Origin of the sequence: Candidatus Galacturonatibacter soehngenii, assembly GCF_008830185.1 — a bacterium.
Classification (GTDB): Bacteria; Bacillota; Clostridia; order Lachnospirales; family Lachnospiraceae; genus Lachnotalea; species Lachnotalea soehngenii.
This window is the reverse complement of the sequence record NZ_WAGX01000004.1, coordinates 173,014-288,356: the sequence shown is the minus strand read 5'-3', so window position 1 is coordinate 288,356 and position 115,343 is coordinate 173,014. Positions and strand designations below refer to the sequence as shown.

The 115,343-nt window shown below is 34.1% G+C and carries 90 protein-coding genes, 1 other RNA gene, 2 pseudogenes, 2 riboswitches and 1 other annotated feature (2 of these 96 only partly in view); of the genes and pseudogenes, 18 read left to right on the top strand and 75 right to left on the bottom strand.

Annotated features, from left to right (window positions below):
- Positions 1–1,272, top strand: partial view of a DUF5722 domain-containing protein gene (locus F7O84_RS03835; protein ID WP_151142124.1) — the end only. Its footprint begins 2,073 nt before the window's first position; only the last 1,272 of its 3,345 coding nucleotides appear in the window; the start codon falls outside the window, past its left edge; the stop codon is at positions 1,270–1,272.
- 53 nt (positions 1,273–1,325) lie between these two features.
- Here F7O84_RS03835 and recG read toward each other — a convergent pair whose 3' ends face one another.
- From recG to F7O84_RS03815, 4 genes are all read right to left on the bottom strand, one after another.
- A complete protein-coding gene (gene recG, locus F7O84_RS03830) occupies positions 1,326–3,383 on the bottom strand; it encodes an ATP-dependent DNA helicase RecG (protein ID WP_151142122.1) in 2,058 nt (685 codons plus the stop codon).
- Between the two features lie 89 nt (positions 3,384–3,472).
- A complete protein-coding gene (locus tag F7O84_RS03825; protein ID WP_151142120.1) occupies positions 3,473–4,867 on the bottom strand; it encodes a DUF342 domain-containing protein in 1,395 nt (464 codons plus the stop codon).
- A gap of 29 nt (positions 4,868–4,896) precedes the next feature.
- Positions 4,897–6,561: a DAK2 domain-containing protein gene (locus tag F7O84_RS03820; RefSeq protein ID WP_151142118.1), complete on the bottom strand. Its 1,665-nt coding sequence runs from the start codon at positions 6,559–6,561 to the stop codon at positions 4,897–4,899.
- 18 nt (positions 6,562–6,579) lie between these two features.
- A complete protein-coding gene (locus tag F7O84_RS03815) occupies positions 6,580–6,936 on the bottom strand; it encodes an Asp23/Gls24 family envelope stress response protein (RefSeq protein ID WP_151142115.1) in 357 nt (118 codons plus the stop codon).
- Between the two features lie 285 nt (positions 6,937–7,221).
- Here F7O84_RS03815 and rpmB point away from each other — a divergent pair, with 285 nt between their 5' ends.
- Positions 7,222–7,410, top strand: a complete 189-nt coding sequence (gene rpmB, locus F7O84_RS03810) for a 50S ribosomal protein L28 (RefSeq protein ID WP_151142113.1) — start codon at positions 7,222–7,224, stop codon at positions 7,408–7,410.
- Between the two features lie 336 nt (positions 7,411–7,746).
- Here rpmB and coaBC read toward each other — a convergent pair whose 3' ends face one another.
- The 7 genes from coaBC to F7O84_RS03775 form a co-directional block, all read right to left on the bottom strand.
- Positions 7,747–8,946, bottom strand: a complete 1,200-nt coding sequence (gene coaBC / locus F7O84_RS03805; RefSeq protein ID WP_151142111.1) for a bifunctional phosphopantothenoylcysteine decarboxylase/phosphopantothenate--cysteine ligase CoaBC — start codon at positions 8,944–8,946, stop codon at positions 7,747–7,749.
- A gap of 12 nt (positions 8,947–8,958) precedes the next feature.
- A complete protein-coding gene (panD, locus tag F7O84_RS03800; RefSeq protein ID WP_151142109.1) occupies positions 8,959–9,342 on the bottom strand; it encodes an aspartate 1-decarboxylase in 384 nt (127 codons plus the stop codon).
- Between the two features lie 11 nt (positions 9,343–9,353).
- Positions 9,354–10,199 (bottom strand): pantoate--beta-alanine ligase, encoded by an 846-nt coding sequence (gene panC, locus F7O84_RS03795; protein WP_151142107.1) that lies wholly within the window; start codon positions 10,197–10,199, stop codon positions 9,354–9,356.
- A gap of 17 nt (positions 10,200–10,216) precedes the next feature.
- Entirely contained in the window at positions 10,217–11,044 is an 828-nt protein-coding gene (gene panB, locus F7O84_RS03790) for a 3-methyl-2-oxobutanoate hydroxymethyltransferase (RefSeq protein WP_151142105.1), read from the bottom strand.
- A gap of 304 nt (positions 11,045–11,348) precedes the next feature.
- On the bottom strand, positions 11,349–11,768 hold the full coding sequence (locus F7O84_RS03785; protein WP_151142103.1) for a GerW family sporulation protein: 420 nt from the start codon (positions 11,766–11,768) through the stop codon (positions 11,349–11,351).
- Positions 11,769–11,779: 11 nt separating this feature from the next.
- Entirely contained in the window at positions 11,780–12,799 is a 1,020-nt protein-coding gene (locus F7O84_RS03780) for a DUF2953 domain-containing protein (RefSeq protein WP_151142101.1), read from the bottom strand.
- 9 nt (positions 12,800–12,808) lie between these two features.
- Positions 12,809–13,123 carry a hypothetical protein gene (locus F7O84_RS03775; RefSeq protein WP_151142099.1) on the bottom strand — a complete coding sequence of 105 codons (315 nt, stop codon included), beginning with the start codon at positions 13,121–13,123 and terminating at the stop codon, positions 12,809–12,811.
- 285 nt (positions 13,124–13,408) lie between these two features.
- Between F7O84_RS03775 and F7O84_RS03770 the strand changes: the two genes are divergently transcribed.
- A complete protein-coding gene (locus F7O84_RS03770) occupies positions 13,409–14,776 on the top strand; it encodes a citrate/2-methylcitrate synthase (protein ID WP_151142097.1) in 1,368 nt (455 codons plus the stop codon).
- Between the two features lie 92 nt (positions 14,777–14,868).
- On the opposite strand, the gene F7O84_RS03765 is transcribed toward F7O84_RS03770, so the two are convergent.
- Together F7O84_RS03765 and F7O84_RS03760 are read right to left on the bottom strand one after the other, a co-directional pair.
- A complete protein-coding gene (locus F7O84_RS03765) occupies positions 14,869–15,693 on the bottom strand; it encodes a methyl-accepting chemotaxis protein (RefSeq protein ID WP_243140799.1) in 825 nt (274 codons plus the stop codon).
- Between the two features lie 41 nt (positions 15,694–15,734).
- Positions 15,735–16,082, bottom strand: coding sequence for a hypothetical protein (locus F7O84_RS03760; protein WP_151142094.1), 348 nt, complete (start codon positions 16,080–16,082; stop codon positions 15,735–15,737).
- 237 nt (positions 16,083–16,319) lie between these two features.
- On the opposite strand from F7O84_RS03760, the gene F7O84_RS03755 reads away from it, so the two are divergent.
- Positions 16,320–16,706 (top strand): response regulator, encoded by a 387-nt coding sequence (locus tag F7O84_RS03755; protein WP_151142091.1) that lies wholly within the window; start codon positions 16,320–16,322, stop codon positions 16,704–16,706.
- Positions 16,706–17,596 carry a cyclic di-GMP-binding domain-containing protein, MshE-related gene (locus F7O84_RS03750; protein ID WP_151142089.1) on the top strand — a complete coding sequence of 297 codons (891 nt, stop codon included), beginning with the start codon at positions 16,706–16,708 and terminating at the stop codon, positions 17,594–17,596. Before F7O84_RS03755 ends, F7O84_RS03750 begins: the two co-directional genes overlap by 1 nt.
- Positions 17,597–17,678: 82 nt before the next feature.
- Here the strand turns inward: F7O84_RS03750 and thrC are convergent, their stop codons facing one another.
- Together thrC and F7O84_RS19140 are read right to left on the bottom strand one after the other, a co-directional pair.
- Positions 17,679–19,166: a threonine synthase gene (thrC, locus tag F7O84_RS03745; protein WP_151142086.1), complete on the bottom strand. Its 1,488-nt coding sequence runs from the start codon at positions 19,164–19,166 to the stop codon at positions 17,679–17,681.
- 119 nt (positions 19,167–19,285) lie between these two features.
- On the bottom strand, positions 19,286–20,056 hold the full coding sequence (locus tag F7O84_RS19140; RefSeq protein ID WP_243140798.1) for a cell wall hydrolase: 771 nt from the start codon (positions 20,054–20,056) through the stop codon (positions 19,286–19,288).
- Between the two features lie 387 nt (positions 20,057–20,443).
- On the opposite strand from F7O84_RS19140, the gene F7O84_RS03735 reads away from it, so the two are divergent.
- On the top strand, positions 20,444–21,241 hold the full coding sequence (locus tag F7O84_RS03735; protein WP_151142084.1) for a hypothetical protein: 798 nt from the start codon (positions 20,444–20,446) through the stop codon (positions 21,239–21,241).
- Here the strand turns inward: F7O84_RS03735 and F7O84_RS03730 are convergent.
- The 3 genes from F7O84_RS03730 to F7O84_RS03720 form a co-directional block, all read right to left on the bottom strand.
- Positions 21,221–22,021: a nitrilase-related carbon-nitrogen hydrolase gene (locus tag F7O84_RS03730; protein WP_320411215.1), complete on the bottom strand. Its 801-nt coding sequence runs from the start codon at positions 22,019–22,021 to the stop codon at positions 21,221–21,223. The genes F7O84_RS03735 and F7O84_RS03730 overlap by 21 nt on opposite strands.
- Before the next feature lie 38 nt (positions 22,022–22,059).
- Positions 22,060–23,847 carry an aminopeptidase P family protein gene (locus tag F7O84_RS03725; protein ID WP_151142081.1) on the bottom strand — a complete coding sequence of 596 codons (1,788 nt, stop codon included), beginning with the start codon at positions 23,845–23,847 and terminating at the stop codon, positions 22,060–22,062.
- Between the two features lie 188 nt (positions 23,848–24,035).
- Positions 24,036–26,126, bottom strand: coding sequence for an elongation factor G (locus F7O84_RS03720; RefSeq protein ID WP_151142078.1), 2,091 nt, complete (start codon positions 26,124–26,126; stop codon positions 24,036–24,038).
- Between the two features lie 462 nt (positions 26,127–26,588).
- On the opposite strand from F7O84_RS03720, the gene aroF reads away from it, so the two are divergent.
- From aroF to aroA, 3 genes are read left to right on the top strand one after another with little or no spacing between them, the layout of a single operon-like run.
- Entirely contained in the window at positions 26,589–27,602 is a 1,014-nt protein-coding gene (gene aroF, locus F7O84_RS03715; RefSeq protein WP_151142076.1) for a 3-deoxy-7-phosphoheptulonate synthase, read from the top strand.
- Positions 27,603–28,700, top strand: coding sequence for a prephenate dehydrogenase (locus F7O84_RS03710; RefSeq protein ID WP_151142073.1), 1,098 nt, complete (start codon positions 27,603–27,605; stop codon positions 28,698–28,700).
- A gap of 37 nt (positions 28,701–28,737) precedes the next feature.
- Positions 28,738–30,015, top strand: coding sequence for a 3-phosphoshikimate 1-carboxyvinyltransferase (gene aroA, locus F7O84_RS03705; RefSeq protein ID WP_151142071.1), 1,278 nt, complete (start codon positions 28,738–28,740; stop codon positions 30,013–30,015).
- Between the two features lie 82 nt (positions 30,016–30,097).
- Here the strand turns inward: aroA and F7O84_RS03700 are convergent, their stop codons facing one another.
- The 10 genes from F7O84_RS03700 to leuC form a co-directional block, all read right to left on the bottom strand.
- Complete coding sequence (locus F7O84_RS03700; protein ID WP_151142069.1) at positions 30,098–30,439, bottom strand: PilZ domain-containing protein; 342 nt, start codon at positions 30,437–30,439, stop codon at positions 30,098–30,100.
- Between the two features lie 21 nt (positions 30,440–30,460).
- Positions 30,461–31,486 (bottom strand): tRNA preQ1(34) S-adenosylmethionine ribosyltransferase-isomerase QueA, encoded by a 1,026-nt coding sequence (gene queA / locus F7O84_RS03695; RefSeq protein WP_151142067.1) that lies wholly within the window; start codon positions 31,484–31,486, stop codon positions 30,461–30,463.
- A gap of 197 nt (positions 31,487–31,683) precedes the next feature.
- Positions 31,684–34,107 carry a phenylalanine--tRNA ligase subunit beta gene (pheT, locus tag F7O84_RS03690; RefSeq protein WP_151142065.1) on the bottom strand — a complete coding sequence of 808 codons (2,424 nt, stop codon included), beginning with the start codon at positions 34,105–34,107 and terminating at the stop codon, positions 31,684–31,686.
- A 15-nt stretch (positions 34,108–34,122) separates the two neighbouring features.
- Complete coding sequence (gene pheS, locus F7O84_RS03685; protein ID WP_151142063.1) at positions 34,123–35,142, bottom strand: phenylalanine--tRNA ligase subunit alpha; 1,020 nt, start codon at positions 35,140–35,142, stop codon at positions 34,123–34,125.
- A 92-nt stretch (positions 35,143–35,234) separates the two neighbouring features.
- Positions 35,235–35,469, bottom strand: a binding site (T-box leader).
- A gap of 74 nt (positions 35,470–35,543) precedes the next feature.
- Positions 35,544–36,365: a YihY/virulence factor BrkB family protein gene (locus F7O84_RS03680; protein ID WP_192451645.1), complete on the bottom strand. Its 822-nt coding sequence runs from the start codon at positions 36,363–36,365 to the stop codon at positions 35,544–35,546.
- A 34-nt stretch (positions 36,366–36,399) separates the two neighbouring features.
- Positions 36,400–38,658 carry a SpoIID/LytB domain-containing protein gene (locus F7O84_RS03675; RefSeq protein ID WP_192451644.1) on the bottom strand — a complete coding sequence of 753 codons (2,259 nt, stop codon included), beginning with the start codon at positions 38,656–38,658 and terminating at the stop codon, positions 36,400–36,402.
- Positions 38,659–39,015: 357 nt separating this feature from the next.
- Positions 39,016–40,407 (bottom strand): NCS2 family permease, encoded by a 1,392-nt coding sequence (locus tag F7O84_RS03670; RefSeq protein WP_151142057.1) that lies wholly within the window; start codon positions 40,405–40,407, stop codon positions 39,016–39,018.
- Positions 40,408–40,707: 300 nt separating this feature from the next.
- Positions 40,708–40,884, bottom strand: a non-coding RNA gene (gene ssrS, locus F7O84_RS03665) — 6S RNA.
- A 271-nt stretch (positions 40,885–41,155) separates the two neighbouring features.
- On the bottom strand, positions 41,156–41,641 hold the full coding sequence (gene leuD / locus F7O84_RS03660) for a 3-isopropylmalate dehydratase small subunit (protein WP_151142055.1): 486 nt from the start codon (positions 41,639–41,641) through the stop codon (positions 41,156–41,158).
- Between the two features lie 13 nt (positions 41,642–41,654).
- Complete coding sequence (leuC, locus tag F7O84_RS03655) at positions 41,655–42,917, bottom strand: 3-isopropylmalate dehydratase large subunit (protein WP_151142053.1); 1,263 nt, start codon at positions 42,915–42,917, stop codon at positions 41,655–41,657.
- A 177-nt stretch (positions 42,918–43,094) separates the two neighbouring features.
- Here leuC and F7O84_RS03650 point away from each other — a divergent pair, with 177 nt between their 5' ends.
- Positions 43,095–43,997: a LysR family transcriptional regulator gene (locus tag F7O84_RS03650; protein WP_151142051.1), complete on the top strand. Its 903-nt coding sequence runs from the start codon at positions 43,095–43,097 to the stop codon at positions 43,995–43,997.
- Positions 43,998–44,137: 140 nt separating this feature from the next.
- Here F7O84_RS03650 and F7O84_RS03645 read toward each other — a convergent pair whose 3' ends face one another.
- From F7O84_RS03645 to mgtA, 19 genes are all read right to left on the bottom strand, one after another.
- Complete coding sequence (locus F7O84_RS03645; RefSeq protein ID WP_151142048.1) at positions 44,138–45,397, bottom strand: ABC transporter permease; 1,260 nt, start codon at positions 45,395–45,397, stop codon at positions 44,138–44,140.
- Positions 45,398–45,402: 5 nt separating this feature from the next.
- The gene (locus tag F7O84_RS03640; protein WP_151142047.1) at positions 45,403–46,095 is read right to left on the bottom strand and encodes an ABC transporter ATP-binding protein; all 693 of its coding nucleotides are present in this window, start codon (positions 46,093–46,095) and stop codon (positions 45,403–45,405) included.
- A gap of 1 nt (position 46,096) precedes the next feature.
- A complete protein-coding gene (locus F7O84_RS03635; protein ID WP_151142045.1) occupies positions 46,097–47,713 on the bottom strand; it encodes an HlyD family secretion protein in 1,617 nt (538 codons plus the stop codon).
- Positions 47,714–47,922: 209 nt separating this feature from the next.
- Positions 47,923–48,939 carry a ketol-acid reductoisomerase gene (ilvC, locus tag F7O84_RS03630; RefSeq protein ID WP_151142044.1) on the bottom strand — a complete coding sequence of 339 codons (1,017 nt, stop codon included), beginning with the start codon at positions 48,937–48,939 and terminating at the stop codon, positions 47,923–47,925.
- 86 nt (positions 48,940–49,025) lie between these two features.
- On the bottom strand, positions 49,026–49,523 hold the full coding sequence (ilvN, locus tag F7O84_RS03625) for an acetolactate synthase small subunit (RefSeq protein WP_151142042.1): 498 nt from the start codon (positions 49,521–49,523) through the stop codon (positions 49,026–49,028).
- 227 nt (positions 49,524–49,750) lie between these two features.
- A complete protein-coding gene (locus tag F7O84_RS03620; protein ID WP_151142041.1) occupies positions 49,751–50,596 on the bottom strand; it encodes a 2-oxoacid:ferredoxin oxidoreductase subunit beta in 846 nt (281 codons plus the stop codon).
- The gene (locus F7O84_RS03615) at positions 50,597–52,264 is read right to left on the bottom strand and encodes a 2-oxoacid:acceptor oxidoreductase subunit alpha (protein WP_151142039.1); all 1,668 of its coding nucleotides are present in this window, start codon (positions 52,262–52,264) and stop codon (positions 50,597–50,599) included.
- Positions 52,265–52,373: 109 nt separating this feature from the next.
- Positions 52,374–53,123, bottom strand: coding sequence for a ZIP family metal transporter (locus tag F7O84_RS03610; RefSeq protein WP_151142037.1), 750 nt, complete (start codon positions 53,121–53,123; stop codon positions 52,374–52,376).
- 150 nt (positions 53,124–53,273) lie between these two features.
- Positions 53,274–56,066 (bottom strand): aconitate hydratase AcnA, encoded by a 2,793-nt coding sequence (gene acnA / locus F7O84_RS03605; RefSeq protein WP_243140797.1) that lies wholly within the window; start codon positions 56,064–56,066, stop codon positions 53,274–53,276.
- Positions 56,067–57,026: 960 nt separating this feature from the next.
- On the bottom strand, positions 57,027–57,575 hold the full coding sequence (locus F7O84_RS03600; protein ID WP_151142035.1) for an NADPH-dependent FMN reductase: 549 nt from the start codon (positions 57,573–57,575) through the stop codon (positions 57,027–57,029).
- Positions 57,576–57,615: 40 nt separating this feature from the next.
- Positions 57,616–58,257, bottom strand: coding sequence for an NAD(P)-dependent oxidoreductase (locus F7O84_RS03595; protein WP_151142033.1), 642 nt, complete (start codon positions 58,255–58,257; stop codon positions 57,616–57,618).
- 16 nt (positions 58,258–58,273) lie between these two features.
- A complete protein-coding gene (locus F7O84_RS03590) occupies positions 58,274–58,681 on the bottom strand; it encodes an Rrf2 family transcriptional regulator (protein ID WP_151142031.1) in 408 nt (135 codons plus the stop codon).
- A gap of 445 nt (positions 58,682–59,126) precedes the next feature.
- Positions 59,127–59,483, bottom strand: coding sequence for a RidA family protein (locus F7O84_RS03585; protein ID WP_151142030.1), 357 nt, complete (start codon positions 59,481–59,483; stop codon positions 59,127–59,129).
- Positions 59,484–59,603: 120 nt separating this feature from the next.
- Entirely contained in the window at positions 59,604–60,098 is a 495-nt protein-coding gene (locus tag F7O84_RS03580) for a GNAT family N-acetyltransferase (RefSeq protein ID WP_151142028.1), read from the bottom strand.
- 111 nt (positions 60,099–60,209) lie between these two features.
- Positions 60,210–60,449: an LPXTG cell wall anchor domain-containing protein gene (locus F7O84_RS03575; RefSeq protein WP_243140796.1), complete on the bottom strand. Its 240-nt coding sequence runs from the start codon at positions 60,447–60,449 to the stop codon at positions 60,210–60,212.
- Positions 60,450–60,683: 234 nt separating this feature from the next.
- Positions 60,684–61,694: a GGGtGRT protein gene (locus F7O84_RS03570; RefSeq protein ID WP_151142027.1), complete on the bottom strand. Its 1,011-nt coding sequence runs from the start codon at positions 61,692–61,694 to the stop codon at positions 60,684–60,686.
- Positions 61,695–61,713: 19 nt separating this feature from the next.
- Positions 61,714–62,406, bottom strand: coding sequence for an iron-sulfur cluster assembly scaffold protein (locus F7O84_RS03565; protein ID WP_151142025.1), 693 nt, complete (start codon positions 62,404–62,406; stop codon positions 61,714–61,716).
- A gap of 250 nt (positions 62,407–62,656) precedes the next feature.
- Positions 62,657–63,712 (bottom strand): lactonase family protein, encoded by a 1,056-nt coding sequence (locus F7O84_RS03560; protein WP_151142023.1) that lies wholly within the window; start codon positions 63,710–63,712, stop codon positions 62,657–62,659.
- A 172-nt stretch (positions 63,713–63,884) separates the two neighbouring features.
- Entirely contained in the window at positions 63,885–66,512 is a 2,628-nt protein-coding gene (mgtA, locus tag F7O84_RS03555) for a magnesium-translocating P-type ATPase (RefSeq protein ID WP_151142021.1), read from the bottom strand.
- A 286-nt stretch (positions 66,513–66,798) separates the two neighbouring features.
- Positions 66,799–66,952, bottom strand: a riboswitch (M-box (ykoK) riboswitch).
- A 311-nt stretch (positions 66,953–67,263) separates the two neighbouring features.
- Here mgtA and F7O84_RS03550 point away from each other — a divergent pair.
- The 5 genes and pseudogenes from F7O84_RS03550 to F7O84_RS19130 form a co-directional block, all read left to right on the top strand.
- Positions 67,264–67,803 (top strand): helix-turn-helix domain-containing protein, encoded by a 540-nt coding sequence (locus F7O84_RS03550; RefSeq protein ID WP_151142019.1) that lies wholly within the window; start codon positions 67,264–67,266, stop codon positions 67,801–67,803.
- Between the two features lie 19 nt (positions 67,804–67,822).
- Positions 67,823–68,896 (top strand): ABC transporter ATP-binding protein, encoded by a 1,074-nt coding sequence (locus F7O84_RS03545; RefSeq protein ID WP_151142017.1) that lies wholly within the window; start codon positions 67,823–67,825, stop codon positions 68,894–68,896.
- Positions 68,889–69,698 (top strand): ABC transporter permease, encoded by an 810-nt coding sequence (locus F7O84_RS03540; protein ID WP_151142015.1) that lies wholly within the window; start codon positions 68,889–68,891, stop codon positions 69,696–69,698. The genes F7O84_RS03545 and F7O84_RS03540 overlap by 8 nt, the downstream gene beginning before the upstream one ends.
- A pseudogene (locus F7O84_RS19135) lies at positions 69,698–70,450 on the top strand (ABC transporter permease); the annotation flags it as partial. The gene F7O84_RS03540 and the pseudogene F7O84_RS19135, both read left to right, overlap by 1 nt.
- Before the next feature lie 119 nt (positions 70,451–70,569).
- Positions 70,570–71,550, top strand: a pseudogene (locus F7O84_RS19130) (ABC transporter substrate-binding protein); the annotation flags it as partial.
- A 188-nt stretch (positions 71,551–71,738) separates the two neighbouring features.
- Here the strand turns inward: F7O84_RS19130 and F7O84_RS03530 are convergent.
- Positions 71,739–72,629, bottom strand: a complete 891-nt coding sequence (locus F7O84_RS03530; RefSeq protein ID WP_151142013.1) for a fumarylacetoacetate hydrolase family protein — start codon at positions 72,627–72,629, stop codon at positions 71,739–71,741.
- A 100-nt stretch (positions 72,630–72,729) separates the two neighbouring features.
- On the bottom strand, positions 72,730–74,322 hold the full coding sequence (locus tag F7O84_RS03525) for a CvpA family protein (RefSeq protein ID WP_151142011.1): 1,593 nt from the start codon (positions 74,320–74,322) through the stop codon (positions 72,730–72,732).
- Between the two features lie 183 nt (positions 74,323–74,505).
- On the opposite strand from F7O84_RS03525, the gene F7O84_RS03520 reads away from it, so the two are divergent.
- Positions 74,506–75,789 (top strand): LysM peptidoglycan-binding domain-containing protein, encoded by a 1,284-nt coding sequence (locus F7O84_RS03520; RefSeq protein ID WP_192451643.1) that lies wholly within the window; start codon positions 74,506–74,508, stop codon positions 75,787–75,789.
- 68 nt (positions 75,790–75,857) lie between these two features.
- Here F7O84_RS03520 and thiC read toward each other — a convergent pair whose 3' ends face one another.
- Positions 75,858–77,162: a phosphomethylpyrimidine synthase ThiC gene (gene thiC, locus F7O84_RS03515; RefSeq protein WP_151142007.1), complete on the bottom strand. Its 1,305-nt coding sequence runs from the start codon at positions 77,160–77,162 to the stop codon at positions 75,858–75,860.
- A gap of 169 nt (positions 77,163–77,331) precedes the next feature.
- Positions 77,332–77,437, bottom strand: a riboswitch (TPP riboswitch).
- 69 nt (positions 77,438–77,506) lie between these two features.
- Positions 77,507–79,099: a peptide chain release factor 3 gene (locus tag F7O84_RS03510; protein ID WP_151142005.1), complete on the bottom strand. Its 1,593-nt coding sequence runs from the start codon at positions 79,097–79,099 to the stop codon at positions 77,507–77,509.
- A gap of 408 nt (positions 79,100–79,507) precedes the next feature.
- On the opposite strand from F7O84_RS03510, the gene F7O84_RS03505 reads away from it, so the two are divergent.
- Entirely contained in the window at positions 79,508–79,711 is a 204-nt protein-coding gene (locus F7O84_RS03505) for a cold-shock protein (protein ID WP_151142003.1), read from the top strand.
- A 74-nt stretch (positions 79,712–79,785) separates the two neighbouring features.
- Here the strand turns inward: F7O84_RS03505 and F7O84_RS03500 are convergent, their stop codons facing one another.
- From F7O84_RS03500 to F7O84_RS03435, 14 genes are all read right to left on the bottom strand, one after another.
- Entirely contained in the window at positions 79,786–80,952 is a 1,167-nt protein-coding gene (locus F7O84_RS03500) for a phosphopentomutase (RefSeq protein ID WP_151142001.1), read from the bottom strand.
- 133 nt (positions 80,953–81,085) lie between these two features.
- Positions 81,086–82,237, bottom strand: coding sequence for an MFS transporter (locus tag F7O84_RS03495; protein WP_151141999.1), 1,152 nt, complete (start codon positions 82,235–82,237; stop codon positions 81,086–81,088).
- A gap of 137 nt (positions 82,238–82,374) precedes the next feature.
- Positions 82,375–83,748 (bottom strand): prepilin peptidase dependent protein A, encoded by a 1,374-nt coding sequence (locus F7O84_RS03490; protein WP_151141997.1) that lies wholly within the window; start codon positions 83,746–83,748, stop codon positions 82,375–82,377.
- Between the two features lie 409 nt (positions 83,749–84,157).
- The gene (locus F7O84_RS03485; RefSeq protein ID WP_151141995.1) at positions 84,158–85,462 is read right to left on the bottom strand and encodes an IS30 family transposase; all 1,305 of its coding nucleotides are present in this window, start codon (positions 85,460–85,462) and stop codon (positions 84,158–84,160) included.
- A gap of 195 nt (positions 85,463–85,657) precedes the next feature.
- Entirely contained in the window at positions 85,658–86,848 is a 1,191-nt protein-coding gene (hydF, locus tag F7O84_RS03480) for a [FeFe] hydrogenase H-cluster maturation GTPase HydF (RefSeq protein WP_151141993.1), read from the bottom strand.
- Positions 86,849–86,859: 11 nt separating this feature from the next.
- Positions 86,860–88,278 (bottom strand): [FeFe] hydrogenase H-cluster radical SAM maturase HydG, encoded by a 1,419-nt coding sequence (gene hydG / locus F7O84_RS03475; RefSeq protein WP_151141991.1) that lies wholly within the window; start codon positions 88,276–88,278, stop codon positions 86,860–86,862.
- 48 nt (positions 88,279–88,326) lie between these two features.
- On the bottom strand, positions 88,327–89,367 hold the full coding sequence (gene hydE / locus F7O84_RS03470; RefSeq protein WP_151141989.1) for a [FeFe] hydrogenase H-cluster radical SAM maturase HydE: 1,041 nt from the start codon (positions 89,365–89,367) through the stop codon (positions 88,327–88,329).
- A 16-nt stretch (positions 89,368–89,383) separates the two neighbouring features.
- Positions 89,384–89,647: a TM1266 family iron-only hydrogenase system putative regulator gene (locus F7O84_RS03465; protein WP_151141987.1), complete on the bottom strand. Its 264-nt coding sequence runs from the start codon at positions 89,645–89,647 to the stop codon at positions 89,384–89,386.
- Positions 89,604–91,013, bottom strand: a complete 1,410-nt coding sequence (locus F7O84_RS18920; RefSeq protein ID WP_192451642.1) for an ATP-binding cassette domain-containing protein — start codon at positions 91,011–91,013, stop codon at positions 89,604–89,606. Before F7O84_RS18920 ends, F7O84_RS03465 begins: the two co-directional genes overlap by 44 nt.
- Complete coding sequence (locus F7O84_RS03455; protein WP_151141985.1) at positions 91,003–92,007, bottom strand: ABC transporter substrate-binding protein; 1,005 nt, start codon at positions 92,005–92,007, stop codon at positions 91,003–91,005. The genes F7O84_RS18920 and F7O84_RS03455 overlap by 11 nt, the downstream gene beginning before the upstream one ends.
- Before the next feature lie 455 nt (positions 92,008–92,462).
- On the bottom strand, positions 92,463–93,371 hold the full coding sequence (locus tag F7O84_RS03450) for a carbohydrate ABC transporter permease (protein WP_151141983.1): 909 nt from the start codon (positions 93,369–93,371) through the stop codon (positions 92,463–92,465).
- 2 nt (positions 93,372–93,373) lie between these two features.
- Positions 93,374–94,378 carry a carbohydrate ABC transporter permease gene (locus F7O84_RS03445; RefSeq protein WP_243140793.1) on the bottom strand — a complete coding sequence of 335 codons (1,005 nt, stop codon included), beginning with the start codon at positions 94,376–94,378 and terminating at the stop codon, positions 93,374–93,376.
- A gap of 212 nt (positions 94,379–94,590) precedes the next feature.
- The gene (locus tag F7O84_RS03440) at positions 94,591–96,003 is read right to left on the bottom strand and encodes an ABC transporter substrate-binding protein (RefSeq protein WP_151141981.1); all 1,413 of its coding nucleotides are present in this window, start codon (positions 96,001–96,003) and stop codon (positions 94,591–94,593) included.
- Between the two features lie 55 nt (positions 96,004–96,058).
- The gene (locus tag F7O84_RS03435) at positions 96,059–97,078 is read right to left on the bottom strand and encodes a LacI family DNA-binding transcriptional regulator (protein ID WP_151141979.1); all 1,020 of its coding nucleotides are present in this window, start codon (positions 97,076–97,078) and stop codon (positions 96,059–96,061) included.
- 550 nt (positions 97,079–97,628) lie between these two features.
- Between F7O84_RS03435 and F7O84_RS03430 the strand changes: the two genes are divergently transcribed.
- Positions 97,629–100,064, top strand: coding sequence for a glycoside hydrolase family 94 protein (locus F7O84_RS03430; RefSeq protein WP_151141977.1), 2,436 nt, complete (start codon positions 97,629–97,631; stop codon positions 100,062–100,064).
- 94 nt (positions 100,065–100,158) lie between these two features.
- Here the strand turns inward: F7O84_RS03430 and F7O84_RS03425 are convergent, their stop codons facing one another.
- The 10 genes from F7O84_RS03425 to F7O84_RS03380 all read right to left on the bottom strand — a co-directional run.
- Complete coding sequence (locus F7O84_RS03425) at positions 100,159–100,800, bottom strand: lactate utilization protein (RefSeq protein ID WP_151141975.1); 642 nt, start codon at positions 100,798–100,800, stop codon at positions 100,159–100,161.
- Between the two features lie 121 nt (positions 100,801–100,921).
- Positions 100,922–103,099: a methyl-accepting chemotaxis protein gene (locus tag F7O84_RS03420; RefSeq protein ID WP_151141973.1), complete on the bottom strand. Its 2,178-nt coding sequence runs from the start codon at positions 103,097–103,099 to the stop codon at positions 100,922–100,924.
- A gap of 178 nt (positions 103,100–103,277) precedes the next feature.
- Positions 103,278–105,011, bottom strand: coding sequence for an ABC transporter ATP-binding protein (locus tag F7O84_RS03415; protein ID WP_151141971.1), 1,734 nt, complete (start codon positions 105,009–105,011; stop codon positions 103,278–103,280).
- The gene (locus tag F7O84_RS03410; RefSeq protein WP_151141969.1) at positions 105,008–106,753 is read right to left on the bottom strand and encodes an ABC transporter ATP-binding protein; all 1,746 of its coding nucleotides are present in this window, start codon (positions 106,751–106,753) and stop codon (positions 105,008–105,010) included. The genes F7O84_RS03415 and F7O84_RS03410 overlap by 4 nt, the downstream gene beginning before the upstream one ends.
- Positions 106,754–106,811: 58 nt before the next feature.
- Entirely contained in the window at positions 106,812–107,423 is a 612-nt protein-coding gene (locus F7O84_RS03405) for a TetR/AcrR family transcriptional regulator (protein ID WP_151141967.1), read from the bottom strand.
- Positions 107,424–107,564: 141 nt separating this feature from the next.
- Positions 107,565–109,196, bottom strand: a complete 1,632-nt coding sequence (locus F7O84_RS03400) for a TlpA family protein disulfide reductase (protein ID WP_243140838.1) — start codon at positions 109,194–109,196, stop codon at positions 107,565–107,567.
- Positions 109,196–111,028, bottom strand: coding sequence for an ArnT family glycosyltransferase (locus tag F7O84_RS03395; RefSeq protein ID WP_151141963.1), 1,833 nt, complete (start codon positions 111,026–111,028; stop codon positions 109,196–109,198). Before F7O84_RS03395 ends, F7O84_RS03400 begins: the two co-directional genes overlap by 1 nt.
- A 12-nt stretch (positions 111,029–111,040) precedes the next feature.
- The gene (gene wecB, locus F7O84_RS03390) at positions 111,041–112,144 is read right to left on the bottom strand and encodes a non-hydrolyzing UDP-N-acetylglucosamine 2-epimerase (protein WP_151141961.1); all 1,104 of its coding nucleotides are present in this window, start codon (positions 112,142–112,144) and stop codon (positions 111,041–111,043) included.
- Positions 112,145–112,257: 113 nt separating this feature from the next.
- The gene (locus F7O84_RS03385; RefSeq protein ID WP_151141960.1) at positions 112,258–114,564 is read right to left on the bottom strand and encodes a cellulose biosynthesis cyclic di-GMP-binding regulatory protein BcsB; all 2,307 of its coding nucleotides are present in this window, start codon (positions 114,562–114,564) and stop codon (positions 112,258–112,260) included.
- 18 nt (positions 114,565–114,582) lie between these two features.
- Positions 114,583–115,343: the 3' portion of a glycosyltransferase family 2 protein gene (locus F7O84_RS03380; protein ID WP_151141958.1), read on the bottom strand. It continues 532 nt past the right edge of the window; only the last 761 of its 1,293 coding nucleotides appear in the window; its start codon lies beyond the right edge, outside the window; its stop codon occupies positions 114,583–114,585.

The following is a 115,343-nucleotide window of genomic DNA, read 5'->3' as shown; positions in this document are numbered from 1 at the left end:
AACCTGTTACATTCAAAATTTGTTATAGCAATAAAACAAAAGTCAAAATACCAAATCATAAGCTCCTTTCAGTATATTTCCAATCCTGAAGGTGCCGCAAACTATACCTATGCATTTCCTACTACCTCAACCAAAAAAGGGTTACAAGGATATTCGTCAAGCTTAGGTATCAACCATACGGTTCTAAATATTGAGGTAAATGACTTAATCGCTACCAAATCAGAATATGGCAATCACTCGACTGATGAATATGAGTACAAAGGAAAGACCTATTATTTCAGAAGGGATGTTGCCAATCAATATGCATATACCGCTAGAGATTATGAAAGAAATGGTGCAGTTGTTTATGGTATCCTTTTACTTGGATGGAGTAGTAAAACAAATCTAATCGCTCCAGGTGCTAGAGAGTATGGTTATGCTTATTATGCATGGAACACAAAAGACAAAAAAGTAAAAGAACAATTAGAAGCTACCGTTACTTATTTAGCAGAGTATTGCTGTAAGGTAAGCAAAACTGGACCTGGCATTGCAGGATGGATTGTAGGAAACGAGGTGGATAATTTCGACACGTGGAATTATGCAGGTACTAGCAACATCGATAAATACACACAAATCTATGCCGATACCTTCCGTTTGGTTTATAATGCAACCAAAAGTGTATATGCAAATGCACGCGTCTATGTGTCATTGGATCATATGTGGGCTATGTCGAATGAAGGCTCCTATGGCTCAAAAGCATTTTTAGAAAAGTTTAATTCGATTCTCCAAGCGGAAGGTAATGTTAACTGGGATATTGCATATCATCCATATCCAGTTCCACTTACCGATGCAGATTTTTGGAATAATGATTTTATAAGTAACAAAGATAACTCACCGATTATTAACATGAAGAACTTAACTGTGCTTTCAAACTATGTAAAAAAGCAATATGGAAAAAATAAACGTATCATTTTATCAGAGGTAGGTTTTACATCTCAAAGCGGTGAGAAGGTACAAGCGGCTGCCATTGCTTATGCCTATTATATGGCAGAATTCAATCCGATGGTTGATGCTTTTATTATGCGAAGCCTAGAGGATGCTCAAGTAGAGGTGGATCAAGGTCTAAGCTTTGGTATCAAAGGTAAGTACGCCTATAACGTGTACAAATACATGGACACTCCAGACTCTGAGAAATACACCAAATTTGCGTTGAAAGTAATTAAAGCTAAGTCTTGGAAATCAATTGTTCCAAAATACAACGCTAAAAAATTTAAGTCCATGCCAAATCGTTAGAGGCAACTATATTTATTAAGAACTAAAACGACAGCGAATCTTTCGCTGTCGTTTTATAAACTTAGCTTATTAAGGCTATGGTTCAAATATTTATCTAATCTCTCTTTTAAATTCTCATGCTCTTTTCGTTGAAGCTTCTCATCTTCTTCCAATAACCACGTCGCAGCATCACTTGCCTGTTGAAGAATGGATGCATCTGTAAAAACATCACCAATTTTAAATTCTAAGACACCACTTTGCCTGATTCCAAACAAGTCACCTGGTCCTCGAAGCTTTAAATCTTCACTGGCAATGAAAAACCCATCGTTTGACTTGTTTAAAATCTCAAGTCTTTTTTTAGATGCCTTACTATCTGAGCCATTTACCAAGATGCAATAAGATTGATATTTCCCTCTTCCCACTCGTCCTCTTAGCTGGTGTAGCTGTGCCAAACCAAAGCGTTCAGCATTCTCGATCATCATCACTGTTGCATTTGGAACATTTACCCCTACTTCCACCACTGTGGTTGATACCAATACCTGAATTTGGTTACTTGCGAATCGTTCCATAATCTGATTTTTATCTTTTGCTTTCATCTTACCATGTAAATATTCCACCGTTATATTAGGCGGTAGTGCATCTTTTAGAATTTCGGTGTATTCGATTACATTTTCCGCTTCAATATTTTCGCTTTCTTCTACCATTGGACAAATAATGTAGGCTTGACGTCCGCTTTCTACTTCTTTTTGAATAAAGCGATAGGCAGTTGGACGATAGCTGCTATTTACAACACAGTTCTTAATTACTTGTCGTTCAGCTGGAAGCTCATCAATCACAGATATATCCAAATCACCATAGAGTATAATTGCCAATGTTCTAGGGATTGGCGTTGCACTCATGACAAGGACATGTGGTTCTTTTCCTTTATTTGCTAGGGTTTCCCTTTGTCTTACTCCAAAACGATGTTGCTCATCTGTAATCACAAGTGCTAGATTGTAATAATTGACCTTTTCCTGAATCAATGCATGTGTTCCTACAATGACATTAGCTTGACCACTTTCTATTTGCTCATAAGCCAATCTTTTTTCTTTTGCCGTCATGGAACCTGTTAATAAAACAGCCCGAAAAGAAAAACCATACGTCTCAAATAAGTGAATCATCGAATCATATTGTTGTTTGGCCAGAACCTCCGTAGGTGCCATAAAGGCAGCTTGATAGTCACAGCATACCACCATAAGAATTCCAAGAATTGCAACAATCGTTTTACCAGAGCCTACATCACCTTGTACCAATCGATTCATTACTTTTTCACTGGTCATGTCAGCTTCTATTTCTTTCCACACCTTTAATTGCGCATTGGTTAATTTATAAGGCAGTTTTTCAATCAATTCATTGACTTTGTCTACTTTCCTTAAAGCAAATGCATTATTGGCTTTCTCTTTCTTTTCTTTCAATTGCCTAAGTGCCATAATAAATAGAAAGAATTCATCAAAAACCAGTCGATTTCTAGCAATTAGCAAATCTTCCATATTTTTAGGAAAATGAATATTTTCTATAGCAAAATTGTATTCAGCCAAATGATATTGTTCTCTTATTGTGGCAGGTAAATATTCAGATACCACGTCTTTTTGGCAAATTACTTGCTTTACAGCTTTTAATACTGCTTGATTGGTTATGCCTGCAACTAAACTATAGATTGGTTGCATGGATTCCACTATTTCTTCATAAGCATTCACCTGATATATTTGTGGTTGCTCCATTACTTGACTTCCATTTTTTATTACTACCCTGCCTCGAAGAATCAGTCGATAACCTTGTTTTATGGAATTACGCAAAAATGGCATATTAAACCATGTCACCTTTAATAATCCACTCGCATCTTGTATGACACCAGATACAATCTGTAAATTACGAACACGTTTTATTTCTAAATTTTTAAGAATCATTCCCTGAATTGCAACAACCTCGTCATTTTTGATTGCTTCAATTAAAATGGGTTCTTTAAAAACATCATAATCTCTTGGGTAATAACGAATTAAATCCTCCACTGTACAAATACCCATCTTATGGAATAATTGACTCGTTTTTTCTCCGATTCCTTTTAATTGAATAACATGCGTTTCTTTGTTCATATGAAATACCTCTAATTCTTTATTTAGTAAAATGCATAGAAGTCACAGCTTTCCTTATACAAAAAAGAGAATCCTTTTCTTGATTCTCTCTATCCATGTAAGTTTGAATAAATTCTTATTTCGTTATTATTTCTGGATAAGGTAACATTTCGATAACAATCTCTAATTATATTTGAAATACCATTGATACTCACATTGGTATTGGGAAATACACTGCCAGATACAACAATACTTCCACTAATCGAGCGCTGTTTTTGACTAATCATTTCTTCCTTGACTTTACATTGTTCGTTATACTTGGCTGACTTTTCTATCTTTTCTTTTATGGTTTCATTTCTTGCATCGATTAAAAGAGTGAGCGGATTGTCCTTTATTTTCTCCAAGATACGAGCAAGTTTTTTATCTAATTCTTCAATCTCATCTTGTAATTTTGTAATCTTATCTTCAATTGCTTGTATGGTAAAGTAATAATCATTGCCAACACCTATTTCTACTTTTGTAGACAGAAGGGCTGGGTTGCCAATAGAAGAGGCTGATATTAGTTCTATAGCTCGTACGTTTCCGCCTATAATAGCGCCTCTTTTACCCGATACAATGATTTTTTTGTTCGCATACATATCACAATTTAATATATAGTTTGAATTAATATTCCCTTTTGCTACAACAGTTGTCTGTTCAAAAAACTTAGCTGATACATCTCCTTTTGCAAAAATGTAACCTTTTCCATTACCTTGCATTCCATTCTTTAGCAATACACTTTTACCTGATAACAATGTAGCAGATTCAACACATCCGTTTACTGTAATATTACCTACTGCTTCTATTTTCGCATCCCCAAAGATATTACCCAGTACAACAACATCTCCGCAGAATTTAATCGGCTTAGTATTTGCACTTAGATCTCCTTCGACTACATACACTTGTGACACCTTTAGTACGCTTCCATCAAAATCAATCTTTCCATCAAACTTAGCATAATAGCAATTATCTTCTTCGTTTATGTTAAAGCCTTTTCCTTTTAAAGGCTTTAACTCTTTTACAGGTTGCGCTAAAATCACGTCACCTGTCACACTCACTCCATTTGTTCCAGGAATTGCTTTGTGGTATTCCACCAACAAATCATTTTCATTACAAATTACCATTTTACCAAGCATATTGTAATCAACGGTACCATCTTCTAGAATGATGGTACCGCTTACAGGTTCTGTATTAAAAAAATATTTATAAAATCCATCACTACCCTTACTAGCTGGAATTCCTTTCGCTACCAGAACCTTTTTATTTACTTCTTTTTCATTTAACATTACAACAATTCTTGCTTCATCAATACCGTAAATAACGTTATGATGATTCAAGAATTCAATTATGTCTGATACTTGATACATTGAGATATCTTCAACAATCTCAAGGTACGCTTCAATTTTATCATTTGAAATAACGACCCTAACACTATCTTCTAATTTTTTTAATTCTTCCCTCAACATACTCTTCTCACTCTCAGATATTACTATTACTATTCAACTGAAACAATATAATAATAAATCGGCTGTCCCCCAAAGTGAACCTCAACATCGCAATTGTTATATTCTTTAGCTATCTCATCTGCAACTTCATTCGCAACTTCTTCTGTAATATCTTCACCATAATATAGGCTGATTAATTCAGAATCCTCATCGATAATTTCTCTTATCATGTCCTTTAATACTTTATCAACCGTATTACCGACTGCTAGTATCGAATGATCACCAATACCCATTATGTCATTTTCTTTTATTTCTTTTCCGTCAATATTGGTATCTCGAACTGCGTATGTTACTTGCCCAGTCTTAACCCTTGCAATTTCTTCCTGAATGTTTTTCTCGTTTTCTTGTGGAGTCTTATCAGGTACATAATTAATTACTGCTGTAATTCCTTGCGGAACTGTTTTTGTTGGAATTACAAATATGTTTTTATCTTCCACTAACTCTTTTGCTTGATTTGCCGCTAAAATAATATTTTTATTATTTGGCAAAATAAATATATTCTCTGCATTTACTTTTTCTATGGCATTTAACATATCCTCTGTACTTGGATTCATGGTTTGACCACCTTCAATTAAGTAATCTACACCAAGTTCAGTAAAGATATTATTAATCCCTTCGCCTACAGATACGCAGATAAATCCAACTTCTTTCTTTGGAGCTTTTTTCATTTCTTCCGCCTGAAGCATGGCTTGCTTTTCCGCATCCTTAATCAGTCTTTCATTATGCTCTTCTCTCATGTTATCGATCTTCATGCTAGTTAAAGAACCATACGTTAATCCTCTTTGTATCGCAAGCCCTGGATCATTCGTATGTACATGAACTTTTACAATATCATCATCCGATACAACCACTAATGAGTCTCCAATCGAACTTAAATATTCTTTGAATTCATGTTCTGTTTCCATCGTATATTCTTTTTCAAGCATAACAATAAATTCTGTGCAATAACCAAACTTAATATCGCTAGGTTCGTGATTTGAAGCAGTACTTTTTTTCATAGAAAATGGATTAGACCCTTGAATGGATAGATCAATTTCTTTTCCTAAGAAAGCATCAAATCCACCCTTTATCACTTCCATTAATCCCTGCCCGCCAGAGTCTACAACTCCTGCCTGCTTTAGGACTGGAAGCATTTCAGGTGTCTGACTTAGCACATACTCGCCATACTCAATAACCTGTCTCAAAAATTCTTCCAAATCATCTACTTCATCAACAATCTCACAGCATTTATCCGCCATTCCTTTGGCCACTGTCAAAATGGTTCCCTCTTTTGGTTTCATAACTGCTTTGTAAGCTGTTTCTACTGCCTTTTGAAATGCGTTCGTGATTGTAAATTTATCGATATCTTCATAATCCTTAATAACTTTGGTAAATCCTCTAAAAAGCTGTGAAAGAATAACTCCCGAATTACCTCTAGCGCCTCTTAAGGAGCCTGATGAAATAGCCTTTGCCAAATCTGTCATTGTCGGATTCTTAAGAGCACTTACCTCTCTGGCTGCTGCCATAATCGTCAATGACATATTCGTACCTGTATCTCCATCCGGAACTGGAAATACATTAAGTTCATTTATCCATTCCTTCTTAGCCTCTATATTTTTTGCGCCTGCCAAAAACATCTTTGATAGCATTTCGGCATCTATCCTGTTAGTTGTCACAATATGTTCCTCCTTAAATTAATCTATGACACGAACGCCTTCAACAAAGATGTTAATTTTTTCTACTTCCATCCCGGTAAATTCTTCAACTTTGTATTTTACGTTGCTAATAAGATTATCTGCTACTGTTGATATACTAACTCCATATGCAACAATAACATGAAAATTCAAAATCAGTTTATTATCAATAATATCCACAGTGATACCATGTGTTAGACTTTCTCTCATCAAAAGTTTAACAAGTCCATCTTTCACATTAACCGCTGCCATTCCCACGATGCCAAAACATTCCACTGCCGTAGACCCTGCATAATTCGCAATTACTTCTGTATCTATAAGCACTTCACCGTAACTATTATTCATGCGTCCTTTCATCGTTTACTACCTCCATTTATATTTTCAATTCAATGTCATACATCATTGAAATTAAGCTACAGTTCAGCCATATAACCTGAATTTTGTGTAATATGAATGAACTGAAACAAAACCTATAGCATGCCATTTCTTAAAATAGCAATAGGATATAAGTATTATAACCTTTTTTTAGTAAAAATGAAATATGTTTTTCTACTTTAACTTGTTTTTTTATTTTACCCTTGCAAAGTTATTCCATTTCTGATAGAATAGTTTTGTTATGATTTTATATAAGGAGGTGCTAATATGGCAAAGTGTTCAGTTTGTGGAAAAGGTGCTCACTTCGGAAACAACGTGAGTCATTCGAATAGAAAATCAAGTAAAATGTGGAAATCTAATGTAAAGTCCGTTAAAGTAAATCTAAGCAACGGTGGTGCAAAGAAAATGTATGTTTGTACTTCATGTTTAAAATCAGGTTTAGTTGAACGTGCTTAATTTTCTACCTTAAGAAAAGAGCTCATATAAAAAGATTTTTGTATAAACCTTTTTATATGAGCTCTTTTTTATATGGTATGTAATAGGAAATTCAAACGAATTTCCTATTTGTTATCATAACGGAACGCTTCTATTATGTTATCAAATTACCTACTAACAACAAAATAAATTATAACCTATTATCAATAAACCAAAAACAAGTAGCCAGCCTAGGAAACTATTATGGAGTAATAACATTAGAAACATTCCAAACGCCATCCAAAATAGAATAAAACCTATTAATCTTCTCATTACTCCATCCCCATTGTCTTGTTTATCATATTATATGCGGCATACCTATTTTAAATTATTATTTTTAAGAATTTCATTTACTATTTTTTCTGCAACTTCATCCTTGCTCATAATCGGAAGTGATACGCAATCCTTTTCTGTAATTATGGTCACTTTGTTTGTATTTATGCCAAACCCTGCTCCATCATCTTTTAAATTATTCGCCACTATCATATCAATATTTTTTTTCTTTCTTTTTTCTTTTGAATTTTCCAACATGTTTTCTGTTTCCATAGAAAATCCACAAATATATTGGTTCTTGATGCGGTTCTCTCCCAAATATTTTAATATATCAGTTGTCTTTTCTAAGTCAATCTGCATATCCTCTTTATTTTTCTTGATTTTATGATCGCTAACATTTACTGGGGTATAGTCTGCTACGGCAGCACACTTTATAACTATATCACAATCCTTGTAATGCGTAGCTACCGCCTCAAACATTTCCTTTGCACTTTCTACTTCAATCCTTTGCACAAATAAAGGTACCTCCAGATTTGTTTTTCCAGTAATCAAAAGTACGTTTGCGCCTCTAAGCATACAGTTTTTTGCTATGGCATACCCCATTTTCCCAGAAGAATGATTGGAAATAAATCTTACTGGATCAATTTTTTCTCTGGTTGGCCCTGCCGTAACAAGAACTTTTTTTCCTATCATATCCTTTTGATAAGCCAATTCTTTTAGAATATATTCAAGTAGTACTTCAGGTGAGGGCATTTTTCCTTCTCCTGTATCCCCACAAGCCAAATATCCACTATCTGCTTTTATTACTTCAAATCCATACTGTTTTAATTTCTCCATATTATCTATCACAATTGGATTCGTATACATATTCGTATTCATGGCAGGTGCTACAATCTTTTTACACTTACACGCTAATACCGTAGTCGTTAACATATCATCTGCGATTCCGTTAGCCATTTTTCCGATTACATTCGCACTTGCGGGTGCAATACAGCATACATCCGCTTTTTTAGCTATAGAGACATGCTCTACCTGATGCTTGAAATTTCGATCAAAGGTATCGATCAAACACTTATTACCTGTAAGTGATTCAAACGTAATTGGTGTTATAAAATTTGCCGCATTCTGCGTCATAATAACATGAACATCTGCCTCTAATTTAACTAACATACTTGCAAGACTAGCTATTTTGTATGCTGCGATGCTTCCTGTTACTCCTAATATAATTGTTTTTCCTTTCAGCATTCCACTCATCTCCTAACGTATGGTTCCGTGTTTTTCATAATTAGTTATCTTTGTTATTTTATTGTCTTCATCAACAAACACGACCTTTGGTCTATGCTCTTTTGCTTCTTTTTCCTCCATCTGCACATAACTCATAATGATAATATGGTCACCTACTTGAACACACCTTGCAGCTGCACCATTTAAACAAATCAAACCTGAACCTCTTTCCCCTGCAATCGTGTAGGTTTCAAATCGATTACCATTATTAACATCTACAATCTGTACCTTTTCATATTCTAAAATACCTGATTTCTCCAATAATTCTTCATCAATCGTGATACTTCCTACATAGGAAAGGTCTGCCTGTTGCACCACTGCTCTATGAATTTTAGCCTTTAACATCGTAAGAATCAAACTAATACCTCCTATGCTTGTATGATAAAATTATCAATCAGTCTTGTTTTTCCAATAAATACTGCCACTGCCACCAAAATATTTCCTTTTATGCTCTTGACTGGTGCAATCGTATCAAAATCGACGATTTCAACATAATCAATTTTTGCCAAAGGTTCTTTACAAATTATTTCAGTTATTTCATTTTTCACCTTTACCACATTTGTTTCACCTGCTAATATCGTTTCTTTCCCCTTTGTAAGAGCCTTATTTAATATCGTAGCGGCTGCTCTTTCTTGCGTATTCAAATAAGCATTCCTTGAACTTTTTGCCAAACCATCTACTTCTCTTATAATAGGGCATCCAACTATTTCAATATCAAAATTTAAGTCCTTGACCATTCGTTTTATCACCGCAAGCTGCTGTGCATCTTTTTCACCAAAATATGCCCGATCTGGTGATACAATGTGAAATAGTTTACTTACAACAAGGCACACACCGCCAAAATGTGTTGGCCTTGATTTTCCACACAATGCATTGGTAAGTCCCTCTACGTGAATCAATGTACTGGCACCTTTTTCATACATTTCCTTAGCATCTGGATGAAAAATCAAGTCTGCTCCTGTCATTTCACAAAGCATTGTATCTTTTTCAAAATCTCTCGGATAACTTTCTAAATCTTCGGTTGGTCCAAATTGTGTAGGATTTACAAAGACACTAACGACCACTTTATCATTCTCTTTTTTTGCACGCTCTATAAGACTTTGATGGCCTTCATGCAAAAAACCCATCGTAGGTACAAAGCCTATGCTTTTCCCCTCTTTCATCCATGCTTTTATTTGTAATCTTACCTCTTTTATTGTATTGGCTATGATCATTTTATCTTCATCCCTTTCTAGTAAAGCTTAGCTATGATTTCTTCCTCTATTGTGAAACAATGTTCTTTTGCTGGAAAAGCTCCCTCTTGCACTTCTTTTATATAGGTAGAAAACGCTTCTTTCATCTGTTCTCCAACATTTCCAAATCTCTTTACAAACTTAGGTGTTAACTCACCATACATTCCTAGCATATCCTGATATACTAAGACCTGACCATCACAACCTGCGCCTGCTCCAATTCCAATTGTTGGAATTGTAAGTTTATCGGATATTAACTTAGCCAAAGCTTCTGGAACACATTCTAAAACAATCGCAAATACGCCTGCTTCTTGTAAGGCAATTGCATCTTCAAGTATTTTTTTTGCAGCCGTTTCATTTTTCCCTTGTACTTTAAAACCACCAAATGAATGAATAGACTGTGGAGTAAGCCCTAGATGTCCCATAACAGGTATTGAAGCTTTTACAATTGCTTGTATTTGCTCTATTACCTCACTGCCACCCTCCAACTTTACAGCACCAGCCCTTCCTTCTTTCATGATACGTCCTGCATTGACCACTGCATCATAAGTAGATGTCTGATAGGATAAAAAAGGCATATCTGTTACGACTAGGGCTTGCTTGCAGCCATTGGATACCGCTTTGGAATGATGTATCATATCTTCCATTGTAACAGATATCGTATCCGTATAACCTAAAATAACCATACCCAGTGAATCCCCTACTAAAATGGCATTCACACCTGCCTCATCCATCAGCTTGGCTGTTGAATAATCGTAAGCAGTGAGCATGGTTATCTTTTTATTTTTTTGTTTCGCTTCTTTTAATGTTACAATTGTATTCTTCATGTTTTCCTCCAAAATTTTATTTTTGGAGTTGTATTATGAAAATCATTTGATGAACATACCACAAAATAATACAGTGTTACGTACTTCTTTTTTTCAACATCACATACGATAATTCATTGAAATTATTGAAAAGTCTTATTCCTAAGATACAAGCTTTTGTCTTATTTCAAAATCTCATGATGTTTTGGTTTTCATCAGATGCAGTTTCAACGAATACCGCTCCACTCAAAGAATAGCATATCAAATTGCTTTTTTCAAGTGTAGACGAACTTTTACTAACGTAATCGTTGTATTAAACAAACATTTATTCTTCTGATTCTGTATCATTTACAGATGACTTAATTGCATCTTCTATATCATCATTCATATTTACCTTTTCTTTTGAAGAACCACTCGTAAATTTATTAATAATATCAGGAACCATATCAAGAATCTTGGTGATTCCATCTTGATTTTTAATATTTACAAGCTTTGTATTACCATTTTGTATGACTAATACAGCACTAGGGGACATTTTACCGCCCATTCCGCCTGCTCCATTGTTTTTCTTACCATCCTCAGTAAAGGCACCACCTGCAACTCCAAACGTAACATCAATCAAAGGTAATACAATCGTATCCCCCACCTTAATGGCATCTCCAACTACTGTCTTACTGTTAATAAATCCATCCATTCCTTTAAATAAAGAACCCATTGTTGAACTGAAACTGTTATCCACTGACATATTTGATCCTCCTAATCCATTATCATTTGATAGCACCGTTTTACATTTTTATCCCGATATAATTGAAAGCCAAGGAGTAATAACTTTGCAATGGTTATCCTACCCTTCATATAAATATGACCTTCTAATATGATATTCTCAAAATCCGGTATAATAGTCGCATTTTTTTTGTATAGCGGCATCAGCATTCCTAATATTCCTAACACTTGTCCTGTTGATGCAGGATCTCCTGTACCAAATTTTAAGTTTATTTTATATTTTTTAGGTTTTATGTGTCTTATTAATCGATACAATTGACCTTTTCCTAGAATAAAGGCCTGTCTATTTCCTTCATCTTGTAAGAATGATTTTATTTCTTCTATCTTATCTTTTGCATTTCTTAAAGTTAATATTACCTTCTTGGCAATATTTTTAAATCTTGCGATGATATTCTTTATTTTCTTTATTATTTTGTTTAACCAGTGTATCGACTTTTTCTTAGGCTGTTTGGCTTTGGGAGTAGGTGCACTATCAATGATTTTATTGTTTTCATTTTTAGGTATCTTTTTTTCATCCGTATTTTGCCTTTGGCTTTCCACTTTTGTTTCTTTTGATAATTTCGGATGTTCTGTTATTGTTTTAGAATCGAACTCATATGATTCCTCTTTTTTTTCTTTAACAATTACTTCTTGACTCTTTTTTTTCTTTTGGCTACTTCGTTTCTTTTTATCTGAACTTGGACTTTTAATACCATTTTTCCTTACAAAAATTCGTTTTATTTTCAAAAATAAATCTTGCCAGTTTTGACTAGATATCCCTGCTATTTTTAGAGTTGTTTGTAATCCGTTTTCATCATAATAAAGATTAAAATGGAGTAAATGTAGCAACCAAGAAACATTTGCCTTTGCATAACGCTCATCTTTCTTAATCGCATATGCTCGGTACCTGACTGGTACAAACAAGACAATTGTCAAGAGAAATAATGCCAATAGTAAGATTGTCAATATTATAATCCCGATTAACTTTAATATAACTACTAATACATGCAGCATATTCTACTCCTACCGTTCATTTGTTATAAATTTCCTGATTTGAAATTCACCTGTCTTCCTATAAAGTTCATCGATGATGTGGGCAGCCAACTCTACTGCTTCTTCATATCCACATGCGATACCTACAATAAAAATATTTTCATTTTTATAAAAAGGCTGTAAAAGGACTGATGAATCTATGATATCTAAAAGATTCTCTTCATTCGAAGCTAAAGTAATGACATAAACGCCTAGCATTCCTGCTCTATGCTTTACTTTCCAAACTATTTCATATCTTTTCTTTTTTGCCGTTTTTCCAATATATAATTTACGATACCATCTCATATCATGCCCTCACAGCTACTACCTCATACCTAAAAAATACTATACATAACATATATTACCACATTTTTTTAATATTTAACAGTTTTTTTGGCAGATTCATAAAACTCTCACAAATTACCAATAAAAACCAAAAGGTCTTTTGATTTAAATAGTATAAAATGAAATAAATATAATTTTTCTAAAATTTTCGTAAAAATTTTTATCTTGTATTATATTAGAATTTTATGATATTATGGAGTGGTATATAATTTGAAAAAAATACTAGAACAAAGGGGGAAGAAACAAATGAATTCAAATGGTTTATCCGATATAACAGACAAAATACTCGACTTATCAAAACTTTGTACCAGTACTGGCCAAATCGACCCAACCTTATATACAAAATATGAAGTAAAACGAGGTTTACGTGATATTAATGGTAAAGGTGTATTAGCTGGATTAACAGACATTGCAGAAGTAAAATCATACACCATCGAAGATCATGAACTCGTCCCATGTGAAGGAAAATTATATTACCGAGGAATTGATGTAGAAGACATCGTGAAGGGTTTTATTGAAGATGACCGATTTGGTTTTGAAGAAGTAACCTACCTCCTACTTTTTGGAAAATTGCCCACAAAAAAACAATTAATTGATTTCACAACATTATTAGCGGGATACAGAACCCTACCAACAAGCTTTGTTAGAGATATTATAATGAAAGCACCTAGCCACGATATGATGAATACATTGGCACGTAGTGTACTAACATTATATTCTTATGATGATAATGCGGATGATACTTCTTTGCCTAATGTTTTACGGCAATGTTTACAACTTATTAGCTTATTTCCGTTGTTATCGGTTTATGGATACCAAGCGTATAGTCATTATCATGACGGAAATAGCCTATACATCCATGCTCCACAGCCTGAGCTTTCTACTGCTGAAAACATTCTATATATCCTTAGGCCTGACAGCAAATATACTTCTTTGGAAGCTAAGATATTAGATATTGCATTGGTTTTACATGCAGAACATGGCGGCGGTAACAATTCTACTTTCACTACTCACGTTGTCACATCTACTGGCACAGATACTTATTCAGCCATAGCTGCATCGTTAGGTTCTCTAAAGGGCCCTCGTCATGGTGGAGCTAACATCAAGGTTATTCGAATGTTTGAAGATATGAAGTCAAAAATCAAAGACTGGTCAGATGAAGATGAAATCTCTAATTATTTGACTGCTCTTTTACACAAAGAAGCATTTGATAAAGCTGGTTTAATCTATGGAATCGGTCATGCAGTATACTCTTTATCTGATCCTCGTGCTGAAATTTTTAAAGGTTTCGTGGAAAAACTTGCTGCTGAAAAAGGACGCAACGACGAGTTTAAACTTTATTCATTGGTAGAGCAACTTGCACCACATGTAATTGCAAAAGAACGTAAGATGTATAAGGGCGTAAGTGCAAATGTAGACTTTTATAGCGGATTCGTATATAGCATGTTAGATTTACCACTTGAATTATATACACCAATTTTTGCTATTTCAAGAATCAGCGGCTGGAGTGCTCATCGAATTGAAGAAATTATTAATAATGGTAAGATTATAAGACCAGCCTACAAAAGTATTGCTAAGCATACCGAGTATAAGTCTTTGTTAGATCGAGAATAAAAAATTAATCAAGAGAGTCATAAAAAAGGCTACCATTTTCGGTAGCCTTTTTTATGACTCTACATTATTATCAATGCCAATTTACAAACCTCTTATAACTTGTTCGATAAATCATCAAGTATCTTAGATGTGTTACTTATTTCTTCTAATGAAGCTGTAATCTCCTCTAAAGAAGCAGATTGATTTTGAGATACGTCATTAAACTCCGTAATCCTATCATTTATGATTTGTGTTGAGGATGTGATACTTTGAATCACTGCTCTAATCTTTTTCATTGATTCACTTGATGAATTAGACAAATTTCTTATTTCTTGAGCCACAATACTAAAGCCTCTTCCATTTTCTCCTGCTCTTGCAGCCTCAATGGAAGCATTTAAGCCCAACAGATTTGTTTGGGAAGCAATCGACTCTACTACTTGTACAACATTTTTTATTTCTTCCATCTGGTTTTTCGTATTTGTACTTTGTTCCATTAAATCATTGTTCATAAGAGCCAATGATTGAACACCTTGTGAAACTGTATTTAATGCAGCAGATATCTCATTTAGACTAGTCACTACTTCCTCTGATACTGCATTTAACTTTTTTTTCTTTTCAAGGCTCTTTCCAAAAACGATAACACCTATTACCTGATTATCATTTTTAATTGGAACAGCATAGGATTTAAAAGGTAATCCGTAAACATGAGAAGGAACTTCTTTTACAACCTCTCTGCCAGTATCTATCGCTTCTTTTATTGCGCCGCCCTTTGGAATGGCATCTCCTTCTTTTGCCTTTAAATCCAGCTTTGAAGTATAATTTGTATAAATAAATTTCTCCAAATCAGTAATCGCAACAGAAACCTCTCCTTCATATAGCGTTTGAACATATGGAGATATTTTTATAAAAGCATCAACGTATTCCTCTATCGTATTCAATTGTATTTCCTCCCTTTTCTTTTGTAAGTGGTTTTAAAATGCTACATAGATAGATATTTTTTACTTGCTCTCGTAGATATAATTGCAAACCAAACAACCACCGCAAAAAAACCAAAAAAGGTGACGGTCTGTACAATTCCTAACGAAGTGATATAAGCGTTATAAAAGCCAACAAAACTATATATCAAAGTACTAATCGCAAAAAATAGTACCCTAGGATACATATAGCTAATATAACCTGGTACGTCTTTACTTCTTTCTAGATTAACATTTTTACTAACCAACCAACCTACTTTCAATTCACCTTTTGTTTTCATCAAATATGCAGAATATAACATATAAACTCCACAGGCAAAAATAATACCATCAATTAGCCCACCAAATTCCATTGTTTTTCCTCCAAGCTTTTATTCGTACAACGAACCTATTCTTTATGATTATACCTAGTTTTTTTTATTTTTACAATACGCTTCTTATCTTTTATAAAACTTATTTTTTTTTAATAACTTTCGAATTATTTTATATTTTTATTTTTCTTTTCCGTTGAAACATTTAGATATTTGTTGTAGAATAGTAGCAGAATGTTTGTAGTTTTAAAAATAATATGCAAAATAGGAGGAATTTATATGAATTTAAAAGGACTTACTGTACTGATATGCGATGATTCCATCTTATTTAGAAAACAAATGAAAGATTTTTTTACCGCGAATAATTGTACTTCTATCATTGAAGTGACTGATGGTCAAGAAGCGATTGATGCTTATAAAGAAAACAAACCTGATATTGTTTTTCTAGATATCATTATGCCGAATAAAACTGGTATCGAAGCAATAAAAGAAATCATTTCATATGATTCAAATGCTTATATTGTAATGTTTTCTTCTGCAGGTACCCATCAATATTTAAAGGATGCGATATTAGCAGGAGCGCATGATTTTTTACAAAAGCCTTTTGATCCATATCTGGTTGAGACTATTATTGAGAAATACTTTTTGTCACAGGGAGGAAACTAATGTACACTCAGTTTTTTGGTAATTTTCTTCTAAATAAGCATCTGATAACCCCAACACAATTAATGGATGCCATTCAGAATAAAAAAAATATACATCTTAAGCTTGGTGTACTTGCCATTCATAATGGTTATATGACTGCTGAAGAAGTAGAACAAGTTCATTTTAAGCAAACCCAAATTGATAAACGTTTTGGTGAAATAGCAATTGAAGAAGGGTTTTTAAATAAGCAACAAGTGGAAGAACTTTTACATACACAAACCCCTGATTATCTTCTCTTAAGTCAGATTCTTGTTGATAATGGGTATCTAAGCATGGAACAATTTCAAAATGCTATGTTAGAATATCAATCTCTTTACGAATTGACAGAACTTGATTTTTCCCATGAGCAAAGCAATAAAGTAAATGCTTTGATTCGAGAGTTTTATGAGTTTGATGAATTAAATGATGAAAATTTAAGAGAAATGTTATATTGTTATATCACCTTACTATTTAATACTATCATTCGATTCGTAGGTGATGATTTTACTCCTTATCCAATTATTAAGATTGGAGCTTATCCGATTAATTGGTGTGTATCACAAAAAATTGCAGGGGATTTTTCTTTGCATACCGCTCTTGATATGGATGAAAGCACGTTAATTTCTTTCGCTTCCAGATATGTTGGAGAAAATTATACTTCAAACAACGAATACGTAAGGTCTTCCATGGAGGATTTTATTAACTTAAATAATGGATTATTTGCAGTAAATATTTCTAATGATTATTCTAAATCTCTTATTTTGCAACCGCCCCTTACTGAAAATGACGTTTTATTTGTCCCTAAGGCACCACTTTACTACATACCAATCCAGTTTACATTTGGAACTGTAAATGTTATGTTCGTAATTTAAATAGATTACAAAAGGAAAGCATTCTGCTTTCCTTTTGTCTTGAAATAGAGAGTGCTTTTATCCACTCTCTACACTACTTTTATTAAATATTCAAAAAATCTTTTACTACCTTTTGCATCTCATTTACTTCACATACTGTTTCATGAAGTACTTTAGCGCTTCGAATCTCTTCTATCGCTTGAGGAACCTCTACTCCTGATATTTTACTAAGTTCATCCACTAGTTCAAAATCGGACATTGAATCATATTTCTCATTGATTGCACACATTACACTTCTAGTGAATTTGTACGGACTAGCTGTTGATGCGATTAACGTTTTTGATTTATCGTTCGTTTCTTTTTTGTATTTTTTATATACACATGCAGCAACAGCAGTATGTGTATCAATCACATAATTTGTATCTTCATAAATCTGCTGAATTGTCTTGCCTGTTTCTTCTTCCGTTGCATAATTTCCATAAAAGTCTGAAAGATCATTCTTCATCTCTTTGGTAATCTCATATTTTCCATTGCTGCTTAAGGCCTTCATTAATTCACCATTTTTGTTGGCATCATTTCCTGCAATTTTAAATATTAATCTCTCCAAATTACTTGATATTAAAATATCCATTGATGGTGAAGAAGTCAATATAAATTCTCTATTTCTATTATATTCACCAGTCGAAAAGAAATCATATAGCACTTTATTATCGTTAGAAGCACAAATTAATTTGTCGATTGGCAATCCCATATTTTTCGCATAAAAAGCTGCTAAAATATTTCCGAAATTACCTGTAGGAACGACTACATTAATTTTCTCACCCTCACAAACTTCATCATTTGCTAATAATCTTGAGTAAGCGTAAACATAGTAAACTACTTGTGGAACCAAACGTCCAATATTAATGGAGTTAGCTGATGAAAACTGATAATTTGATTTTGCCATTACCTTAGCTAAATCTTTATCTCCAAATATTAACTTTACACCAGTTTGTGCATCATCAAAATTCCCGTTAATTCCAACTACAAATGTGTTATCACCTTTTTGTGTAACCATTTGCTTTTCTTGAATTGGACTTACTCCGTCTTTTGGGTAAAATACAATAATTTTCGTACCAGGTACATCTGCAAAACCTGCCAATGCCGCTTTTCCTGTATCTCCCGATGTCGCTGTCAATATTACTATTTCATTCTTGACTTGATTCTTTTTCGCTGAAGTAGTCAATAAATGAGGAAGAATGGATAAAGCCATATCTTTGAATGCTATCGTAGCTCCATGGAACAACTCTAAAAAGTAAGCTCCATCAGCTTTTACAATTGGAGCAATCTCTTCTGTATCAAACTTTGCATCATATGCTTTGTTAATACATTCCTTTAACTCTTCCTCTGTAAAATCAGTAAAAAATAACTTCATAACTTCATAAGCAACTTCTTGATAAGTCATCTTAGATAAATCGCTTATACTAGTTTCAAGTTTTGGAATACTGGTAGGAACAAATAATCCTCCGTCATCCGCAAGACCTTTTAAAATTGCCTGTGAAGCTGTAGCTGTTTCATTTTCACTTCTGGTACTTTTATAAAGTAACTCCATAATATCATTCCTTTTCTATAATCTTTCGCATTTGCACACTTTTAAGTCCACTGCCAAAAATTATAACATACCTTGTTTTACACTACAAGCTAATTTTACCTGAATCTCGCATTCGTAATTTACTTTACTGTATAAAACTCATGGCCGCCATACTCGAACAGCCACTTTAAGTTCGTATCAAACCAACTCATATTACTTGGATCTGCCTTATCTCTCGCTGAAAAAAACAAAGCTCCCTGTGAATAATCCACTCCATTTAAGATATCCTTTATCGCTTCTTTCGTCTCATCTGAAATGTCAACACTCTCATATCTTCCATCTGCTGTTGGTGAAAATTGTACATGCCCACCAACTCTTTGAAATACAACCTTTTCAACAGTATCTGGGAATTCTTCGCTTCTTACGCGGTTCATAATAACATTACCAACCAATATTTTACCTTTTTTATCTTCTCCGGTAGCCTCCGCCTCAACTATTCGAAGTAACGCCTTATAGTCTTGACTGGATAGCTCTATTTTGGGCACTGTCTCACTCGTGCTTTCTACAATATTCTCATCTGTTTCTTGATAGGACATAACCTTACTCATTATGTTTTGATTCTTCGAAAATTCTTCTGAATCTCCTATTGTAGCTAACACCTCTTGAATTCCGGCTTGTATTTTTGCTTCGGTATCAGTTTCTTCGTCATCAGTACTATCATCTGATGTCAATACATTTCTTAAGGTTGTAGATTTATTCTTACCAGCTCCACCAAAAGAATTGGAATTGAATGCCACAGTTGCAATGACAACAGTTCCTGCCATTACTAGCGCACAACTCCTATAGTTTTTCTTTGTAAGCTTAGTAAGCATTTGACAAACACCTTGAAGAAATGAATGTAATCCTAGCATACATACTCCTCTTTTCATATTTTTTAATTTCAATGTCCGAACATGATTAGCATTATATAAAAAACGCTTTTTAGTGTCAATAACAAATAATCATATTTGGCACTTATTTAATTTTTGTTTTCATGAATAAAACAAATTAAAGTAATTATATATAAATTTGAATTCACTATTTTATTAATTTTATCCAAATATTACCTATCATAATTTTAGATAGATATTAAATAGTTATTAATTATTTTTTACACTTTTTTAATATATATACGTAAAAAGGAAAAAAAAGTTAATTTTTTTATGTTAAATAGGCTTTTCGTAACGTTAAATCACCTAAATGATTGAAAATATGATATACTATGCGTGATATATATCTTTATTTTGGAGGAAAAAGTTATGAGTTTCTTACAAGGTGTTTATCTTGCATACAAAAAAGATGGTACGAAATATTTTCGTTCCTCCATTACTTATCGTAACAAACATATCAGTCTTGGCAGTTACAAAGATGAAGCTTCTGCTCACAAGGCATATCTTGAAGCTTCTGCCATTTTGTCTGATAATGTTTACACCATTATTTCCTATTCTTTGTCAAAAAATACACTAACTTTTGAAAAATGGGTAATTTTGATAAATTTTAGAGATAATCATATCTACATTAAAAACCCTATTTACCTGCATAAAAACTATTTTTCCTACTATTTAAACATAAATCTGGAATTAAAATTTGATATCGACGATTTGTTTTATTATTCAAGCCATAAAATTATGAAGCGACAAGGCCATTTGTTTGTTGCAGATTATGGGATGCAGGTTAATATATTATCTCGATACGGAATAAAAAATTATGCCGTTTGTGGGAAAGATTATGAATTTGCCAACAATGATAAAACCGATTTTCGTTACGAAAATATCATTGTCATTAATCGCTATTACGGAGTCGAAGAAATTTGGATTAAAAATGTCAAGGCATATCGAGTAATGATTCATATTAATGGAAATTTTATTGTAGGAGTCTATTCGGATGAGATCACTGCCGCAATTGCTTACAATAAAGCAGTTGATATATTAAAAAAAGCTGGCTTGGATAAAAACTTCCAAACCAACTATTGTACTGAGATTACTTCAAAAGAATATGCGAATAGATATCAAAGTATTAAAATATCGAAAAAGATTCTAAACTGGTCGGTGGAATAATTGCAGATACAATTGTTCCTTCCGATCCTTTTTTAAACAAAAATCATTGCGATAAGACAAAGCAAATGTTACATCGATATCTGCACTGATAATTCCTTCTCCTTCTATATTTTTTGATAAAATTTCTCCATAAGGACTAATAATCATAGAATCTCCACTATACTCTAAACCATTTCCAATACCCACTCGATTCACGCCTGCAATATAGCATTGATTTTCAATTGCTCTTGCTTTTAGCAGTGTAATCCAGTGTTCACGCCTTTGTTTTGGCCAATTAGCAGCAATGGTAATGAAACACGAGTCTTTGGACGCTATTTGGAATACTTCTGGAAACCGAAGATCGTAACAGATAAAAGGCACTGTTTGCACGCCTTTTATATCGGCCTTTTCAATCTTTGATCCTCCTGTATAATAAATTCCTTCTTCTCCATAGGAAAACGGGTGAATTTTAGCATAGTCAATCAGAACTTCTCCATTTGGATTAATGATAGCATAGCGATTATAGGCTTTTTCTTTCCTTTTTTCTACATAACCAATCCCTATAAACACATTGTATCTTTTTCCAAATTCAGAAAATACCTCTAGGGTTTCACTTTTGTCTTTCTTTTCTCCAATTACATTCACATTCATAGAAAAGCCTGTTAAACTCATTTCAGGAAATAATAAATAATCAATCTGTTTTTTGACAGCATCTATTATCATTTGCTCTGCTTTTTTTATATTCTCCTCTTTATTTTCCCATACAAGATCCATTTGCGCCAAGCCGACTCTCAATTTCACATCTCACTTCCTATTACCTTACTTTTATTTCAATTATTTTATATTTCTCTTGTGTATTCTTTTAGCCATTTTGTTTCTTCTTCATTCATAAATGGAGATAATTTTTCAAATACCTGTTTATGATAATTATTTAACATATTTTTTTCTTTTACCGACATAAGCTCTGGTACAATCGCATCTAAATCAATTGGTGCAAATGTGAGGTTTTCAAAATACATAAACTGGCCATGCTCATTTTTGATACCTTTCTTACATAATAATTCATTTTCGATACGTATTCCATGACTTCCTTCTATATAGATACCTGGTTCATCTGTGGTTATCATACCTTCTTCTAAAATGCAATTCATCTCATTGTCTTTTAATAACTTCGGTCTAAAACCATTTGGTCCTTCATGTACATTTAATATATGACCAACTCCATGTCCTGTTCCACATTTATAGTCAATATCCAATTCCCAGATTGGGGCTCTTGCTAATACATCTAAGTTAATTCCTCTACATCCATATAAGAATTTTGCATTCATTAATTGTAACATTCCAACTACAACAGCCGTAAAATGTTTCTTTTGCTCCGTATCTACCTCACCAAGTGCCATTGTTCTAGTAATATCCGTAGTTCCTTCAAAATATTGTCCACCTGAATCTACCAGTAAAAGTCCTTCTGGCTTTATCGTTGCATTATGTTCCTTCGTTGCAGCATAATGCATCATAGCCGCATTTTCTTTATAGGCACATATTGTCTCAAAGCTTAATTCTATAAAATTCTCCTGAGCACTTCTTTGTTGATATAAATAATCAGTAGCACTTAATTCAGTAATTTCGATTTTTCCTACATTTTGTTTAAGCCAATACATGAATTTTGTAAAAGCAACTCCGTCTTTTATATGTGCATTCCTCGTGTTTTCAATTTCTACTGCGTTCTTAATTGCCTTTAATGCTGTTGTTGGATTTAACTCATGTATGATCTTTGTACTAAGGGATTTTCCTATTGTGTAATTTACTTTTGCTTTATCCAGTAGCACTGTTTTTTGACTATCCGTCTCTTTTACATAAGAGTAGATATCATTATATGGTAAAACAGTAATACCATTTTCTTTAAAATCCTTACGAATCTCATCATTTAGTACTGTTTCATTTAAAAATAAGAAGGCTTTAGTAGGTGTTATCACTGCATACGATAGTACAACTGGATTATGCTCCACATCATTTCCTCTTATATTAAATAACCAAGCAATATCATCTAAACTAGTCAATACATGAAGGTCTGCGTTTTCCTTTTCTAACGCACTTCGAACTAACTCAAGTTTCTTTTTTGTAGACATACCACTGAATTTTTCTTCTATTAAAAATGCTTTTTCTTTGGAAAGTTGTGGCCTATCCTCCCAGATAAGATGAACTAAATCCTGCTCAAATACAAGGTTCGCTTTTTTTTCTTTTACTATCTTTTCTAATTCCTCTCCTCGTTCAAAGGATACAACACGACCATCAAAACCTAACGTCTGCCCCTCTTTTAAATGTTCTTGTATAAATTCACTAACTGTTGGTACATTTTCCTCTCCCATACGGTATAAATCAATGATTGATTCTTTTAGTTCACCCTCTGCTTGTATAAAATATCTTCCATCCGTCCATAGCCCAGCTTCCTTACTAGTAACAACCAAAGTACCTGCTGATCCCGTAAATCCAGATAAATAATTTCTACATTTAAAATATTCACCTACATATTCTGACTGATGAAAATCTGCCGTAGGTACTAAATATATATCAATGTTGTTGTTATTCATCATTACTCGTAATGCTTCTATTCTTTCTTTCATTGTCATTTTCCTCCAAAGTCTAATATTTACAATCATATCACAAATTTTGATTTTTACCTAGTATTGGGTTGATATTTTTTGTTTCTTCCTATTATAATAGGTACACTTACATTAAGCTTTATATCTAACTCGTTCTTATATAATAAATAGGATGCTGACTTCGTCAACATCCTATTCACTCATATGTTTTGATTTTATTCTTCGATCGAAGTGACTTTACTTGCTCGCTGTGCTATTTCTTTTTCAGCAACATCTGCTGGTGCTTGCTCATAACGATTAAATTCATAGGAATACTCGCCTCTTCCACCTGTTATGGAACGAAGCTCTGTTGAATAGCCAAATAATTCAGTCATTGGAACATCTGCCTCTATTAACTGTCTCTCTCCTTCTAATGGAGTCATTCCAAGAACTCTGCCACGACGCTTATTCAAATCTCCCATAATATCTCCTGTATATTTATCAGGAACATTTACCTTTAAAGATACAATTGGCTCAAGTAAAACTGGAGATGCCTCCATAAATCCCTTTTTAAATGCCATCATTGTAGCAGTTTTAAATGCCATTTCCGATGAATCAACTGGATGATAAGAGCCATCTATTAGTATCGCTTTGATTCCTACTACTGGATAAGCCGCCAATGGACCTTTTAAAACACTTTCTTGTATTCCCTTTTCTACTGCTGGGAAAAAATTCTTTGGCACTGCACCACCAAATACTTTTTCTTCAAAAAGATATGGTTTTTCTAAATCCATGGAAGGTTCAAAGATCATTTTCACATCACCATACTGTCCATGACCACCAGATTGCTTCTTATATTTTCCTTGTACTTCTGCTTTCTTTTTAATTGTCTCTCGAAAAGCTACCTTAGGCTTCATTAATTCAATTTCAACTTTGTATTTATTCAAAAGCTTACTTACAATGATATCTAAATGCTGTTCACCCATTCCATATAGTAAGGATTGCCTATTTTCCATATCATTTACTACTTTAACTGTTTGATCCTCATCCATAATTTTAGCCAGTGCCTGAGCAACTTTATCTTCATCTCCCTTAGTCTTAGCTTTATATCTCATATAAGTGTAAGGAATTGGAAACTTTGGTCGTTCAAATACAATTGGGTTTGCTTTTGTCGATAACGTATCACCTGTCTTTGCATCTGTTAATTTTGCAATAGCGCCAATGTCTCCTGCATGAAGTTTCTCCACTTCGATTGGTGTTTTTCCTTGAAGTATATAAAGTTTTGATAATTTTTCTTCCATATCCTTTTCATAATTGAAAATAACACTATCATTTTTAAGTACTCCTGAACACACTTTCACTAAGGAATATTTACCGATAAATGGATCTGCAATTGTCTTAAAAATATATGCTGAAATCGACTTATTTTCATCATAATTTGCTTCAAAAGCTTGCCCTGTTTTTGTACTTGTTCCTGTTCTTAGTACTTTATCAGGACTTGGAAAATACTTAACAATATCGTTTAATAAATTATAAACACCACGAATTTCTGAATTTGATCCCATGGCAACTGGGATAACGGTTCCATCCATTACATTTTCAGAAAGAGCCACTCGAACTTCTTCATCTGTAAATTCTTCTCCATTAAAATAACGTTCCATATACTCTTCACTGGTTTCTGCCACTGCTTCTAATAATTTTTCTCTATAATTATTATAATATTCTTCTAAATAATCAGGAATTTCACAATCCTCTTTATCACTAAGTCCTCTAAATTTTCTTCCGCCCTTTTTAACAATATTTACATACCCTACTAACTTTTCATTTTCTCGAATCGGCATAAAAAATGGTGCGATTTTTTTCCCATAAAGATTCGTCAAATCATCGACAACCTGACGAAAACTTGCATTGTCATCATCCATATTGGCAACAAAAATCATTCTCGGCAAATGATACTTTTCACAAATTTCCCATGCCTTTTCAGTTCCTACTTCAACTCCAGACTTACCAGAAACGACAATGATAGCCGCATCTGCAGCCAGAGCTGCTTCTTCCACTTCACCTACAAAATCAAAATAACCAGGAGTATCTAAAATATTAATCTTACAATCATTCCAAGGAATCGGTACTAATGAAGTATTTATCGAAAATTCTCTTTTGGTTTCTTCTTTATCGAAGTCGCTTAAAGTATTTCCTTCACTCACATTACCAATCCTCTTGGTAAGACCTGCTAAATGCGCCATGGCTTCGACTAATGATGTCTTGCCACAGCCACCGTGCCCTAAAAGAACTACATTACGAATTTGTTCGGTCTTGTAAACGTTCATATCAATTCCTCCTATTCTTATATCATGGTTGGCAACAAATCAAAATATTATGATAGTTGCCATGTATCGCATAAAGGTATATGCGGTAGGTTAAAGGTTCCAAATAAAGATTTGTCTATATTTTACTAAATTTCTTTCCCATTTACAAGATTATCATACAAATTATATATATTAAATGATTTTATTTTGATAATCCTTTTATTACTACCATTTATTTGTATACAATATATAATGTTTTAATAATTCAGATAATTCAAGATGACTATATCGAATTAGAACGCATTGCCTAATTTATACTTTAAAGCGTTACACTTTAAAGCAATACAGTATTGACATATCTGGTTAACTGTTATACACTATTAAACAGTAGTTACTATTTTGATTCTATGAATAGTTTCGAGGAAACAGACCTTAGCGTCTGAATCTAAAAGAATATAAAAGAAAATAAACGAGGATTTAATTATGATTATTGTAATGAAACCAAATGCACCACAGGCTTCAATTGAAAACGTAATACGTATTATCGAATCAAAAGGTCTTGAAACTCACCTTTCTATAGGAAAAGAAGTAACAATTATTGGAGTTGTTGGCGACAAGAGTAAACTTCAAACGGAAAACCTTGAGATTGCTCCTGATGTGGATAAAATTGTACCTGTAACAGAAAGTTATAAGTTATCAAATAAAAAGTTCCACCCAGAACCTTCTGTTATAAAGGTAGGAAATACTCAAATTGGTGGAAACACACTTACCATTATGGCTGGCCCTTGTGCCGTAGAAACGGAGAAACAACTTCTATCCATTGCCCATGCTGTGAAGGCTTCTGGTGCTACAATTGTAAGAGGCGGTGCATATAAACCAAGAACTTCTCCATATTCTTTTCAGGGATTGGAAGAAGAAGGTTTACGCTATATGCAAAAAGCCAAAGAAGAAACAGGTCTTGCTACTATTTGCGAAGTAACCAGCCTTGATGCAATTAACGCTGCGGTAAAATATGTCGATATGATTCAAATTGGCGCAAGAAATATGCAGAATTTCTACCTATTAAAAGAGGCTGGAAAATCAGGTTTGCCTGTATTATTAAAACGTGGTCTTGCTGCTACGATTGACGAATGGTTAAATGCTGCTGAATATATTATTGCAGAAGGCAATCCAAACGTTGTATTATGCGAAAGAGGTATCCGTACCTTCGAGACTACTACAAGAAATACTCTTGATATTAGTGCTGTTCCAGTTATAAAAGAACGATCCCATTTACCAATTATTGTTGATCCAAGTCATGCAACAGGTGTACGTGCATATGTAAAACCTCTTGCCAAATCAGCCATTGCTGCTGGTGCAGATGGATTAATGATTGAAGTACATAACGATCCAGCAAGGGCTCTCTCAGACGGACCACAGTCTCTTACCTTTGATCAGTTTCATGAGTTGTCAAATGAGATACGTCCTTATGCTACCTTATCAGGGAGGACATTTTAAATGAGTGAATCACAGGTTGGCTTTATTGGCCTTGGCCTTATAGGAGGTTCCATTGCCAAAGCTATAAAAGCCAAGTATCCAAACAGTAAAATAACAGCCTTTGATCTCAATGAACAAGCTTTAGAACAAGCTTGTTCTGAAAGAGTTGTCGACATCGTTTCCTATGCGGTCGACGACTCTTTTCGCACTTGTGATATTATTTTTTTATGTACCCCTGTTTCATGTAATATTACATATTTGAATACGTTAAAAACCTTAATAAAACCAAGTTGTATTCTAACCGATGTTGGAAGTGTCAAATCAAATATCCATGAAAAAATAATAGAATTTGACTTAGAAGAATATTTTATTGGCGGTCATCCAATGGCTGGCTCCGAAAAAATCGGATATGAAAACGCAATGGCACACTTAATTGAAAATGCCTACTATGTAATTACCCCCTCTTCAAGGGTAAGCCAGGAAAAAATAGATTTTTATAAAAATTTTGTAGCCACACTTGGATCAATTCCACTTGTTCTTGATTATAAGGAACATGACTACGTTACCGCTGCAATCAGTCATCTTCCACATATCATTGCATCAAGCCTTGTCAATCTAGTAGAAAAAAAAGATTCAAACGAGCAAATCATGAAGAATATTGCTGCAGGTGGCTTTAAAGATATCACTCGTATTGCGTCTTCTTCGCCTGTTATGTGGCAACAAATTTGTCTATCCAATCAACAAAACATTTCTTTGTTGTTGCATGATTATATTGAGGAGTTAAATTATGCAAAAGAACTGATAGATTCTTCCTCCTGTCAGGAGATATATGATATGTTTGATCAAGCAAGAGAATATAGAAACTCAATTACAAATTCATCACTTGGTCCAATCAAGAAGATATATGAGTTATATTGTGATATAATAGATGAAGCTGGTGGTATTGCTACAATTGCTACGATATTAGCAGGCAATCATATCAGTATAAAGAATATCGGTATCATTCATAACCGTGAATTTGTAGATGGGGTTCTTAGAATTGAATTCTATGACGAGGAAGCCTCTAAAAGGGCCTTGGGATTACTAAAGAAACATCGATATACCGTTCATGAACGATAGCAGATACGTTTACTTCTATATGGAAAGGAATTACAAAATGAATATTACTAAAGCTTCAAAACTATCAGGAGAAATTACAATTCCTGGTGATAAATCAATTTCTCATCGAACCATTATGTTTGGTGCATTGGCAAAAGGTACCACTGAGGTTACAAACTTTTTACAAGGTGCGGATTGTCTTTCTACGATTGATTGCTTTCAAAAAATGGGAATTGAAATTGAGAATTCACATCGTGTTGTGATAATTAAAGGAAAAGGCCTTAATGGTTTGACAAAACCAACACAGATTCTTGATGCAGGCAACAGTGGAACTACAACAAGAATTATGTCAGGAATTCTTGCTGCACAACCATTTGAAACAAAGCTTACAGGTGATGCCTCCATACAAAGAAGACCAATGGGAAGGATTATAAAACCACTTTCTCAAATGGGTGCTTCAATAACTAGTATCAACCAAAATGGATGTGCTCCTTTATCCATACAGGGTCGTAAATTAAGCGGAATTCACTATCATTCTAACGTTGCCTCCGCACAAGTAAAATCTGCGATTTTACTTGCAGGACTTTACGGCGAAGGTCAAACAAGTGTAACGGAGCCTTATGTTTCAAGAAACCATACAGAAATTATGCTAAAGTATTTTGGTGGAGAGATCCAAACCAATGATACCACTGCTACCGTAACACCAAATCCTAATTTAGTTGGTCAAAAAGTAACCGTACCAGGCGATATATCTTCAGCTGCTTACTTTATAGCAGCGGGACTTATTGTTCCTAATTCAGAAATTCTAATTAAAAATGTAGGAATCAATCCAACTAGAGATGGAATCATTAAGGTATGCCAAGAAATGGGTGGTAACATCACACTATTAAATATGAATTCAAATAACGGAGAACAAACTGCTGATATTCTTGTAAAATCAAGTGATTTAAAAGGAATTGAAATAGGTGGTAAGATTATTCCAACTTTGATTGATGAAATTCCTATTATTTCGGTTCTTGCTTGTTATGCAAAAGGAGAAACGGTGATTAAAGATGCCGCTGAACTAAAAGTAAAGGAATCAAACCGCCTCGATGTTTGCGTTAAGCACTTATGCGCCATGAACGCAGATGTAACAGCAACAGAGGACGGAATGATTATAAAAGGTGGTAGACCACTTCATGGTGCAGTGCTTGACAGTAAACTTGATCATCGTATTGCCATGTCCTTTGCAATTGCAGGCTTAATTGCAGAGGGTACAACAACCATTGAACGTAGTGATTGTGTTGATATTTCTTATCCTACCTTCTATTCTGATTTAAGAAAGCTTCAACAATAATTCTCCCATAAATGTTTAAGAAATCAATGAAAGGCTGCCGAAAATATCGACAGCCTTTATTAAGCCTTAGGGCTCTTCCTGATTATACTACATTTTCCTCTACACATTGATATACATCAATTCGAAATTTCTCATTTTCTGATAGTCCAATGAACTCACCACCATAAGATATTACATTTTTATCTGGATTTTTTGTCTTTCGAACGATTTTAATTACTACCTTGATGACTTCTTTGGTCCATATTTCGATTTCTGTATCATAATAGTCTCCAATTTGCAATTCATTTGAAGTAAAAAAACCTAGCCCTTCTCGAGATAAATTAGTTACATCGACAGATAATTTTTTGTGTTCTTCTCCATTACATTGTCTTAACTGTATGGTTGCATTCAATACACTTCTTTTGCATTTTCTTTTTTCCATCATTTGTATTATCCCCCTATTCCGTTATTTAATGAACATAGCATCACCAAAGCTAAAAAAACGATATCTTTCATTCACTGCTGTCTTATATGCATTCAATATATGTTCTTTTCCTGCTAACGCTGAAACAAGCATCAATAGTGTCGATTCAGGCAAATGAAAATTCGTAATGAGTCCATCAATTACCTTGAATTGATACCCAGGATAAATAAAAATCTCTGTCCATCCAGAGGTCGCCTTCACAACTCCATCTTGACTTGCTGCCGACTCTAATGTTCTACAGCTTGTTGTTCCTACGCTAATGACTCTTTTTCCAGCTTTTTTTGCTTGATTTATCTTATTTGCTTCAGATTCCTCAATAAAAAAGAACTCTGAATGCATATGATGCTCTAAAATGTTGTCCACTTTTACTGGACGAAAGGTTCCAAGTCCCACATGTAGTGTAACTTTTGCAATGACGACTCCTTTGTCTTCAATTGCTTTTAACAATTCATTTGTAAAATGTAAGCCTGCTGTTGGTGCTGCCGCAGAACCTTCATGTTTTGCATATACCGTTTGGTATCTATTTTTATCCTTTAATTCATGTGTGATATATGGAGGTAGAGGCATCTCACCTAATTTGTCCAAAATCTCTTCGAAGATACCTTCAAATTCAAACCGAATCAAGCGATTTCCTTCTTCTACAATATCAATAACTTCACCAATTAACAAACCTTCTCCAAAGGTAATTTTAGTTCCAATCTTCGCCTTCTTTCCAGGTTTTACCAATGTCTCCCAAACATTATCTGCTTTTCTCTTCAATAAAAGAACTTCAATTCTTCCATCTGTGCCAACACGGTTACCAATTAATCTGGCAGGAATTACTTTGGTATCGTTTACAACCAAACAATCCCCTTCCTGTAATTCATCAATGATATCTTTAAATACATGATGCTGTATTTCTCCACTGTTTTTATCTAAAACAAGTAACCTAGAACTTGATCTATCTTCAATTGGATCTTGTGCAATCAGTTCCTCTGGTAAATCAAAATTAAAATCTGAAAGTTTCATATTAAACTCCTGCTGTACTTAATCTTGCAAGAGACAAATTGAATTCTCTCTTGCTAAAATCTGTAACTATTCTATATTATATTATCCCATACTACTAATAATAACAACTTTTTTGTCGAATTTTAGAATAATTTCATAAAATTATTTGTTCTTTAGAAATAGAGTGTGAGCTTGCTCACACTCTATTTCCAATATAACTATTGTCTTAATTCTATACCTAAATTGCCTAATTCTTTTAAAATTCGTTCCATTGAAGTGTTTACATCACTATCTTCTAGTGTTTTATCCTTTGCTCGAAATGTTATAGAGTAAGCAACCGACTTATAGCCTTCCTTGATTTGAGCTCCTTCATAGATATCAAAAAGCTGATAACTTTCAAGAATAGCTCCACCCTTTTTCTCTATCACTTCCTCTACTTGGCCTACCAATATTTCTTTCTTCATCACCATACTAATATCTCTTGTTACTGCTGGATATTTGGCAATACCCTCATACTTTCGATCAAACGTAGCTAGTTCAACAATATAAGGCATATCAATTACTGCAAGGTAGACTCTATCTTTTATATTGTAGGTCTCACTTACTTCTGGATGTACCTCACCAAGATATCCAATCAATTGTTCTTCATAATACATTTCAGCCTGTCTACCTGGATGTAGATATGATTTTTTATTCGTAGGGTCATATTTGATTTTTTTATTAAGACCTACTTTTTGAAAAAATTCTTCCACAACACCCTTCATGCTGAAAAAATCACCTTCGCCATACATACCCAATGTAAACTGAATTCTTTCTTCTGGAAGTTCTGTTACAGGTATTTGTTTTGGCAAATAGACGTTGCCCAGTTCATATAGACGAACATCCTTGTTTCTTCTATTATAATTGGTTGATAATGCTGTTAGCATTCCATTCAAAGAAGAAGTTCTCATGATACTAAAATCTTCTCCAAGAGGATTCATAATGGCAACTGCTTCTCTTAGCTTTGAATCTTTTGGAAGTAACAACTTCTCAAACACTTTTGGACTTTCAAACGCATAGGTCATTGCCTGACTAAAACCATAAAATTCAGCAACATTACGTGCCACTTCTTCTACTCGTAATTTAAAGGAAAGTTTACCTGTAGTTGCCTCTCCTGTAGGAAGTGTTGTTGGAATGTTATCGTATCCGTAGAATCTAGCTACTTCCTCTGCCAAATCAGCGGTATGCGAGATATCTTGTCTCCAGGAAGGAATTATAACTTCTTTTGTTTCTGCGTTATAATCAAGTTCAATATTTTTGAAATAACCAATCATAGTTGCTTCATCAATATTAGTACCTAATATCTGATTAATTCTTGCAGAGTCTAGTACTACCTTTTTACCTTCTCTTTTCGTTTCATAAACATCAACCATACCACCAACGACTTCTCCAACTCCTAATTCCACAATTAACTGGCAAGCTCTATCAATTGCTAATTGAGCTGTATTTGGATCAAGTCCTTTTTCGAATTTTGTAGAGGCATCTGTTCGAAGACCAACTTTCTTACTGGAACGTCTGATATTCGTACCATCAAAACATGCAGCTTCAAACAACAACGTAGATACAGAATCTGTAATCATAGAGTTTTCTCCACCCATAATTCCAGCAATACCAACTGGTTTGTTAGCATCACAAATCATCAATACAGAATCGTCAATCGCTCTTTCTTGACCGTCTAAGGTTACGAATTTATCACCAGTATTTCCTCTTTTTACAATAATCTCTTTTCCTTCAATCAAATCCAAATCATAAGCATGCATTGGTTGACCAAACTCTTCCATAATATAATTCGTAATATCTACCAAATTATTAATTGGTCTGATTCCATGCGCAGCAAGTCTTCTTTGCATCCATTTTGGAGAAGGTCCAATCTTAATATTTTTTACTACTCTTGCACAATATCTCGTACAAAGATCCGTGTCTTTCACCGTTACTTTTACATAATCATTTACATCTTCTGTATTTTCTTTCACCGTTACAACTGGTGGTACAAATTTCTTACCAAATGTAGCCGCTACTTCTCTAGCTATACCAAGTACGCTAAAGCAATCTACCCTGTTTGAGGTGATTTCGTATTCAAATACAGCATCATTAAGTCCTAAGACTTCAACTGCATCACTTCCTACTTCGACGTCATCCTCAAAAATGTAAATCCCCTCCTCTGGGGCTTCTGGATAGTAATCTTTACTACTTCCTAATTCTTCAATCGAACACATCATTCCGTTTGATTCAATGCCACGAAGCTTTCCTTTTTTAATTTTAATACCACTTTCTGGTAAACTTCCACCATCGTGACCGCCAGCTACTCTACCACCATCTAAAACAACAGGAACCTTATCCCCTTCTTTTACATTGGATGCACCCGTAACAATTTGCACTCGTTCTGTTTTACCAACATCAACCTGACAAATAATTAACTTATCTGCGTCTGGGTGTCTTTCAATTTTCTTAATCTGGCCTACTACAATATTTTCAAGATTTTTATCGAGTTTTTCATATCCTTCTATTTTTGAACCAGACAAGGTCATTGCATCCATATATTCTTGCAAAGAAACATCTAAATCTGGTACATATTCTTTTATCCAAGATAATGCTGTAATCATTTTTTTCCTCCTCCATTAAAATTGTTTTAAGAAACGATAATCGTTTTCATATAATAATCTCATATCATCTATTTCATATTTTAATAGTGCAATACGTTCCAGTCCCATACCAAATGCAAATCCGCTGTATTCATCTGGATCAATTCCACTCATCCTCAAAACATTTGGATGAACCATTCCACAACCTAAGATTTCAATCCAACCCTCTCCCTTACAGAAGCGACATCCTTTTCCTCCACATTTGTAGCAAGAAACATCTAATTCTGCACTTGGTTCTGTAAATGGGAAGTAGTGTGGACGAAATTTAACTTTTGTATCTGGCCCAAACAGTTCCTTGGCAAACTCTGCTAACGTTCCTTTTAAGTCTGCAAAGGTAATATTTTTATCAATTACAAGACCTTCTACTTGATGAAACGATGGGGAGTGAGTTGCATCTACTTCATCGGAACGAAATACTCTTCCTGGTGCAATCATTCTGATTGGAAGCTTACCTTTTTCCATTTCACGCACCTGTACTGGTGAGGTTGCCGTTCTTAATACCATATCACTGTTGATATAAAAGGTATCCTGCTCGTCTTTTGCTGGATGATTGTCTGGAATATTCAAAGCATCAAAGTTATAGTAATTATTTTCAATTTCAGGACCTTCTACTACTTCATAACCCATTCCGATAAAAATCCGTTCTACCTCTTCTAAAGCTATGGTATTTGGGTGTCTATGTCCTAATTGTTCTTTCTTTGCAGGTAAGGTTACATCAATTCCTTCGTTTTGCAATTTTAGTTGTAATGCTGCTTTTTCTAATTTGCTTTTTGTTTCTTCTAACAATGCTTCAATCGCTTGTCTGGTATCATTCACCAATTGACCTACCATTGGTTTGTCTTCTGGTGCAACATCTTTCATTGATTTTAATACTGCTGTCAGTTCACCTTTTTTCCCTAAAAAGGCAACTCTAACCTCGTTTAATTTTTCTAATGCGTCTGAATCCTGAATCTGTTTGAATGCTTCTTCTTTAATTCTTTGAAGTTTATCCTTCATTTTTTATTCTCCTTCCTTACTGTACTCGCGTAATGAACTTTCATAGGGAAGTTCTACAAACTTTCCTATAAAACAAAAAAAGCTCCGCCCCCAAAAGGGACGAAGCAAAATTCCGTGGTACCACCCTAATTCCTGTAACATATCCTACAGGCTCTCAGTATGCTTAACGCGCACTCACGTTATTCCCTACTATTATTTCAAGAATACAACTCCGGTGAGAAATTCAATAATTATCTGAACTTAAGGAAGCTTGCAGCCGGTGACTCCCTCTCTCTGAAAGAAAATAATTATCTACTTGTGATTAACACACACCATCATGGTTTTTAACTAATCTGTACTCTATTGTATCATATTCTTTTTTTGTGTCAAGAATAAATTTGCTTATTCTAAGGAAATCCTATTTATCCATCAATTTCTTGAAACATATACTGAAAATATGAATTAATCTCTGCTCCTACCAGCATGATATACATACAACCATATAACCAAAGCATTACCAATATAATTGTCGTTAAGCTTCCATACATATTTGCAAAACCAGAAGATACATCAATGTATAATGAAAATCCAAAGGAAAATATTGTCCAAGCAACGGCAGCCATAACAGCTCCTGGTAGTTGTTTTGATTTTTTCATTTTTTTACGTGGTATAAACTTAAACATAATCCAAAACAGTAGCGTCAATACCCCTAAAACGGCAAAGTTCTTCACTTCCGCTAATAGACTGGTCAACCTAGTGACTAATGGATATTGTCTTTCAATGATTAATAATATTTTATTACCAAATACGATAATGATGAGCGTTAACACTACCGCTACAACAAAAATAACCATATAAAATGCGGCCCGTAATCGCACCAAAATATATCCACGCTCTTCTTCCACATCATTAATCGTGTTCAGTGCCTGAATAATTGACATAACACCTTTTCCAGCAGACCAGGCAGCAGTAATTGCAGAAATGGATATTACTGCACTTGACTTATTATAGACTTCATCAATGATTGAGATAACCATTGGGTCAATGGAAGAAGGAAGTATATCAACAGCTGTCGTTAATAAATCAGCCTTTGTCACTGGAGTATATTTAATTAAAGTTAAAAGCATCATAATAAATGGAATAAACGATAATATCATAAAGTATGCTGTTTGCGCCGCATATGCATTTATATGATCCTCCTTTAATTTCTTAAGAAAGTCTCTTCCTAGTCGAATAAATTTCATGTTACTCCTCCATATCACCATACTACACTTTCTTCTAATCGTATATATTTTTTAAATCAACACTTGTGTAAAAATATTTCAATATTTCATCATACGTATATTCTCTACCTGCCATTATTTTAGCTCCATTCTGGCTCATTCCAACACCATGACCATATCCGCCTCCTGTAATTTTAAAAGCAGATAATTTGTCATTTTCAATTACTTTTTCAAATATGCAGTACGCACTTGGCAACAAATTAAATCCATCCACCAGACTACCATCTTGTTTTGTAATCTGAGTTGCAACAGGTGCTAATAAGTATCTGATATTATATTCTGTCATAACCTTAATGGTCGCTTTACTCCCTTCAATTACAACCGATTCTAATACCCCTCCCTCATTTCGATGGATTACTTTGATATTTTTAATGGAACCAATATTTGAAATTTCTTTGCTTTCAAACTCTTCTTCGCTGTTTTTCACTAAAATAAGCTCTGGATTTGCATTGTATCTAGATGCTAATCTTGAATTTAAGGTATTTGACAAATCAGAAACTGGAATTGTAGTGTTCCATCGATACCATGGCTCATCACTTTCAAAACCAAGATATGTATTTTGCATGATAAAATCATAAAATATAGTCTCATCCTTCAAATCCAGCTCACTATCTGTCTCACCAATAAACTTTGGTTGTAAATAACTTTTATCCTCTTGATTGTTATTTACCCATACTTCGCTATTGGTTGTATGTCCGCAGGATGTAGAAAAATAATATGTGTCAATCACCTTATCGTCTTTTTGAAGTACCTGACCATATGTTTCTTTCACCGCTTGTGTACATAAAACAGATTCTGCTTGATTTGAATAAACCTGATAGCTTACACTGTCATCTACTTGGGCGCCATATTGGGAATAAGCATTATCTAAAATATGATTATAGGCATAGCTTCTTGCACATACCGCTTGTGCCTTTAAAGCTTCAATGCCATAACTTTCAGGCATTTCGCTAGGTACGACCATATATAAGTATTCTTCCAACGATACTTCATTAATAACAATAAGCCCACTCTCATCCCTTACCACTTCAATGGAGCCTCTATAAGCAGGACTTCCACTCGATCTTTGAACCGATAAAAGACTAATCTTTCCTGACAGTGTATCTGGTACAATTTTGATACGATTTTCTTCCCATAAGCTACTGTCTGCATCAATGTTTACTTGTTCATTGGCAGTGTGTTTTTCTTCTTTATCCCCATAGTATATTGTATAATCACAGTCTCCTGTTAATACTACATTTCCATGGAAAATATTTTCAAAATTATTTGTTTTGATTAAGACTCTTATGTTATCAACAACTAAGTCCTTCATATTTAAACCTGCACTGATTTTTCCATCTGCTACAACAAATTCGGTTACATTATATCCAACAAGTAAATCATTTATGCTTAATTCTTCTAACTGTCCGTATTCTTTATATAGCTTAAAATTCTCATCCAAAGGTACCATTCCATATCCTTCTATCTCCAAGCTATCTTTTTTTACAGCTAGTAACTTTCCGCTTATCTTGTCCGCTTTTATCTTAATTTGTTTGATTTCGCCGCCTCCAAAAACAATATCTCCGATTTGAGAGGATATTTTATTTTCTAACGGCCGATTGCTAAAATTAAAATATTTTTGGTCCATAAAAACTTGAAAACCATTTTCATCACCTGAAACAAAATAGGCATTGTTTAATTTAAATTCCTGATCTTGGCTTTTTAAAACGTAAACAACATTATTTTCATATAAAACTACTTTTACGCTTCGATACATATAAGAATTGATTTCTTTACTGTTCTTCCAGACAAAGCTACCTTTATCTGTAAATATTTCATTCTCATTTAGCTCTTCACAATTTCTATGATCCGCTATGATAAAAAGATCTTGATATGAGACTTTATTCTCCTTATCTAATACTTCAATTATTTTATCGTATAGTTTTAACCACTCATCCTTTTTCATTCCTTTATTCGCCTTCTCCTTAGCAAGCTCTTCTTTGTCTTCTGGAAGAATTTGAAGTGTTTCAAGTATGGTACAGGCATCATTATAGGTCAAATATTGTTCATTCTTCTTATTCAATATGTCTTTCCATTCAGATGCAGCAATACCTGTGAAGGTCAACATATCTGCGGCTTCTTCTATCAGTATACTTTGTTCATCATCTTTTAATATTTCAGTTTTCGTTATACTCGCAACTATAAGATAACCTAAGATAACTATTCCAACTGCAATTAATAATATTTTAATTTTAAAACGATACTTCTCAGCCATATTATCCCCCATAGTACTATATCTTTTTATTACTCTATTACATATATCCAAATATATTAGACTAATAAAAATAATATGACTTATCGAAAAACAACAATACTTATTTTTTTCGATAAGCAAAGTAAAAAAGCACGCTGTTTTACATATATATAAGTGGTCTATCTATGTTAAAACATTATCTATTCTTTTTTATTTTTTATACTATTCTACCATGATAAAGCTTTTTTTACAATTTTTGATATTTTATTTTATAGTGGGGAGTTATCAAAACTTCCCCTAGCATAAAAAAACTATCGACATATAAATGCCGATAGCCTTAAGTTCCTCTCTTGATTTAAAAGGTTTACTTTATTAAGCTTATAAAAATATATATTTCAAAATAAAAACAATAGCCAAAACATACATAAGAATGCTGATTTTTTTATCCTTTGCTTTTCCTGCAATTAGATTAATAATTACATAAGAAATTACACCAAAAAATATACCTTCTGAAATGCTATATAAAAATGGCATTGCTACGATACATATAAATGCAGGAATTCCTTCTGTCATATCATCAAAATCGATATTCTTTACAGAACCAATCATATAAAAACCAACAATGATTAATGCTGGTGCTGTCGCAAAAGAAGGAATTGCTAGGAAAATCGGTGATAAGAAGATGGAAACTGCAAATAATATTGCTGTGGTAAAAGCAGTTAAACCAGTTCTACCCCCTTCTGAAACACCTGTAGCACTTTCAACATAAGTAGTTGTAGTTGATGTACCTAGTAATGCACCGATTAGGGTAGCGATTGCATCAGACAATAAAGCACCCTTAATACGTGGTAATTTTCCTTCCTTATCAAGCATGTCTGCTTTAGATGCCACACCTATTAGTGTACCTAGTGTATCAAACATATCAACAAATAAGAATGCAAATACTACAACTAAGAAATCAACAGATATTATATTAGAAAAATCAACTTTAAAAGCTACATCTGCAATTGATGAAAGTTGTAAACCTCTTGAAAAATCAGGTAATAGGCTATATACTCCTACCTCTGGATTTACTTGGTAAATACCAGTTAACTGACATATAATTCCAAGTATCCAAGTAGCTAATATTCCGAATAAAATTCCACCTTTTACTCCTCTGATTAGTAGAGCTGCTGTTATAACAATACCTATCAAAGCTAAAATTACGCCAATACCAGTTGTACTAAAAGTTTCTTTTGAAAAACTATGAAATTGAACTAAAGTAGCATCACTGTTTTCTACTATTTTTGCATTCTGTAATCCGATAAATGAAATAAATAAACCAATTCCACAGCTTACAGCATATTTTAAATTCTGAGGAATTGCATTAAATATAGCTTCACGTACATTTGTAAGTGACAAAACAATAAAAATACCACCTTCAACAAACACGGCTGCCAATGCTGTCTGCCAAGAATAACCCATATTAACCACTACTGTATAGCAAAAGTAAGCATTTAGTCCCATACCAGGTGCTAATGCAAATGGATAGTTTGCTAATACTGCCATTAATAAAGATCCGATGCAGGCTGCCAAGGCAGTTGCAACAAATACACCACTAGAGCTCATTTGATCCGCTGGCTCCAAACCTAAGATACTATTAAATGCAGTCATAGTACTTGGATTTACAGCAAGTATATATGCCATCGTCATAAAAGTTGTAATACCTGCTAATACTTCTGTTTTTACAGTTGTATTGTTTTGTTTTAGCTTAAATAATTTCTCAATCAAGCCAATACCTCCTCATAAGTTAATGTTTACATTGTTTTAAAGACATAGAGAGTATATCAAAATATCTTAGAGAAAGCAAACATTATTTATTATTTTTTTAATTAATTTTACACATATATAAGGCTAACTTATAGTAAAATAGATACAATAATTATAAATGTATCTTTAAAGCGTTTTTTTCTAATTATTTTGCACCTAAACCACAAAAAAAGCAACGACTAGAAAACTAGCGTTGCTTTTTATCATTCGTCTATTAATTTCTTTCGTTCATTAAATTCTTTCGTATCTAACAATTCTTTTGTAAGTCCCAAAATGCCGTTTCCTGCGATTTTGACGCCTAGCTAAGCTAGGTGGGTATCCGCACCTATTCTTCTGCCTTCCACTCAAAGGAGGCTTGACATCCAAACAGAGATTTAGGAATCCCATGAAATGTAATGTAGGTTCAAAATAGCAGGGTATCGAACACCCCAGGAATGAATGTAATATGATTATACTATATTGTTTCCGAATTTTCAATAAGTATATCAAATAACATTTTGTAATTTTTTACATAATAATATATTCTTTTTCAATATATTGTTGTTTTGCAACTTTATTCGATGAATTTTGCATATCAATCTGTCAAATCCAGTGATTTTCCTCTTCTTTTTCCAGACAAAAAGAGACAGTTTCCTTCTATCTCTTATTATATAACAATATAACCGTATTATTCACAAACATTTTGCTTTTTTGCCAAATAATTTGCAAATTATTTGGTATTAATGTAATTAATCAATCCTTCTGCTGCAATTATCTTTTGCATAAATTCAGGAAAAGATTGTCCTTGATAATTCTTATTTTTTGTTTTGTTATAAATAATTCCACTATCAAAATCTATTTCAACCTCATCACCTGCTTCAATTCCCTTTGCAGCCTCAGCACACTCAATAATAGGTAATCCTATATTAATTGCATTGCGATAAAATATTCTTGCGAATGTTTCTGCTATTACACAACTAATTCCAGCGGCTTTAATTGCAATGGGCGCATGCTCTCTAGAAGATCCGCAACCAAAATTTTTATTGGCAACAATAATATCTCCTTTTTTTACATTCTTGATAAAGTCCTTATCAATATCCTCCATGCAATGCAATGCTAGCTCAGCTGGATCGGAGGAATTTAAATATCTGGCCGGAATTATTACATCCGTGTCTACATTGTCTCCGTATTTAAAAACATAACCGTTTGCTTTCATGTTTCATAGCCTCCTATTCTTCATCACAAGGACATGAAATTTTACCTGTAATCGCACTCGCTGCTGCAACAGCAGGACTAGCAAGATAAATCTCTGATTTTACATGACCCATTCGACCGACAAAATTACGATTTGTTGTTGATACACATCTTTCACCTTCTGCAAGGATTCCCATATGTCCTCCCAAACATGGTCCGCAAGTTGGTGTGCTTACTACTGCACCAGCATTGATAAAAGTCTCAACTAATCCTTCTTTAATGGCATCAAGGTATATTTTTTGTGTTGCTGGGATTACTATACAACGAATTCCTTTCGCCACTTTTTTCCCTTGTAATACCTCTGCCGCAATTCTCATATCATCAAGTCTTCCATTGGTACAAGAACCTATCACAACTTGATCAATCTTAATGTCACCTACTTCATCAATCGTTCTTGTGTTTTCAGGTAGATGAGGGAATGCTACTGTTGGCTTTAAGGTAGAAAGATCTATGGTAAATTCTTGCTCGTACTGTGCATCTTCATCTGCTTCATAGACTACAAATTCTCTCTTTGAATGTTCTTTCATGTAAGCTTTTGCTAAATCATCTACTGGAAATATGCCATTTTTGGCTCCTGCTTCGATTGCCATGTTAGCAATGGTAAAACGATCGTCCATGGTAAGACCTTTGATACCCTCTCCTACAAATTCCATAGATTGATAACGAGCACCATCTACACCTATCATTCCTATGATATGTAGAATCAAATCTTTACCACTTACCCATTTTGAAAATTTTCCAATTAAATTAAATTTTATTGCAGAAGGAACTTTAAACCATGCCTTACCTGTTGCCATGCCTGCGGCCATATCAGTGCTTCCAACTCCTGTTGAAAATGCACCAAGTGCTCCGTACGTACAAGTATGAGAATCAGCACCAATTACTACATCACCAGCAACTACAAGACCTTTCTCAGGAAGTAATGCATGCTCAATCCCCATCTCACCCACTTCAAAATAATTCGTAATATCATGTCTTGCAGCAAATTCTCTTACGCATTTACAATGTTCCGCAGATTTGATATCTTTATTAGGAACAAAGTGGTCTGGAACCAAAGCAATTTTTTCTCTATCAAATACTGTTTTTACATTCATTTTTTCCATTTCGTGAATTGCTACTGGTGAAGTAATGTCATTTCCCAATACAAGATCTAAATCAGCCTCAATTAATTGTCCTGCTTTCACCTCAGTAAGTCCTGCATGGGCAGCTAATATTTTCTGCGTCATGGTCATACCCATATTAAAATTCCTCCTTAACTTCATTGTAAATTACTAACCTGTAATTTTGATATTGATATTTTAACATATATACTGTTATAATTAAAATACATAATACGAATACTTGTTATAACACTGCGTTATAGCCAAAGCTAGGGGGATATCCCCTGATTCATCATTAAAATGCGAGGAACTGATATGGAACAAAACTTATCACTTTACAAAATTTTTTATACCGTCGCCATAGCAGGCAATATCTCTAAAGCTGCAAAAGAGCTATATATTAGTCAGCCAGCAATTAGTAAGTCTATTACAAAGCTAGAACAAAGTCTGGATACTATATTATTTTTGCGTAACTCCAGAGGGGTTCAGCTTACCGAAGAAGGACATATTTTATTTAAATATTTGGATTCTGCCTTCGCTACCATATCGACTGCGGAAGAACAGATAAAAAGAATAAAAGAACTTGATATCGGTCACATCACTATCGGTGTTAGTACCACTCTTTGCAAATATGTTCTGCTTCCGTATTTGCAAAAGTTCATTGAAAAAAGCCCTCACATTCGAATCACAATCGAATGTCAATCTTCAAACAAGACACTTCAACTTCTAGAAGAAAATAAGATTGATATCGGTTTGATTGGGAAACCATATACTCTTAAAAATATTGATTTTTATTCACTTGGAGAAATTGAAGATATTTTTGTGGCAACACAAAGCTATATAAATAATCTCAAAATCCGAGAAGCAACAGGAAGTAACGATTTGTTTAAAACTGCTACCTTAATGCTACTAGATAAAGAGAATATGACAAGACAATATATTGATGATTATTTTATTAAAAATAATATAGAACTTAATAACTTAATTGAAATTAGTACGATGGATTTATTAATTGATTTTGCAAAAATTGGACTTGGTGTGGCATGTGTCATCAAAGGCTTTGTTGAGACTGAATTGCAAAATAAAACATTAGTACAAGTTCCTTTGGAAATACCTATTCATAAAAGGGAAATTGGTTTTGCTTTTTCAAAATCCGTTCCACTATCCTCTGCGGTAGAAAATTTTATCCATTCCTATAAAGAATATGAAAAAACTTGATGTTTTAATCAAAAAACTTTTCATTTTATCTATAAAAAATGCTGATAACTTAGAATTACTTCCATTTTGTAATGTCATATTAAGTTATCAGCATTTTTTCAAATATATAACATACGCCCCGTCATGTTTTTAAAAAAAATTTATTCATAGCGTAATGCATCAATGGTATTCATTTTTGCAGCCTTGTTGGCTGGATAGTATCCAAAGAAGACTCCTATTAACATTGAAAATCCGACAGCAACAAGTATAGCTGCTACAGATGGTATTGCAGGATACCCCATAAGCTTAGCACCTAACATACCACCACCAATTCCTAGTATTACTCCAATTACTCCACCTAAGAGACATATAATCATGGCTTCTATAATAAATTGCATTAAAATAGCACTATTTTGTGCGCCCAAAGCTTTTCTGGTTCCAATCTCTCTAGTTCGTTCGGTTATACTTACCATCATAATATTCATCACACCGATTCCACCTACTAATAAAGAGATTCCTGCAATCGCAGAGATTGCAACGGTAATATTTTTTAACATGCCATTCATTTCATCAAGCATTTCTTTCATACTGTATACTTCAGGTTTAAAATTTTCATTTTTTTCAAATAGGTTAGCAAAATACTGTTTTGTATCATTTGTTAATTGATCCATATCCATTCCCGCTTTGCCATTTACAGACATCTGCGTATATCCGTCGACCGTATGCGTTATTTGTTTCACAGTAGTGATTGGAAGAAATACTGATGTGGACAAATCTCTTTCGGCTCCAGTGCCACTTCCTTGTACTTTGTATTCATACACACCTATTATCGTAAAGTAATTCGTTTCTTTATTGATTGGGATAGCAATCTCTTTGCCGATGGGAGATTCATTAGGAAACATATTTTGAATAAACTTATCGGATACCACCGCTAATTTCTTTTTATGTTCCATATCCTTTTTCGTAACAAATCTACCTTGAAGTATTTTAATATTTTCAACTTCTGCATAACCATCGTTTACACCGATTACACTTACATTTGCATATTTATCTTTATCAGTTACCTTTGTACTATCCAACTCTTTTTTTAATGAAATCGAATCAATCTGATCGATAAATTCTTTTTGATATTTCATTATCATTTCTTCAGAAATCATATCGTTTTCGGTTTGCTCAATATATTCATAATTGTAATTACCATTTTCATCAATGACATAATTTTGAGAAATAGCAATTTCAATCTTATTAGCTCCTATATCACTCATAGACTTTGCTACTGACTGATTCACTGAATTGCCAATTGTTACAATCGTAATGACAGAACTTATTCCAATTATGATACCAAGCATTGTCAATACAGTTCTCATTTTATTGGCCCGCAATCCACTTAATGCTAGTAAGGAGTTTTCTATCAAATCCATTTACCCTACCGCCTTTCATCCTTAATAATCTCACCATCTTTAATCACTATCATTCGCTCTGTTTCCAAAGCCAATTCATTACTATGTGTGATTAGAATTATCGTTTTCCCTTGTTCTTTATGGAGTTTGTGGAAGATATCCATTACTTTTCGTCCAGTGACAGAATCAAGTGCTCCTGTTGGCTCATCAGCCAGAATTATCGAAGGATCGTTTGCCATTGCCCTCGCAATTGCTACTCTTTGTTTTTGTCCTCCTGATAATTCATTTGACATATGATGAAAGCGTTCTCCCATATCCACAATTTCAAGAAGCTCTTTTGCTCTTATGCTTCTGTCTTTTCTTGGAATCCCTGCATATAGCATTGGAAGTTCCACGTTTTTTTGAGCTGATGTCCTCGCAATCAAATTAAATGTTTGAAATACAAAACCTATTTTTTTATTCCTTATCTTACTCAATTCAGAATCAGACAGTTGACTCATATCTAAATTATCAAGAAAATATGCTCCTTGTGTTGGTCTATCCAGTCCTCCGATAATATTCATAAGCGTACTTTTGCCTGAACCCGATGCTCCAACAATAGATACAAATTCTCCTTTATTTACCTGAAAACTAATATTTTTTAATATATTAAGTTCATTTGGCTGACCTATGTAATACTTTTTTATGATGTTTTGAGCATCAATTAAAATATCCTTCATTTTAGAGTCCTCCTGAGCTATCACTGTCTTGACTTTCATTGCTTTGCTCTTCCTTTTGAGTCTCTTGCTGTGTGTTTATACTACTTTCAGTATCTATATTTTCACTTGTAGGCTGTATCGAAATCGTACTTTTCTCGCTCACCATTTCTGGCGTTGTAATAATAAACATTCCTTCTTCTAATTCTTTTGAACTAATAGCTGCGTAATAATCTGTTTCAATTCCCTTTTCAACTGGTATCGCTTTTACGAAATAACTTCCCTTTTTGTCATCCATAGCAACGTATACTATCATTTCATTGTTACTATTTGTCGTAACGGATTCGTATGGTACAGCAAAAACATCTTTGTTTTCTTCTAAAACGATCTTTGCTTTTACATTCATTCCGATTAATAAATTTGAGTAGGTTTCATTAAGCTTTATTTCAGCCGCATATTCTCTTGTATTACTGCTGTCTGACGAAGCGTTGGAATCCGTAGCAATCGGCGTCAAATATATTTTACTTACTACGCCCTCCATAGTTGTATCAGGTATGGCGTCACAAGTTACCATCGCTTTCATACCCTCTTTTATATTCAAAATATCGTACTCTTTAATTCTAACTGATATTTTTAGCGAATCCGTATCTTCGATTTTCATAATGACACCTTCTGATGCTGGGGAACCTTTTTCTAAATTTAAATAAGTAATTGTTCCACTTATCGGTGCATTGATAACCGTACTTGCTAAATTTGTCTTTAACTTTTCTAACTGCGCTTCGCTATCATTATCATTTGTCTTAAATTTGCTTGTATTGATATTATCTACTTGTTCTTGAACTGATTGCGAGGTACTCGCTTCAACTGATTCAAGATTTTCTTGTGCTTCGTCAACCACACGTTGTGCACTTTTCTCACTTTCACGCAATGAAGCAAGTTCACTCTCTGCTTCTGTATAATTTGCTTCCAAGGAATCCAAGTTTGCTTTTAGTTCTACGATTTGACTTTCTATTTTTTGAATTTTCTCTTCATTTTCTTCACTTTTTAAAGTCTTCTTTTTTTCTTTTAGCTTCTTTATTTTTTTCTTTGTTGATTTGATTTCATCTCTAATGCTATTTATTTTATCTTCACACTCTGATACATGATTACTTGCACTATCTAAATCACTTTGAGCTTGAGAAATATTTGAATTCGCTTTGTCAACTTGGCGAGATTGTTCTTCCTTTGCGTTTGTTAAAGCTCTTTGATTCATTCCTGCTTGATACTCATCTAATTTCTTGTTTTTTGCAATCGATTCTTCTAGCTTTTTTATCTCAGCTTTGATTGTTTCATCATCGAATACACAAAGCATGTCACCTTCATTGACTTTATCACCTGGATGAATATTTAATTCTTTTACTTTACTTGTAATTGATGTTGTTATTTTGGATACATTCTCACTCTCTACTACACCACTAACCCCTATCACTTTAGAAAGATCTTTCTTTGTTAGACTTTCTACACTGATTGGAATCTGTGTAGTCTCTCCTGATTTTCCCTTTGCACTTTGATTCCATCCAATTATTATCCCTGCTGTTACTAATATAACAATACCTAAATAAATAATTTTCTTCTTTTTGTGTATTTGTTTTAACTTTATCACAATCGTACCTCCTAATTCTTACTAGAATCAATCATATACCATAGTTTTAAAGTTATATTTACCATAATATTACAATTACTGATTTTTAACTTACAAAAAATATACGTTTCATTTACGGTGATTCATCCCTTATCTATACTTTAAAACATAAAAAGCAAAAAAAGCTTTTGGAGTATATCTTCTCCAAAAGCTTTTTTCTTATAAAAAGATTAGTTATTGATTAATTTATCTTCTTCATTATTCCAGCTATATAATTTACGTAATTCTTTTCCAACAGCTTCTGATGGATGCTCTGCTGCCATTCTTCTCATTGCATTAAAATGAACCTGTCCTGCTGACTGCATATCTAACAAGAAATCTTTTGCAAATGTACCATCTTGGATATCGGATAACACTTTTTTCATTGCTTTTTTTGTTTCAGCTGTAATAATCTTTGGTCCAGTGATATAGTCACCGTATTCAGCTGTGTTAGAGATAGAATATCTCATTCCTTCAAATCCACTTTGGTAAATTAAATCAATGATTAATTTCATTTCATGGATACATTCAAAATATGCGCTTTCTGGCTCATATCCTGCTTCTACTAAAGTCTCATATCCTGCCTGCATAAGAGCACAAACACCACCACAAAGTACAGCTTGTTCTCCAAAAAGATCTGTTTCTGTTTCTACTCTGAAGGTTGTTTCAAGAACACCAGCTCTTGCACCACCAATTGCTAACGCATATGCCAAAGCTTTCTCTTTTGCTTTTCCAGAAGCATCTTGCTCAACCGCGATAAGACATGGTACACCTTTTCCTGCCTGATATTCACTTCTTACTGTATGTCCTGGTCCTTTTGGTGCGATCATAGTAACGTCAACATTCTTAGGTGGGATAATTTGCTTAAAGTTAATCGCAAATCCATGCGCAAACATTAACATATTACCTTCTTCAAGATTTGGTTCAATTGCTTCTTTGTACATCTGAGCCTGTTTCTCATCATTAATTAGAATCATAATGATATCCGCTTTTTTAGCAGCTTCTGCTGCTGTATATACTTTAAAACCTTGTGCTTCTGCTTTCGCCCAAGATTTACTTCCTTCATATAGTCCAATAATAACGTCGCAACCTGATTCTTTTGCGTTAAGAGCATGAGCATGTCCCTGACTACCATAACCAATGACAGCGATTGTCTTACCCTCTAATATTGATAAGTTACAATCTTCTTGATAATAAATTTTAGCCATTTTTTTATTCCTCCCAGAATTAATTGATTAGAAATTGTTACCAATTCCTATTATATATTTATGAATTACCAGCAGATAACTACTGACTATAAATATGTTACATTATCACTACCGCGTGAAAGTCCAGTAATACCAGTTCTTGCTAATTCTAATATCTCATAACCTTCCAACAGTTCAATAAATGCATCAAGCTTTGATTGACTTCCTGTTAGCTCAATGATTAACGACTCCGTCGCAACATCTACTATCTTAGCTCTAAAAATATCTGAAATTGCAATAATAGATTGTCTATCCTTTGCTCCAACCTTTACCTTTACTAAGATAAGCTCTCTACAAACAGAATCTCCTTCTTCTAACTTCTTAATATCTAAAACATCCTCTAATTTACGAAGCTGCTTTTCAATCTGTTCTAAAATAGGTTCATCTCCACTGACGACAACTGTCATTCTCGAAAATCTAGGATCTGCAGTAACTCCAACCGTTAAGCTATCTATATTGTACCCTCTACGGCTAAACATTCCTGCGACACGACTTAGTACACCAGAGGTATTATCTACCAACATGGAAAATACTCTTACTTTCATACGAAACCCTACTCTCTTTATAAAACTATTTTTGATTCGCTTTCACTTATTCTAACAACTATTCCTTTCTTTGTCAACGCTGGTGCGGTTTTGATGTATATCTTTTTGTTATACAAGATATAACTTCAAGCAATGTTTTACATGATTTCTTGATTGCATTGTGTGGTTTTTGCATAGAAAAAAGTGTGATTTCTCACACTTTCTTCAAAAACATTTATGACATTTTCTTATATAAAACTTTGAATTAACTGTGTCAACACCTCTTTTGGTGTTTCTTGTTCAATCAATGGAATACCATCCTTTAGCAAGAAGTTTTTTCTATGAAACTCTTCTTTTTCTTCTCGATAAATGATTCCTGTTGGAATCTTATCTCCTAACTCCATAGCTATTTTGATTGCTTCTAGTTTGTCTGCTGGATTATGATCTTCTCCAACAGGGTTAACCGCATTTTTATAATATCCATACGTATTGATTTTATTAAAGCTAACACAAGGTTGCAAAATATCTACAAAAGCATAACCAGGATAATTAATTGCCTCTTTCATAATACTTATTAATTGCTTTTGATCTCCACTTGATGCTCTTGCTACAAATCCTGCGCCTGCTGCAATCGCAAGAAGGATTGGATTTAATGGGGCATTTTTATTTCCATCTGTTTGTACCTGTGTCACATGCCCTTCTTTACTGGTAGGAGAAGCCTGACCTTTGGTTAATCCATATATCTGATTATTATGAACAAAGTGAGTAATGTTTACATTTCGCCTAATATTGTGTATAAAGTGATTACCACCTTCTCCATAGGAGTCACCGTCTCCAGAATTTACAATTACTGTCAGCTTTTCATTTGCCATTTTCGCTGCAACAGCTGCTGGCAAGGCTCTACCATGTAATCCGCAATAACTATTGGCACTTAAATACTGAGGTGTTTTTGCTGCCTGACCAATTCCAGCTACCATCAGCACTTCATGTGGCTGTTTTCCAAGTTCTTCCAACGCTGTTTTTAAACTATTTAGGATGGGAAAATTCCCGCATCCAGGGCACCATGCCGTTTCATAAGTTACAAATTGATTCATCTACATCAAGCCTCCTTCCAGTATCTTGCTTACTATCTCTTCACCGGCTATCTGTCTTCCATCGTATTTTAAAATACTGTCATGACATGTAATTCCTGTTTGCTCTCTTATCAATGAAGCCAACTGTCCTGTGGCATTTTGTTCTATATTAATTACTTTCTTATTTGGAGTTAATTTCTTTAATTTTTCCTGTGGTAGTGGATAGATATCACCAAATATCAAGGCACCATAGCCACCGCCTTCTTTTTTATTTAAGATTGATACAGCCTCTTTGATTGGTCCGTAAGTAGAACCCCAACCAAGCAAAAGTGTCTTTCCACTTTCATCGCCGATAAATTCAGGCTCAATTAATTCTTCCATTAGCCCTTCTAATTTTTTCATTCTTTTTTGCATCATTTGATTGCGAACCTCTGCTGATTCGGTAATCCAACCTCTTTCATCATGTTCATCGCTGTCTGCTGCAACAAGGTTCTTCGTAACACCTGGTATCAGCCTTGGTGAAATTCCATCTTCTGTTAACTTATATCTTAGATACTCACCTTCTACTTCTTTTGCTGGTTGAATCAACTTGATATCGGATACATCATATGGCTTTACACAAGCTGTTGTATCACCAAGATACTGATCACTTAACAAGATAACTGGAATCTGGTATTTTTCTGCCAGGTTAAGTGCTCGAATGGTCTGGTAAAATGAATCCTCATGATTACGAAGTGCAATGACCATTCTTGGGAACTCTCCTTGCGATGCAGAGATAACAAACTTTAAATCACTTTGTTCTGTTCTCGTTGGTAAACCAGTCGCAGGTCCAGGTCTTTGTACGTCAATGGCAACTAAAGGAATTTCCGCAATTCCTGATAAGCCAAGCGCCTCAACCTTTAAGCAAAATCCTCCTCCGCTTGTTCCTGTCATGGCTTTCGCCCCTGCAAAAGATGCACCAATTGCCATATTGATCGCTGCAATTTCATCCTCTGCCTGTTCTACTACGACACCCGCTTGATTTCCCACTGACGCCAAGTATTCTAAAACTGTTGTGGAAGGTGACATTGGGTAAGCTGAATAAAATTTCAGGCCTCCTGCGACAGCTCCTAAGCCAACCGCTTTGCTTCCTGATATCAGCATATAATCATTAAATCCACCTTCTAAGTGATCAAATCTTTTCTCCACACTCTCAAATCCTGCTTGGATCGCTTTTATATTTACATCTAATACTTCACTTTTCATGATACTTTTCATTACTTCTTCTACGTAGGTTAATGGTTCACCAAAAAGTTTTAGAATCGCACCCACTGCTATACTACCTGAAACCTTAGCATTACCGATGTTTCTTGCCATTTGATTCATATCTAGCTTGATGATTCTTGAATCTTCTTTGGTATTTTTTAAACCACTATCACACAAAACAAAACCTTTTTGTGTTAACTGATTCAAATGTAATTCTATTGTCTCTCCATCTAATGCGATGATTCCATCTAAGACATAACTGTGAGAAGTAATTTCCTCTGTTCCAAAACGAAGTAAAGAAAAATTATGACCACCACGTACACGAGACATAAAGTCTCTTGTCGTATATATATAATAACCAGAGCGTTTTAACAATTTTTCTAATATTGCTACCGTTGTATCAATTCCTTGACCAGCCGCTCCTCCAATTAAAATATTGTACATATATCTTCCTCCTTTCTATATGTTAGTTTATTATAACTCAAATTAGTCTAAAATTCAATAGTATACTTTTATATTTTGTGCATTTTAATTTTATTTGATGTATTTAGTTTTAAACTCCTAGCAATGATACAAATAACATGCCTAAGAGTATTCCTAAAATATTTCCAAATGTGGTTAATCTTCCCTTCCACATGTCATTTGCAGTTGGTATTGTTTCTCTTAGTGTTACATAAAGCATCATCGTAGCCGCAAAGGAAAGACTGATGCAAATTAGAGTAGGGGAACTTAAGACACAGCCTAAAATAGAACCGATTCCCAAAGGAATTGAAATTAAAATAGATATGATAAGTAATTTAAGTTTGCTTTTGATACCGCCTCGAAAAAGAACTCCTAGAGTAAGTCCTTCTGGTATACCATGTATGATTAATGCAAATGCAAGATATAACCCATTTTTTAATGAATGATTAAGGAGTGATCCAAGTGCTAAACCACTTGGCAGATTATGTATACTAATGCCAATCGACATAAAGATTGCTGCCTTTGAAAAATTAACTTGATCTTTTGTATTGGTAATTCCGCCTTCATCAAGCCTTCCATCTAAAATGACAGCTAAGATAAGCCCCATTATGGCTCCTGTGACGGATATATAAAGATTACCAAAAGAAATCGCTTCTGGTAAAAGATCAAAAAATACAATTCCAAGGGTAACCCCTCCTAAAAAACCCAGTACAGATCCCCTGATTCTGATTCCTTTATTTTTTATAAATAAAGTGACAACTCCTCCAACACAAAGTCCCAGCCACTCTGTAAAAAATCCAACCATTCCAATTAATAACACTCTTACTATCGATTCACTCATGTAAACACCTAATTTTTTTCGTATATAAATATACTATTGTAAAACTTATAAAATTAGTATTATTAATTCAAATAGATGACTAAAATTTAAATAAAGTAAAGGATTCAAATCCATTTCTTGCTTTGGATTAGAATCCCTCTCTTTTATCTTCTATATATATTTTCTCTTGCTTTCTTTTTCGATTGCATTTATTTTCTTTCTTAATACCATTGGTAAGATTCCGCCATTCTTATAATATTCAATCTCTATGCTAGAATCAAAGCGAAGCGTTGCTTCAAATTCAATTGCTTTATCCCCAAGTCTTGCTTTGACCTTCACAGTTTCTTTTGGCGTTATAGAATCCTTTAATATAATTTCAAAGGTCTCTTCTCCTGTCAGTCCCAGGCTATTAGCTGATTCATCGTTTCTAAATTGTAGAGGCAGTATCCCCATCATGACTAGATTAGAACGGTGAATTCTTTCATAGCTTTCTGCTATTACTGCCTTTACACCTAAAAGTGCAGGACCTTTTGCCGCCCAGTCTCTCGAAGAGCCCATGCCATAATCCTTACCAGCCAATACGATTAGCCCAATGTTATCTTTTTTGTAAGCCATACTTGCATCATAGATACTTAAGACTTCTTTCTTTGGCCAATACATGGTATATCCACCTTCTGTTTCTGGTGCTATTTTATTTTTGATTCGAATATTGGCAAAGGTACCTCTCATCATCACTTCATGATTCCCTCTTCTAGAGCCATAGGTATTAAAATCTTTTTGTGCTACTCCTTGCTCTAATAAATACTTAGCCGCAGGTGTATCTATCCCAATATTTCCCGCTGGAGAAATGTGATCTGTCGTGATAGAATCACCAAATACTGCCAATACTCTTAAGCCTTCTAATGACTTAATGTGTTTTAAATCTTTTCCAAAATCCTCAAAAAAAGGTGGCTTTCGTATATAAGTAGAAGCATTGTCAAATGGAAATAATTTACTATTTTCAGCTTGAATCTGATTCCATAATTCATTGTGTTGATACATTTTTTTATAGACTTGCTGATAAAGCAATGGAGTTACGTATTTTGCAATCATTTCTTCAATTTGTCGGCGTTCAGGCCAGATGTCCTTTAAGAATACATCATTTCCGCTTTTGTCTTTACCAATTGCTTCTTTTTCAAAATCAATATTTACTGTTCCAGCAAGCGCATATGCTATGACAAGTGGTGGGGAGGCTAAATAATTCGCCTTTACTAGAGCATGTATTCTTCCTTCAAAATTACGGTTTCCAGATAATACCGATGCCACCAATAAATCATTTTCTACGATTGCATCTGCAATTTCTTTCTTTAACGGCCCAGAGTTGCCAATACAAGTCGCACATCCATAACCTACCACCTGAAATCCCAATTCATCTAGATACTGTTGTAATCTGGCATCCTCAAGATATGAAGATACGATTCGTGATCCTGGTGCCAACGAAGTTTTTACATAGGAAGGCACTTTTAAGCCTTTTTCGCATGCATTTTTTGCTAGTAATCCTGCTCCAATCATAACGAATGGGTTAGAAGTATTGGTACAGGACGTGATGGAGGCTATTACGACTGCTCCTGTTTTCATTTCTGTCTTTTCGCCGTTTAAGAAAGTAACTTCTGCTTTCTTATCTTCTACGCCTTTTTCTAATCCATAGCCTTTATTCCCTCGTTCTTTTGTTAGTGCTTGAATAAATTCTTCCTTCATATCTTCTAGAAAAATCTTATCTTGTGGTCTTTTTGGCCCTGCCAATGCACTTTTTACCGTTGCTAGATCCAATTGAATAACCTTAGAATATCTTACTTTTTTGTTGTATTCTTGGTACATACCGTTTAATTTTAAATACGTTTCTACCAATGCTACTTGTTCTTTGCTTCGACCTGTAAGCGTAAGATAATTAAGAGTCTCTTCATCTGCTGGAAAAAAACCGCAAGTTGCTCCATATTCTGGTGCCATATTGGCAATGGTTGCTCGATCGGCTAAGGTAAGTTGTTTCACTCCCTGACCAAAATACTCTACAAACTTATCTACTACTCCTTCTTCTCTTAGAATCTTTGTTAAGGTAAGTGCGATATCTGTGGCTGTTGCAGTCGGTGACAAAGTTCCTACTAATTCTACTCCGATTACTTCTGGTACTGGAATATAGGATGGTTGTCCAAGCATTCCTGCTTCTGCTTCGATTCCACCAACCCCCCAGCCCAGAACAGAGAGTCCGTTAATCATAGTTGTATGAGAATCTGTTCCAACTAAGGTATCAGGGTATACAATTGTTCTTTCATTGTCTTCTTTTTGTAAAACAACTTTTGCCAAATACTCCAGATTAACCTGATGTACAATTCCATTTGCAGGAGGTACGACGCGAAATTGGTCAAAGGATTTTTCTGACCAATTCAAAAATTCATATCTTTCTTTGTTTCTTTCAAATTCAAGCTTCGTATTTTGATTTAGCGCATCCGAGTCTCCATAAACATCTACCTGCAAGGAGTGGTCAATGACTAAGTCTACCATAACCTCTGGATTGATTTGGTCTGCAGCAACATCGGATTTGCTGTGTTTTGTAATTGCGCTTCTCATGGAGGCTAAGTCAAGTACTGCTGGGACACCTGTAAAGTCTTGCAAAATTACACGTGATGGTTTAAATGGAACCTCTTCCTTTTTCGTATTTGCTTTCCAGCCTGCCAACTTTTCAATGTCACTATCTAAAATGGCTTCCCCATCCCATTGTCTAAGTACCGATTCTAATAATATTTTTACTGAGAAGGGTAGGGTGTCAATTTCGTATCCAAGTTTTTCAAGTTCATTAATATTATAATACGTATATTTTTTTTCGTTTATTGTAAATTCCTGAATGGAACTTTTTCTAATTTTATCCATAATACCTCCAACTTTATCAATCTTATCTGTTTTATTGTTACCGATTTTATGTTGTTTCATTAAGATTTGAAATATTCAACATGTTTCTTGTTATGAAATTAATTTTACAACTTTTCTTATAATTTTACAATATAAACTGACAATATTATTTAAGAAAAGAATGTTATCATTTAGTAATCTATACATACGTATAGAAAGTTTATAGTATCATTTAGCATGGATGTTTTAGGTTGATTTCAATACATCTCATGTTTTGGTTCTATCCGCATTTTTATCGGCTTTTCTTATATAAGAAATACAATATATTCCCCTTAAATTCAACATTTTTAACTTTTTTTACCAACCTCTAGCTATTTTAATCGAAAATACCAAAAGGCTTCAATATCAAGAGTTTAAGCGGATACGGATTTTGCTGCTTGGTAAATATTTTGTTGAAAAGTTAAATTATTAGACCTTGTCTCATCTCCATCTGTATTACGCAAGAGAGTATTAATAAGAGATGTTATAAACTTCTTTTATCAATGAATATGTTGTAGTTAAATATGCATACAACCAACCCCATAATTATATGAAAAGTTAATGTCAAAGATTTATTAGAAAATCTTCCAATAGTTGCTTCTATTTCCATTACTTATATATTACATTATTGTTACATAAGTGTTACAATTGATTTGTTCTTAAGAAAGCAATCTATAAAGGAGGAAGTGCGATATGTGTTTTAACTTTAGCTCATGTAACTTAAACGACCTATTAAAATTGATTTCTCAATACTGCAAATAAATTTGATTAAGATGGGCTGTCATACTTGGGGTAATTATCCTCCGTGTGACAGCCCAATATTTTTTATAGAACAGAGAGTTCGAGTAATATCTTCAAAAAAACAACACTTAAATGTAGCATTTATAAAAATGATTTGTCGATTTAACACAAGAGACATAGGAATAAATTCCTATGTCTCAAAATAATTATATCAACTTTTGCAAATAACCTTTCAAATCATCCATAGCATTGCTCATTACATTAAGCATTTTTTTCAATCCAATCTAAAAATGCAGATAAAAAGCTATCTAAAAAATCTTTTGTGTCATTGTTATTGATGACTCCATTTTCATCAATCAATGTATGGAAGCTTCCAATATAAGCTTCTGGCTGAGCCAATGTCAAGATATTCAAGAATGCTAATACCTGACGCAAATGATGATTTGCACCAAAGCCGCCAATTCCTCCTGGTGACTGACTAATTATTGCCCCTGGTTTACCATTCCATACATTTTCACCATAAGGTCGTGACCCTACATCAAGCGCATTCTTTAATGCAGCTGGAATGGAACGATTATGCTCAGGTGTAATAAATAACACGGCATCCAACGCTTTTACTTCATCACGAAATACGGTGTACTCTTTCACGTCTTCATTGTCACTGTCTTGATTATATAGAGGAAGTTTGCTTATATCAATCAATTTAAAATCATAACCTGCTGGTGCATGGTTCTTTATATAGTCTGCTATACTTCCTGAAAAAGAATTCTTTCTTAAACTACCACTAAAAACACCAATTGTCTTACTCATAACATATACCTCCATTCATTTATTTTTTATATTTATTATTTTACTGGTTACATACCGTGAATCTTGTGCGAATAAATTGTGGTTTTTCAATTTCATCTAGAATTCCAATTGCCATTGTTTCGCTTGTTACAATGGACTCTCCGCTTGATGATTTTAACAAATGATCTTTACCTATTACTGGAGTTGTAGCCCCTCCAGCAACAAAATTAGCCGATGGCGATACTCCCACCCAATTCACATTTTCAATACTTCGCAAGAAATTAAGAGTCTTATAAGCTTCAATCGGAATTGAAATCCAAGATTCTACTTCTGGAAAATGCTTTAGAGTTTCTAGAAATAAATTATCGTTTTCATCTAACAAACTGGCTGCACCAAGAATGAAAAATAATCTCGGACTTTCGGTTTCTCGAAACATTGCCACAAGCTTTGCTGCTAAATCCAAATGCAAATATGCTTTGTCAGGCGCTGTAGCAAAAGCATTGATAATAACATCAAACGCCTCTAAATCCTTTCTCGTCAACTCAAAAATATCTTTATCAATCACTTTTACATCTTCGCCAAATAAAGAAACAGCCTTTTCTTTGTGGCGAACAATTGCAGTCACTTCATGCCCACGAGATAAACTTTCTTTGTACAAGGCAGAACCTGCCATACCAGTTGCTCCAATAATTGCTAATTTCATAATTAGACCTCCTTATTTATTTAAATTCTTTTATAATATCTGCCAGTGTAACAGCAGCTAATTTTTGCTTCGTTGCATTTTGTATATCATCATAGACATCCTTTAACGTAATCTCAATCTTAGCTCCTATTGGACAGTTTTGATTGGTATTACCATGGATACTAAATAAATCCGTTTGATCTTCCACTGCAAAAAAGATATCCAGTAGTGTAATATCCTTTGCCTCCTTTGCAAGCCCCATTACTCCAAGTTTTGTACTTGTTTCAATGAATTTTGCTCTCTTTAATCGGCTCATCAATCGTCTTACGAGTGCTGGATTTGTATTAATGCTAGAGGCAATGTACTCTGATGTTACGGGCTTTTCTCCCATTAATGCGATTACACTTAATATATGAATACTAACTGATAGTTTTGTTGAATACATAAGTTTCTCCTTTTGTAACTATTATAGTTACAAATAATTTATTTGTCAATCACTATTAATGATAAAGATTTATCACTATTCTTAGAGTGAATCATCGTTATGAGTATTTAATAGTATATTTTATTCATAAAAAACTATACTTTTCTTAAAGCAAATCTTCCAATAGTTTCATTTATTTCCACCACTTATATATTACAATATTGTTACATAAGTGTTACAATTAAATTGTTCTTAAGAAAGCAATCTAAAAAGGAGGATATGCGATATGTGTTTTAACTTTAGCTCATGTAACTTAAGTGACTTATTAAAATTGATTTCTCAATACTGCAAATAAATTGAATTAAAAAGAGCTGCCACTAGAGAATTAATCTCTGGTATGGCAGCCCTAAACTTTTATAGCATTTATCTAATTATGTAATTGTAATTTATTTATTCTGTCTATTTACTAGCGTCCTTTAAAAGCTACTGCATCAACCTGAAAGGCTATTCCATCTCTAATAAATCTCGTTTCATATGCTTTTCTTGCTGGATATTTGCTATGAAATCTTTCTTTAATAATATCTCCTAAATATAATAATTCATTGATATCTCTAAACAAACAATCCATTTGTACAACAGATTCCAATGTCAAGCCTATTCTTTCAAGTCTCTCACTTAAAACATCAAAAGCACCGTTAATTTGGTTCTCTATCGATTCCCCTTCATTTTTCATACAATAGCTAATGTAAACATAATCCCCAGCCTCTACAACTGCAGAATGTGCCCACATCTCATCAATTTCTGTTCTGATAATTTCTTTCATTTTTACCCTTCCATATTTTTATTTAAACTGATTCAAAAAATCTTTACTGTATAATTATCTACTTGGTTCATAATTCATTCCTAATAGAGGAAAACTCTGTTTCATTACATAGATATAATGCTACTTTATTTTAAGTTTATACAAGCCACTTGTTGGTTCTAGAATGAATCCATTTCTTTCAAGAAGTTTTATTGAAACAATATTTTCTGGAACAGGATCAGCAACAATTTGCACAGGTTTTTCAAGTGAATTTATTAACTGACATAATTTCTGTATAATTTCACTACCTATCCCTTTCTTAAGAAAGATTTCTTCACCGATGAGATAGTCTATGGCAAAAGTACCCTGAGGCTCATTATCCCATTCAAAGCCTTCTGGTGCATGGGAACAATCAAAATACTGACAAAATCCTATGGGCGTGTTCTGATACATGACTATATAATGCTTTAGCCAATTAAAATCACCGCTATCATTTTGAATTTCCACCAACCATTCGTCTGGCTCACCATACCATTTTTTTATATAATCTTTGTTCAACCACACTTCTAAAATAGAAATATCTTTTCTATTTGCCTGACGCAGGGAAATCTCATTCTTGTCAATTATTCCAGACATGTATTAATCCTCCTATCATTTTGCTATTCTATCAAAAGGCTCACAAAGCGCATACTATTTCATGCATTATCATCAAGTGTATGAAAAAATTATATCTTTTTTTTGAAACTGTTATCTTTCTATTTTCTTAAATACAAGTACTATTCCAACAGCAACCAGTAATATTCCAACTATAATTCCTAAGATACTTGGTTCGTCCCCAAGCTTACCAGCAAAAAAAACTGAGGTTGGCCCATCTTTTCCGCCAATTATTGATACTGCTATGTTATTCTTTACCTTTAAAAAAATTCCAATTACTGCGATAATTACTCCTACTACAATTGCTCCCATTCCTATTATCTTCTTTATCATTAGACTCCTCCCAAAATTCATTTATTTTATATAGTACCCTTATTGTAACATAATTTTACTAATACTAATTGACAAAAAGATATAAAATAAGGTGCACTAGAAGATATCTACTAATGCACCTTGAAATTATCATTTTTCTATTATACTAATGTTATGTAATGTAGCAATAATATATAAATATATCATTTTTACACTATTTCTATATTATCCTAATATACACCTTTACTGCATTTCTTAGAATTTACCAGCGTTAGCCGCTTCCTCAATAGAAACTGCAACCGCAACAGTCATACCAACCATAGGGTTGTTTCCTGCTCCGATTAGACCCATCATCTCAACGTGAGCTGGTACAGAAGAAGAACCTGCAAACTGAGCGTCAGAGTGCATACGTCCCATCGTATCAGTCATACCATAAGAAGCTGGACCTGCTGCCATGTTATCTGGGTGAAGTGTTCTACCAGTACCACCACCAGAAGCAACTGAAAAATATTTCTTTCCTTGTTCCATACATTCTTTTTTGTATGTACCTGCAACTGGATGCTGGAATCTTGTAGGGTTCGTTGAGTTACCAGTAATAGAAACGTCAACGCCTTCTTTATGCATGATTGCTACACCTTCTGTAACATCATTTGCACCATAGCAGTTAACTTTAGCACGAAGACCTGTTGAATAGGATTTTCTAAATACTTCTTTTACTTCTCCAGTATAGTAATCCATTTCAGTCTCAACATATGTAAATCCATTGATTCTTGAAATAATTTGAGCCGCATCTTTTCCAAGACCATTTAAGATAACACGTAATGGCTCTTTACGAACTTTGTTTGCTTTTTCAGCGATGCCGATTGCACCTTCTGCTGCCGCAAAAGACTCATGACCAGCTAAGAAAGCAAAACATTTTGTTTCTTCTTCTAATAACATTTTGCCAAGGTTACCATGTCCTAAACCAACTTTACGTTGATCTGCAACAGAACCCGGAATACAAAATGACTGAATTCCTTCTCCGATAGCTGCTGCTGCGTCAGAAGCTTTTCTACATCCTTTTTTAATCGCAATTGCTGCACCTACAATGTAAGCCCATTTTGCGTTTTCAAAACAGATTGGCTGAATTGCTTCTACTTGTTTATATACATCCAAACCAGCATCTTTGGTAATTTTTTCTGCTTCTTCAATAGAAGAAATACCATAGCTGTTTAATACTGCATCAATTTGTTTAATTCTTCTTTCATATGATTCAAATAAAGCCATTTTTTATTTCCTCCTTCTACTATTCTGCTCTTGGGTCAATAATTTTAACTGCATCTGCTACACGACCGTACTGACCCTTAGCTTTTTCATAAGCTGTATTAGGATCATCACCCTTTTTGATAAAATCAGTCATCTTACCAAGACTTACGAATTGGTAACCAATGATTTGATCTTCTTCATCAAGTGCAATACCTGTTACATAACCTTCTGCCATTTCAAGGTAGCGAGGACCTTTTTTAAGCGTTCCGTACATTGTACCAACCTGAGATCTAAGTCCTTTTCCTAAATCTTCAAGACCTGCTCCGATTGGAAGTCCATCTTCTGAGAAAGCGGATTGTGTTCTACCATATACAATCTGTAAGAATAATTCTCTCATAGCTGTATTAATAGCATCACATACTAAATCTGTATTTAAAGCTTCAAGAATGGTTCTTCCTGGTAAAATTTCAGCTGCCATAGCTGCTGAATGTGTCATACCTGAACATCCAATGGTTTCAACCAATGCTTCTTGAATCAAACCTTCTTTTACATTAAGAGTTAACTTACAAGCTCCCTGTTGAGGTGCACACCAGCCTACACCGTGTGTTAAACCTGATATATCAGTTACTTCCTTTGCCTTAACCCATTTTGCTTCTTCTGGAATTGGTGCAGCACCATGATTGACACCCTGTGCTACTGGACACATGTTTTCTACTTCGTGAGAATAAATCATTTTAAGACTCCTTTCAAATATGTAAATTGTTGACCTTTCCTTGCTTGGAAGGACTTTTTCAACCTATCATGTGCGGTGTTAACATTGATATTTATTTAACACCGCACTTTAAACCATTCTCTCACAAAACACACAAATAGTCTAGTTGTTTTTGAGATTTTTTTTCAGTATTCTTTTCAAAACGACAAAATTCATGAAACAAAAAGCAGGAAATGAATAAAAATCATTCTTCTCCTGCTTTCTACCTACCTTATTTAGTTACTTTCGTTACTAAAACACAGTTTGGTGTATCAATCTTGATTGGTTTTCCATTCATAATTAATACTCCCTTCTCGTAATCAATTGAGAATATTGTAATCGTATTTGATTCATGATTCAAAGACATCAAATGCTTTCCATCTGGGAAAAACTCAATATCCTTTGGATACTCCCCACTAATTGGTAATACATTCTTTCTTTGAAGCATTCCCGTTTCATGATCAATTTCATAAATTCCAACACTATCATCACCTGCATTAGAACAAAAAATATAATTATTATCAGGTGAAAATTTAATTGCTGCCGCTGCGCAACCATCATCGCAATGTGTTTCAGCAGTAGAAATTGTCTGAATCAATTCAAACTTTGGAGATTTTTCTGTTGCAGCGTAAGTATATACGTTAATATAGTTCTTTAATTCACACATCAAATATGCATATTTTCCATCTTTACTAAATAACAATGTTCTTGGTGCGGATTCTAAATCGCATCTTAAAAAGTCAACTAATTTAATCTTACCAGTATCTTTATTAAATTTATAAATCTTTACATGATCCACACCCAAATCAACCGCACATAAAAATCTCTCATCTGGAGTTAATGTAGCGCAACTTACATGAGGCCTAAAATTACGTTCTGCAACGCTTCCAAGTCCTTTATGAAACACACCGTCTGATATTTTACCAACACTACCATCTTCATTTAGTTCAAGTACTGTAACTTTTCCATCATGATACCCAGCAACAAAAAGATATTTGTCTTCTGAATCTGTTTCCAGGTAACATCCTCTCATTCCTTCAATTGGTGCCACATTAATCGGTTTTAAATCACCGTCTGGTAATACCTCATAGGATTTAACACCTTCATCTGCAATTGAATACAAATACTTACCGCTTTTTGAAAAAGCCATGTCAGAAGGGTTGTTAATCTTTTCAACTCTTCTCTCCACCATACTTCCTGCTTGTACATCCAAATCATAAATATGAATTCCTAAGCTGCTTCCATGTGTATATGTACCTACATATGCAACATATTTTTCCTTATTCATGTAACTTTCCTCCATAATACATTACGTGATTAACATCACTACATTAATCTAACTATATATTATCATATTTTTTTCATTTGTTAAATGTATTATAATCAAACTTTATAATAATTATTTCAAATTTGAGTAGACAATCCCCTCTTTTTGAAATACGCTAAGAAAACAGATCCAATTAAATTAATTCGTTATAACGTTTGATATACAACTTCTTGACCAGTTGTACTGCCACCATATAGCCTATTAAAAGTAATACAAACCATGGTATAAAACGCACTGGTAATGGCGACATGTCTAAACCAATTGCTATATCAGAAAATGCAACAACACAAGCAATAATTCCAACTATAAACGTTGATAAAGTCAATTCATTCGATGACATGCTTTCTATAAATGGTGTCTTTGAAGTTCGAATCATATGAATGATAATGATTTGTGAAAGAGTTCCAAATATGAACCAACCAGCTTGAAACAAGGGAGCCTTTCCCAGAGTGTTTGCATCCATAACAAACCAAAGGATTGCAAAACAAAGGATATCAAATATTGAACTTACAGGTCCTAACCAATACATAAAGTTTCTAACACTTCTTGTATTCCATGATTTAGGTTCTATTAGGTAATTCTCATCGATATTGTCAAAAGGCATACCTATTTGTGCAAAATCATTTAATAAATTTTGTGTCAAAAGTTGTACTGGTAAGATAGGTAAGAAGGGTAAAAATAAGCTAGCAAATAGAATGGAAATAATATTCCCAAAGTTACCACTGGTAGCCATTTTTATATACTTCATTATATTTCCAAAGGTCTTTCGTCCTTCTAAAACTCCACGTTCCAATACCATCAAGTCCTTTTCAAGCAGTACTATATCAGCTGTTTCTTTCGCGATATCCACTGCAGTATCTACAGAAATCCCTACATCTGCTCGCCTTAATGCTGGAGCATCATTGATACCGTCTCCTAGGAAACCAACTGTATGACCAATGGATTGTAAGACGGATATCACTCGTGTCTTTTGCGAAGGTGCTAATTTAGCAAAAAGATTACACTCTTCTACAGCTTTAGATAGTTCTAAATCAGTCATAGCCTCAATATCGCCACCCGTATATACAACATTGGTAGCAATTCCAACTTCATTGCAAACGTTAATTGCTACACCTTCACTATCCCCTGTTAAAACAACTGTACGAACCTTATGTTCTTCTAATGCTTTAATAGCTGGGGTTGCACTCTTTTTCGGTGGGTCTAAAAAGCCCATAAATCCAATTAACACCATATCACTTTCATCCGCAATACTAAAATGTTCACTATCGGGTATATTGTTCTTTTGAGCAACAGCAATCATTCGTAGACCTTGGTGGTTATAAGTTTCATATGTTTCCTTAGCGATTGCTAGTTTTTCATCATCTAGAGGATAAACCTTACCATCTAATTCAATGAAAGAAGAAATGGAAAGCATCTCTTCTACTGCACCTTTCGTAATTAACTGACATTTGCCTGTCTTGTCTTCAAGAACAACGCTCATACGTCGACGGTTAAAGTCAAAGGGAACCTCGTCAACAACCTCATAATTATTAAGTATACTATCAAATTTATATCCCTCTGCACGATTTATAATAGCAAAATCAATTAGGTTTTTCAAACCTGTTTGAAAGTATGAATTTAAATATGCATGTCTAAGTACTCGCCTGTCATCATCACCATTCAAATTCATATAGCGTTCAACGACGATTTTATCCTCAGTTAACGTACCTGTCTTATCCGTGCACAAAACATCCATCTCCCCAAAAGACTGGATGGCACTGGTACTGCGGACAATAACCTTTTGCTTGGCCATGTTTTGTGCACCAACAGCGAGGGTGGAATTAGTAATAACCGGAAGCATCTCAGGTGTTAAACCAACAGCAATGCTTATGGCAAATACAAGAGAAGTCCCCCAGTCTCCCTTATTAAAGGCATTAATAACAAAGACAACAGGCACTATAATTAACATCATGCGAATCAGCATTTGACTGATATCTTCTACGCCACGCTCAAAGCTATTTTTTGCACGATCTCCTGTTAGTGAACCAGCCATGGATCCAAAGTAGGTAGAATCCCCTGTTGCAAGTACAACACCACGGGCACTACCACTAATCATGTTTGACCCCATAAAACCTATATTTTCTAAATCCGTTAAACTCATATCCTTATCGTTTAATGTATGAGAGAATTTTTCTACTGGTGTTGATTCGCCAGTCAATGCAGATTGTGCGATAAAGGTATCCCTTGTTTGAATAAAACGTATATCTGCTGGTAGCACATCACCAGCTCCTAGGTGAACAATGTCACCAGGCACCACTTGATTTTGAGGAATTTGAATTAATGTTGCATCTCGGTAAACGTGACTCGTGTTGTTAATTTGATTGGTTAACTTTTCAATTGCCTTACTTGAAGATTGACTCTGTATAAAAGAAATCGTACTAGATACAAAAACAAGTAAGATAATAATAGCAAATGTAAAAAAATCTTTTCGGGCAGGAATTACAATGTCCGTAATAAACGTAACCACTGCAATTACTATTAAAATAACGTTAAATGGATTGATAATTGCTTCAAAAAGTTTTGACCACACTGTATCTTTATAACCTTCTGAGATTTGGTTAGGTCCAAATTCTTCTAATCTACTATCAGCCTCTTTGGTAGTTAGCCCTTCGTTTTGAGTTTTAAAGATATCAATTACTGCTGTGAGATCCATTGTTGCATAACTGGAAATGTTTGGACTATTTCTTATGATTTCCTTGTTGGGTGTTTTAATCTTTTTCATGATACATCTTCCTTTCTAGAACTGTCCAGCCAAATGTAGGCAGAATAAACATCTAGAAACCCTCTCCAACAATGAATGAAGTGAGAATGATTTTTAAATCATTCATCTACCTAGTAAAAACATTATGACTTTTACAGTGTTTTTTATTTTGTTTTTACAACGAGGGAGATCATCCATCACTTCTTGCTCCTTTCTTAATACAATAAAAAAACATCCACATAAAAATTGTCTAAGGCAAAATAGCTCTAGACAAAATGGTAGATGTTTCTAATATTTAATCTCTATTACGTTTTTAACGTTCAAGCTTTAGCTTCGCTAGACATGAACTTGCTCTAGTTGAAACCTTGATCGATAACAACTGTTGACCAGTGCAGAATGTCTCCATCCTTTTACGGCGGCAATCTTAATTCTAGCGGTAGCCTCACCTACCTTAATTGTAAAATCAACTTAAATCATAAGCTATAATGATAAGTCTGTCAAGTTTTCTGATTCTAGTTATAAATAAGAAAATTATATATACTCTAATATAATAACCGACAATTCTTGCAAATTCCTGTGTAAATAGTATAACCATTTATTCACTTGTTTTAAAATTCAATACATACAATTATTTTCATTTTTTTACTGCTTATTTTTGTTGATTCTACTGTTGACACATGACATTTTATGAGTATAATATATCTAGTGTGTAGTTTAGGTATAGTAAACTTTTTGTATAGTTTTACTATTTATTTAGAAAGGAAATATTTCAATGCAAATAGGAAGCAAGCTAAAAGAACTTAGAGTATTAAAAAATCTTACTCAAGAAGAATTAGCCGATCGTGCAGAATTGTCTAAGGGATTCATATCTCAGATTGAGCGTGATTTAACTTCCCCTTCTATTGCTACGCTTGTCGATATATTACAATGCCTTGGAACAGATTTGAAGGATTTCTTTAATGATAAATCAGATGAGCAGATTGTTTTTAAACAAAGTGATTATTTTGAAAAGATAGACTCTGAGCTTGGCAACAAAATAGAATGGATTATTCCAAATGCGCAAAAAAACATTATGGAACCCATACGACTTACATTAGAACCAGGTGGTTCTACCTATCCAGATAATCCGCATGAGGGTGAAGAATTCGGTTATGTCTTACATGGAAGTATATCAATTAATATAGGAAATAAAATACATAAAGTAAAAAAAGGGGAATCATTTTATTTTACCCCAAATGCAAAACATTATATTGTGGCAAATGCCAAAACAGGGGCAACGCTTATATGGGTAAGTACTCCGCCAAATTTTTAGAACACAGGAGAGATGAAAAGTGAGCAATAACTTAATTGATTTAATCAATATTACCAAATCCTTTGACAACCAGCTAGTTTTAGATGACCTCAATTTATCTGTAAAAGAAAATGAGTTTGTTACTTTACTAGGGCCCAGTGGATGTGGTAAGTCTACCACCCTTGGAATACTTGGTGGTTTTCAACAACCCGATAAAGGGGAAGTTATTTTTGGCGGTACTAACATTACCAATCTTCCACCGAATAAAAGAGCTTTAAATACAGTATTTCAAAAATATGCACTTTTCACTCATATGTCAATTGCTGAAAATATTGCATTTGGATTGAAGATAAAAGGAAAATCAAAGCAATACATACAAGATAAGATAAAATATGCTTTAAAGTTAGTAAATCTTGAAGGTTATGAGAACCGTATGCCTAATTCATTAAGTGGCGGTCAACAACAACGTATTGCTATCGCCCGTGCTATTGTAAATGAACCAAAAGTTTTGCTTTTGGATGAACCTTTAGGAGCTCTTGATTTAAAGCTTCGCCAAGATATGCAATACGAACTAATTCGTTTGAAAAATGAGCTTGGCATTACCTTTATCTATGTAACACATGATCAAGAAGAAGCTTTGACTATGTCTGACACCATTGTTGTAATGAACCAAGGTTACATTCAACAAATTGGAACACCAGAAGATATTTATAACGAGCCACAAAATGCATTTGTAGCTGATTTTATTGGTGAAAGTAATATATTGCCTGCTATTATGCTTCAAGATAAGCTTGTAAAAATATTAGATGCAAAATTTCCTTGCGTTGATACTGGTTTTGGAATCAATACACCCGTAGATGTTGTCATTCGTCCTGAGGACATTGATTTAGTAAAGCCAGAAGAAGGAACGATTCAAGGTGTAGTAACACATCTCATATTTAAAGGTGTGCATTATGAAATGGAAGTAATGGCAAACGGACACGAATGGTTGGTACACAGTACCGATTTATTTCCAGTTGGTACTAAGGTTGGAATTCATGTTGATCCTTTTGATATTCAAATCATGAACAAACCTGCATCCGAAGATGAGGAGGCGGTGATCATCAATGAATAAAAAATGGTTATCAGGTCCTTATCTTTTTTGGGCCATTTCCTTTATAATCATACCATTAGTCATGATACTTTACTATGGACTTACTACGAAAGATGGTTCCATTACATTTGAAAACATATTACAGATTACGACAAACACCAACGTAAAAGCATTGGTTCTTGCTCTTTTGCTTTCCATCGTCAGTACCATTATCTGCCTGATTCTTGCTTATCCATTGGCAATGATCTTAAACCAATTAGATGTGAATCAAAATAGCTTTATTGTTTTAATTTTTATATTACCTATGTGGATGAACTTTTTGCTTCGTACATTAGCTTGGCAGACCTTACTGGAGAAAACAGGAGTTATTAATAGTGTATTAACCCTTTTACATTTACCTACATTAAATATCATTAATACTCCTTATGCCATAGTACTTGGAATGGTTTATAATTTTCTACCGTTTATGGTTCTTCCTATTTATAATATTTTGATTAAGATTGATCCAAATGTTATTAATGCCGCAAAAGATTTAGGGGCTAATAGCTTTTTGACCTTTTACAAAGTAATTTTACCGCTTAGCTGGCCTGGTGTAATTAGTGGGATTACTATGGTATTTGTACCATCGCTCACAACATTTGTAATCTCTGATTTATTAGGAGGAAGTAAAATCCTTCTTATTGGAAATGTCATAGAGCAAAAATTTACTCAAGCAAATAATTGGAATGCAGGTTCTGGATTGTCCTTAGTTCTTATGGTATTTATTTTACTAAGTATGGCAATATTATCTAAATACGACAAAGATGGGGAGGGACTGATATAATGAAAAAATTTCTATCTAAGTTCTATCTCACTTTGATTTTTATACTGCTTTACGCTCCGATTGCGACTCTTATTGTGTTATCCTTTAACGCTTCAAAGACACGTGCAAAATGGGGTGGTTTTACTCTGAAGTGGTATTTTGAATTGTTTCAAAATGATGCAATCTTAGAAGCACTTTCAAACACTCTAATCATTGCCTTTTTATCTGCTTTGATTGCAACGGTGATTGGTACTGCTGCTTCCATTGGTATTAACGCAATGAATCGTCATCTAAAGACAATTTTTATGAGTGTCACGAATATACCAATGCTAAATGCTGATATTGTAACAGGAATTTCATTGATGCTTTTGTTTATTGCATTTGGTGTACGATTTGGGTTTTCTACCATACTGTTAGCACACATTACGTTTAATATACCTTATGTTATTTTAAGTGTTATGCCAAAGCTAAAGCAAATCGACCAAAACACATATATGGCTGCCCTTGATCTTGGCGCATCGCCTTTTTATGCTTTTTACAAAGTTATCGTACCTGATATATTACCAGGTATTTTATCAGGCTTTTTATTATCCTTTACTATGTCATTGGATGATTTTATCATTACTCATTTTACAAAAGGTTCTGGCATCGATACACTTTCTACGAAAATTTATGCTGAAGTTCGAAAAGGAATTAAACCAGAAATGTATGCCTTGTCAACACTACTATTTGTATCTGTTTTATTTTTATTAATCGCTGTAAACAAAGTTCCAAAACAGCGAAAAGAAAGTTAGTTTAGGAGGATTTTAATATGAAAAAATGGTTTTTATTCATCGCTACAACAGCACTTGCGATTTCAGCTCTCACTGGTTGTGGTGGCAAGAACTCAGCAAGTGATGCAAATAAAGTATACGTCTATAACTGGGGTGAATACATTGATCCAGAAGTATTAGACATGTTTCAGGAAGAAACGGGTATCGAAGTTGTCTATGATGAATTTGAAACAAACGAAATTATGTACCCAAAAGTTGCATCAAGTGGTGTATCTTATGATGTCGTTTGTCCTTCTGATTACATGATTGAGCGAATGATACAAGATGATTTGTTAGCAGAACTTAATTATGATAACATTCCAAATCTTTCTAATATTGATCAGACGTATTTAGATCAGGCAAAACAATTTGACCCAGAAAATAAATACAGTGTGCCTTATTGCTGGGGAACGGTAGGAATCCTATACAACAAAACCATGGTAGATGAACCTGTGGATAGTTGGTCTATTCTATGGGATGAAAAATATAAAGATAGTATACTAATGCAAGATAGTGTACGTGATGCATTTGCAGTTGCACTAAAATCCTTAGGCTACTCCATTAACTCTACAGATGCTAATCAGTTAAATGAGGCAAAGGAATTATTGATTCAACAAAAACCTTTGGTTCAAGCATATGTTATTGATCAAGTTCGTGATAAAATGATCGGAAACGAAGCAGCTCTTGGTGTTATTTATTCTGGTGAAGCAATCTTTACACAACGTGAGAATCCTGACTTAGAATATGTCATTCCAAAAGAAGGCTCTAATGTTTGGATTGATGGTTGGGTAATTCCAAAAACAGCTGAACATAAAGAAAATGCAGAGAAATTTATTAACTTCTTATGCCGTGATGACATTGCACTTAAAAACTTTGAATACATTACGTATTCTACTCCTAATAAAGCCGCAAGAGAACTCATTGAAGATGAAGATATCAAAAATAGCGAAGTAGCTTTTCCTACTGCTGATATGTTAAAAGATTGTGAAACCTATCAATATCTTGGTTCAGAAAATGATGATTTATTTTCCACTCTCTGGAATGAAGTAAAATCAAATTAACGTATATCGAATGCTAAGATAGAAACATACAAAAAAAGAATTCCTAAAGCAAAATGTTTAGGAATTCTTTTTTTATTCATGAATAAATTCTTCTATATTCTCCTGCCTTATGTCAATATGCTTTTGTGTTTTGTTATCATATAGTTCGACATACATTGGCTTTCACACTTTCGCATTTAACTTTACGATTATCCAATCGTATTGGTTAATTTACCAATTCCTTCGATCTCACAAGTAACGACATCGCCTTTTTTAAGAAAACGCGGCGGTACAAACCCCATTCCCACTCCTGCAGGTGTTCCCATAGAAATAATCGTTCCAGCTTTTAACGTCATACCCTTTGAAAGTTCACTCACAACATGAGCAATTCCAAATATAAGTAATTCTGTATTACTATCTTGTCTTAGTTCACCATTGACATAACTTTTAATATCTAGCTTTGGTGGATAATCAAATTCATCTTTTGTTACAATTACTGGTCCTAAAGGTGTAAAACCATCTAGACTTTTACCAAAATACCATTGCTTATGAGCCGTCTGCAAATTTCGTGCACTGACATCATTCATGATAGTATAGCCAAAGATATAGTCAAAAGCATCTTCTTTTTTTACATTCTTTGCATCTTTTCCAATAATGAAAGCAAGTTCTGCTTCATAATCAAGGCTATCTACCAATCCTTCGTACCCTGGAATTTCACCCCCATCTGCTACCGCTTCATTTACTCTTTTTGAAAAGTAAACAGCATGTGGACGTTCCCCTCCAAAGGCTTCTTGTTTATATCTAGCTGATTCTTCTGCATGTGCCATATAATTAATTCCTAAACAAATTATATCCTGTCTTGGCTGGGTAATGGGAGCTACTTTAATTATTTTGTCACTGGCAACAAATTGATCATGCTCCTTTTCTGCCTTACTTTTTAACAATTCTAATTCTGCGCTTGAGATGTTTTCAATCAGATCATTCATCGTTGGGTAATTGATATCAAATTGGCTAATAGGATATATTCTTTGCCCATCTTGACTTACTATTCCAATTATTTCATTTCCACTTTCTTTTAACTTATAGGTAATTAATTTCATTTTTTCCTCCCGAGATGCCTATTACTTACATGCCTATTTATCTTATTAGTATATCACTTAATTCTTAATCTCTCTAGTGAAACTTTTCTTTTGACCCAAACTATTCAATGGAATATACCGTGTTTTTATCAATTCCTTGTGCATACTCAAACGTAATCGTATCACCTTCATTAAATTTAATAATATTAATATAATCTACCACTGGAACATCAAAGATAGCATTCGATCCTGTTACCATAATATAGTAGTGTGTATTTCCATCTATAACCGCCTGTGCAATCTTTGTGATTTCTCCTGTTATCTTTTGTATCTCTTGACTTACTTCATTCGTAATCCCATTGGAACTTAGAAGTGAAATGTATTGTTTTTCACACTCCAATACGCTATCACCAATTGCCACAATTTGATATCTTTTTATATTTACCATCGCATACTTTTTCACAAGTCCCGCTTCATCTTTCAAAGCAATAAAATACGTAGGTTCACTTCCAATATTTAATAATAACGGAAAAGTGGCTTTGTATCCTAAATGTTGCACCTGCCCCTCTGCAGACGACATAGCCGAATACTCCTCTGCTCCCTCAATGCTATAAAAACGTGTTTCTCTTGTTCTTTGGTTCATTAATACAAAACCAACATTGGATTCATCTCCACTGACTGAAGTGACTCCAGTGTATACCCATACATCATCTTCCATTGCCAGATAGTTATATCCATCTGATGTCTTTAAACAATCTCTTTGGCTAAGCAAGGTATTCAAGTACCCATGCTTTAATGTACCATGATAGTCATATTGTTGAATCAAAAGTTCAGCAGAAAACACTCTATCTATCCATGTTGGAACTTCCGTAATATCATAATCTATCGTTTCACCTGTTACAGCATTACAAAGAACCACTCTTCCTATGGTTTCTCCTCCAAATAATCCAATGGTATATTTTTTTACCGGACAAACCCAATATGGAACTCCCGAATCGTCAATTTCAAAGTTAAAGCTATCAAATATATAAGTCGGATAAGAAAAACGCATGTGGCGATAAATATAACGATTAAAATACTCGCTTTCCGAATACCTGATTCCTTGATTTAATTTCACAAGTTCAACATTTTGATCCGTCATATTAATTTTTATATAAGCTGGAATTCCTTCCTTATGATTCGTTAACCATTTTATTGGACTTGCATATTCTAATGGTGTCACTCGTGTTGGTGCACCTTGATAATTAATCTGCGTATATAAACTGCTTACTTCAAATTGTGATACCATATTGACCATACTACCCATTTTTCGATTACCAAGAAGTTCTGCGGAATCCTTATCAAGAATTGGTATTTGATGAAAGGATACCTCTTTGATATCTGTTTGAAATTCCCTGTCATTTACATTTAATAATTGTTGATATTTGGCTGCATTTACAATTGGAGAAGATAAAATACTTCCAATAATAAAAACAAGTATAAAAATTCCAGTAACAACAAAACCCACTTTTACAATCGGAGTATTTTTCATATCCTTTTGCGATTTGGCAAAAGCAAAGGTCAGCAATACAAAAAATAATACAACACCACCAATTATAAATATCCAAAATCCTCTTGAATGAATGTTAATAGCAGGAATTGTAATATAGTAATAAAGAAATCCTATCAAAACTGCTAACAGTAAAATACCAATTTTTCTTAATGCTTTTTTCATAATTACTCCTTTTAATGTTATTTCAAATCATTATACACTCTTATTCTATAGTAATTTTTAACATTACACAATCTCTATTTATTATCTTTCCTAAAAACCAAAAAGAACATACTTTAAATGAAGTTATGGTATCATTGCATTATATTATCATATAATATTATAACTCAATTAATAAGGATTAATATGACAATACACATAGTAACATCTGGGGAGACCCTTGAGTCCATAGCAAATGATTATGGAATTTCTATAGAAAAACTCATGTATGATAATGGAATTACTAGCCCGACTAACCTAGTCGTTGGACAGTCTATTGTGATAGCATTGCCAGAAACTACTTATATCATTAAAGATGGGGATACATTAGAACAAATAGCCAAAAACAATGAATTATCCGTAATTGAATTATTAGCTAACAATCCCTATTTATTTGATGAAAAATATTTATATCCAGGGGATACTATTATCATCAAATATCCAAAAAAAGAGTCAATTACTACACATGGTAATACAGTCCCTACTATTAATAAAACTACTCTAATGAAAACTTTACCCTATTTAACTTATTTATCGATTCTAAATTATACTGCGACCAAAGAGGGGTTCATCAAACAGTATTATGACGAAACAGAGATCGTTAATATGGCAAAATCCTATGGAGTTGCTCCACTCATGTTATTAACTACCTTAACCCTCCAAGGTGAAGCAAATATTACGACCGATTTTCATTTATTACTAAACAAGGAATTTCAAAAGGTACAAATAGAAAACATATTAAGAATTTTAAAAGAAAAAGGGTATTGGGGATTAAACATTTCCATACAATATATTAGTCTTTCCAATCTATCGTTATATGAAGAATATTTTACAAATGTAGTAAACCGTTTAAACACAGAAGGCTATCAGGTATTTGTTACAATTAACCCTAATATAAAATTTACGAATAATAAAGTAGAGTTTGAAAAAATAGATTACTCGACAATCAACGAATTAGCACATAATATTATATTTACAAGTTATGAATGGGCATTTAACGCAAACCCACCTTCCCCGATTACTTCTGTTTATCAAACCAAAGTGTTTTTGGACTTTATTCTTAGTTTCATTCCACCAGATAAGGTAATTATTGGAATTGCAACATTAGGTTATGATTGGGAACTTCCATATGTATCAGGTATTTCTGATGTAAACGTCATTTCATATAATAATGTCAATAATTTAGCGAAAGCTTATAACATCAACATACAATTTGATGAACTATCGCAAACTCCCTACTTCACTTATAAAAAAAATCAGTATGAAGATCATGCGATTTGGTTTATTAACGCTAAAACAATTCAAGGAATATTAAATCTGGTTTCTGAGTACCATCTAAATGGCATTAGTGTCTGGAATATCACTGTTTATAATCCTCAATTGTGGCTTATAATTAATTCTCAATATATCATTGAAAAAGTTACTTTATAATGAACAAATCTTCTGAATGCATACCGTACAAAGAAAGGCAGCCCCACGCTGCCCTTTCTTTTCTTTCGTTATAATATATCAATATATTCACCTGCTAATGCCTTATTCATACTACGTACTGCACAAAACTTTCCACACATAGAACAAGTATCTTCATGCTCAGGCTTTCGATCTTCTCGTATTGCTTTTGCTGTGGCTGGATCAATGGCACAAGCCCATTGTGCTTCCCAATCGAGTTCTCTTCTTGCATCTGCCATTTTATCATCAATCTCTCTTGCCCCTCTCACGCCCTTTGCAATATCTGCCGCATGCGCCGCTATTTTAGATGCAATGATTCCTTGCTTTACGTCTTCAAGATTTGGCAAGGCAAGATGCTCTGCTGGTGTGACATAGCATAAAAATGCAGCTCCTGCTGATGCTGCAATTGCTCCTCCTATGGCAGAAGTAATATGATCATAGCCTGGTGCAATATCCGTAACTAACGGCCCTAATACATAAAATGGTGCTCCCATGCAAATCGTTTGTTGAATCTTCATATTTGCTTCGATTTGATCAATTGGCATATGTCCAGGACCTTCCACCATAACCTGTACATCCTTCTCCCACGCTCGTTTCGTTAATTCCCCTAATCTTACCAACTCCTCAATCTGGCATACGTCAGAGGCATCCGCAAGGCATCCTGGGCGACAAGCATCTCCAAGTGATATCGTTACATCATATTCTCTACAAATGTCAAGAATATCATCATAGTACTCATAAAACGGATTCTCTTTTCCCGTCATACTCATCCATGCAAAAACAAGAGAACCTCCTCTTGATACAATATTCATCTTTCTCTTATGCTTTTTAATCTGTTCTATTGTTTTTCTGGTTATACCGCAATGTAATGTTACAAAATCTACTCCATCTTCTGCATGAAGACGAATGACATCAATAAAATCCTTAGCTGTTAAATGTGCTAAATCTTTTTGAAAATGGATAACTGAATCATAAATTGGAACCGTACCTATCATAGCGGGACACTCTTTTGTCAATTTTCGTCGAAACGGAATGGTATCTCCATGAGAAGATAAATCCATTATGGAGTGTGCACCAAGCTCTACTGCAGACATTACTTTTTTCATTTCTACATCCATGTCCTTACAATCACGTGATACACCTAGATTGACATTGATCTTGGTACGAAGCATGCTACCAACACCTTCTGGATCAATGCAGGTATGATTCTTATTGGCACAAATAACCACTTTTCCCTCTGCCACCAAAGGTAGTAGTTCCTCTGTTGCCATTCTCTCCTTTTCTGCTACCTTTTGTAGCTCATTGGTAATGATTCCTTTTCTTGCTGCTTCCATCTGTGTTGCATAATTTCTCATTTGATTATCCTCCTATTGACAGGTCTACCCTTCTAATGATTTGCCAACTTAAGAGAAATGCAATGATACATTTATGTTTATTATGGACTGCTACCTTTAAGGAACGTTCTATGAACATTCCAATTATATAAAAAAAAAGAGTCCATAACACCCACATAGTGTATGAACTCAAAAAATTTCATTTCTTCCCTACGTTGGCATTATCCAAATCAGGTTATAGGTCGAAGTTCGATTACTTCCTCTCAGCCTGCTTACAAGCTCCCTGTCTTATTATACTGTATCATAAAAATATAGGTTCGTAAACCCTTGCTTCTTTTATCCTATCAAACTATAAACATTTTCTCCTAATCACGTCCAAATTCTGAAAGTTCCAGCCCTTTATTACGATCAAGCGTCATTCCAATGCTCCAACTATTTACGAAAAGTAAAAGTGGATTTCCCTTTAAGTCTTTTATTTTCTTCATATCCGAAGTACCTACGATTTTATCCAAATCCACTTCTTTATTCGCAATCCAGCGAATATGCTCATAAGGAAGATTTTCCATGCGAATCTCTACATTGTATTCATTTTCCAATCTGTATTTTAGTACATCAAACTGAAGAACACCTACAACACCTACTATGATTTCTTCCATACCAGTATTGTATTCTTGAAAAATTTGAATGGCTCCTTCTTGCGCTATCTGACTGATCCCTTTGACAAATTGTTTTCGCTTCATGGTATCCATCTGCCGTACTCTTGCAAAGTGCTCAGGCGCAAATGTAGGTATCCCTTCAAATTCAAATTTATCCGAACCAGCACATAACGTATCTCCAATGGAAAAAATACCTGGATCAAATACACCTATGATATCCCCTGCATAAGCTTCTTCTACCATCTTTCTTTCTTGTGCCATTAATTGTTGTGGTTGAGACAAACGAAGCTTTTTATTGCCTCCTTGAATATGAGTCACTTCCATTCCCGCTTCAAATTTTCCTGAGCAAATTCTCATAAAAGCAATTCTATCTCTATGCGCTTTATTCATATTTGCTTGAATTTTAAATACAAAAGCTGAAAAGTCAGAGCCAAATGGATTGATAGGACCAATATTTGAATTTCTAGGAAGTGGAGAAGACGTCATTTGAAGGAAATATTTTAAAAATATCTCCACCCCAAAATTGGTCAAAGCTGATCCGAAAAATACTGGTGACAATTTCCCTGTACTTACTAGCTCCATATCAAATTCAGCGCTCGCACCATCTAACAGTTCAACTTCATCTTGAACGGTTGCAGCAAAAGACTCACCAATGATGTCTGCAAGATTGCTATCATCGATTGATATTTCCTTTGTTTCTCCTTCTTTTGTCCCTCTTTGCGTATCAGAAAATGTTGTTACCATTTGAGTATTTCTATCATACACTCCTTTAAAATCCTTACCTGAACCAATTGGCCAATTAATAGGACAGGTTGCGATTCCAAGCTCTTTTTCAATTTCATCCAAAAGCTCAAAGGTATCTCTTGCCTCACGATCCATTTTATTAATAAAGGTAAAGATTGGGATATTTCTCATAACACATACTTTAAACAGCTTTCTCGTTTGAGCCTCTACACCTTTTGAGGCATCAATAACCATTACCGCTGAATCCGCTGCCATTAAGGTACGATACGTATCCTCTGAAAAGTCCTGATGTCCAGGTGTATCCAAAATATTGATGCAATAATTATCATAATTAAATTGTAAGACGGAGGATGTAACAGATATTCCTCTTTCTTTCTCAATTTCCATCCAGTCTGAAACAGCATGTCTTGCTGTAGCTTTTCCTTTAACCGAACCAGCCAAGTTAATTGCTCCACCATATAATAAAAATTTCTCCGTTAAGGTTGTTTTACCTGCATCTGGATGCGAAATAATCGCAAACGTTCGTCTCTTTTCAATTTCATTTTTTAAATCAGCCAATGTAAATCCTCCTAAGTCTATTCAAAAAGGCATACGCCCATCTTTATATTTCCATAACTTATTAAGTTTATACTAATACAATATCCATTGTCAAGAGGTGATATATTACCTAAAACAAGGCGTAACAAGCGCCCATTCATCACGCGCAGCAAACTCTATCAATGTAAAAATAAAAGCCATTGCTTTCTCTTAATTTTATAAAAACTTTTTCTATTTATAATAACTTTTTTGAAAAATAATAAATTATCATTGACATTGCATGAATTATTTGATATTATAGATACATATTTGAGATGTTTATTTTGATTCACATATTTTTGTAAGTCATTATTCTATATCATGATTTACAAAAGTATGTGATTTTTTATTTTCACCGAAAATATAATAAAATATTAGGAGGTATCTTTCATGAATAAAGGTACAGTAAAATGGTTTAACTCAACAAAAGGATTTGGATTTATCACAAATGCAGCAGATGGCGAAGATATATTCGTACATTTCTCTGGAATCGTTACAGATGGTTTTAAAACATTACAAGATGGTCAGGACGTGACTTTTGATATCACAAAAGGCAACAGAGGCGATCAAGCTGTTAACGTACAAATAGCTTAATAAGTCCCCAAAAAAGCTGTAACAATTGAATTGTTACAGCTTTTTTGTATGTAGGAAAGTTTTTAACTTCCCTATTATACCTTAAACTTATGCAAAGCAGACTCTCCTTTAATATCAGACCAAATCCCAAAGTAATCTGTGATTGTCTTTGCAATATCCGAAAAGCTCTCCCTTGTTCCAAGATTATTATTTTCCTTCACCTGTTTACCATAAATAATCCAAGGAGTATATTCTCTGGAATGATCGGTTGATGGAGTAAGTGGATCACAGCCATGGTCAGCTGTTATCATTAATATATCTTCTTCTCTTAACTTATCTAAAATAGCTGGAAGTCGATTATCAAAATGAGTCAGTGCCTTTGCATAGCCATCCACATCATTACGATGTCCATAGAGCATATCAAAATCAACCAGATTGATAAAACAAAGTCCTTCAAAATCCTTGTCTAAATATTCTAAAGTACGCTCGATACCTTCTTCATTATTCTTTGTATAAACATATTCTGTAATTCCTTGCCCTGCAAATATGTCATTGATTTTTCCAACCGCAATTACATCAAAATTATGATCTTTTAGATTATTTAACATCGTATCTGTTGGTGGTAATATCGAAAAATCATGACGTCTTGAAGTTCTTTTAAAATCTGGATATTCACCTTCAAAGGGTCTTGCGATTACCCTTCCAACTCCATGTTCGCCAACCAAGATTTCTCTTGCTATTTTACAGTATTCATATAAAGTTTCAATAGGAACTACCGCTTCATGAGCAGCAATCTGGAATACACTATCCGCTGATGTATAGACGATTAAATCTCCCGTTTCTACATGTTGTTTTCCATAATCTCTTATCACATCTGTACCTGAATATGGTTTGTTACAGATGATACCTCTGCCAGTTGCTTCTTGAAATTTATCTAGAATCTCTTTTGGAAAGCCTTGTGGATAGGTTGGAAGCGGCCTTTCCGATTGAATTCCAGCAATCTCCCAATGGCCTATCGTTGTATCTTTTCCCTTTGAAACTTCTGTCATTCTTGCGTAGGTCGCCTTTGGCTCGCCTACTCCTTCTCTACAATCAACACCATCTATGTTAAATAACCCTAGTCTTTGCATATTTGGCATAGAAAAAAATTCACTTGTTGATGCCGCCTTGATTGTATTACTTCCTTCATCTTGAAAGTCTATCGCATCTGGCATTTCACCGATTCCAAAACTATCTAATACAATTAAAAATACTCTTTTCATACAATAACACTTCCTTTCTAATGATTTTAAGAACTTTTTTATAACAAAGTATGAACTTCGCTCACAATAAATATTTACTCATATCATTAGTATAGCTTATTTTAGTCAATTAGTATAGCTTAGGAATAAAAATTTATATTTTTTTCGCTCTTACAAAACCTATGATTGCAAAGAATAACATCATTGCAACATTGATACTTAAAAAGGCAATCGCGCCAGAAAGTCCAACTGCTCCATCCGCAATAATCCCCACTATCTGCGGTGTAATAATCCCTCCTAGTGCCGCCATTGCAAGTAACATAGACATTCCACCTGTTGAACCTTTGATCATTTCTCCTGCATTTGCAATACCAGTTGGATAAATTCCCGCAAAGAAGAAACCAAGTCCAACAACCGCTATGCTAATTATTGTTAAATCCTTTGTTGCAATCAGCATAATAAAAAATAATACGGTAAAACTACAATTTACTAACATGATTTTATACTTCGATAATTTCTTAGAAAGATAACCAGTTGTTAGTCTTCCCAACATAATAACAATCCATGTAACGGAAACTAAATTGGTTGCATAATTGTCACTCATAATTCCGATTTCTTTAAAATAAGTTACAAACCACCCGTTTACACAGTTTTCGACTCCTAAGTAGAAAAATAACAAAAGACCACAAAAATAAAAATCTGGATTTTTCAAAAAACGATTCTCTTTAATGCCCTCTTTCTTTTCCTTCTTAATTATATTCTCATCCAAAGGAATGGTACAATACCCTATAACGGATATGGTTGATAATATGATTACTGTATAGATAATATATCTCCAGTTAAATCCTCCACTAACAAAAACTGAGGTTAAAAATGGTGCTAAAAATGCACCCATAGCAAATACCATGTGTAACAAATTCAAAGCAAATGGCGTACCATCATAATCATTGACTACCATATTGTTAATAATACTAACGGATCCTCTTCCGATTCCAAGCAAAATACAAGCAAGATACAAAATCGGAACAGGTGCTACTAAAGCAATAATAAATAAATCAATTGGTATCAATGCAGATAAAAGGATTGTTGTTTTCTTTCTTCCAATCTTTCCTGCAATATAAGGGTTAACAAAGCTTGCCAGTAGATTACCAATTGCAAAAGCAGATAAAAGTCCTCCTGCTACACTGTAGTTTAGATTTGCTTCCTTGATCAAATATGTTAATATTGAACCCAATACTAAAGCCATCATTCCGTTGGAAAAGAACGCGTAATAGCAAGGAACAAATAGTTTCATTTTTTTACTCATTTTATTTTCTCTCCTTCTTTATGCAAAAAGTGTCGCGCATATTTTGCACAACACTTTACATTATACTACATATTATCAAAAATAGAAATAGCTACTACTTTTTTATACCCAAGATGCTAAATAAAAGACATGTAGATTCATTTCATACTACCATTCATTATCTGTAATTTATTTTCTTTTATCATAAAAGTGGCTTTACATAAAGATAATGAATCGTTTGTATCCATTTCATAAAACTTTTTCACCTTTTGTATATCCAATCCAAGCGTATTATTGGGATAATTAATTGACAAACTTATTTTACCAGCCAATCCCTCAATATATCCGTTTGTTTTTACACTTAAATCACTTAATTTTACTTCTCCTCCTGTTGCTTTATTTAAAAAAGTTTCAATATCAACCATCATTTGTAGGACTTCTTTCTCCTCAATTGTCAATTGATTTGTATCCTCACTAGCACATATATAATTTTCCCATAGAATCTTAGTAAAATTTTTTTCAATTATTTCACTAATTCTATTTAAATCTTCCCTATTTGTATTTCCTGATACCATTACTTTACCATCTTGCCCTACTTGAACCAATATTTCATTTGAAACTTCAATACCCTCATTCTCAAGTATTTCAAAAAACTGTTTTGATATAGTTGTATTTAGATTTTTAATCGCCCTTGCCTGATCGTATTCTGATGCATTCGCATAAATTTGAATTAGTTTAGATTCTAAATCGGTTAGTTCTTCTTCATTAATGAATTTATCTAAAAGCTTTTTCAGATTATTCTCATTAATACTTTCACCTTCTTTGCACACTTGCTGCATCTGACTCTCGTGTAATTCATTTAACTTTTCTTCATATATTTTCTGATATTTTTCTTCAATCGCTATTAAAGCTTCTTTTTCTTGTGTATAATCCTTACCATAATGTAGTTTTTTCCTAAATTCACTTAAATATTTTTGTTTTTCTTGATTTTGCAAATATGCCCCATTACTTTGGCTGGCAGGTTTTGTAGAAAATGATATGTGATAATCTTCGTTCACATTTACGTTATCTTGTGATACTACTTTTACATAAAATTCCGTCGAGTTATTCCAATTTGGTACTATTATACGTTTTCCGCCATTTTCATTTTCAGTGCCTATTCCAACTTGATTTCCGTTTTCATCATATAAAATTATTTCATAATTACAATCTTTAGGAATATTATCTAACGTTATAATAATATCCTTATTATACTGTTCAATCATATTCAAATTTCGATATGAAGCAACGCTAAATTTAAAATAATCAACATCATTTATATCTGATAAATTACCTTTTAGATATCCTCCTTCATATTCAATCAATGAAGATAAATCCAATTTTCTTCCAATGAAATCTGTTCCTATGTATTGATTGCTTTTTCCAAAAAAATCATTTATAATTTTTTGATTTTCTTCAATTATTCTATTTGTATTCACCTGATTTTTAAATTCATAACCAATTAATTGAGCCGGTATACTTTCTACTTTCATTCATTTTCTCCCTAATATACTAATCTTTATGAACTGTTACATTTAATATATCGAAAATTATTCGTATTTTTAAATAGACAATACATAAATTGACCATTTGAGGCATAAAACGACTATTAATCCAAAAAAGATGATTTTATGTGGTGAAATGTAATCCGACTTTCCCGTTTTGTAAACGAGTTTCACATTTTGTAATCAACCTTCAAAATTTGTAATCGAAATTCCACAATTGTTATGACTTTCCCGTTTTTCTGTTGCTTTTCATGGTATAATCTCTGGTAACAGGATAATTTTGGCGCACAAAAACCGGACGTCACTTTTGGCTTACAAATTTTGTACTCCGAAATTCACGTCTGCTGGTATCTGTTTTTTTCGTTCCAGCCAGTGGTTTCTTCTTCCGATTATCTTGCTACTTTTTTAAAAGACCCGGCGTTAAATTGATGCTGTTGGCGTCAACCTCGTGGCATCCTAATTTATCAGCCAGGTCTTTTCCATAATAAAAACAGAATGCTTCATACGGACTTTTCCCATTCAGTTTCTTTCTTCTATAGGAATTGATATGATCCATCATCCGATTGATTTCTTCCTGCGTCAATTCATCAAAACTTTTTCCCTTTGGCAATACCCTTCTTATGAATTCATGCCCTACCTCTATTTCCGCTTTCTGATAGGGGGCACTTGGATTGCAGTAATAGATTCTGGTTCTTTGGAATCCTTTTCCATCTGGACCATACTCGATACTCTTGGGATTAGAAAATTCACTTCCGTTGTCTGTCAAAATGATCGGAAACAACTTTCGAAATTCTTGTCCTCCCAGCCAATTATATAGCTCATCATAAATATCAATTACTGACTTAGAGGTATTGGAATCTCTTAGGAATGCAAGCATCAAGGACGTTTCTACAAAGAATACCGTAAGCAGAACCTTTCCACCTTTGCTTCCTATCACAGAATCCATCTGGGTCACTGCCGTATCAGGATGCTGCTCCAGATACACTTCATAATCATGATAGTTTCTTCCAACTCGACAGCCTCTGTCTACCTTTAGTTCTGGTTTTTTATAACGTGGACGATACTTTACTTTCCGTGGGAGATCAATGTTCCTCACATCAAACAGACTTCCGTCTATGTAATTGTATAAAGTCTTTTCACTGCACATCAGCTCATCCTTATTATTTAAATAAATCTGATGTATGGACTGTCCTTGTTTAATCAACGGAACCAGGATTTCATTCAGTCTGGCAATTTCTCCTTCCGTGGAAAGAATTCCACTTCTTGATTGTGCAATCTTTTTCGATGCCTGACGATGGGCTTCCAATGCGTCATAGATTGTCTTCGTCAATGTACACTTTTTCACTTCACTACATCCATTACATACATAGGGCGCTTTAAATCTACTGGTACACACTTCTTCCTCAAACTGTACGCAATACCTGTTGCACAGACGCTCACACTGTCTGCATGTGGTTACCATTGGATACTTACATTTATTGGTTCCACACACTTTTTTTCGCTTACATCCTTTTCGATACTTGCATACATTATGGAGATAGACTGAATATCCACTCCATTGCTCTACTGCATAGTTGCGAACTTCTTTTGTAATCGTAGTTCTGTCGCGCAAAAGCTCCTTGCCTATCTCGGTAAAAGTCATATCCTCCTTCAGTCCACTTTCAATCTGTAAACGATCTTCATATGATAAAAACTTAGCCATAGTGTCTCCTTTCCCACTGGCTAAGTTCAATATATCACAAAAGGCAGGGACTGCGCCCTGCCTTTTTGTAACACGAATTTCTCTATGCTATTTTCAAATATTTGTACCTATCTTTCCCTTTCACACGGGAATGTTATTTTACAATTGAGGATGGTCTTATGTTTTTTTACACAAAACCATCGTATCATAAAAGGTCTAGTAATCAATTTTATCTAAGATTCCACTCATATATGCAATCGTAATCCCATAATTTGTCATTGGCACGTTTTGTTTTTTCGCCTGTTTGACACGACTTAGCATATATCTTCGATTAAACATACAAGAACCGCATTGTATAATCAAATCATACCCAGACAAATCCTTTGGAAAATCAACTCCGCTTACAATTTGAATATCAATTGCATCACCTACACGTTTACGAAGCATTCTTGGAATCTTTTCCCTACCAATATCCTCTGCCAACGGTGCATGCGTACACGCTTCTGCTATTAAAACCTTAGAATTTTCTGTCAATTTAGAAAAAGCATTCGCACTTTCTACATAATAATCAATGTCTCCTTTGTACCTGGCAAACAAAACTGAAAAGGAAGTCAAGCGGCTTTCCTTTGGTTTTTTTTCATATACCGTTTGAAATACTTGCGAATCCGTAATGATTAATGCAGGAGGCTTAGATAGTGCCTGTAACGATTCCTCCAATCTATCGGTGGTGGCAGACAAAACAATACATTTTAAGTCTAGTAAATCACGCAAGGTTTGTACTTGTGGCAATATAAGTCGTCCTTTTGGAGCTTGCATATCTTGCGGCATGACAAGCAATACAATATCACCCTCATTAACCAAATGACCAACAATACTATTTGCCTCATAATCCTCTGGAACATTTCTTCTTAATTCCTCTAACAAATCCTCCATTCCGATACGTTTTTGACAGCTTATAAGTATCGGTGCTCTTTTCGTGATTTGCTGTGCCACATCCTTGACCTCTTCTAGATTTTCAAGAATATCTACTTTGTTTACCACTGGAATAAAAGGAATCTTTGCCTTGTTTAGTTTTTCCACCCACACTTTTTCCATCGAACAGACTGTATCGGTAAATACTACAATGGCAATATCCGTCTTTGTAAGTGCATGATTGGTTCGTTCGATTCTTTTATTTCCCAGTTCTCCTTCATCATCAAATCCTGCCGTATCAATAAAAACACAAGGCCCAATTCCACTAATCTCCATTGTTTTATATACAGGATCTGTTGTAGTACCTGCAATTTCGGAAACAAGTGCAATGTCTTGACTTGTAATTGCATTAATCAAAGAAGATTTCCCGCTGTTTCGCTTACCATATATTCCTATATGAAGCTGGTTTGATCTTGGTGTATTGGTTAGACTCATATATTCCTCCTTTAGAATCGAAAATCTCTCTTTCCTTGTTTCATTTCTTCCAAATGCTTTCTTGTTATATCCTTCACTTTTTCGTTTTGAATGTGATTGACTTGCTCTTGAATCACTTGATTACCCTTTACCTTCGTATCTTCACTTGCATAATCTTCCAGATATTCGTTTAACGTCATAAGTGCATTTGGTTGACAGCAATTTGCAATCTGCCCTGATTTGGCAAGCTGCATAAATCGATCTCCCGTTCGTCCTTCTCGGTAACAGGCCGTGCAAAAGCTTGGGATATATCCAAGTCCCAACAACCAATTTACAACCTCATCCAGTGTTCTGGTATCACTTACTTCAAATTGAGAAGAATTCTCCTCCTCGCTTTCTTCCTTGGCATAGCCTCCAACGCTGGTTTTAGAACCTCCACTTATCTGTGAAACCCCAAGGGCAAGTACTTTTTCTCTCGTGCTTCTAGATTCTCTTGTCGATATTATCATTCCTGCGTATGGTACTGCAATACGAATAACTGCTACAATCTTTTCAAACAATTCATCCGATATCGCATCTTTGTAATCCTCTGGATTTACATCATCTGCTGGTCTGATACGGGGTACGCTTATGGTATGTGGACCAACTCCTTTTGCTGCCTCCAAATGCTCGGCATGCATAAGCAGTCCCGTAAAATCATATTTGTATCGATTGAGTCCAAATAAAACACCAATACCTACATCATCGATTCCACCCTCCATCGCTCGATCCATCGCTTCTGTATGATAGGCGTAATCATGCTTTGGTCCAGTTGGATGAAGCATTTCATAATTTTCTTTATGATACGTCTCCTGAAATAAAATATAAGTACCAATACCTGCCTCTTTTAATTTGCGGTAATTCTCAACACTAGTCGCCGCAATGTTTACATTCACACGTCTTATCTCTCCATTTTTATGCTTAATATCATAGATGGTTTTGATACTTTCAAGAACATATTCAATGGGATTATTCACAGGGTCTTCTCCTGTTTCAAGTGCAAGTCTTTTATGCCCCATATCTTGCAGTGCAATTACTTCACTCCTTATTTCTTCCTGTGTAAGCTTTTTCCTTCGAATCGTTTTGTTTTTTAGATGATATGGACAGTAAACACAACCATTCACACAATAATTGGATAAATAAAGTGGTGCAAACATGACGATACGTTCACCATAGATGCGTTGCTTGATTTCTTTGGCTAATGCATATATCTTTTGGTTCAACTCCTCAATATCACATTCAAGCAAAAGCAATGCTTCTTTGTGAGTTAGCCCTTTATAGTTATGGGCTTTTTGAATAATTTGCTCAATAAGTCCACGATTGTGTTTATTTTCTTCTGCAAATTGAATGGTTTCTATTATTTCTTCATGATTTATAAATTCTTCTGCTTTTGATGATGTTACATCATACATACAAATCCCCTTTTCTACTTTACATATTATCATTTTGCTTTTATCGTATTATAAAGCCTTACAATCGCCTCGCTCGGTCACAATGTGATAACCGATACGTTCAATGCGTTGATTCAAACATTGCCTGCATTGTGCCGCCTCATCGCCAGTACATATTTTATTGTCATAAAGCATATATTTTTTCCGTACACTTACGGGTGAAAGATTTGGCATAAGTACGTTAGCACCTGCCAAGATCCCCTTTTCTCTTCCCATCTTATCAAGCGTACCAAGTGCAGTAGTAGCTGGAATTAAAATGTTTGGAAGCATAAGTCGTATGATAGCAATTAAGTTCAATGTCAAGGAAACTAACCCATTCTCATAATCCTTAAAGGGTGTGTCCTTATGAGAAATAAACGGTCCAATTCCTACCATATGAGGTGATAGTTCTTTGATAAAGACTAAATCTTTAGCAAGGTTTTCTATTGTTTGAAAAGGAGATCCAACCATGAATCCACACCCTACTTGATAACCAATCTCTTTTAGCTGATAAAGACATTCTTTTCTTGTTCTTAAGGATAGGTTAGATGGATGAAGTTTTTCATAATGAAGTTCATCTGCCGTCTCATGTCGTAGTAAATACCTGTCTGCTCCTGCATCATAGAATCTTTTATATGCTTCATAGCTTCTCTCTCCAATAGACAGTGTCAAAGCACAATCGCTATATTCCTTCTTGATTGCCCAAATGATATCCTCTATCTTATCGTCTGTAAAAAACCCGTCTTCTCCACCTTGCAATACAAAGGTACGAAAACCAAGCTCATACCCTTCCTTGCAACAGGCAAGAATCTCTTCTTTTGTAAGTCGATAGCGCATTGCATTCGAATTACTTTTTCGTATACCACAGTAATAGCAATCATTTTTGCAAAAGTTGGTATACTCAATTAGTCCCCTAACATAAACATCTTTCCCATAATATTCAATCGCTTTTTGCTTGGCTAACTCTCTTAAATACTGTTCGTCTTCTTCATTTAACTGTTCTAGCAAACGAATGTAATCCTTTTTTTCAAGCTGCCTTTTGCTTGCCAATTGCTCAATTAGTTCTCTCATATTCCTCCGCCTGCCTTTATACCAATGCAGTCTTATCTGTTTTGTTATATATCACCTTTGCTGACAAACCTTTTAGTCTTCCGATTTTTCCAGACAATGCACTTATTACATCTGCTGGTGCATCAATTGCTATGCTTATTAAAGATAAATCCTTTTTGTGATAGGGAATTCCCATTCTACCAATGATATAATCTCCATATTGACTTAGCAAAGCATTGAGTTTATCAACGGATTCATTATGTTCTACCATAATCCCAATTAAAGCCACTCTTGTCTCCATCAATCAATTCTCCTTTTAACAAATTCACATCTTTTATATTGTGCGTTGATACCAGTAATGTTTTATCGCCTTTTTTCTTCAATATATACGCTGCTGTTATTTCTTTTGTTTTTTCGTCTAGCCCCGCAAAGGGTTCATCCATAATAACAAAGGGTGCATCAAAGTTCATTGCTCTTATAATAGCGACTCTTCGTTGCATTCCAAGACTTAGCTCCTTTGCAGACTTGTAAATCGATTCTTTCGGTAAAAGAGATAAGAGTTCTTTTTCCTCCCACTCTTCTCCTTTAGAAAGCGAGCCAAATAAAAATGCATTATTAAGCGTACTATATTCTTCTAATAATCGTGGTTCTTGAAACACGGCACAAATGTCTGACTTTTTTACACCTATTAATTCTCCTTCATCTGGTCGAATCAGTCCCAGTAGTATGTGAAAAAAGGTTGTCTTTCCACATCCAGATGGACCCATCAAGCAATAAACTCTCCCCCTTTTCAAATGCAAATTGATACGATTTAATACCATTTTCCCTTCATATGCTTTTGATAAATCCTTAATCTGTATATCTTTGGCTGTGATGAATTCTTTTTCGTTATTCATACGCTTTTTAAAGTATTTGCTGGAAACAGGTATCTTACTTACTTTTTTTATCCATTGTAAGACCAGCTTTTCCATCACATAACTTACGAATATAATTACAAGCGTCCAAGCAAATACCCCTGCTGTATTTAGATGAATCTTTGACATATATAGATTTTCACCAAAGGAAAACTTAGGAGTTCCAATTACTTCCGCAGCCACTCCTGATTTAAAGCTCATTCCAATGGATATCTCTATACTACTGATTAAAAAAGGGTTCAAACTTGGCAAGTAAATATAGAATAACCTTCTACCACGACTCATTTGAAATACCTGCGCCATTTCAATACTTTTTTTATCTGCATTTGATAATCCCATAATCGTATTTAGATATATGTTAGGAAATACCACCAAAAATGAAATATATATGGATAGGTTCTTTGAACCTGCCCAAATAAGTAGTAAAACAACAAAAGATGCAATTGGTATGGTTTTTAATAATGTTACAATCGGTGCCATGAACTCTTTTATAAAAGGTTTAAAAAAAGAAATTGCACCAAGCAACATACCGCTACTCATTCCAAGTAAAAAACCAGTCATGATTCGAAAGAGTGAAAAAACTACCGATTTGTAAAAGTCTAATTCTTTCAGTTCCTTACTAAGCTCCTTTAAGACGTCGATTGGGCCTGCTAATAAAACTTCATTTTGTATTAGTAAAGCCCCTACTTGCCATAGCATTATCCAAAAAAGAAAGATAACAAACTTTCGTATTTGCTCTTTTTTATTTTTCATTTGGAATATAGTAAAACTCTTCATTTGGAAGCACTCCTCCAACCGATTCTGCATTTTGATCAAATAACACCTGCAAATATCCCTCTAATGCCGTTTTTGCCTCTATTCCATCGATATAAGTAATATTACAAAATGGTATGGCCGCTTCAGCAATCGCCGCCTTTTCAATAATTCCAGACTTTTCAACCAAAAGTGATGCGTCTTTTGGGTTCTCATTTACATACTTTGCGCTTTCTTGATGATCTTTCATAAAGTTTAAAACTGCTTTTTCATTGTTTTGTAAAAATTCATTTCTTACTACCGTTACCCCAGTTACAAGTAAACTTCCCTTATCCCCTTGAATCTTATTCCATTCCTCGTTCATATCTATAACCATAGATAATTTATCGTTTTTGGCTAGTGTAGCCGTTACAAATGGTTGTGGTAACAGTCCGATTGCATTTTCCTCTTTTTCCAAAATTGCTGCAACCTCTGTTGGTTCTGATTTATATTCCAATGTTACTTCTTCTTTGATGCCTGCTTGGCTAAGCAGATATTGTAACACATAATCTGGTGTCGTTCCTTTCCCCGTTAGATATACAGTCTTTCCCTTTAGACTTAATAACGAATCCACCGTTTGATCCGAAGATACCATGTATAGGACTCCTAGCGTATTAATATCTAGAACTGATACTTTACCTTGTGTTTTCTGATATAGAATACTAGCAACATTGCCTGGAACCAAAGCAATATCTAGTTCACCTTTTATCATCAATGGCAATAACGTATCGGCAGATGTCTCCATGGTAAATGTATAGTCATTTGTTAATTTATTACTTTCAGCTTGTTCCATCATACGCATGAGACCAATTGAGGTAGGTCCTTTTAAAGAACCCACACGAACAGTTGCACTCTCTTTTGTATCCTTCCCACAACCATAAAGTGCAAAAAGACAGACTACAATAAAAACACACCCTATTTTTCTCCAACTACTTATTGATTTTTTTTGCTCCATATTAAATCTCCTCCATTTTAAAACTTTTTCTGCCTCCAAAACAAATTCAAAGACATCGCGTAAAACCTCTTTTCACCTCAATTCTTTCATAAAAATTTTAGTTACATTAGCAATCACTTTCTAAATGATACAAAAAAACGCCTTATACAAGTATAAGGCGCACGAAATCCTGCTTAAATCAATGTTATGTCATGGCCTTTTTTCGCAGAACATAAATCTTTGAAATCAGAATAATAACGATAAATTCACAAACAGAACGTATCTTTTTTGTTCATTTCTTTTATTATATTCTATGCCTTTACATAACGCAATCCTTTTTTGTTAATTTTATAACGATTTCACGATATCAGTTTAGCCATGCATAATAAAATAAACGTAGACCGAAAAAGAGCCTAAAAATGCTAACATTTTCAGACTCTTTCAATATAAAAATGAAAAGGGGATAATAAGCTAATTTATTCCTTTACACCACCAAGAGCAACTCCGGCAATAATATACTTTGATAATGCAAAGTATACAATGAATAAAGGAAGTACTGTTAGTAATAGTCCTACATAAATTACTCCATAATCAGAACGAAATTGTTCACTTCTAAGTACCTGTACGAACATAGGAAGTGTATATTTGGTTGATGAAGACAGAATAATCGATGGTGTATACAAATTATTCCAGGATGCAATAAAGGCAAATATTGCCTGAGTCGCCAAAGCTGGCTTCATTAGTGGCGTAGCAATCGTGTTAAAAGTATAGAATTCGCCCGAACCATCAATTCTTGCTGCATCAATAATTTCAAGAGGCAAGGCTGTCTTCATGTATTGTCTCATGAAAAATACAGTGGACGGTGCTGCAACAGCGGGTATAATAAGCGGCAAATACGAATCGTTTAGTCCAATTTGTATCATGAATTTATAAAATCCAATGATTGAAACTTGCGTCGGTATCATCATAATTCCAAGGATGAAGGACCAAGCAATCCTTCTAAGCTTAAAGTTATATACATATACACCATATGCTGTCATACTTGAAAAATATACTGTAAACAAGGTTGCAGGAACAGAAATACATAAACTATTTAACATGGCTTTCATCACTGGCGTTCCAACACCTGCTGATAATGATCCTAACTTACTTATATTGGTAAAGAACATAGTTCCAGGAATCAAAGATAATCCCTGCTGTATGGCTGCACTTGGTCTTGTTGCATTAATAATCATAATATAAAAAGGAAATATACTCATGATACATAACAAGATACAAATAATATTTCTAAAAAGTTTTTGTCTTTTAATATTTTTACTTAAACTTTCTAATTGTTCATTTTCACTTTTTTTAGATTCTTTTACTTCAATTACTTGAGAACTCATGCTTATACTCCTTTCCTTGATTTTCTTTGTCTTCTATCTTCTTTTTCGCCCAGTACAAAGAAGAAGAACAAGCTTATTATTAATGTCACTAAAAATAATACAACAGATGCAGCTCCCGCTTTACCAAAATCCTTACTTGTTAACGTAAGCTTTCTAATGTACATTGTAATGGTAGTAGAAGCGAAATCAGGAAGTCCATCTCCACCTTGATTTACATTGAAAAGAGAAGGAATATCATACATTTGTAATCCCCCGATAGCGGATGTTACTAGCACGAATAATGTAATTGGCTTTAATAAAGGTAGTGTTATATGGTAAAATATCTGTTTGCTATTTGCGCCATCTACTCTAGATGCTTCATACAAGCTAGGATTAATTCCAAGAATACCAGCAATCAGAACAATCATTGTATTTCCATACCACATCCAAAATTGAATGAATGCTATTAAAATCTGAGTTGGAAGCTTATGTACCATAAAATCATAATTTCCAGGAATCGCTCCCATATTTTTCAAAAGCTGTGTCATTGGTCCATTAATACTAAACAGGGAATAGAATAATACTGCCAAAGATGCTGCCGTAATAATATTTGGCATAAACATAGTCACCTTAAAGGCGCCTTGCCCCTTTAACTTTACTCTAGTGTCTGTAAACCATGATGCCAACAATAAGGACAATAAAATCTGAGGTACAAAGTTTAACATCCACATAAAAATAGTATTCCCTAATGCTTTAAACGTGAAGGTATCAAAGAGAACTGCCCCCTCCTTACCTGTCGTTATGAATGCATTAACAATATTTTTGAAACCGATAAAATTAGGCCCGATTTCCTTTAACCCCTTCGAGTAATACTCCATAAAACTCATCCATATTGTATATACCAACGGCCAAAGTTGAAAAATTGCATATACAATAAAAAAAGGAGCAATAAACAAGTAACCATACCTGCCATATTCTACTGTTTTTCTCTTTTTTCCCATGTTACTTTTTTGACTAATGTCAGCCATATTTCTTTTCACTCCTTACCCTTTTAATATTTTAGCTATTTTATAGTTCCAAATTCTAGGACTATATTCTTCATTTGGTACTATAAAATAGTTAAAACATATCCATATGGTTTTGTCATTGCCGATACGTTTTCGCATCGGCACGCAAAACACTTTGTAACTACATCATCATCTTGTTACTTTTTCTTTATATGAATCCCCACATATAATAATTATTCTGCTGTTAAATATGGATATAAATCTACCACATATGCTTTAAAATCTTTGACTGCAGTATCTTTATCCTTATTTCCATTTACATACGCATTTGTTTGATCATCAAACGCATTCGTAATATAGAAATCTTCTCCGCACATAGCTGGAAGTTCAATTTTTTCTGCAAGTGGTGAAAAGTATCCTAAGAAATCCTGTCCGCCAAGGAAATCATAATTACCAACACCTTCTGCACTTAAAGCAGCAATTGCTTCTTTGTTATTTACATAATCAAGAGAACCTTTACAAATTTTCTTCATCATTTCCGTGTCACAAGTAGCTGCTTTCATAATCTTACCTGCAAGTTCTTTATCTGAACATCCTGCTGTTGCACCAAGCCATGTTCCACCCCAGTAATATGACTGTGGTCCTGCTGTCATAGCCCAATCACCATAAGTTCCTTCTCCAACTTTTTCGCCACCACTATTTGCTTTTAATGTCCAGTGTAAGAACCAAGTACATCCCATATAAGCAAATGTGTTATCGCTTTTAACATTAGCAGCCCATTCATCACTCCACTGTGCTGTTCCATTTGTTAAACCAGCATCTTGTAATGCTTTTGCATAATCCATGTAATTTAGCATAGTATCTTCTACCGTTAATACACTATTTGCATCATACCAAGCATTTTCTCTTGATGCCTGATATACACGTTTTACATCGTCAACACCTGAAAATAGTTTTGTTTCTCCATTGGAATCTGCAAGAATCTTTTTACCCGTTTCAAGCATTGTATCCCAATCTTTAAAGAATTCTTGAACTTTATCTGGGTCTGATGTTCCTAAATACTTTTCAGCTAAGCTTCTACGATACATCATAGCACCTGGTGTTGCCTGCCATGATAATCCTTTTACTTTTCCATCTACAGTAGCTGCATCAATGGTATATTGATACATATTCTTCATATCTGCCTCAGTAATACCAAGGTCTGATACTGGAAGTGTATAATCACTATCTGTATATTTCATGATGTAATCCATTTCCATAGCAATCATGTCTGGATATTGAGGATTCGTTGGATCTTCAAGCAATGCATCAATTTTTGTCTGATAATAATCAGAGCCACCTGTATTAACATATACAATTCGTTTTGCATCTTCTGGATATACTTCTTGGAAATACTTAATAACATTGTTCATTACATCAGCATTCCAACAATAAACATAAAACGCATCCTCAGCATCTGGATTACCAATAATCTCATTTTCTGGTATTTCTTCTTCTGTTTCAGCTGTTGCTGTATCAGTTTCTGTTGTTGCATCTGTTGATTTATTTGTTGTAGCATCTGTTGGAGTTGAACTTGTACCACACCCCGCGAGTGAAATTGTTGTCATTGCTGTAGCTAATGCTAACGCCAACATTTTTTTCTTCATATCATGTTTCCTCCCTTATTTCATTAATGTTATATTGTTGTACAGCTAATTTTATTTAACTGGTACTACCCATTTGTTTTACCGATTCACCCTTTATAACTTCACCTTCTACAACGACTCTTTCAATAACTGCAGCCTTTGGCTTTTCTATCAAATGAATCAGCTTTTGTGCGGCTAACCTTCCAAGACTTTTCGTATCTTGCTTTAGCGTAGTAAGCTTTGGATCTAATACTTGCGAAAGTCTTAAACCGTCATAACCTACAATAGAAATGTCATCTGGAATTTTAAGTCCTCTTTCTTTAATGACATTAATACCACCAATACTAGAAAAATCATCTGGATAAATAATACATGTAGGGCATTCTTTTAAGTTTAATAATTCTCTTGTAAGTATTGCAGAAGACTCTGTATCATGATAAATGCCTTCTTTCACATAGTCATCTGGGACTGATATCCCCAAACTGTCTAATGTTTTGTAAAAGCTCCCAACACGATTTTGTGTTACCGCAGAATCTGCACCATGAATGTATGCAATTTTTCTATGCCCCATTTCGTAAATATAAGTAATTAAATCTTTCATACCTTTGATGTTGTCTGATATGACAGCAATTCGATTATTAAAGGTATAGTCAATGGTAACAACTGGCAAGTCACTTCTTACTAACTCAAGAACTTCCGGATCATGAAAATCAACACAAGCTATGACTACCCCATCAACTCCCCTATATTTGCTGTGTTCCAAATATGACATGGAACTATGCGCCTTATTACGATTAATAAAAGTAATATCGTAACCAGATTGTTCTGCTGTTACTTTGAAACTATCTAACACATGGGAAAAATATTCATGTGTTAAACCACTTTGCGCCTCGTCTACAAATAATACTCCTATATTATAGGTTCTATTTGTCTTCAAAGCTCTTGCCGATGAGTTTGGAAAATATCCCATTTCTTTAGCCGTCTTTCTAATAAGCTCTTTTGTGTTTTCTCCTATATCGCTATGATCATTTAATGCCTTGCTGACTGTCGCCACTGATACCCCGCATTTTAGGGATATGTCTTTCATAGATACCATTTGTATTTCCTCCAATTAAAAATGTCGGTTTTACAATAACAAAAGCTTAAATTTCTTATGTATTGTTTTGTTTATTATACTAAGTATTATGCCTTTTAAACAGGATATTTTTTAACTTAATCGTTTTCGTAATTACAATATACAACATATTCTATACTTTTGCAAGTATATTTTTAACTTTTTTGTTAATAATATCTTGTTTATCGTTGTAGTTTTTAGTAAAAGAATGATTTTGTATACTATTTTGTGTATATTTTGTTATAAAGTATATTTAATTACGAATACCTTTTCGGTATTTTTTTTTAAATTTAAATGTATTATATTGCAGAATTTTCTTACAAATGTATTGATTTATATAATGATATGGACTATACTAATGTCACTAGATACTTATTTGATTTTACTTAATCGTTTTCTAATGTAACTTTAATCGTAATATGATTCATTTATAGAACTAGAATCTATCTATGATTCATAGTACATGGTTGAAACTTCTTTACTTATTGACTTCAACCTACTTTTCTAGAACTATTTAGAATGGAGATATAATATGAAATTTGGATTTTTTGATGATAACGAGAAGGAATATGTGATAACAACACCTAAAACTCCACTTCCATGGATTAATTATTTAGGCTCAAATGACTTCTTTTCTCTTTATTCAAACACCAGTGGAGGCTACAGTTTTTATAAAGATGCAAAACTACTACGCCTTACCCGTTACCGTTACAATAATATACCAACTGATAATGGCGGTAAGTATTTCTACATAAACGAAAATGGTACGATATGGAATCCTGGTTGGCAACCAGTAAAAGCAGAACTTGATTCCTATGAATGTCGACATGGTCTTGGCTATAGCAAAATTACATCTTCAAAGAATCAGTTAGAAGCAAGTGTTACAGCCTTTGTTCCACTAAATGATAATTGTGAAATCAACCAACTGATACTTACAAATCATTCCAATGAAAAGAAAACGTTTTCGCTTTTTTCCTATATTGAGTTTTGTCTGTGGAATGCCGTGGATGACATGACAAATTTTCAAAGAAACTTAAGTATTGGTGAAGTTGAAGTTGAAGATAGTGTTATTTATCACAAGACTGAGTATAGAGAACGAAGAAATCACTATGCGTATTTTTCTGCTAATGAAAAACCAGATGGCTTTGATACCAGTCGTGATGCATTCCTTGGTTCATATCGTGGGATTGATCATCCGCAAGTGGTAGAACAAAATACTTCCTCAAATTCCATTGCAAGTGGTTGGAGTCCGATTGCTTCACATTATTTTAATTTGACTTTGGAGCCTGGTGAATCAAAAGGCATTGTCTTTGTATTAGGGTATATCGAGAATAAAGAAGAAGAAAAATGGGAAAGTCCTGGAATTATTAATAAAGCACCTGCAAAAACAGTAATTGAACGCTATTTTACGGATGAAAAAGTAACAACTGCTCTACACGAATTAAAGGAATACTGGAAACATCTTCTTTCTAACTATAGCGTAGAAAGTAAGGAACCGAAATTAAACCGCATGGTAAACATATGGAATCAATATCAATGTATGGTTACCTTTAACATGTCTCGTTCTGCTTCTTACTTCGAGTCAGGAACTGGACGTGGCATGGGATTTCGTGATTCTTGCCAAGATTTACTTGGATTTGTTCATTTAATTCCAGATAGAGCAAGAGAACGTATTCTTGATATTGCTTCTACTCAGTTTGAAGACGGAAGTGCTTATCATCAATATCAACCTCTTACAAAAAAGGGTAATCTAGATATTGGAAGTGGTTTTAATGATGATCCACTTTGGCTCATTGCCTGTGTATCGGCATACATAAAAGAAACAGGTGATTTTTCAATTTTAGCTGAACTTGTTCCGTTTGATAATGATAAGACAAATAGCGCCACTTTATTTGAACATTTAAAACGTTCTTTGAATTATACCATAACACATTTAGGCCCTCATAAGCTTCCTTTAATTGGTCGTGCAGATTGGAATGACTGTTTGAATTTAAACTGCTTTTCTAAAGAACCTGGAGAGTCATTTCAGACCACAGGCCCATCAGAAGGTCCAATTGCTGAATCTGTTTTCATTGCTGGAATGTTTGTAAAGTATGGAAAAGAATATGCTTCTATTTGTCATGAACTTGGCGATTACGACGAAGAAAAACGAGCACTTTTGGCTGTGGATGAAATGTATGATGCTGTACTTCAAAGTGGTTGGGATGGCGATTGGTTTCTCCGAGCATATGACGCGGCAAGTGAAAAAGTGGGTTCCAAAGAATGTAGTGAAGGTCAAATTTTTATTGAGCCACAAGGTTTTTGTGTACTGGCTGGAATCGGTGTTAAGGAAGGTCTTGCTCAAAAGGCACTGGATTCCGTTAAAGAGCGTTTAGATACCAAATATGGGATTATGCTTTTACAACCAGCTTATACCAAGTATTATTTGAACCTGGGTGAAATCTCTTCTTATCCTCCTGGTTACAAAGAAAATGCAGGTATCTTTTGTCACAACAACCCATGGGTTTCCATAGCAGAAACTGTAATTGGACGTGGAGATCGAGCTTTTGAAATTTATAAAAAAACCTGCCCTGCATACCTAGAAGATATCAGTGAGATTCACCGTACCGAGCCATATGTATATTCACAGATGATTGCAGGTGCGGATGCAGCCTTTCATGGAGAAGCTAAAAATAGTTGGCTTACAGGAACCGCAGCTTGGACTTTTGTAAATGTATCTCAGTTTATCTTGGGAATCAAACCTGATTACAAAGGCTTAATCGTAGATCCATGTGTACCATCTAATTTTGGTAATTATACTGTAAAAAGAGTATTTCGAGATGCAGAGTATTTTATTACGGTTAAAAACCTTGATTCTGTTCAAAAGGGTGTTAAAAAAATCATTGTCGATGGGGTTGAGATAGAAGGCAATTTAATTCCATTTGAAGAGGGTAAAACGACTTATCAGGTCACAGTTTTTATGGGATAAGTGTTTCTTTTAAAAAAGAGTGTGAAACATTTGTATTTGATTCACACTCTTTTATTCATATATACTACTCTCCTTCTTTATCAATACAATCTCATTAGTATCCAAAGGATTTTCCTATTATAATTACTTTAATTCTATCTTTTTCGAACTGTCCTGTTATCGTCACGAAGTCGTTACAAATACGATTTGGACTCTTACAATCCACACAGGTACCTATTTTCGTACAAGGAGTATCTTTATTTAATCTTTTTGCATCTAAGGGAGCCGCATAATTTCTGACTCTTTTTTGTGCCTCTTCTAGATTGGCTACTAATTTATTGATACCTACTACTACAATAACTTGTTTAGGGCCGTATAACATTGGGGCTACTCTGCTTCCATTTCCATCAATGTTAAAAAGATATCCATCCTCTGTCAAGGCATTCGAACTACACATAAAGGTATCTGCTGAAAAGTTTTGTATATATATTTTCCTTTTCTCTTCTCTTGTCAATCCTTCCTTGTATTTGTCCAAAAAATGAAATTTATTTTGACGAAGATATCTAAGAACACCAGTATCTTTTAGTGTAACAGAATCACCAACCCCGATTATGGAATCCTCTTTTATAAATTCACTTAATTTACTCAATAATTCTGCTTCATCTTCTACATATATTCCCATCATATTATGTAGTTCTAAATTCTTTATTGTTCTTTCCACTTGTTTTTCTCGATACCATAAAATATTCTCATCCATAGTTAAGCCTTTCTATTCCCTTTCAATCTATTTTACATAAAATACAGTGAAACATCAAATGATATTTATCCCAAATACGTTAAAAGGAATATCTTAACGATATTCCTTTTAACAGTTGGGTTTAAACTTTAAATTCACTTACTGCATTCATTAGTTCTTCTGCCATACGCGCTAGTTCAGTCGCTGATTTTGATATTTCTTCTGATACACTGGTTTGCTCTTCTGTTGCAGCAGTGATTTCTTCCATATCGGCACTGGTTTCTTCAATAATAGTTGACATTTTTTCTACTGCGTGTGTGACTGAATTACTTGAATCCTTTACTGTTTCAACAAAGGTAACAACTTCATGCATTCCATCAACCAACTCATGTACCGTATCCGCAATTTCCTCAAAGGCAGATTTTGATTCTTGAACAGTCATAATTCCATTTTGTACAAGTTCTGTTTCCGTATGCATTAATTTATTTGCTGATTCAATACTTTCTGTTATTCTATCAATAAGCTGTGAGATTCCTTTTGCTGATTCCTGAGACTGGGAAGCTAACTTTCCTATTTCATCTGCTACCACTCCAAATCCCTTTCCATTTTCTCCAGCTCTTGCAGCTTCTATGGAAGCATTCAAAGATAATAAATTCGTTTCATCAGCAATTGCTGTGATAAGATTATTGATTTCTCCTATTTCGGCTGATTGGCGTAAAAGTTCGATCATAACAGATTCAATCTTTTCCGTCTGTGTCTTTATCTGTTCCATTCCGCCAATTGCAAATTCAATTTTTTCTTCTCCAACCTTTGCCTTTTGGTTTACCAATCCAGCCTCTTTTGCCATATCAACGATTTTAGTAACAGAATCTGAAAGCATTTCACTCATCTCTTGTGCCATATGATTAATTGTCTCAGCATATTCTGTTTGGTTTTGAGAACTTGAACTCATCTCTTCCATTCTGTGAGATATACTTTCTGCTGAAGACGTTGTTTCCTCTGAAGCACTTGATAACTCCTGACTGGAACTTGATAATTGTTCTGCTATTTCCGAAATATTATAAATTAAATTTCGAATGGTACGTATCATCACGCTTAGACTTCTTGACATCTGTCCAAGTTCATCCCCTTCTGAGGATTGATAGACATTGCACTCTTTACAGATGTCAAGCTTTGCCAACGCATCAGCCTGTACTTCATCATTACATAATGTCTTAGGGATTTCCCAACATTTTAAGTTTTCATTCTCATAAGCTGGACATTCTGTCTTCCCACAATTCTTAACTTCCCAACACTTCTTTAAATTTGCTTCATTGATCTCTACCGTCATATCTCCACGGGTAACGACGCCCATTACCTTTTGAACATTTTTAATTCTACCAATCATTAAGTATGAGTTAAATGCTGTTGCAAGGGAAGCCAAAACCAATACAATAAAGCCAATAATGAGTGCTTCTTCAAGCATCAATCTTACTTGTGACAAATATTCTGATTGAACCGCATTGATGGAAAGTGACCAGCTTTCAACTGGCATATATAGATTCATCTTCTTCATACCCTCATAGGTATAAATTAACTTTCCAGCTTTCCCTTCTTGCATCTTAGGTAATTCTGCAGTTAGTTCTGGAACTCCTGCATCTACAAGATTTGTATTAATCAATTCTGCTTTTGGATGATATATAAAGGTTCCATTTTCATCAATAAGAAATGCATAACCACTTTCTTCTACTTTGATATCACCTAGAACTGCTTTGATGTAGTCAACCTTCATAGTTGTAGCAAGTACACCAATAACTTTACCATTTTCCTCCACAGGAACACTTGTTACTTCTATTACATTTCCTGTTGATTTTGAAACAAGTATTTCACTATGTGCCACGTTACCATTCATACTTTCCTTGAAATAACTTCGATCAGATAAATTATTCGTAGCTGCCTCCTTAGTATTTGAATCATACATCACTTGACCCGTACTATCTATCAGTAATATATTCTCCAAAAACTCTGAATTTACTTTTAAACCTTCTGTTAACTTGTCAAACTTATCCGAATCGCCACCTTTTAATACATCGGCGGCATCTGTTGATCTACTCAATATTTGAAGCTGTTGTTCTTGACTTTTTCTAACATTTTCAATTTCATCTTTTGCATCTTCTAATTTTAAATATATTTGCTGTTCTACTTGTTCCGTTATTTTTTCAGCACTCAGTCGATATAAAACCGTAACGATACTTACAATTAAAATAATAACGATAACTAAATTAATTAAAACATTTTTAAATAGCAAACTATTTCCTTTTGACTTTTGTTCGGATTTCATGAAATGCCCCTCTCTCAAAATATTTTTGCTTACTATAGTCTCAAAAATTACTTTTATTATATAACAAGGTGTCGATTTAAGCAAATGTAAATAGCATAATTTGAGCTTTTTTTACAAATTTTTTATAATTTGGTAACATAACATGTTATCCGTTTCATTGGACATACAAAAACATATTTTATCCAAGCTTCCATCCGATTGATTGGTTTCTCATATTTATAAAATCTGCGTATGTTCCTCTTTCTTTCATTAATTGATTATGGGTTCCCTTCTGAATAATTTTACCGTCTGATACAACTAAAATCTGTTCTGCATTCCTTACTGTTTTTAATCTGTGAGCAATCATAATAATTGTTTTTTCTTTGGTTAATTGTTCAATTGCATCTTGTAAATTCTTTTCGTTTTCTGGATCAACATTCGCAGTTGCTTCGTCTAGAATAATAATTGGTGCATCCTTAAGAATTGCTCTTGCGATAGAGATTCTTTGTTTTTCTCCACCAGAAATTGTGGCACCAGATTCTTTTATTACAGTGTCATATCCTTGTGGAAGTGCTTGGATAAATTCGTGGCAACAAGCCTTTTTTGCAGCTTCTATCACTTGTTCACGCGTAGCGCCTGGACTTCCAAACTTAATATTATTTTCGATTGTATCATGAAATAGATAGACATTTTGAAACACCATACTAATATTACGAAGCAGACAATCCAATGAATAAGTTCTAATATCCTCTCCACCTAATTTGATACATCCTTCATCAACATCAAAAAACCTAGCAATCAAATTACAAAGAGTTGATTTCCCTCCACCAGAGGGTCCTACAATCGCTGTAGTTGTATTTTCTTTGATTTCAAAACTCACGTTATCGATGATTTTTCTATTCTCGTAAGAAAAAGAAATGTTTTCTACACCTATACTGTAATTCGACGGCATCTTATCAATCCCTTTTGTATCCATTACAGGGGTTTCAAATACTTCTAAAATTCGATCAACCGATAAATCCACAACACGAAGTAGTGCAGAATACATGCCAGCAGATTCTAACTGCCCATATACGACAAAAGAAGACACAATCATTAACAGCGCATGTAATAAGCTTAGGCTTCCATCAACGCAATAAACAATCGAAAGTACTATGATAGCAATTGAAAATAATTTAAGAAAAACCGTTTGAGCAGTCATAAATGGTATAAACTTTCTCTCAAGTGTATAATAAATCTGATTGGCTTCCTTTATTTTATTATCTACTTTTTTATTTGATTGCCTATCTAAATTATATGACTTTACAACTGTGATACCTTGTACATACTCAAGAACCGCATCTACTAGTTCGGCATCTACACAATTCTTTTTCGGCGATATCGCAGCCGATACTTTTTGCATTTGGTTATTGATAAAACTAAATGCTACTATCCCAAGTAATGCAGTGATACCTATCCGATAATCAAAAAATAACAAGGTAATTGAAATAACAATTGTAGTAAACATTCCTTGCAAATACATTAATATAACACGAGTTGCCACGTCTTGTAGATTCTCACAAGTATTCGTTGTAATTGATGTTATATACCCTAGATTATTCTTATTAAAGTATCCCATTGGCATATACTTCATTCGCTCACCAATTTCAATTCTCTTATTTGCACACATGGTGTAACCTGCTATGGTTTGTTGAATTGATGTTATATTTTTTGTAACAATACAACCGCCAATACTGATAAGCATAATTAGTAAACTAGACCACACTGTTGTCATTGTCATATTATTTTGAATCACTGCTTTTAAAACAATTGCGATTGCAAGAATGCGTATTGCTTCAAAAATAGAATGCAAAAATGAAAAAATAAGTGACCTATAAAAACGAGACTTTTGTTCACCTGAAAATTCAAAAAACTTTTTAAAAATCTGAATCATTTCATATCCTCCTTCTCATCTTTCGCTTCCATATGTGCCCTCCACATTTCTTGATAGAGTGTACAAGAATACAATAATTCTTCGTGTGTTCCTTCGGCATTGATTCGACCTTGATTTACAACTACTATTTTATCGGAATCTGTTATTGTAGATAATCTATGAGCAATTACAATCAAAGTTTTTCCTTGAACCAACTTTGCAACAGCACTTTGAATGATTGCTTCATTTTCTGGGTCTGTATAGGCGGTTGCTTCATCTAGAATTACAATAGAGGCATCTTTTAACATTGCTCTAGCAATAGCAATTCTTTGTCGTTCGCCACCAGATAGATGGCCCCCTGCTCCCCCTACAACGGTATCATATCCAGATTCCAATCTCATGATAAATTCATGACAACCGCTTTTTCTAGCCACTTCCTTTACTTCTTCATCCGTTGCACTTAACCTTCCCATACGAATGTTGTTTAAAACAGTATCGTTAAACAAATAATTATCCTGCGAAACATAGGCAATCATGTTATTTAACTGTTCTAATGGAATTTCTTTTATATCTATATCTCCGATTCTTATACTTCCTTTTGTTACTTCCCACAAAGAAGCGATTAATTTGGCAATGGTTGATTTCCCACTTCCAGATGGTCCTATAAATGCTGTGACGCTATTACTTTCAATGGTCAAGGTTATATCCTTTAGAACGTCTTTTTCTCGATAAGCAAAATTGACATGATTTAAATGGATATTATAGTTTGTTATCTTAACTTTCTTATTAGGTCGAACTAACTCTTTCTCATTAAGCAAAGATGTTATGTCACTTACCACTGTCTTTATTTTACCAATATCATCCGTAAAAGAAATTGCTGTAATTAATGGCGTCATAATACCAAGCGAAAGAATAATCGCAAGAATAAAAGTATCTGCGCCAAGTCTACCCTTCATAAACAGATAAGAACCCATTGGCAAAACGCCTACCAAAACTGCCGGAAAAATTGACATCGCAGCTGAAAAATAACCTTGTGTCCCCTTCATCCAATCAATCGCTGACTGAGCGGCTAAGCTTGCAGCATCCGCAAACTTCTGATAAGAGGATGCACTTTGATTAAATGCTTTGATAACCTCAATCCCATTAATGTATTCCACTGCTGTTTCATTTAAGTATTTATTTTTATTTACATAATTCTTAAAATTAATCTCATAATCCTTCATCATGCCAGCAAAGAAATACATTGCGATTGGTATAGTTACAAGTGACACAAGTCCCATTCTCCAGTCTGTAAGGAATAAATAAATCAAAATACAGAATGGTCCAAGCAAATTTGCCGTCATCTCTGGTAACATATGAGCCAATGTTGGCTCAATACTATCTACCTTTTCTACTATTGTATTCTTCATGGCTCCTGACGGCATATCATGTAAATACCCCATTGGTAAAGCAACAAGCTTTTTTGTCAGACTTTTTCTGACTCTTGCTATGACTTGAAAGGTCGCTTTGTGTGACAAAGTTGTTGATATGGCATGAAACAGATATCGTAGTATCCACAGCACAGCGCAAACCAATATCCATTGTAAGTAATAACTTCTTTCATTCCTCTGTTGCATTAATCCTATTACAATTTGTGTCACAGCATAATATGGTACAACACCACAAATTACACCTATAACAGCGAAAATTACGGATGTTATGTAACTTTTTTTGTGTGGATACGCCCACTCACGTAACCACATACTTGTATTCTTCTCTTTCATTATAACCTCCTATTATTAATCTAATTATTATTAGTTCAAACTAACCAATATTTAAAAATTATCCTTCAAACAGTTTCATCCAGCCAGCCGTGTAAAACATCTGAAGTTTCAATACATATTTTACTGCATGCTCATATTCCATATCATGCTCAAATATTTCAATGATTCCTTTCATAAGCATACTCGAAAGTATATGAATCAATTGTTCGTCTAATTCTACATCAAAAAAGTGGTTTTCTTTCATCGTTTTTATAAATCTCAATGTTGATTCTACTTCTGTCTTTATAAATTCTTCTAGGTAATCTTCATACTTTGTACCTGCACTTTTACAGAAAACCAATTTAAACTCTTCGTAATAATCAAACATAAAATCAATCATATTGCGTAAAGCACGATGTGGTATTTCATTCAAATTATTTTTCTGAAACTCTGGATTTGAAGATAAATAATTTTCATGTGTTGATTTATAATACTTTAGTAATTCTTCTGCTGGTCTTGAAACAATTTCATGAAATAAATCCTCTTTACTAGTAAAATAACCGTAAAATGCCCCAAGCGTTAGATCTAGATTTTTACAAATCTGACGCAAAGAAGCCTCCTTATATCCTTTGTCCAAGAACTCTTTTTTTCCTTCTTCTAAAAATTTTACTTTTGTAGCAATCTCCGCCATAAATCCTCCTATATTAACATAGTACTGATATATATCACTGCTATATTAAAGGAATTATAAGAGAAATACAAGAGAAAAAACGATAAATTTTATCAACTCGTCTACTTTGATAAAATTTATCGTTTTAATTAAAATTCCTAATTATTTTCCATAAATTTTCATATATGCTAACAATGGCATAACTTGATCAAAAGAAGTAATACCACTTCCATCCTCCATTCCAAAAGCTCCATTATAGGAATAATTAGTATCGTCAATTCGCATTTTTTCCATTTTTTTAATCGCTTGGTTAACAAGGTCAAAGTCTCCCACCTCAACACCTATCATTGCAACCAATGCATACACAGCTGTAGAATCATAATTATAGCCTTCTACTACCTTTCCCTCTATTGTATAACGAGCTTTCACGCCACTTTGCTTCATTTGCGTCTTTAGCCATTTCAATGTGTTATTCGGTAATAAATCAACTTCTGCAAGATGTAAAAGTGTTACCATAGCTTCTGCGGAATTTAAATCATCTTTTTCATATTTTCTTTCTTTGTAATTATACCAACTATAAAACAAAGGAAATGTATCGCTAATTTGTCCATTTAATACAATTTCTTTACTGCTTTCATAGGCACTTATTACCTCTTCCTTTGACTTTGATAATTGTTCCATCGCCTTAAAATCTGCATAGCATAAAGTAAAACGATTCGCATATTCCTTACTTTTGGCGTTATAAAAATCAACAAATCTTCCATTTTTTAATCCATACTTAAGAAGTTTCTCCCTAAAATGATTCAGAATGTCTTCATAACCACTCCAAATGCCAGATGCCTCTTCTAATGCTTGATAAATCCTAAAATCATCAATCAAAGCATTGACAGTACTAGTCTTATTTTCTTTTATCTGCCAAGAGGTTAGCCCTTCTTCCCACAGATTCGTACGAATGAAGTCTAAAATACGATCAAACAATTCCTGATTTTTACTAAGAACCGCATATTCTAGCATGGCTCCTTGGCTTTCACTAAGAATGTCTGAAGAAAATGTTTTGCCACGTTCTAAGTCATAAACACTATGTATTCCCCCAAATTCATCCATAAGATTCTTAATAATAAATGTTTTAGTAGCATCACTTCCTCCATTCAATGCTTTGTTAAGCAAGGCATCAAACTCACTCTCTTTGGTAATCTGCTTTGGTGACCATGCACTTATAATACCATTTGCATCAAGAAATAATGTTGTTGGAATATTATGTATTCCCAGTTGTTCATAAGCCGTAAGGTCTTCATCAAAAAATAGCTCACCATTCGCTCCTAATTCATTAAAATAAGAAATCGCGGATTCCTTTGTCTCTCTTTCCCCATCCGTCTTATTGATAAATAAAAATGTCACATCTTCATAATTTTTTGACAATTGCATATAATCCTTCATAAAAGGCATCTGCTCTTTGCAATCACTACACCAACTAGCCCAAAATACAACCACCACAGGCTTTCCTTCAAATTGAGTAATACTGCGGCTTACTCCTTGTTCATCTGTAAATCTAAATTCTGGCACTTTGCTATAAATCTTGCAGTTTTCTGGAAGCCAAAGGGTATGATCCGAAAGACCAGCTTCCCAATCATATGTCTCCTCTTCTACTATTTCCTCATCTTTTGTTTTTTCCTCCTGTTTCTTTATATTGTCCAATCGTATCAGTAAAACACCTCCAATTACAACAACAATACCAAGTAACATAAATACCACCAACAATATTCGCTCTAGTTTTTTTAACCAACCATTATCCATCAATGATTTGCCTCCGCTCCTTTTTCCAGGGCTGTAACCGCTACTTCTCTTTCTACGACTTCAATATTTTCATCCTCTTCTTGATAGGCTTGTGAAACAGTCATAATAACATTTCCGTTTTCCAGCGCTTCCTTCATATTGAATACATTGGAAAATGCTTCTTTTCTTAGTTCCTCCATCGCATTTTCTTGTATGTGATAATCTTCGACTGCTTGTTGCATTGCTTGTGCTTCTAGTTGTTCCAGTTTTACCTGGCTATCCTTTTGCATAATACTTTTCTTTGCATCTTCATATAAAAATGGTACACTCATACTTGCTAATATCATAAAAATATGTAAGATGAAATAATGATAGCGATTCTGACTCTCTACAAACAAATGCATTACAACCGTTCCAAGATAAACTAAAACTAAAACATATGCAAAATTACCTTTTGTTTTCCAAAGATAAATAAGTGAAATCAAGGCAAGAAAAATCACAATCATATATAAAATATTGTTTGCATCACGTAGTGCATATAGGAAATCACTTCGATCCTTTGTTAAATTTCCTTGCTCGTCCAAAAATGCTATGTTCCAGGTAGCACCATAATCATCATTTCCCCATAACAATTCGTATTTATGAATAAAAAGATTAAAGATTCCTTTTGGATTTGATGTTATACGCTGTAATGCCAAGTCTCTACACGTAATATGCGCTTTTGTAGCAGAGCCTGTTTGTTCCATACTAGCATATAAAAGCGACGCATCCTCATCATTCCAACCTCCTATCGATTCTGTATTAAGTCCAACCAAAAGATTGTATCCAAAAGAGGTACTTGCCGATGGCAGTGTTTTATTTACAGCTAGTTCAATATTGGTTGTAATAACATTTGATAGGATAAAATAAGGAATGATAATTAAAATACAACGAATCCACCCCTTTTCAAGCATACGAAGTGTAAGTGGTATGGTATTTTTGTGCACCGTTGGAAGTTTCATTTTTTGTGGCACTATGGTAAGAACAATGGCAATCAAGAGTATCAAAGCCATTGGTCTGATTGCAGCTGCAAGAGCAATCAATACACCAAGTAACATATGCATAATGATTCCTTTTCCAGCTTTTTTTGTCTTTTTATCATAATCGATTACAAGTGATAGGAATATCCATATGCTAAGAAATAAAAAGAAAGTAAAACTGTACTCTGCTGAAAGCATCGTAATATATAAAACTTGCGATGGCCAAAAAGCACTAAGAACCAACCCGATTATACCAGCCGTTCTTCCTCCAAGCTTTCTACCAATCCGATAGGTAAAAAACACAGTCATTACGGAAAAAAATACATTTAAGTATTGTCCTGCTAACACACTTGTTCCCACAACCTTAAATAGCGTTTTTAAAATATAACTATATCCCATAACATGCGGAAACATTGCAATGTAATCACAGTATCCTTTTCCATCTTTTTGTATTGCGCCATCTTTTAAGAGTACTGCTATTTCAAAATACGTCTTATAATCTGATTCAGGTTTCATTGGTAAATTTGCAATCACCAAGATTCGAACAACTGTAGCGGCAATTAAAACAAATACAACGAACCCAATTTCTACATATATATCGTATTTAGGTTTTGTGTTAATTCGTTTTTTTAGGCTAAGTTTTGCTACAAAGCTAGTCACAATACTTAAGCTAACAAAAACGATAAAAATGCCAATTAATAACATTCCTTTTGGTATATAGGGATATTCTTGCCCCTCGCCTAGTGATACAAAACCACACACTAGTATATAGAGAAACCCTATAATCGCAAAGGATATACTTAAAAAATATAACCAGTTTTTTTTAAGTTCCATTCTTAAAACCTCCTATTCCAAAAGCTTCTTTTTTAAAATTGCAACAATCTGCTCACAGGCAGTGCCATCCCCATAAGGATTCACTGCTTTGCTCATGGCATGATAAGCTTTCTCATTTGTAAGAAGGTTTAAGAATTCCTGATAAATGCTTTCATGATTCGTTCCCACCAATTTTAAAGTTCCAGCCTCCACTCCCTCAGGCCGTTCTGTTGTATCTCTCATCACAAGTACTGGTTTTCCAAGTGCTGGCGCCTCTTCTTGAATTCCACCACTATCGGTTAGAATCAAATAGGAATGATTCATAAAATTATGAAAATCCAATACCTCAAGCGGTTCTATGATTTTCATTCTTTCATGATCCCCAAACACCTCAAACGCTGTTTGCCGAACAACAGGATTCATATGAATGGGATAGATGACTTTTACATCCGACACCTCATCAAGTACTTGTTTGATACCACGAAAGATATCGTATAAAGGCTTACCAAGATTTTCTCTTCGATGTGCAGTTAGCATAACCAAACGATAACCTTTCGCCCACTCAAGGATTGGATGGGAATAATCTTTTTTCACCGTAGTCTTTAATGCATCAATTACAGTATTGCCCGTTACAAAGATTGTATTGACATCCTTTCCTTCTTGAATTAAATTATGTGCTGCTCTTTTGGTAGGAGCAAAATGAAACGCTGCCACAAGCCCTACCCCTTGACGATTGAACTCTTCTGGAAATGGGGCTTTAAGGTTAAAGGTTCGAAGTCCTGCTTCTACATGACCTACTAAAATACCTTGATAAAATGCTGCCAATCCCGCTGCAAATGTAGTGGTTGTATCTCCATGAACCAATACGACATCTGGTTTTTCCTTCTCATATATTTCTTTCATTCCATTTAGTACATTGGTTGTAACATCAAATAATGTTTGCCTATCCTTCATAACTGCAAGATCATAATTTGGTACAACGCAAAAGGAATCTAACACTTGCTTTAACATTTCTTTATGCTGTCCAGTCACACAAACGACTGTTTGAAATTCTTTTACTTCCTGTAGTTTTGAAATAAGTGGACACATTTTAATTGCTTCTGGCCTTGTTCCAAAAACTATCATAATCTTTTTCATAGCAAACCTTCCTTTTTCTTAGGAAAATATCATGATGACATTATTATAACATGTTACTTTTTCATTTTCGGTATTAAATTTTTGGTATTTTACTCGTACCAATTTTTACTATTCTATTCATCCTTCTTTTTATGGTAGATTCGAATACGAATTAACATTATTACCACAGAAATAAATAGCATAAGCATCACAGAGGTTGCAACAACTGTAAATATTAAGGATTGTTTATTTTTAGCAATGCTATTAAGAACAGACGGCTCTTTCCGATCTGCTATTGTTTTTATGAATTGAAAAGACTTTGTTTCTAAATCTTTATCAATTACAACGCAATCTTTTGATAGACTAAATCGAAGCTTATGATTTCTCATAAATTCCAGCACATAACTTAAAGTCTCATCATTGACGCCCGTAACAGCCAATACCCCTCGATTGCTTGCATACGGTGATTCCAAAAGCTGTAAAATAGCAATTTGCTTTGCATAATTATCGGATAAAATTAATTGTTCATTGCTTTTGAATTTTTCTCCATCCATATCATAAGAAAAATAAAGTTTATCATTTAAAGATTGAAACAAGGAATTGCTGTTATAACTTCCTACTGTAATAATATTATAATCCGCATCCTTTTCACTAAATTCACTTACCCGCTTCACATACAAGTTACCATATGGTTCCACCCCATCACCATACATTCCAATTATCTGCGCATATAGATTTAATTCACTTGAGGTCGGATTATTTGAAAGTACCATCATCATGTCATTAAATTTTCCATCCGTTCGAAATGGTGAAGGTTTTAAATCAAAGGTTAGTACAATTCCAGTAGATGCTGGCAAATAAAGTACAGACTCATCCGAAACATATGCCCATGGCATTTCATCTTGTCTTGGTGTACAAATAATATCAGCAATTTCTAGATCAAATGCAATTCGTATCGCACCCGTTGTTGTTCCAACCACATCTGCTGGCATGGCAAACGTTAATTCATCTCCAATTGCTTTGTCTTTTTCAAGCTTTTTACTCGCAACAGGTATGTCTCCCCAATAAACGGTTATTAAGGAACGCTTAAAATCCAAGTTCTCACTGTATCTGAATTTCAATGTAACTTTACCTGCATCTGATAAAAAATAGTCCTCTGAAAATGGAAGATAAATCAATTGCTCTTGGTGAAATGGTCCTACAAAGGTCAATCCACTTCCTATAATATCTTTCACCGTATAGTTGCCTGCGGCCATTTGACTTATAGAAGTCGAATTAATTGCAACATCTGCGCTGCCAAGATTTACACTTGCAAGATTACTTTTTTCTTGAGATACTCGATTCTCGTCCATTAGCATATAAGCTGCTTCCAGCAAACAATCATCATTTGTCGATGTAATTAACAAAAGTGGGTTCTGATTGTAGTCATCTGCATAGAGTACAACTGCTCTAGTATCCAGATTCGTCTTATCCTCAATCATGGTTTGGTAAAACTCTGGTAAATTATTATAATTTGCTACCAAAACGGTTCGATTCGCATTGGTAGATGCTAAATCTGATAAAATGCAAAACTCAATCTCATTGCTGTTACCTGTTTCTGTGCTTAAGTCAGCCATTAAATTCATTGCCGCAGCAACTTCTTTGTTCGTAGCTTCATCTGATACCGCAATGGTAAGCCCCTCACCTGTCTCATCCATTGTAGACATAAAAGGATAAGGATAGTAAGAAATGAAATGATTAGAATCCTTTACTTCATAACCACTTCGAATATAAGAGTTTGCCGATATACTAAACCAATTTGCATTGGTAAAATCATCAATACATCCCTCTTCGTCATAGAGCCTTGCATAAGCTGCTACGCCTAATGAATTATATCCTTCTTTGATTAAATCAAGTGGTATCTCAAGATAACAAGTCTGTGTACTTCCGTCATTATAAGCAATGCGATAAGAACTAACAGGAACATTATTCACCAAAAACGTGATGGAACTATCTATGCTTTGAATCAATTCACTCACATCATACTGAATTTCTGTATAGATGTATTTGGTGTCCCAATACTTTGGAATGAAAAAAAATAACTCCTTACTAGAAAATATCCCATGCAATGTGGTTTGGTCAAAATAGACATCCTTCGTGTACGAGGTTTCTACCACACTTGGCTTTACATGAACTGGATGATTGGCATCCCCTGGATGATTGGAAAGTATTTGTACAATCGAATCTTCTTTCGTTGGAGCTTCTGCATTTATTGCATCTCTTCCTTGAAAAGCAACTACCGCTTCCTCCTGTGAATCATTTGCCTCTCCTTTTGTTTGCTCTTCATTGACTACATTTTTATTTATACGTTCAGTTGCACTGGTATCCTTCTCATAAGCCAATGCACAGCACACTCCTGCTATCAGCAGTAAAACAGGTACTCTTAATCTTTTCGTTTTCATATTCCTACCTCTTTTCGGCTAACCCATAAACTTTTTCTTTTTCTTCTTTTTATCTACTTCCTCAAAACGTTCCGTTTTATCCCAGACAACTTCTTTATGATATATTTTATCTTGTATACTCTGTACCAATGCATTCAATACAACGAATACCCACATTTTAGAATAAGTAAAGAGCATAAGCAAAATAAGCAATGCACTTTCAAAATTAAATTCATTCTTTTCTACGGAAAGAGTTAGCAATACATTTAATAAAAATAGTAAAATTGCCATTCCCCACAGCAAAGAAGAAAATCCTCCTAAGGTTACGTGACAAAACCCTAGTATTCCTAGTACAAATATAATATCCGAACATATTAATGATGTTAACATCAATACATAGACCAAAGCATAATAAAAGGCATCTAGACGCATTGGACCCGCATTTTCGTCAAATACATATTTAAAATTCTTTATTAATACATAGATATTACCTTTTGCCCACCTTGTTCTTTGCTTGAACCACTGCATTAACTTTTGAGGCTCTTGCTCCCAAGTTACTGCTAATGGCATAAACTTGATATAATAGCCCATCCGATAAATCCGAAAACTAATTTCCGTATCTTCTGCCAATGCCTTCGTATCCCATCCCCCCATCTGATTGATAATACTTCGCCGTATTACAAAATTAGTTCCAGGAATGGTACAAAGCTTAAAGAAATAATACCTTCCTGCTTGATTCATACACTGATAGGCAAGTGTTTCAATGTTTACAAAGCGAGTTAATAAGGAGGCATTTCGAT

Excerpts from the sequence above, each read along its gene's own strand:
- recG (WP_151142122.1), bottom strand. The coding sequence starts at position 3,383 with ATGAACAAAGAAACGCATGTTATTCAATTAAAAGGAATCGGAGAAAAA.
- F7O84_RS03825 (WP_151142120.1), bottom strand. The coding sequence starts at position 4,867 with ATGTTGAGGGAAGAATTAAAAAAATTAGAAGATAGTGTTAGGGTCGTT.
- F7O84_RS03815 (WP_151142115.1), bottom strand. The coding sequence starts at position 6,936 with ATGAAAGGACGCATGAATAATAGTTACGGTGAAGTGCTTATAGATACA.
- rpmB (WP_151142113.1), top strand. The coding sequence starts at position 7,222 with ATGGCAAAGTGTTCAGTTTGTGGAAAAGGTGCTCACTTCGGAAACAAC.
- coaBC (WP_151142111.1), bottom strand. The coding sequence starts at position 8,946 with ATGCTGAAAGGAAAAACAATTATATTAGGAGTAACAGGAAGCATCGCA.
- panC (WP_151142107.1), bottom strand. The coding sequence starts at position 10,199 with ATGATCATAGCCAATACAATAAAAGAGGTAAGATTACAAATAAAAGCA.
- panB (WP_151142105.1), bottom strand. The coding sequence starts at position 11,044 with ATGAAGAATACAATTGTAACATTAAAAGAAGCGAAACAAAAAAATAAA.
- F7O84_RS03785 (WP_151142103.1), bottom strand. The coding sequence starts at position 11,768 with ATGTCAGTGGATAACAGTTTCAGTTCAACAATGGGTTCTTTATTTAAA.
- F7O84_RS03780 (WP_151142101.1), bottom strand. The coding sequence starts at position 12,799 with ATGCTGCATGTATTAGTAGTTATATTAAAGTTAATCGGGATTATAATA.
- F7O84_RS03775 (WP_151142099.1), bottom strand. The coding sequence starts at position 13,123 with ATGAGATGGTATCGTAAATTATATATTGGAAAAACGGCAAAAAAGAAA.
- F7O84_RS03770 (WP_151142097.1), top strand. The coding sequence starts at position 13,409 with ATGAATTCAAATGGTTTATCCGATATAACAGACAAAATACTCGACTTA.
- F7O84_RS03760 (WP_151142094.1), bottom strand. The coding sequence starts at position 16,082 with ATGGAATTTGGTGGGCTAATTGATGGTATTATTTTTGCCTGTGGAGTT.
- F7O84_RS03755 (WP_151142091.1), top strand. The coding sequence starts at position 16,320 with ATGAATTTAAAAGGACTTACTGTACTGATATGCGATGATTCCATCTTA.
- F7O84_RS03750 (WP_151142089.1), top strand. The coding sequence starts at position 16,706 with ATGTACACTCAGTTTTTTGGTAATTTTCTTCTAAATAAGCATCTGATA.
- thrC (WP_151142086.1), bottom strand. The coding sequence starts at position 19,166 with ATGGAGTTACTTTATAAAAGTACCAGAAGTGAAAATGAAACAGCTACA.
- F7O84_RS19140 (WP_243140798.1), bottom strand. The coding sequence starts at position 20,056 with ATGCTAGGATTACATTCATTTCTTCAAGGTGTTTGTCAAATGCTTACT.
- F7O84_RS03735 (WP_151142084.1), top strand. The coding sequence starts at position 20,444 with ATGAGTTTCTTACAAGGTGTTTATCTTGCATACAAAAAAGATGGTACG.
- F7O84_RS03725 (WP_151142081.1), bottom strand. The coding sequence starts at position 23,847 with ATGACAATGAAAGAAAGAATAGAAGCATTACGAGTAATGATGAATAAC.
- F7O84_RS03720 (WP_151142078.1), bottom strand. The coding sequence starts at position 26,126 with ATGAACGTTTACAAGACCGAACAAATTCGTAATGTAGTTCTTTTAGGG.
- aroF (WP_151142076.1), top strand. The coding sequence starts at position 26,589 with ATGATTATTGTAATGAAACCAAATGCACCACAGGCTTCAATTGAAAAC.
- F7O84_RS03710 (WP_151142073.1), top strand. The coding sequence starts at position 27,603 with ATGAGTGAATCACAGGTTGGCTTTATTGGCCTTGGCCTTATAGGAGGT.
- aroA (WP_151142071.1), top strand. The coding sequence starts at position 28,738 with ATGAATATTACTAAAGCTTCAAAACTATCAGGAGAAATTACAATTCCT.
- F7O84_RS03700 (WP_151142069.1), bottom strand. The coding sequence starts at position 30,439 with ATGATGGAAAAAAGAAAATGCAAAAGAAGTGTATTGAATGCAACCATA.
- queA (WP_151142067.1), bottom strand. The coding sequence starts at position 31,486 with ATGAAACTTTCAGATTTTAATTTTGATTTACCAGAGGAACTGATTGCA.
- pheT (WP_151142065.1), bottom strand. The coding sequence starts at position 34,107 with ATGATTACAGCATTATCTTGGATAAAAGAATATGTACCAGATTTAGAT.
- pheS (WP_151142063.1), bottom strand. The coding sequence starts at position 35,142 with ATGAAGGATAAACTTCAAAGAATTAAAGAAGAAGCATTCAAACAGATT.
- F7O84_RS03680 (WP_192451645.1), bottom strand. The coding sequence starts at position 36,365 with ATGAAATTTATTCGACTAGGAAGAGACTTTCTTAAGAAATTAAAGGAG.
- F7O84_RS03675 (WP_192451644.1), bottom strand. The coding sequence starts at position 38,658 with ATGGCTGAGAAGTATCGTTTTAAAATTAAAATATTATTAATTGCAGTT.
- leuD (WP_151142055.1), bottom strand. The coding sequence starts at position 41,641 with ATGAAAGCAAACGGTTATGTTTTTAAATACGGAGACAATGTAGACACG.
- leuC (WP_151142053.1), bottom strand. The coding sequence starts at position 42,917 with ATGGGTATGACCATGACGCAGAAAATATTAGCTGCCCATGCAGGACTT.
- F7O84_RS03650 (WP_151142051.1), top strand. The coding sequence starts at position 43,095 with ATGGAACAAAACTTATCACTTTACAAAATTTTTTATACCGTCGCCATA.
- F7O84_RS03645 (WP_151142048.1), bottom strand. The coding sequence starts at position 45,397 with ATGGATTTGATAGAAAACTCCTTACTAGCATTAAGTGGATTGCGGGCC.
- F7O84_RS03640 (WP_151142047.1), bottom strand. The coding sequence starts at position 46,095 with ATGAAGGATATTTTAATTGATGCTCAAAACATCATAAAAAAGTATTAC.
- ilvC (WP_151142044.1), bottom strand. The coding sequence starts at position 48,939 with ATGGCTAAAATTTATTATCAAGAAGATTGTAACTTATCAATATTAGAG.
- ilvN (WP_151142042.1), bottom strand. The coding sequence starts at position 49,523 with ATGAAAGTAAGAGTATTTTCCATGTTGGTAGATAATACCTCTGGTGTA.
- F7O84_RS03620 (WP_151142041.1), bottom strand. The coding sequence starts at position 50,596 with ATGAATCAATTTGTAACTTATGAAACGGCATGGTGCCCTGGATGCGGG.
- F7O84_RS03615 (WP_151142039.1), bottom strand. The coding sequence starts at position 52,264 with ATGTACAATATTTTAATTGGAGGAGCGGCTGGTCAAGGAATTGATACA.
- F7O84_RS03610 (WP_151142037.1), bottom strand. The coding sequence starts at position 53,123 with ATGAGTGAATCGATAGTAAGAGTGTTATTAATTGGAATGGTTGGATTT.
- acnA (WP_243140797.1), bottom strand. The coding sequence starts at position 56,066 with ATGAAACAACATAAAATCGGTAACAATAAAACAGATAAGATTGATAAA.
- F7O84_RS03600 (WP_151142035.1), bottom strand. The coding sequence starts at position 57,575 with ATGAGTAAGACAATTGGTGTTTTTAGTGGTAGTTTAAGAAAGAATTCT.
- F7O84_RS03595 (WP_151142033.1), bottom strand. The coding sequence starts at position 58,257 with ATGAAATTAGCAATTATTGGAGCAACTGGTATGGCAGGTTCTGCCTTG.
- F7O84_RS03590 (WP_151142031.1), bottom strand. The coding sequence starts at position 58,681 with ATGTATTCAACAAAACTATCAGTTAGTATTCATATATTAAGTGTAATC.
- F7O84_RS03585 (WP_151142030.1), bottom strand. The coding sequence starts at position 59,483 with ATGAAAGAAATTATCAGAACAGAAATTGATGAGATGTGGGCACATTCT.
- F7O84_RS03580 (WP_151142028.1), bottom strand. The coding sequence starts at position 60,098 with ATGTCTGGAATAATTGACAAGAATGAGATTTCCCTGCGTCAGGCAAAT.
- F7O84_RS03575 (WP_243140796.1), bottom strand. The coding sequence starts at position 60,449 with ATGATAAAGAAGATAATAGGAATGGGAGCAATTGTAGTAGGAGTAATT.
- F7O84_RS03570 (WP_151142027.1), bottom strand. The coding sequence starts at position 61,694 with ATGGCTTTATTTGAATCATATGAAAGAAGAATTAAACAAATTGATGCA.
- F7O84_RS03565 (WP_151142025.1), bottom strand. The coding sequence starts at position 62,406 with ATGATTTATTCTCACGAAGTAGAAAACATGTGTCCAGTAGCACAGGGT.
- F7O84_RS03560 (WP_151142023.1), bottom strand. The coding sequence starts at position 63,712 with ATGAATAAGGAAAAATATGTTGCATATGTAGGTACATATACACATGGA.
- mgtA (WP_151142021.1), bottom strand. The coding sequence starts at position 66,512 with ATGAAAAAGATTAAAACACCCAACAAGGAAATCATAAGAAATAGTCCA.
- F7O84_RS03550 (WP_151142019.1), top strand. The coding sequence starts at position 67,264 with ATGCAAATAGGAAGCAAGCTAAAAGAACTTAGAGTATTAAAAAATCTT.
- F7O84_RS03540 (WP_151142015.1), top strand. The coding sequence starts at position 68,889 with ATGAATAAAAAATGGTTATCAGGTCCTTATCTTTTTTGGGCCATTTCC.
- F7O84_RS03530 (WP_151142013.1), bottom strand. The coding sequence starts at position 72,629 with ATGAAATTAATTACCTATAAGTTAAAAGAAAGTGGAAATGAAATAATT.
- F7O84_RS03525 (WP_151142011.1), bottom strand. The coding sequence starts at position 74,322 with ATGAAAAAAGCATTAAGAAAAATTGGTATTTTACTGTTAGCAGTTTTG.
- F7O84_RS03520 (WP_192451643.1), top strand. The coding sequence starts at position 74,506 with ATGACAATACACATAGTAACATCTGGGGAGACCCTTGAGTCCATAGCA.
- thiC (WP_151142007.1), bottom strand. The coding sequence starts at position 77,162 with ATGAGAAATTATGCAACACAGATGGAAGCAGCAAGAAAAGGAATCATT.
- F7O84_RS03505 (WP_151142003.1), top strand. The coding sequence starts at position 79,508 with ATGAATAAAGGTACAGTAAAATGGTTTAACTCAACAAAAGGATTTGGA.
- F7O84_RS03500 (WP_151142001.1), bottom strand. The coding sequence starts at position 80,952 with ATGAAAAGAGTATTTTTAATTGTATTAGATAGTTTTGGAATCGGTGAA.
- F7O84_RS03495 (WP_151141999.1), bottom strand. The coding sequence starts at position 82,237 with ATGAGTAAAAAAATGAAACTATTTGTTCCTTGCTATTACGCGTTCTTT.
- F7O84_RS03490 (WP_151141997.1), bottom strand. The coding sequence starts at position 83,748 with ATGAAAGTAGAAAGTATACCGGCTCAATTAATTGGTTATGAATTTAAA.
- F7O84_RS03485 (WP_151141995.1), bottom strand. The coding sequence starts at position 85,462 with ATGGCTAAGTTTTTATCATATGAAGATCGTTTACAGATTGAAAGTGGA.
- hydF (WP_151141993.1), bottom strand. The coding sequence starts at position 86,848 with ATGAGTCTAACCAATACACCAAGATCAAACCAGCTTCATATAGGAATA.
- hydG (WP_151141991.1), bottom strand. The coding sequence starts at position 88,278 with ATGTATGATGTAACATCATCAAAAGCAGAAGAATTTATAAATCATGAA.
- hydE (WP_151141989.1), bottom strand. The coding sequence starts at position 89,367 with ATGAGAGAACTAATTGAGCAATTGGCAAGCAAAAGGCAGCTTGAAAAA.
- F7O84_RS03465 (WP_151141987.1), bottom strand. The coding sequence starts at position 89,647 with ATGGAGACAAGAGTGGCTTTAATTGGGATTATGGTAGAACATAATGAA.
- F7O84_RS18920 (WP_192451642.1), bottom strand. The coding sequence starts at position 91,013 with ATGAAAAATAAAAAAGAGCAAATACGAAAGTTTGTTATCTTTCTTTTT.
- F7O84_RS03455 (WP_151141985.1), bottom strand. The coding sequence starts at position 92,007 with ATGGAGCAAAAAAAATCAATAAGTAGTTGGAGAAAAATAGGGTGTGTT.
- F7O84_RS03450 (WP_151141983.1), bottom strand. The coding sequence starts at position 93,371 with ATGAGTTCTCAAGTAATTGAAGTAAAAGAATCTAAAAAAAGTGAAAAT.
- F7O84_RS03445 (WP_243140793.1), bottom strand. The coding sequence starts at position 94,378 with ATGGCTGACATTAGTCAAAAAAGTAACATGGGAAAAAAGAGAAAAACA.
- F7O84_RS03440 (WP_151141981.1), bottom strand. The coding sequence starts at position 96,003 with ATGAAGAAAAAAATGTTGGCGTTAGCATTAGCTACAGCAATGACAACA.
- F7O84_RS03435 (WP_151141979.1), bottom strand. The coding sequence starts at position 97,078 with ATGGTATCTATGAAAGACATATCCCTAAAATGCGGGGTATCAGTGGCG.
- F7O84_RS03430 (WP_151141977.1), top strand. The coding sequence starts at position 97,629 with ATGAAATTTGGATTTTTTGATGATAACGAGAAGGAATATGTGATAACA.
- F7O84_RS03425 (WP_151141975.1), bottom strand. The coding sequence starts at position 100,800 with ATGGATGAGAATATTTTATGGTATCGAGAAAAACAAGTGGAAAGAACA.
- F7O84_RS03420 (WP_151141973.1), bottom strand. The coding sequence starts at position 103,099 with ATGAAATCCGAACAAAAGTCAAAAGGAAATAGTTTGCTATTTAAAAAT.
- F7O84_RS03415 (WP_151141971.1), bottom strand. The coding sequence starts at position 105,011 with ATGATTCAGATTTTTAAAAAGTTTTTTGAATTTTCAGGTGAACAAAAG.
- F7O84_RS03410 (WP_151141969.1), bottom strand. The coding sequence starts at position 106,753 with ATGAAAGAGAAGAATACAAGTATGTGGTTACGTGAGTGGGCGTATCCA.
- F7O84_RS03405 (WP_151141967.1), bottom strand. The coding sequence starts at position 107,423 with ATGGCGGAGATTGCTACAAAAGTAAAATTTTTAGAAGAAGGAAAAAAA.
- F7O84_RS03400 (WP_243140838.1), bottom strand. The coding sequence starts at position 109,196 with ATGGATAATGGTTGGTTAAAAAAACTAGAGCGAATATTGTTGGTGGTA.
- F7O84_RS03395 (WP_151141963.1), bottom strand. The coding sequence starts at position 111,028 with ATGGAACTTAAAAAAAACTGGTTATATTTTTTAAGTATATCCTTTGCG.
- wecB (WP_151141961.1), bottom strand. The coding sequence starts at position 112,144 with ATGAAAAAGATTATGATAGTTTTTGGAACAAGGCCAGAAGCAATTAAA.
- F7O84_RS03385 (WP_151141960.1), bottom strand. The coding sequence starts at position 114,564 with ATGAAAACGAAAAGATTAAGAGTACCTGTTTTACTGCTGATAGCAGGA.